This window comes from Streptomyces sp. AN091965 (assembly GCF_022698285.1).
Lineage (GTDB): Bacteria > Actinomycetota > Actinomycetes > Streptomycetales > Streptomycetaceae > Streptomyces.
In genome coordinates this window covers 4904503-5019845 of record NZ_JALDMY010000001.1, presented here as the reverse complement: position 1 = coordinate 5019845, position 115343 = coordinate 4904503, and the positions used below count along the sequence as shown (strand labels likewise).

Below are 115343 nucleotides of genomic sequence, written 5' to 3'. Positions count from 1 at the left end.
AACAGCGCTCACTGGCTGGCGCATCCTGCGGTGCAACCCGTGGTCGCTAGGTGGTGTCGATCACGTTCCGCCGCGCAAGCGTCCGCGGTGGCACGAGATGCTGCGCGCTGCCTGGCGCGAACGCAAGGGCGGGCCCTCCGCCGCTGGCGTGCCGACCGGAGACCTCCCACCGGCTCCCCCGAGCCCGGCCGCCGAGACCCCGTCCCATGCTCAAGGAGCCTGATTAGTGGACACGATTGCCGGTTTCTTCAGCTTCATCACGACACCCGTCTCCTGGGTCATCGTGCAGTTCCACAAACTGTACGGTGCGATCTTCGGCCCTGACACGGGCTGGGCCTGGGGCCTGTCGATCGTGTCCCTGGTGATCCTGATCCGCATCTGCCTGATCCCGCTCTTCGTGAAGCAGATCAAGGCGACCCGGGCCATGCAGACGCTGCAGCCCGAGATGAAGAAGATCCAGGAGCGCTACAAGAGCGACAAGCAGCGCCAGTCCGAAGAGATGATGAAGCTGTACAAGGAGTCGGGTACCAACCCGCTCTCCTCGTGCCTTCCCATCCTGGCGCAGTCGCCCTTCTTCTTCGCGCTGTACCACGTGCTCAACGGCATCGCGTCCAACAAGAAGATCGGCGTCATCGACCAGCAGCTGCTGGACAGCGCCCGTGACGCCCACATCTTCGGTGCCCCGCTCGCGGTGAAGTTCACGGACAGCGCCGACAAGGTCGCCTCGCTGGGCGCCTCGCTGACCGATGTGCGCGTCGTGACCGCGCTCATGATCATCCTGATGTCGGCCTCGCAGTTCTTCACGCAGCGCCAGCTGATGACGAAGAACGTCGACACGACGGTGAAGACGCCGTTCATGCAGCAGCAGAAGATGCTGATGTACGTCTTCCCCATCATGTTCGCCGTCTTCGGCATCAACTTCCCGGTCGGTGTCCTCGTCTACTGGCTGACCACCAACGTGTGGACCATGGGCCAGCAGATGTACGTGATCCGCCAGAACCCGACCCCCGGCTCCAAGGCCCAGGCCTCGTACCTGGAGCGCCTGCAGAAGCACATCACGACCGCCGGCAAGACCCGCAGCCGTGGCCAGGTCAGGGCCGTGAAGGCCATCGTCGCCAAGGGCCGCGACCGCAACGAGTACGAGCGGAAGTTCATCAACGGCCTGAACAAGGCCGGCTTCGCCGCCCAGGCCGACGGCACCGTGATCGTCAGCGACACCGTGGCCACCACGACCGAGGACGGTGCGCCCGCGGCAGCGCCCAAGCGGCAGCAGCCCAAGCGCCAGAGCAAGTCCAAGCGCCAGTCCGCCACCGCCGCCACGGGCGGCAAGACGGACGGCGGTGCTACGACCGACCCGGCCTCCGATGCCTCCGGTCCGTCGCTGACCAAGTCCGAGGACAGCAAGCCCCAGGGTGCCGCGGCCAAGAACAAGCCCGCCGGCGCCGCCTCGGGCAGCCAGCCCGGCCAGGGCACCCGCAGCAAAGCCAAGTCCGGACAGCGCAAGGGTCAGCAGCGGCCCAAGCACCCGTCCAAGAAGTAAAAGGAGTCCATCCCGTGACGGAAGGCACCACCACCTCCGCCGCAGCTGAGGCTGGCGACACCCTCACCCGCCTCGAGCAGGAGGGTGAGATCGCGGCGGACTACCTCGAGGGTCTGCTGGACATCGCCGACCTCGACGGCGACATCGACATGGACGTCGAGGCCGACCGGGCCGCGGTGTCGATCATCAGCGACGCCGGCAGTCGTGACCTGCAGAAGCTGGTCGGCCGGGACGGCGAGGTCCTGGAGGCGCTCCAGGAGCTGACCCGCCTCGCGGTGCACCGGGAGACCGGCGACCGCAGCCGCCTGATGCTGGACATCGCGGGATACCGCGCCAAGAAGCGCGAGGAGCTGTCCGAGCTGGGCGCCAAGGCCGCCGCCGACGCCAAGAGCTCCGGCGAACCGGTCAAGCTCAAGCCGATGACGCCGTTCGAGCGCAAGGTCGTGCACGACGCCGTCAAGGCCGCGGGTCTGCGCAGCGAGTCCGAGGGCGAGGAGCCGCAGCGCTTCGTCGTGGTCCTCCCCGCCTGATCTGTACGTCTCATCCCGGCCCCGTCTGTTCGCAGACGGGGCCGGTCTTTGTCAGCCTGATAGTCACTGACCCAGTGCGGTACGGAAGGACGGTCCCCGTGACGGAGGAAGCGGAGCTCCCCCCGGCGCCGGAGCAGGCGCGCGCGGTTTTCGGCGAGCGATTCCCGGACGCGGTCCGGTATGCGGAACTGCTCGCCGAGGCGGGAGTGCGGCGCGGCCTGATCGGCCCCCGCGAGGTTCCCCGGCTGTGGGAGCGGCACCTGCTGAACTGCGCCGTGCTGTCCGAGGTGGTTCCCGAGGGCGTGACGGTGTGCGATGTCGGCTCCGGGGCCGGACTGCCCGGCATCCCGCTCGCGCTCGTCCGCGAGGACCTCAAGATCACGCTCCTTGAGCCGCTGCTGCGGCGCACGAACTTCCTCAGCGAGGTCGTCGAGCTGCTGGGGCTCGACCACGTCACGGTCGTCCGTGGCCGCGCCGAGGAGGTCCTCGGCAAGCTGCAGCCCGTCCACGTCGTGACCGCGCGTGCCGTCGCTCCACTGGACCGTCTCGCTGGATGGGGCGTCCCGCTGCTGCGTCCGTACGGAGAGATGCTGGCGCTCAAGGGCGACACGGCCGAGGAAGAGGTCAAGGCGGCGGGCGCCGCCCTGAGCAAGCTCGGCGCCGAGTCCGTTTCCGTGGTGCAGGTGGGTGAAGGGGTCGTCGACCCGCTGTCCACCGTGGTGCGGGTCGAGGTGGGCGAGAGCCCCGGCGGTGTGCGCTTCGCTGCCAAGCGCGCCAAGGCCGCACGGGTCGGACGCGCCCGTCGCCGTCGCTGAAGAGGACGCCGTCGCTGAAAGGCGTCGGCGGCGCTGTCGATGAGGTGTCCGCCATGCCGTCGAGGTCTGTCGACCGCTGGTGGACGCGCGTTGACGTTCGTCGCTGATCCGTCCTGACGACGAGCCGTACTCCACAAAAGCTGTCAAACGTACGCGTACCGGGGTGTCGCACGAGCGGCACCCCGGTCGCCATGCATCGTGTTTCACGTGAAACGTCGCTCACTGCTGCATGGCATCATCAGTCGCGGTCGCGCTGCCGAACCTCGCGAGCGTCGGCCACTTGGTTCCCTCGATAAGGGAACGGAGTTGTCCACAGAGACGGATTCGTCCACAGAAGACCGGGCCTCGCTGGTTCACGACCCCGAAAGCATGGGAGGCTCTGTTCATTGCGAGCCTGTAGTCGAGGAGAGTGAATCCTTGCGGTCCGACGCCAACATCGCGGGACCGATGACCGATCCGGTCCCCGGTCCCCGTACCGAGTCGGCGGGGGAGGATGTTTCACGTGAAACACCGAGCCCGATGGACGACACCCCCATCGGTCGTGCTGCCCAACTGGCGGTGGAAGCTCTTGGCCGCGCAGGCGAGGGCCTGCCACGGCCCGAGCAGACCCGAATCATGGTCGTCGCCAACCAGAAGGGTGGAGTAGGCAAGACGACGACAACCGTCAACCTTGCCGCCTCACTGGCCTTGCACGGCGCGCGTGTTCTGGTGATCGACCTGGACCCGCAGGGGAATGCCTCCACGGCGCTCGGTATCGACCACCACGCCGAAGTCCCCTCCATCTACGACGTGTTGGTCGAGAGTAAGCCTCTCGCCGAGGTCGTCCAGCCCGTTCCTGATGTCGAGGGTCTCTTCTGCGCCCCGGCCACCATCGATCTCGCCGGTGCGGAGATCGAACTGGTGTCGCTGGTGGCTCGGGAGAGCCGACTCCAGCGGGCGATCCAGGCGTATGAGCAGCCGTTGGACTACATCCTCATCGACTGCCCGCCGTCGCTGGGGCTGTTGACGGTGAACGCCCTGGTGGCCGGTGCGGAGGTGCTGATCCCCATCCAGTGCGAGTACTACGCCCTGGAAGGCCTCGGTCAGCTCCTGCGCAACGTCGACCTGGTGCGGGGTCACCTCAACCCGAACCTGCATGTGTCGACCATCCTGCTCACCATGTACGACGGCCGGACCCGGCTGGCCTCCCAGGTGGCCGACGAGGTGCGCAACCACTTCGGCGACGAGGTGCTGAGGACGAGCATCCCGCGCTCGGTCCGCATCTCCGAGGCGCCCAGCTACGGCCAGACCGTGCTGACCTACGATCCAGGATCAAGCGGTGCCCTGTCGTACTTCGAGGCGGCGCGCGAGATCGCGCTGCGCGGAGTGGGCGTGCGGTACGACGTGCAGCACGCCCACACGGGCATCCAGAACGACCAGAACATGACGGAGGGGATCCAGTGAGCGAGCGACGAAGAGGGCTGGGCCGTGGCCTGGGCGCTCTGATCCCTGCGGCTCCTACAGAGAAGGCGACTGCGCCGACCACGGGTGGGGCGTCCACCTCGCCGACGGCCGTGCCCGTCCTCACCGCGGAGCGCGGGGTGGCGGCCGCCACCGTGGCTGCGCTTCCACAGAGTTCCCTTGCGCAGCCGCCCGTTCCGCAGGAGATGGAGGCGCCGGGCAGCGAGCCGGTGGAGGAACTGCGCAGCCCGGCCGGTGCGCACTTCGCCGAGCTGCCGCTCGACTCCATCACGCCGAACCCGAGGCAGCCGCGTGAGGTCTTCGACGAGGACGCCCTCGCGGAGCTGGTGACGTCCATCAAGGAAGTCGGACTTCTCCAGCCCGTGGTCGTGCGGCAGTTGGGCCCCTCGCGGTACGAGCTCATCATGGGCGAGCGGCGCTGGCGGGCTTGCCGTGAGGCGGGTCTTGAGCGCATCCCGGCGATCGTGCGGGCGACGGAGGACGACAAGCTCCTCCTGGACGCGCTCCTTGAGAACCTGCACCGCGCTCAGCTGAACCCGCTGGAAGAGGCCGCGGCCTACGACCAGCTGCTCAAGGACTTCAAGTGCACGCATGACCAGCTGGCGGACCGGATCGGCCGGTCCCGCCCGCAGGTCTCCAACACGCTTCGCCTCCTGAAGCTGTCGCCGAAGGTGCAGAACAGGGTCGCCGCCGGAGTGCTGTCCGCGGGCCATGCCCGGGCGCTGCTGTCCGTCGAGGACCAGGAGGAGCAGGACCGTCTCGCGTACCGGATCGTGGCCGAGGGGCTGTCGGTGCGGGCCGTCGAGGAGATCGTGACTCTCATGGGGTCGCGGCCGCAGACCAAGCCGAAGGCCAAGGGGCCTCGTGCCGGGGCCCGGGTGTCGCCTGCGTTGACGAGCCTCGCCACGCGCCTCTCGGACCGGTTCGAGACGCGGGTGCGGGTCGATCTGGGGCAGAAGAAGGGCAAGATCGTCGTCGACTTCGCCTCGCTGGACGACCTGGAGCGGATCCTCGCCACGCTGGCCCCTGAAGAGGGCTCGGTTCTCAAGCGTGGTCTGGCCGATGCCGCTTCCGAGGAAGCCTCGGAGGGCGAGCAGAGCTGAGCAGCGATGGCGTCCTGAGAAGCCGCGCGTTCAGCCTGGGAAGGGGCAGACCGCTGTAGCCGAATGCTGTGACGCCTGTGAAAGCGGGCCGTGTCCGGTGTGTGCCGGAACACGGCCCGCTCTTTGCTTTCTTCCGGTATCGATGCAATCACATCGTGGATACGATGCGCTTGGGTATGGCGCATCCAGCTGACGGCACCTCTTAGGGGAGGCGGGGGCCATGCGATCGGTGAGCCGCACCGGACTGATGACCGCAGGGTTCGGCCTGGGCGCGGTCGGTGGCTTCGTCGGCAGCCTGCTCAGGGAACGGAGCACACTGACAGCTGCTCGTGGCGCCGCGGGCGAAGGAGAAGAGGAACCGCCTTCATGGGGCGACGGCTCGTACCGCTCACGCTGGACAACCTTCCGGACCTTCCCAAGCGTTGCCGTGCGTGTGTCTTCTGGGAGCTGGACCCGGTCAGCGGGCAAGCCGCGCTGAAGGCCGGGACACCCGAGCTGGAGAAGGAAGCGTGGATCTCCGCCGTCCTGCTGGAGTGGGGGTCGTGCGGTCGGGTCGTCTACGTCGATGACGTGCCGGTGGGTTTCGTCCTCTACGCTCCCCCCGCCTATGTGCCGCGGTCCACGGCCTTTCCCACGAGCCCGGTCTCGCCGGACGCCGTTCAGCTGATGACTGCTTGGATCATGCCGGGCTATCAGGGACAGGGACTTGGCCGCGTCATCGTGCAGACGGTCGCCAAGGATCTGCTGCGCCGGGGGTTCAAGGCCATCGAGGCCTTCGGTGACGCGCGCTGGGAGAAACCGGCCTGTGTCCTGCCCGCGGACCATCTCCTCGCCGTGGGCTTCAAGACGGTCCGTCCGCACCCCGCCTACCCGAGACTCCGGCTGGAGCTGCGGACGACGCTCTCGTGGAAGGAAGACGTCGAGCTGGCGCTGGACCGACTGCTGGGAGCAGTGCAGAAGGAGCCGGCCCTAAGGCCGCTCTAGACGGACGGGATATGCCGCGGATCGCGCAGCGGACAGACGAATGGGCCAGCCCCGAGGGGTTGGCCCATTCGTGTTTCACGTGAAACATCGCTCTCCGCCGATGAGGCGGACACCGATGACGTGGTGCCTTACTCGGCGATGAAGTCCGCGAGGTCGCGCTCGATGGCGGCCTTCGGCTTGGCGCCGACGATGGTCTTGGCGACCTCGCCGTTCTGGTAGACGTTCAGCGTCGGGATCGACATGACGCCGTACTTGGCGGCCGTGCCCGGGTTCTCGTCGATGTTGAGCTTGACGATCTCGATCTTGTCGCCGTACTCCTGCGCGATGGCCTCGAGCGACGGCGCGATCTGGCGGCACGGACCGCACCAGGCGGCCCAGAAGTCCACCAGGACGGGCTTGTCGCTCTTGAGGACGTCCTCGTCGAAGGAAGCGTCGGTCACGTTCTTCAGGTTGGCCACGGCGGGCTCCTCACATGGTGGTGCGGGTGGGGGAGGACGGGAGGGTCAGACGGCAGCAGCGGCCGCGGTCTCGCTGTCCGCGAGGGCGGCGAGGAAGCGCTCGGCGTCCAGAGCGGCGGCACAGCCGGTGCCCGCCGCGGTGATCGCCTGGCGGTAGGTGTGGTCGACGACGTCACCGGCGGCGAAGACACCGGGGATGTTCGTCCGGGTCGACGGCGCGTCGACCTTCAGGTAGCCCTCGCCGTCCAGGTTCAGCTGGCCCTTGAAGAGCTCGGTGCGCGGGTCGTGGCCGATCGCGATGAACAGGCCGGTGGCCGGCAGCTCGGACGTCTCGCCCGTCTTGACGTTGCGCAGGGTGAGACCGGAGAGCTTCTGCTCACCCTTGATCTCGGCGACCTCGCTGTCCCAGACGAACTTGATCTTCGGGTCGGCGAAGGCGCGCTCCTGCATCGCCTTGGAGGCCCGCAGGCTGTCGCGGCGGTGGACGACCGTCACGGACTTGGCGAACCGGGAGAGGAAGGTCGCCTCCTCCATCGCGGTGTCGCCACCGCCGATGACGGCGATGTCGTGGTCCTTGAAGAAGAACCCGTCGCAGGTCGCGCACCAGGAGACGCCACGGCCGGACAGCGCGTCCTCGTTCGGCAGGCTCAGCTTGCGGTGCTGGGAGCCCGTCGTCACGATGACGGCCTTCGCGCGGTGCACCGTGCCGGCCGTGTCCGTGACGGTCTTGATCTCACCGGTGAGGTCGACGGAGACCACGTCGTCGGGCACGAGCTCGGCGCCGAAGCGCTCGGCCTGGGCGCGCATGTTGTCCATGAGCTCCGGGCCCATGATGCCGTCCTGGAAGCCCGGGAAGTTCTCTACGTCGGTGGTGTTCATCAGCGCACCGCCCGCGGTGACGGCACCCTCGAACACCAGGGGCTTCAGGGACGCGCGCGCGGTGTAGAGCGCCGCCGTGTAGCCGGCGGGCCCGGAGCCGATGATGATCACGTTACGGACGTCGGTCACGGCTTGATTCCTCGTCTCTGGAGACTGCTGCGTACTGCTGGCGGGTGCCTGTCTCAGGGCTCTCACCCCACCCAACGGATCCTACGGGGCGTGCATTCCCCAACGTGTCCGAGCACACGGAAGCGCGGGCGCGGGACAGCAGGGCGAGATCCACACGTACCCGTCGGGCTGGGGGCCGCTCAGTTCCGGGCGTAGGACTCGGTGAGCAGTACCTTGCCGATGGTCTCGGGGGACGAGGACGCGTTCACACAGGCGGCATCGACGATATACGCGGACACCTTGGCGCTGTCGGACTCATGGGCCACGACGACGAGGTAGGCGCTCTTGCCTTCGTAGGTGCCCTGGTCCACGGCCAGCGGTGCCCGACCGTTGAGGCTCCGCTCGATACAGGCGGGCACCTCGACGACGTCATCGGGTGTCGTCGAGCCCTTCTTCGGGCCGTTCGGGCTGGACTGCGGGCCGACGCGTGTCTTGGGAGAGGCGGTGTTGTCGGCACCCGCGATCGACGGCTCTGCGGGAAGCATGTCGTTGACGCGGTCCTGGAGCTTGTCCTTGGAGAACGCGTCAGAGCTTGCTGTGCGGCCCGCCACGGTCTCCGAGCCCTCCGAGTCGCTTCCCCACGGATGGATCAGCAGTGCGCCCAGGCCCAGGGCGGCGGCGGTGAAGACGGCACCGAGGGCTGCCGTACGGCGACGCCTCCCCCGGAAGCGCCCGCCCCGGCCCGGTCCGGTGGCCGCACGAGCGTGACCGGACGGGCCATGGGTGCCGCTGCTGGCCGCGGCGGAGGCGGCGGGCTTGCTTGATGAGGCAGCCGCTTCGCTCGGCTCGGAGGCCGATGTTTCACGTGAAACATCGGCAGCGGGCTCGGCAACGGGTTCGCGTGCGGAGGCTTCCTCGGCCTCGCGGGCCGACAAGGAGGCGCCCGCGTCCTCGGTGACGGTGGAGTCCAGAAGCGCCTCAGCCGCCAGAGCCGCGTCGATCCGCTCCGCGACATCGGCAGGCATGCGCGAGGGCCCGGGCAGCGTGCCCAGCATGCCGCGAATCTCTTCGAGGGAGTCGTAGACGTCGGTGCAGAGCGCGCAGCCGTCCAGGTGCTGCCGTACGTCGTGGGTGCGGGACGGTGAGAGCAGGCCTTCGGTGAGGTCGGAGATCTCGGAGACGTCCGGGTGCCCAGCCGAGTCCGTCGTCGTGGTCACGCTCGCCCACCTCCGCCCTTCACTGCCGCTGAATCGCCGGGTTCCGTGCCTTGGGACGACCCCGTACGCGGGGGGTCCGCTGCCGGTGGGACGGTTGTCCCCTGCGTCCGGTTCCTTCCTGGGGCGGCCTTTTTTCCTTCGCCCGGGTTGCCGGGGCCGCTTTCGCCCGGTGGCTCCGTCCGTAGATGGGTCAACAGGGGCAGCAGTCTTGCTCTGCCCCGCGCGCAGCGGCTCTTCACCGTGCCGGTGGGGACGTCGAGCACCCGGGCGGCCTCGGCCACGGGGTAGCCCTGCATGTCCACCAGGACGAGGGCGGCCCGTTGGTCGGGCGGCAGCGTGCTGAGCGCGCGCAGGAGCTCCCGGTGCAGATCGCCGCGCTCCACCGGTGCCGCCGCGGACTCGTGCGGCTCGAGGAGCTGGTCCAGGCGCTCGGTGTCGTCGACGGGCGAGGTCTTCCGGGAGGCGGCCTTGCGCGCCCGGTCGAGGCAGGCGTTCACGGTGATGCGGTGCAGCCAGGTCGTCACGGCGGACTGGCCGCGGAAGGTGTGCGCGGCCCGGTACGCGGAGACCAGGGCGTCCTGGACGGCGTCCGCGGCTTCCTCGCGGTCTCCGAGGGTGCGCAGGGCCACGGCCCACAGCCGGTCGCGATGGCGGCGGACGAGCTCGCCGAAGGCGTCCTTGTCGCCGTCGACGTGGCGGGTCAGGAGGTCGTGGTCGCTCAGCTCACCGTGCACGGCGTCGTCCGCCACCCCGAACCCCCTCCCCCTGCCGAGACGCGCGGGCCCTCAGCCCTTGATGCCCTTGAACTGGACGCCCGAGATGCCCTGCCGGTAGCCGGCGCCACGGTACTTCTCGGCCGGGACCGACGGAACCGCCGTCACCCAGAGGAGTACGTACCGGGGCTTGGCCTTGGAATTCACCTTGATCTTCAAGGAGGAGCCGGTTGTCCTGCCCTCACCGATCTTCTTCATCGAGCCGACCGGCCCGGAAGGTGACATCGAGTCGGCGGCGTACAGCGAGATCGACGTGCGGTCTCCGCCGTACAGGAGCTTGATCGTCGCGTCCGTGAGCTTGTTCTCCGAGCCCAGGTCGTAGACGAGGCCCGCGCCGGGCTTGTACGGGGCCAGGGGCGGACCCTCGTTGTACGTCGCGGTGCGCCAGACCGTGGAGCCGCTCTCGGTGGACTGCTTGAACTCTCCGCCGAGGCCGCTCGCCTGGGTGTTCTCGATGGAGATCGGCTTGCCGGGCTTGGGCTTGTTCTTGTCGCCGCCGTCGGACGTCTGCGACGTGCCCGAGTCCCCCGACTTGTTGTCGTGGTCCATGAGGGCGTCCGCCAGCTGCCAGCTGCCCAGGCCGAGCGCGGCGATGAGCAGCGCCGAGACCGCCCACTTGAGAGCCTTGCCCGTGCGGCTCTGCAGCGGGGGCGGCGGGGCCTGGATGACCTGCGTGGAGCCCGGAGGCTGCGGACCGCGGCCGTACGTGCCCTGTTGGTAGGTCGTGCGCTGGTACTCGGGCGGCGCCGTGAAGGCAGGCTCCGGCGGGCGGATGCGGGGCATCTCACCGACGGCCTTCACCAGGTCGTCCGGCGTGGTGCAGGCGGGCTCCTGGCGGGACGCGGTCGCGCCGTCGTTGGCGAGCGCGCGCATGGAGAGCTCGGACAGGCCCCTGTGCACCCCGGCACGGACCTGGTCCGGCGCGATGAGGCCGACGCCCTTGGGCAGCCCGGAGAGGCCGTGTGCGTCGTTCTCGTACGGCCAGCGCTGGGTCAGGGCGGCGTACAGGAGGGCGCCGATGGCCTCCGTGTCGGTGCGCTGCGGGGTCTCGGAGGTGATGCCGCGCAGCGCGGCGTTCACGGCGAGGCCGCGGATGCGGTACTGGCCCGAGGAGGTGCGCAGCACGGCGCCGGGCGTCAGCCGCAGATGGGCGAGGCCCTCGCGGTGCGCGGCGGCCATGGCCTGGGCGACCTGGCTGACGAGCTGGTAGGCGTCGTGGGCCTCCAGCGGGCCGGAGGCCAGCAGGGTGGTGAGCTCCGTGGCGTCCGGAAGCCATTCGTGCACCACGTAGACGAGGTCGTTCTCCTCGACCGCGTCCAGGACCTGCACGAAGCGCGGGTCGCCCAGGAGCGCAGCGGAGCGGGCCGCGGCGAGCACCGAGCGCCCGCGGGGATGGTCGGCGGGCAGCACGTGCACGCCCACCGCACGGCGGAGCTTCTCGTCCACCGCGCGCCAACTGCTGAAACCGTCCAGACGGGTGACGCACTCCTCGAGGCGATAGCGTCTGGCGAGTTTGTGGCCGCTGTGCAGTTCTGGGGGCGTGGTCGCCCCGGGCGGACTCGAGGGCCCCTTCGTCTCCGCCGCGCTGTCGTCCGCCGTGTCCCGCTCCCGGGTCTGGGCCACCCCGTCGGCCGTGGACTGATCCGCCTTCGCGGTCAGCGGCTCGTCGCCGCTGTTGCCTGCCACGTCGACGGCAGCCGTGCTCCGTTCCGCCACCGTCGTTCCTGCCTCCCCATCCGTTGCGCTACGTCAGACGCCAAAGCCAATTGTGCCCACAGACCGCCGCTATGCACGACACGCGGTAGCCGCCGATGGTTGTGCGGACTGCCACGCCTCAGCGTCCCAGGCGCCCCCGTACCGTGCCGACCAGGGAGTTGAGTTCCTGGATGCGCAGGCGCCGCGCGACGAGGAAGAAGACGCCGAACAGTACCGCGCAGCCGACGACCAGCGCGGCCAGTGAACCGAAGACGCCCTGTCCCAGCGCCTTCGTGATCGCGTACCCGGCCGCGGCGCCGAGAATCGCGCCCGGCACCGAGGCGATCACGAGACGGGCGTACGTACGGACCACGTTCGCACCGTCCAGGTCGCCCCCCAGCCGCTTGCTTAGCCGTCGCCAGGCCACGCCCACCCCGATCGCGTAGGCGAGGCCGTACGAAGCGGCCATGCCTGCTACGGCCCAGCGGGCGGGCAGCACCATGTAGCAGAGCGCGGAGGCGGCGGCGTTGAAGGCGGCCACGATGACCGTGTTGTAGAAGGGGGTGCGGGTGTCCTCGTACGCGTAGAAGGCGCGGAGGACGACGTACTGCACCGAGTACGGGATCAGGCCGAGGCCGAAGGCCATCAGCATGTAGCCCATGCGGGTGGCGCCGTTGACGCCGGACGAGCCGAACATGAGCGTGCACATCGGGATGCCGAGCGCGACGAAGCTGAAGGCGATCGGCACGATCGCGACGGCGGAGGTGCGCAGACCCTGGGAGATGTCGTCGCGGACCGCTCCGGCGTCGCCCTCGTGGGCCGCGCGGGACAGCCGGGGCAGCAGCGCCGCCATCAGCGAGACGGTGATGATGGCCTGTGGGAGCCCCCAGATGAGCTGGGCGTTGGAGTAGGCCGAGAAGCCCGTGCCGTCCATGCCGGAGTGCTTGACCGCCGCGGTGCCCAGCTGGGTCACGACGATCGCGCCGGCCTGGTTGGCGAGGACGAAGAGGATCGTCCACTTGGCGAGCATGGCGGCCTTGCCGAGGCCCTGGCCCTTCCAGTCGAAGCGCAGACGCGGCTTGAAGCCCGTCTCCCGGAGGTAGGGGAACATCGCGAGCGACTGGACGACCATGCCGAGCAGCACGCCGACGCCGAGGAGGCGCACACCGTCGTCGGGGATCGACGTGACGCGCATGCCCGACTTCTCCGAGGTGCCGTACACCCACAGGAACATGCCGAGCGTCGCGATGATGACGATGTTGTTGAGGACGGGCGTCCACATCATCGCGCCGAACTTCCCGCGCGCGTTGAGGATCTGCCCCATGACGACGTGGATGCCCATGAAGAAGATCGAGGGCAGGAAGTACCGGACGAAGGTGATCGCGACTTCGTTGGCCGCCGGGTCACTGGCGACCGGTGTCGACAGCAGGTGCACCAGGACGGGCGCGGCGAACCAGCCGACCACGGTGAGGATGCCCAGCGCCACCATGACCAGTGTGAGGAGGCGGTTGGCGTACGCCTGGCCGCCGTCCTCGTCGTCCTTCATGGCACGCACGAGCTGCGGCACGAAGACCGAGTTCAGACCGCCGCCCACGGTGAGGATGTAGATCATCGTCGGCAGCTGGTAGGCGACCTGGAAGGTGTCGCCGAGGAGGCCGATGCCGAGCGCCGAGACGATCATGGCGGAGCGGACGAAGCCGGTGAGCCGGGACACCATCGTGCCCGCGGCCATCACGGCGCTCGACTTCAGCAGGCTGGACGCGCGGCCGCCGGACTTCGCCGCGGGCGCCGCGGGCACGGGCTCCGGTGCCGAGGCCGGGGCCGGAACGGAGGGGGACTCACCGGGCGGACGCGCGATGTCGTACTGCTGCGCGTCCTGGTACGGCTGACCCTGCTGATTCGGGTCCTGGTAGTAGCCGTCCGCCTGCTGGTTCGCGTACGGGGCGTTCTGGTGGTTCACGTACGGGGTGCCGCTCTGGGGGTAGTACTGGGGGTCGTTCTGCGGGTACGCGTGCTGCGCGCCGCCCTGCTGGTCGGCGTACGGGGCCGCGCCCTGCTGCTGGTAGGGGTACGCGCCGCCCTGGCCGGGGTAACCGGCGGCCTGCTGGCCCGGGTAGGCGGTGCCGCCCTGCTGGCCCTGGCCCTGGTACGCGGCACCCTGCTGGTATCCGGCGTCCTGCTGGTAGCCGCCGTGGGGCTGCTGGCCCTGGGCGGGGTAGCCGCCCGCCTGGTACGCGCCCTGGCTCCGGGGGTCCTGCTGGTAGCCGTCGCCCAGGTGCGGGTCCTGCTGGTGTGCTCCGGCGCGCGGGTCGGGGTAGCCGCTGCCCTGCTGGTCGCGGAAGAGGTGGGCGAAGGCGTCCGGCTGGTGCCGCTCCTCGCCGGCCTGGGTGACGAGGTCGTCGACGCCGACGTACTGCGTCGTGCGCGGGTCGTCGCCGTACGGGAGGTGCCGGGTGGCGCCGTCCGGCTCCGGGGGCGGCGTCTGGGCCCATACACGGGGGTCCGGGGCGTGCTGGGGCGACGGCGGCTGGGCGTAGAGCTGCTGGGGGTCCTGGTACGTGCCGGGCGGGGGCGGGGGGTGCGCGGCACGGTCGTAGAGCGCCTCGGCCACCGGGTCCTGGGCCGACAGGTCCTGGGCGCGGTAGGGGTCCTGAGCGTAGGCGTCCTGGAGGTAGGCGTCGGGCGCCTGCTGCTGTGGCACCTGGCCGTCCTCATGGGGCCCTGGCGGCGGGCCCCCGGCAGCGCCGGAGCCGCCCGCGCCCTGGCCGCGCTCACCGTCGTACGGCGCGTTCATGGTTTACCCCACCTCATGGTCCCCGGGCCCACCGGCCACGACATCGCTCAACGGTCCACTCTCTCACCCGTGTGCGACGGCTCGGTGCTTTCCGGAGCGGTGTCCGGGGTCGGGTCACTCGGCTGCTCGGGTTCGCCCGCGTCCGGGCCGGCGTCGGGCGCGGGGTCGTCCGTGGCGTCACCGTCGTCGTCGGGGCCGCCATCCGGGCCCGCCTCCGCCTGCTGCCGCGCCGCGCGCTTGCGCTGGGTGTACATGCGGAATCCGGCGAGGACGAGCAGCAGGACGCCACCGGCGATGACCAGCATCACCGTGGGGGTGACCTCGGTGACGTTGACGTCGAAGTACACGGCGTCGCCGTACGGCTGGTTGTCCTCGGTGTAGAGCTGGGCGTACACCTGGACCGGTCCGTTGGCGTTGGCCGTGGTGGTGAACTTCACCGACTGGGTGTGACCGCCGCCCGTGATCTTGACCGGCTGCTCCTCGTAGAGGCCGTCACCGATCTTCAGACGCGTGGGGTTCGTCGACGTCAGCCGGAGCCTGAGGTGGTCGACGCCCTGGACGAGGTTGTTCTGCACCGTCACCGGAATCGTCGCGCTGCGGCCCGACAGCTTCGCGTCGGACTTCTTGATCAGCGAGACCTGGTGCATGAGGTTGGTCAGATAGCTCTGCACGCTCTTGCGGTAGCCCTGTGCCGCCGCCGCGCGGCCGCGCCACGACGTGGACATCTCGCGGTCCATGGCCCGGCCGAAGGGCGTGATCACCCGGTCCGGCTCGGAGAGGACCATCTGGAAGACGTCGAGCTCGTCCTGGGTGCCCCGGATCTCCTCGAACGCCGACCGGGGCAGCTCCTGCTTGCGGAGCGCGGCCGGGTAGGCGGCGGCCGACGGCACCTGGGTGGTGGCGCCCGGGTCCGGCTTCGCCTTCGCGGCCGCGGTCAGGTCCTGCGGCTGCGACCAGCGCTCGTCGTCGAGGGCCGTCAGGGCCTTGGCCATCGCCTGCGCCTGGCTCGTGGTGGGCGTGCGCTGCGGGGCGACGACGATGTTGCGCTGCTTGGTGTCCTGCAGCGTGATCATGAAGCTCTGGGCGAGGAACTCCTGGACCGCGAGGGTGGAGTTCTCGGACCGCGTCATGTCGCCCTGGAAGGCCGTGGAGAGCCGGGCGTCCGCGACCACGGCGGTGGTGCCGCCGCCGATGGGCCGGGCCGCGCTGGGCGTGTACAGCAGGCCGTGGGTCTCACGCAGGCTGTCGCTGCGGGTGATCACCCGGTGGGCGCCCGCGGACGTGGCCACGTCGACGACAGAGGGGTCGATGGCACCGTCGGCGGGCCAGGCGAAGTCGGACGTCGGCTTCACGAAGAGGATGTCGCGCACGGCCTTGGCGCCGACCTCGGTGGCCTCCTTGAGGTGGCCGAGGGACCCGGAGACCGCCTTTCCGGTGTGCGCGAGCGAGGCGAGGTCAGGGTCGGCGAAGGGCAGCGCGACGACCTTCTTGCCCTTGACCGTCTTCTGGAGCTCGGCGAGCCACTGCTTCGCGACCGTCTGGTAGCGGCCCGGAACCGTCGTCCCGTCCGGCCCTTCGACGTCGTACTTGTCCGTCATCGCCGCGACGGATACCAGCAGGTCCGGGTCGATGACCCAGGTGACGTCGAGCTGCTCGCCGAGCGTCACCAGCTGCTCCAGGCGGCCGCCCGGCTGGATCTCCTTGGCGAGGTCCTCGTTCTTGAAGACGGGCGTCTGCTGTTCGTCGGAGCGCGTCTGCGCGGTGAGGTGCGTGGTGGAGATGAGCGGCCACAGGTACGTGGTCTTCGTCTTCGTCTCCGCGGCTCCGTCCTGCCACGGCAGGAAGGTCCGTTCGATGCCGAGGACCTGCGGGTAGGCCTGGGCCGCCGTCTGGCCCGTCAGCGTCACGCCGAGCTGATAGACGCCGTCCATGCCGAGGTCGAGGGCGCTGACGGGCACGGAGATGCTGAAGTGCTGCGGGACGCCTGGGGCGAGCCTGGCGATCTTCTTGAGGTACTTCCCGCCGACCTCGGTGCCGTCGGTCCCGGGCTGGAACCCCTTGCGCTGCGCGGCGGTGTCGATCGCCGTGCGGCTGCCGAGGGGGGGAGCGACGCGCAGTCCGACCTGCGCCGCGGTGACCGGCTGGCGGCCCTCGTTCGTGACCGTGCCGGAGACGGTGACGGTGTCGCCCTTGCGGGGCGCGCTGGGCGTCAGGGTGTCCAGGGAGACGTCGACGGTCCGGGAGCCCGTGGCGGAGGCTTTCAGCCCCGTGCGCACGCTCTTGGCGGCGCTCTTCGCGCCCGTGGCCGCGCTCTTCACGTCCGGAGTGGCGGCGAGCGCGGCGGAGCCCGCAGGCACCTGGAGCAGACCGGCCAGTAGGGGTGCTCCGGCCAGCAGTACCGCTGTGCGCCGGAGCCACCGGCGGGCAGGTGAGGGGTTGGTCCCCGGGAAGTCTGCCGCCTCGGCCACGCGTTGCCCGTCCCTCGTCGTCGTCAGCTGTGTCGGTGGTTGTCGGATGCTGCGTCCACGCATGGTAACGAGGCGCGCCGGGCCTGAGTGCCGCGGACCACTCCACAAGATCGCGAGACCTTGCCCCGCAGGCCGCAAGGGCCGAGGTGAGCGCTGTGGACGGGCTTCACGAAGGCCGGGGAAATCGAGGCGGCCGCCGGGCGCCGGGGCACGTACCCTTTTCTGTTGTGCCGAACGCCAACGAAGACAACCCCCGTGCCCTGAGTCAGGTCCAGCAGCGCGCCGTGAGCGAGCTGCTGCGCGTGTCCCCTGTCGCAGACGACCTCGCCCGCCGCTTCCAGGAGGCCGGGTTCTCGCTCGCCCTGGTCGGCGGGTCGGTCCGGGACGCCCTCCTCGGCAGGCTCGGCAACGACCTGGACTTCACGACGGACGCCCGCCCCGAGGACGTACTGAAGATCGTCCGTCCGTGGGCGGACGCGGTGTGGGAGGTCGGGATCGCCTTCGGCACGGTGGGCTGCCAGAAGGACGCCCGCGTGGACGGCGTCGAGCAGCGCTTCGAGATCGAGGTGACGACATATCGATCGGAGGCGTACGACAGGACCTCCCGCAAGCCCGAGGTGTCGTACGGCGACTCCATCGAGGACGACCTCGTGCGCCGGGACTTCACCGTGAACGCCATGGCCGTGGCGCTCCCCGAGAAGGAGTTCATCGACCCGCACGGAGGCCTCGACGACCTGGCGGAGCGGGTCCTGCGCACCCCCGGCACCCCCGAGGAGTCGTTCTCGGACGACCCGCTGCGGATGATGCGGGCCGCGCGCTTCGCCGCGCAGCTGGACTTCGAGGTGGCCCCGGACGTCGTCGCCGCGATGAAGGCGATGGCCGAGCGCATCGAGATCGTGTCCGCCGAGCGGGTCCGTGACGAGCTGAACAAGCTGATCGTGGCGGCGCACCCCCGCAAGGGCCTGGCCCTCCTGGTCGACACCGGTCTCGCGGCCCACGTGCTGCCGGAGCTTCCGGCGCTGCGCCTTGAGCGCGACGAGCACCACCGGCACAAGGACGTCTACGACCACACCCTGATCGTCCTCGAGCAGGCGATGGCCCTGGAGACGGACGGCCCGGACCTGACGCTCCGGCTCGCCGCGCTGCTGCACGACATCGGCAAGCCGAAGACGCGCCGCTTCGAGACGGACGGCCGGGTCTCCTTCCACCACCACGAGGTGGTGGGCGCGAAGATGACCAAGAAGCGGATGACGGCTCTCAAGTACTCCAACGAGCTCGTCAAGGACGTCTCGCGACTGGTGGAGCTGCACCTGCGCTTCCACGGCTACGGCACGGGCGAGTGGACGGATTCCGCCGTCCGCCGCTACGTACGCGACGCGGGCCCGCTCCTGGAGCGACTGCACAAGCTGACCCGTTCCGACTGCACGACGCGTAACAAGCGCAAGGCCAACGCGCTGTCGCGGGCGTACGACGGCCTGGAGGAGCGCATCGCCCGCCTCCAGGAGCAGGAGGAGCTGGACGCGATCCGCCCCGATCTCGACGGCAACGAGATCATGGAGGTCCTGAGCGTCGGCCCCGGCCCGGTGATCGGCCAGGCCTACAAGTTCCTGCTGGAGCTGCGGCTGGAGAACGGCCCCATGGAGCGGGACGCGGCGATCGCGGAGCTCAAGGAGTGGTGGGCCGCACAGAACGCGGACAGCTGACGCTCAGCTGACAACGAGAAGGGGCGCGGTGTTTCACGTGAAACACCGCGCCCCTTCCTGTCGCGCTCGGAGCTCGTACGACGAGGCTGCCTAGGCCGAGGGGCCATGTTTCACGTGAAACATGGCCCCTCGGTGGGTGCACGGTCACCGGCAGGGGCGTTTGGTCAGTCTCGCGACATGACCAAGCCTCCTGGCAGACCAGGCCCTACTTGTCCGCGGAGCCGGACGGCACGTACGGCTTCAGGCAGAGGGTGAAGTCATCGCCGCCGCCCGTCTCGCGGTACTCGGCGTACTTCGTGCGGTCGCAGGTACCGCTTTCCTTCTTCTCCATGACCTTGTACTTGGCCTTCTTGTCGCCACAGTCCACGATCTTCAGGTCCGGGTCCGTAGAGCTCTCCGGCTTGCCGATGCTCATGCAGTCGCCGACCTCGGCCGCGGAGGCCTCGTCCTGGCCCGCCAGGATGGCCGCGCCGCCGAGGCCGAGGACGGCGACGACCGCCACCCCGATGAATATGAACTTCTTCTTGCTCTTGCGCGGGGCCACCGGGTCCGGGCCGCCCTGGTAGAAGGGCATGCCCTGCTGCGGAGCACCCGGGTGCTGGGGGTACGGCGGCGGGGGCGTCTGGCCGTACGGGGCCGCGCCGGGGTGCTGCGGAGCGCCCGGGCCCTGCGGCGGCTGACCGTAGGGCTGCTGGCCCTGGGCGAATGGGTTCTGGCCCTGGGGCGGCGGAGTGGACACGGGGATCCCCCTAGAAGAGATGCAGGACGAAGGGATTGCGGCGCGAGGGCGCGAAGGACCTCCGTAAGTTATCCGGCTCGCGCGGGCGCGATGAACCTCAGCCAAGCTCTGTGGCATTGATGTGACACTTACTGGACGTCAAACCTGGTCATAGCGCCAGCAATCGCCGCGTAGACCAGCGCGATCGAGGCAACCAACGCGACCGATTTGCCGTCCGGGGGCAGCATCAGTGCCGCGACGCCCGCCGCGCCGACGAAGGCGACGTTGAAGAGCACGTCGTACAGGGAGAAGATCCGGCCGCGGAAGCCGTCGTCGGCCGCCGACTGCACGACCGTGTCCGTGGCGATCTTCGCGCCCTGGGTGGTGAGCCCGATGACGAAGGCGGCGACGAGTATCGGGCCCGGCGCGAAGGGAAGCAGGAGCGCGGGGCTCAGGATCGCGGCGGCGGCCGCGCAGACGACCATCCAGCGCCGTGCTCCGAGCCTGCCGACAGCCCATGGGGTCACCAGGGCGGCCGCGAAGAACCCGGCGCCGGAGAACACCACGGCGACGCCGAGCAGCGCGAGCCCGTCGTCCTCGGTCGACGACCAGGCGTACCGGCACAGCATCAGCACCATGACCGTCAGGGCGCCGAAGCAGAACCGCATCAGGGTCATCGACACCAGGGCGTGCGCGGCCGTGCGGCGCTCGGCGAGGTGGCGTACGCCCGCCAGGAGCCCGCGTGCGGTACCGGCGAGCGCCACCCCCAGACGTGGTTGCACCAACTCCCTCTCGGGTCCGAGCAGGTCCCGCGGCATGCGCAGGGAGGCGAGCGCCGAGCACAGATAGAGCGCGGCTCCCAGGAGGACGACGGCCGCGTCCGAGTCGGCGGCGACGATGCGGACGAGGAAGGCGAGGCCCCCGCCCGCCGTCGCCGCGAGGGTCCCGGCGGTCGGCGACAGGGAGTTGGCCATGACCAGGCGGTCGTCGTCCACCACGCGCGGCAGCGCCGCCGAGAGCCCCGCCAGGACGAAGCGGTTGACGGCGGTGACGCACAGCGCGGAGGAGTAGAAGAGCCCGTCAGGCGCGTCGCTGAGCATCAGCACGGCCGTCAGGGACGCCAGCGCGGCCCGCAGGACGTTGCCGTACACGAGGACCTGTCGGCGCCTCCAGCGGTCGAGCAGGACGCCCGCGAACGGGCCGACGAGCGAGTACGGCAGCAGCAGCACCGCCATCGCCGAGGCGATCGCCGCGGGAGAGGCCTGCTTCTCCGGCGCGAAGACCACATACGTGGCGAGCGCGACCTGGTAGACGCCGTCCGCGCCCTGGGAGAGGAGGCGCACGGCGAGCAGTCGCCGGAAGTCCCGAAGGCGCAGCAGAACGCGCAGGTCACCGACGACAGCCATGGCGCACAGCCTCACATACGGGAAGGGCCCCCGGGTCGACGACCCGGGGACCCTCGGCAGGTCAGGTGTTCAGCGCGGTCAGCGCTCGACCTCGCCCTTGATGAACTTCTCGACGTTCGCGAAGGCCTCGTCGTCGAAGTACTGCACCGGCGGGGACTTCATGAAGTACGAGGACGCCGACAGGATCGGGCCGCCGATGCCGCGGTCCTTGGCGATCTTCGCGGCGCGCAGGGCGTCGATGATGACACCGGCCGAGTTCGGGGAGTCCCAGACCTCGAGCTTGTACTCCAGGTTCAGCGGGACGTCGCCGAAGGCACGGCCCTCGAGGCGGACGTACGCCCACTTGCGGTCGTCGAGCCACGCCACGTAGTCGGACGGGCCGATGTGGACGTTCTTCTCGCCCAGCTCGCGGTCGGGGATCTGCGAGGTGACGGCCTGCGTCTTCGAGATCTTCTTCGACTCGAGGCGGTCGCGCTCCAGCATGTTCTTGAAGTCCATGTTGCCGCCGACGTTCAGCTGCATGGTGCGCTCGAGACGGACACCGCGGTCCTCGAACAGCTTCGCCATGACGCGGTGCGTGATGGTGGCGCCGACCTGGGACTTGATGTCGTCACCGACGATCGGGACGCCGGCCTCGGTGAACTTGTCCGCCCATTCCTTGGTGCCCGCGATGAACACCGGCAGGGCGTTGACGAAGGCGACCTTGGCGTCGATGGCGCACTGCGCGTAGAACTTCGCGGCGTCCTCGGAACCGACGGGCAGGTAGCAGACGAGGACGTCGACCTGCTTGTCCTTGAGGACCTGGACGACGTCGACGGGGGCCTCGGTGGACTCCTCGATGGTCTGGCGGTAGTACTTGCCCAGACCGTCGTGGGTGTGGCCACGCTGGACCTGCACGCCACTGTTCGGCACGTCGCAGATCTTGATGGTGTTGTTCTCGCTGGCGCCGATGGCGTCCGCGAGGTCGAGGCCGACCTTCTTCGCGTCGACGTCGAAGGCGGCGACGAACTCGACGTCACCGACGTGGTAGTCGCCGAACTGGACGTGCATCAGGCCCGGGACCTTGCTGTCCGGGTCGGCGTCCTTGTAGTACTCGACGCCCTGGACCAGCGAGGCGGCGCAGTTGCCCACGCCGACGATGGCTACGCGAACCGAACCCATTCCGGTTGCTCCCTGTGTGATCTCGGTATTCCGGATGGCACCCCGCGAGTGCGGGGTGTCACTTGGCTGTGTCGCCGGACGCATCCGGCGGCGGGTTGTCCTCCCGCCGCCGGGGCAGGACGCCCGACTCCCCAGATGTGCTGTTCTGCTGAGCGGAGCTCCCGGGGCCGGACCGTTGCTGGTCGCGTCCCGCTCGCTCGCTCTCGATGAGCTCGTTCAGCCAGCGCACTTCGCGCTCCACGGACTCCATTCCGTGGCGCTGCAGCTCAAGCGTGTAGTCGTCGAGGCGCTCCCGGGTGCGGGCCAGAGAGGCCCGCATCTTCTCCAGGCGCTCCTCCAGGCGGCTGCGGCGGCCCTCGAGCACCCGCATCCGCACGTCCCGCGAGGTCTGGCCGAAGAAGGCGAAGCGGGCGGCGAAGTGCTCGTCCTCGTACGCGTCGGGGCCGGTCTGCGAGAGCAGTTCCTCGAAGTGTTCCTTACCTTCCGCGGTCAGCCGGTAGACGATCTTGGCGCGGCGCCCGGCGAGCGGAGCCGCCGCCAGGGCCTCTGCGGTGGCGGTTCCCGACTCCTCGATCAACCAGCCGTTGGCAACCAGTGTCTTCAGGCAGGGGTACAGCGACCCATAGCTGAAGGCGCGGAACACGCCCAGTGAGGTATTGAGCCGTTTGCGCAGCTCGTAGCCGTGCATCGGGGACTCGCGGAGCAGGCCGAGCACAGCGAACTCGAGGATGCCGGAGCGCCTGCTCATGGTGTCCTCCCGTCTGTCCCGGTCTGCCTGACACGGACCTTTATGCCGACCTGATGTATCGACTCGATACATCACGACGATAGAACGAGGTTCCTGCTGCGACAAGAGGGGGAACGGTGAACGGCGTCACATCACCGATTCGTAGGAAGTAACTTGCCTGATTTGGGGTGAACTTCAGCGCTAAGAGGGTTTTGACGGTGCGTAGTCTGTGCGCCATGCATACCGCCGGGAACCAAGTGACGTGAGGTGGCGTTACTGTCCCGGTGCCGTACGGACGAGTGCCGGAATGGACTCGTCCGTACGTCGGGGGGACCGGAAACCAGCTGCCGTTTCCAGGTGCGGACCACCGCGCCTGCCCGAGGAGTAGTCGTTCGATGAGCGAGCACCGTCGCAAGCCGCCACAGGGCGGCGGACGCGCCGCGGCCAGGCGGGGCGCGTCCGGCGCGCCGTCCGGCCGTCGCGCAGCACCGCGAGGCGCCACCGGATCGCCGTCTTCGCCGCACGGACCTTCGTCTTCGTACGAGTCCGGCGCCCCCGAGGACGAGGAGCGCTCCTACGGGGGGCGCGCGGAGGCCAGGCGCGCCGCCCGCAATGGCTCCGTGGGCGGAGGTCGGCGCCGGGCGCCGGAGAGCGGCGGACGCGGCCGCGGGCGGGGCTACGGCCCTCCCAAGAAGCGCTTCATCGACTATCCGCGCGCGGGCCGGAGCGGGCCGCGCCGCTGGATCCCGTCGTGGCGCCTGATCACGGGCCTGGTCATCGGGTTCTTCGGCAGCCTGATGGCGGTCGCGGGCATCGCGTACGCGCTCGTCGAGATCCCTGAGGTCGCCAACGCGGCCAAGGCGCAGAACAACGTCTACTACTGGGCCGACGGCTCGCAGATGGTCGCGACCGGCGGGGAGACCAACCGCCAGATCATCAAGTACGAGGACATCCCCGAGGCGATGCGCAACGCCGTCATCTCGGCGGAGAACAAGACGTTCTACAAGGACAAGGGTGTCGACCCGATGGGTATCGCCCGCGCCGTGGTGAACATGGCCAAGGGCGGTCAGACCCAGGGCGGCTCGACCATCACGCAGCAGTACGTGAAGAACGCCCGGCTCGACGACCAGTCGCAGACCTTCAGCCGGAAGTTCAAGGAGCTGTTCATCTCGATAAAGGTCGGCCGGACCGTCAGCAAGGAAGACATCATGGCGGGGTACCTCAACACCGCCTACTACGGCCGCAACGCCTACGGCATCCAGGCCGCCGCGCGCGCCTACTTCGGCAAGGAGGCGCAGAAGCTGAACCCCAGCGAGTGCGCCCTGCTCGCCACGGTCCTCAAGGGCGCCACCTACTACGACCCGGCGGGCTACCCGGAGATCGACCCCTCGGCCAACGCGCAGGCGAACACCGAGCGGGCCAAGAAGCGCTGGGCGTGGATCCTCGACGAGGAGGTCAAGGACGGCAGCATGGAGGCCTCCGAGCGGGACAAGTACACCAAGTTCCCGACGCCGCAGAACCCGCGCTCCAACGTCAAGCTGAGCGGCCAGATCGGCTACCTCGTCTCGCTCGCCAAGGCGTACGTCGTCAACAACACCGACATCTCCGCACGGGAGCTGGACCAGGGCGGCTACGAGATCCACACGACCTTCAGCAAGAAGAAGGTCACGGAGCTCGAAAAGGCCGTGAAGAAGGTCCGCAAGGAGAACATCAAGCCGAAGCTGCGCCCGGACAAGGACAAGTACGTCCAGTTCGGCGGCGCCTCGGTCAACCCCAGGACCGGCGCGATCGAGGCCATCTACGGCGGTGAGGACGCGACCAAGCACTTCACCAACAACGCGGACACGACGGGTGCGCAGGTCGGCTCCACGTACAAGCCCTTCGTCCTGGCGGCGGCCTTCAAGAACGGCATCCGGGACAAGACCGGGAGCGCGAACCAGGACAATGCCCAGCGCACCGTCATCAACCCGAAGAGCCTGTACAGCGGTAAGAACAAGCTCAAGATCAAGAACTACGACGGCACGGTCTGGACGGACAAGGACGGCAAGGAGTGGCTGCAGACCAACGACGGCCACCAGTCCTACAACCCGCCGAGCTACAAGATCGACCTGCGTGAGGCCATGCGGGAGTCGGTCAACTCCGCCTACGTCCAGCTCGGCATGGACGTCGGGCTCGACAAGGTGAAGGCCGCGGCCATAGACGCGGGGCTGCGGGACGACAACTCCATGGCGGGCGCCACCTACCCGTCCTTCTCCCTCGGTACGTCGTCCCCGAGTGCGATCCGGATGGCCGGTGCCTACGCCACGTTCGCGGCCAGCGGCAAACAGCGTGACCCGTTCTCGGTGAAGGAGATCGAGAAGGAGGGTCAGTCGGTCTACCAGCACCCGTCCAAGACGAAGGCCGCCTTCTCCCCCGAGGTCGCGGACAACGTCACGGACGTCCTGCGGACCGTCGTCGAGAAGGGCACGGGTACCTCGGCGAAGCTGCCCGGCCGCCAGGTGGCCGGCAAGACCGGTACGACCGATGGCAACAAGTCCGCCTGGTTCGTCGGCTACACCCCGCAGCTGTCCACGGCGATCAGCATGTACCGGATGGACGACGACGAGTCCAACAAGAAGCGCCAGTTCCTGGAGATGTTCGGCACGGGTGGCCAGGAGAAGATCCACGGCGCCTCGTTCCCCGCGGAGATCTGGCAGGACTACATGTCGGCCGCGCTCAAGGGCAAGCCCATCCTGAGGTTCCCGACGCCGCAGCCCATCGGTGAGATCGTCGGACAGCCCGTGGTGCCCTCGCCCACGCAGACGGCGGAAGAGGAGGAGCCGAGCGACACCCCGACGCCCACGCCTTCCGACTCCAAGTCCCACTCGCCCACCCCGACGAAGACCCCCGATCCGACTGAGACCTGCAAGCCCTGGGACCCGTCGTGCGAGGACGACGGCGGGGCCTCCGAGGGCGGGGACGACGACGGCGGCGTCATTGGCGACCCGGGCGGTGAGTCACCACCACCCACGGGCGACGCGAACGGTGGCAACGGAAGCGGAAACGGCAATGGAAACGGCCACAACGGCAACGACGGAGGAATCTTCGCCGGGCCGACCGGAGGCTGACCGCCGAGCCGCCGCATGTTTCACGTGAAACAAGGCCGCCGCGCCCCCGTGGTGCGGCGGCCTTGCCGTGCCTGAGGGGGCTGCTGGAGCCTCTGGACGGCCCGTTGCCGTGTGGCGGGGGGCTCCGGGCGCCGGGGTGCCACAGAGGGTGGACGCGTCGCCGCTTCCGGGGCCTGACAGGGTCCGTACGGCAGGATGTGCGCCATGCCCAGCGCAGAGAAGACGCCCCCCACACGCGCACATCCACCCCTGAGCGAGCGGGTGCCGCAGCCCGTGCTTCCCACGAGGCAGGACGAGGTCGCCGCCTCCGGCAGCGAGCTGCTCGGCGGGCCCGTCGGCCGCAGAGCGCTCCTCGCGGCGACCTGGTGGACGCCCGTGCGCGTCATCGCACTCGTCGCCCTCGGAATGTTCGCACTCGGCATGGTGCAGAAGGCGCCGTGCTACAACGGCTCCTGGTTCGTCGGCGCGAGCTCGCAGTACACCCACGCGTGCTACTCCGACATCCCTCACCTCTACCAGGGCCGTGGCTTCGCCGACGGACTCGTGCCGTACTTCGACAAGCTGCCCGGCGACATGGAGTACCTCGAGTACCCGGTGCTCACGGGGCTGTTCATGGAGGTGGCCGCCTGGCTGACGCCGGGCAGCGGCAGCCTGCAGCACCAGGAGAAGTTCTACTGGATGGTCAACGCCGGGATGCTGATGGCCTGCACGGCCGTCATCGCCGTCTGCGTGGCGCGCATCCACCGGCGCCGGCCCTGGGACGCGCTGCTCGTCGCGCTGGCGCCCGCCTTCGCGCTGACGGCCACGATCAACTGGGACCTGTTCGCCGTCGCCCTCACCGCGGCCGCGATGCTGATGTGGTCGCGCGGGCGCGCGGTCGCCTTCGGCATCCTGCTGGGGCTCGCGACGGCGGCCAAGCTCTATCCCGTGCTGCTCCTCGGCCCGCTGCTCGTGCTGTGCTGGCGCGCGGGCAAGTGGCGGGAGTTCGGGAGCGCGCTCATCGCCACGACCGCCGCCTGGCTTGCGGTGAACCTGCCGGTGATGATCCAGGCGCCGGACGGCTGGGCGAAGTTCTACAGCTTCAGCCGGGAGCGGGGCGTCGACTTCGGCTCGTTCTGGCTCATCCTCGCCCAGCGCATGGACGACCCGCCGACCACGGACACCGTGAACAGGCTGGCGGTGGTGCTCATGCTGCTCGCCTGCCTCGGCGTCGCGGCGCTCGGCTTCACCGCTCCCAGGCGCCCGCGCTTTGCGCAGCTCGCCTTCCTGATGGTCGCCGCCTTCATCCTCACCAACAAGGTGTACTCGCCGCAGTACGTGCTGTGGCTGATCCCGCTCGCCGCCCTGGCGCGTCCGCGCTGGCGGGACTTCCTGATCTGGCAGGCGTGCGAGGTCGCGTACTTCCTGGGCATCTGGATGTACCTCGCGTACACGACGAGCGGAGACGCCCACAAGGGACTGCCGACCGAGGGCTACCAAGTGGCCATCGCCATCCACCTGCTGGGGACGCTGTACCTGTGTGCCGTGGTCGTACGCGACATCCTTCTGCCGGAGCGGGACGTGGTGAGGCGGACCGGCGAGGACGACCCTTCGGGCGGGGTCCTGGACGGTGCGCCGGACGTGTTCGTGCTCAGTCTCGGCGGTCGGGCACCGCGGTACGACGGGGCACGTGACGGCGAGGAGACGTACGTGGAATGGGGGACGACGGGGAAGCGTTCGCCCTGAGCGAACATGATGACGCCCGGATGGCGGTGGACCGGAAGGCTGTGGGGTGCAGCAGGGGGCCGGACGCTGGAGGCCGGTTGAAGAGGCGGGGCAGGGACCTGGAGGGCGCTGAGGCCGCGGTCTGAGGCGCTGGAGGACCGGCACGCGAAAGGGCCGGGCGCGACGGTTGTCGCGCCCGGCCCTTTCACCGTTGAGGACCGCGCCCTTCGGCGCGGGTGCCGCGTGAGGTCAGCGGTCGACGATCCGGTCGAACTGCGTGGTGGTGTGCCGCAGATGCGCCACCAATTCCTCGCCCACCGTCGGCTCCGGCGCGTCCGACGGCACGAACAGGATCGACACCTGCATGTGCGGCGGCTCCGCGAACCAGCGCTGCTTGGCGCCCCAGACGAACGGCGAGAGGTTGCGGTTCACGGTCGCGAGACCCGCGCGGGCCACGCCCTTCGCGCGCGGCATCATCCCGTGCAGCGCCTTCGGCGCCTCCAGGCCGACGCCGTGCGAGGTGCCGCCCGCGACGACGACGAGCCAGCCGTCGGACGCGGCCTTCTGCTGCCGGTAGCCGAAACGGTCCCCCTTGGCGACGCGCGTCACGTCCAGGACGGAGCCCCGGTACTCGGTCGCGTGGTGGTCGCCCAGCCACAGGTGCGTGCCGATCCGCGCCCGGAAGCGGGTCTGCGGGAACTGCTGCTGCAGCCGGGCGAGTTCATCGGCCTTGAGGTGGCTGACGAACATCGTGTGCAGCGGAAGCCGCGCCGTGCGCAGCCGGTCCATCCAGCCGATGACCTCGTTGACGGCGTCCGTGCCGTCGGGCCGGTCGAGCGGCAGGTGGATCGCGAAGCCTTCGAGGCGCACGTCCTCGATGGCGGCGTGGAGATGCGGCAGGTCCTGCTCTGTGATGCCGTGCCGCTTCATCGAGGACATCACCTCGATGACGACACGGGCGCCCACGAGCCCGTGCACGCCGTCGAGCGACGACACGGAGCGGATGACGCGGTCAGGCAGCGGCACGGGCTCCTCGCCCCGCCGGAACGGGGTGAGGACCAGCAGGTCGCCGCCGAACCAGTCCTTGATCCGAGCGGCTTCGTAGGTCGTGCCGACGGCAAGGACATCGGCGCCGAATCGCGTGGCTTCCTCGGCGAGGCGCTCGTGGCCGAACCCGTAGCCGTTGCCCTTGCAGACCGGGACGATGCCTGGGAACTGGTCAAGCACGTGCTTCTGGTGTGCCCGCCAGCGCGCGGTGTCGACATAGAGCGTGAGCGCCATGGCTGGTCCCGGAACCTTTCTGGTGGCTGCGGTGTAACAGAGATATGGAAGGAATTGCGGAAGGCGACTGTGCGGGATCAGCGACGCGACATGTAGATGTCGAGCGCCTTGTGCAGCAGCTTGTTCAGCGGGAAGTCCCACTCGCCGACGTACTCGACGGCCTCGCCGCCGGTGCCGACCTTGAACTGGATCAGGCCGAAGAGGTGGTCCGTCTCGTCCAGCGAGTCGGAGATGCCGCGCAGGTCGTAGACCGAGGCGCCGAGCGCATAGGCGTCCCGCAGCATCCGCCACTGCATCGCGTTCGAGGGCCGGACCTCGCGGCCGATGTTGTCGGAGGCGCCGTAGGAGTACCAGACGTGCCCGCCCACGACGAGCATCGTCGCCGCCGACAGGTTCACGCCGTTGTGCCGCGCGAAGTACAGCCGCATGCGGTTGGGGTCCTCGGAGTTGAGGGCCCGCCACTGCTGCTGGAAGTAACTCAGCGGCCGCGGCCGAAACTTGTCGCGGATCGCCGTGATCTCGTACAGGCGCTGCCACTCGGGCAGGTCGTTGTAACCGCCCTGGACGACCTCGACACCGGCCTTCTCGGCCTTCTTGATGTTGCGGCGCCACAGCTGGTTGAAGTTCTTGAGGACCTCGTCCAGCGAGCGGTTGGCCAGCGGCACCTGGAAGACATAGCGGGGCTGCACGTCGCCGAAGCCGGCGCCGCCGTCCTCGCCCTGCTGCCAGCCCATGCGCCGCAGCTTGTCGGAGACTTCGAAGGCGCGCGGCTCGATGTGCGTGGCCTCGATGTCACGCAGGCGCTTCACGTCCGGGTTCTGGATGCCCGCCTTGATCGCGGGGGCGTTCCAGCGGCGGATGACGACCGGCGGGCCCATCTTCACCGAGAAGGCGCCCTGCTTCTTCAGGTGCGCGAGCATCGGCTGGAGCCACTCGTCCAGGTTCGGCGCGTACCAGTTGATGACCGGGCCCTCGGGGAGATACGCGAGATAGCGCTTCACCTTGGGCAGCTGGCGGTAGAGCACCAGGCCCGCGCCCACCATGTGACCGGTCCTGTCGTCGAACCAACCGAGGTTCTCCGAACGCCATTCACTCTTCACGTCTGCCCATGCGGGGACCTGGCAATGGCTCGCCGACGGCAGGCTCTGGATGTACGCCAGATGTTGCTCTCGGCTGATGGTCCTCAGGGTCAGGCTCATTCGCGGCGCTCCTCGGGCTGGTGTGTCCCCATGGGTACAGGGGCTCCGGCTCTAGCGCCGAAGCCTACTGCGCCCTGCGAGCGCCCCGTCTGGGCGTATCGCACCTTCGCCCCTGGCCCGTCTCTGACCAGGGGTGGTGCGGACCGGTCAACAGCCGGTTCGGAGAAGGCGGCGCGGCCGGGGACGGCTCATCCGCGGCCGTCGCAGGTCACCAGAGTCCCCCGAAGAGGCCGCCGTGCGCCATGCCCAGGAAGAAGCCGACCGCACAGGCACCGAGGCCGACGATCAGGAAGAAGCGCTCCCGCGTCGTCACCGAGATGAACTGTCCGTACGCGCCGGTGAAGATGCCCACCAGGCCGGTCCAGGAACTGAGCAGATGGAGGTTGTGGAACATCGCGGACACGAAGGCGATGGCGCCGAGGATCAGCGTGACGCCGAGCAGTGTGTCCTGGAGGGGATGGGGCTTGCCGTCGGTCGCGAAAAGGGAGCCGGCGGTGTCACGTCGCAATGTCTGTGCCATGGAGGCACCTCCTGCGGAAGGCAGCGCATCGTAGCGCCATACACACCCGATGTGTACAGATTCTGCCCGCCCGCCGCCGGATTTCAACCGGAAGCCTAGGTGCGGGTACTCTGTACCGTCTGCACCGGTGTCTGCCCAGGCCAGTCACTGATCCGTCACTGACTGGTACAGCCACACGACGCGACTCCCCCTCGGACCTCCGCTCGGGGCGGTCGATTGTCAGTGGCGGCCGATACCGTTGCGTACGCATCACGACCCTCCTGCCACGGAACGACCGTGGCCGCTGAGTCCAAAGGAGGTGGGTTCCACATGCGTCACTACGAGGTGATGGTCATCCTCGACCCCGATCTCGAGGAGCGCGCTGTCTCCCCGCTGATCGAGAACTTCCTCTCCGTCGTCCGTGAGGGCAACGGAAAGGTCGAGAAGGTCGACACCTGGGGCCGTCGTCGTCTCTCGTACGAGATCAAGAAGAAGCCCGAGGGCATCTACTCGGTCATCGACCTGCAGGCCGAGCCTGCGGTCGTCAAGGAGCTCGACCGCCAGATGAACCTGAACGAGTCGGTCCTCCGGACCAAGGTCCTCCGCCCCGAGACCCACTGAGCCCCCTGGCTCAGACCCGCTGAGCCGCGAGGCTCGGCGGTACTCGGGATTCGAGTAGCAGCACCAGCAGCCAGCAGCAAACCCGCCGAGAGGTTCCCCCAATGGCAGGCGAGACCGTCATCACGGTCGTCGGCAATCTTGTCGACGACCCCGAGCTGCGCTTCACCCCGTCCGGTGCGGCGGTCGCGAAGTTCCGCGTCGCGTCCACTCCCCGCACCTTCGACCGGCAGACCAATGAGTGGAAGGACGGCGAGAGCCTGTTCCTGACCTGCTCGGTCTGGCGTCAGGCGGCGGAGAACGTCGCCGAGTCGCTCCAGCGAGGCATGCGCGTCATCGTGCAGGGCCGGCTGAAGCAGCGGTCCTACGAGGACCGTGAGGGCATCAAGCGCACGGTCTACGAGCTGGACGTCGAGGAAGTCGGCGCCAGCCTGAAGAACGCCACGGCCAAGGTCACCAAGACCACCGGTCGCGGCGGCCAGGGTGGGTACGGCGGCGGTGGCGGCGGTCAGCAGGGCGGCGGCTGGGGCGGTGGCCCCGGTGGCGGTCAGCAGCAGGGTGGCGGCGGTGCTCCCGCCGACGACCCCTGGGCGACCGGTGCGCCGGCCGGTGGCGGCCAGCAGGGCGGCAGCGGCGGCGGTGGCGGCTGGGGCGGAAGCTCCGGCGGCTCCGGCGGCGGCTACTCGGACGAGCCCCCCTTCTAGGACCCAGGGCCCCGGTCCCGGGACGAGAAGGCGGGTCGTACCCACACTTCTTGATCACACAGGAGAAACACCATGGCGAAGCCGCCTGTGCGCAAGCCTAAGAAGAAGGTCTGCGCATTCTGCAAGGACAAGGTCACGTACGTGGACTACAAGGACACGAACATGCTGCGGAAGTTCATTTCCGACCGCGGCAAGATCCGTGCCCGCCGCGTGACCGGCAACTGCACGCAGCACCAGCGTGACGTCGCCACGGCCGTGAAGAACAGCCGTGAGATGGCGCTGCTGCCCTACACGTCCACCGCGCGATAAGGGAAGGGTGACCGAAACATGAAGATCATCCTCACCCACGAGGTCTCTGGCCTCGGTGCCGCTGGCGACGTCGTCGACGTCAAGGACGGTTACGCTCGCAACTACCTGATCCCGCGGAACTTCGCGATCCGCTGGACCAAGGGTGGCGAGAAGGACGTCGCGCAGATCCGTCGTGCGCGCAAGATCCACGAGATCGCGACCATCGAGCAGGCCAACGAGATCAAGGCCCAGCTCGAGGGCGTCAAGGTCCGTCTGGCCGTCCGCTCCGGCGACGCCGGTCGTCTCTTCGGTTCCGTCACCCCGGCTGACGTCGCTTCGGCGATCGCGGCTGCCGGTGGCCCGAAGGTCGACAAGCGCCGCATCGAGCTGGGCGCGCCGATCAAGACGCTGGGCGCCCACGCGACGTCCGTGCGTCTGCACCCCGAGGTGGCCGCCAAGGTCAACGTCGAGGTCGTCGCTGCCTGAACGCCGCGTTAGCGCTGCGTTTCGCAGGACTGAGCAAGAGGGCCGCACCTACTGGTGCGGCCCTCTTGTCATGCGTGGACGGCCTTGTCACGCAAGGGTGGCGTGGGGCGAGCGGATGGCGCTGAGCGGGAGTAGCTTCCATCGGCTGCGGCTGGAGTGCCTTGACGCGGCTGTGGATCAGGAAATGGTGCCCAGACGAAGGGCACGTTTCACGTGAAACATCGCCTCAGCGCGTGGCCCCTGTGACGATCCAGCGGCCCGAGCGGGAACGCAGCCACAGGGTGAGCATGCGTACGGTCATCATGAGCGTCATCGCGACCCACAGGGAGGTCAGTGCGCCGCCGAGGGTGGGGACGAGCAGAGCCGCGGGTGCGAACACCGCGAGGGTGATCAGCATGGCCCAGGCCAGATACGGACCGTCTCCCGCGCCCATGAGTACACCGTCGAGGACGTAGACGATGCCGCAGATCGGCTGTGCGAGGGCTATCACGATCAGCGCGGGCAGAGCGGCGTCCTGGACGGCGGCGTCGCCGGAGAAGAGCGGTACGAACGCAGGGCGGGCCAGGACGACCAGCAAGCCGAGGACGACACCCGAGGCGAAGCCCCACTGCACCATGCGGCGGCAGGCGTCGCGGGCGCCCTGGGCGTCGCCCGCTCCCAGATAGCGGCCGATGATGGCCTGCCCGGCGATCGCGATGGCGTCGAGAGCGAAGGACAGCAGACTCCACAGGGACAGGACGATCTGGTGCGCGGCTATGTCGGCGTCGCCGAGCCGGGCGGCCACGGCGGTGGCGATGATGACGATCGCCTTGAGGGAGAGCGTGCGGGCCAGAAGAGGGACGCCCGCCTGAGCGCAGGCCCTTATGCCTGCGGCGTCCGGGCGCAGCGAGGCGCCGTGGCGCCGGGCGCCACGGACGACGACGGTCAGATAGACGGCGGCCATCCCGCACTGGGCGAGGACGGTGCCCCAGGCGGACCCGGCGATGCCGAGGCCCGCTCCGTAGACGAGGAGCACGTTGAGCACGCCGTTGGCGACGAAGCCTGCGATGGCGACGTACAGCGGTGTCTTGGTGTCCTGGAGGCCGCGCAGGACGCCGGTGGCGGCGAGGACGGCCAGCATCGCGGGTATGCCGAGGGCCGAGATCCTCAGATAGGTGACAGCGTGCGGCGTGGCGGCGTCCGAGGCTCCGAAGAGGCCCACGAGTGCGGGTGCCGTGGGCAGGGCGACGGCGATCACGGCCACACCGAGCAGAAGGGCGAGCCAGATGCCGTCCATGCCCTGCCGGATGGCGGCCGGGAGATCACCTGCGCCCACGCGGCGGGCGACTGCGGCGGTGGTGGCGTACGCGAGGAAGACGAAGACGCTGACGGCGGTTGTCAGGAGGGCCGAGGCGATGCCGAGGCCGGCGAGCTGAGCGGTGCCGAGGTGGCCGACGATGGCGCTGTCGGCCATGACGAAGAGGGGCTCGGCCACGAGTGCGCCGAAGGCGGGAACGGCGAGTGCGACGATCTCTCGGTCGTGTCGTCGCCGGGCGGCCTTGGGCGCCGCGGGAGCCTGTGTCATGAGCACCAATCTAATCTTCCACAGGTAAGAGATGCAATTGACTTAGGACCCTTACCCAAGTCGAGAGTGGGCGCGGGAACGGGCACAGTTCGACGAGATCTTGGGCCGACTGGGGAAGTTTTTCTTCTGCACAGCCGGTGGATGGGAAAGATGCAGGTCAGGGCGGTTGTGGGAAGTCGCCTGAGGGCTTGTTCACAGGGCTGTCCACCGAGCCGTGCACAGGTTTCCCGGGGTTCTCCACAGCATCGGGGCAGTCATCCACAACGCCTGTGGATAACCAGATTGGCTGACGGTGCCGACGGGCCTACGGTTGTGCGGCGCCCGCCTCGTCCTGTCATCGGGGAAACCACGCAAATCCGACGCGTCAGAACCGGAGTTGGGCCCCCTTATTTGTCAGTGTCGTGCCGTAGGAAAGAGGGGCACGGCGAGGTCCGCGCGGCGGACGGGAGGAGGTGGCCCGGTGAGTATTTCCGAGCCCTTGGACGACCCGTGGGCCGACAGCGGACCGGGGGACCGGCTGCCCGCGTCCCGCCCGCGCCGCGACGGCGGCCAGGGCCGTGACGAGCAGCACGAGCGGGGCTGGGACGGAGGGAGCCCCTCCTTCGAGCGCGTACCGCCCCAGGACCTGGACGCGGAACAGTCCGTGCTCGGTGGCATGCTCCTGTCGAAGGACGCCATCGCCGATGTCGTCGAGGTGCTCAAGGGCCACGACTTCTACCGCCCGGCCCACGAGACGGTCTTCACCGCGATCCTCGATCTGTACGCCAAGGGCGAGCCCGCCGACCCCATCACGGTCGCTGCCGAGCTCACCAAGCGTGGTGAGATCACCAAGGTCGGCGGCCCCTCGTATCTGCACTCCCTGGTCCAGACGGTCCCGACCGCGGCGAACGCCGAGTACTACGCGGAGATCGTGCACGAGCGCGCGGTCCTGCGCCGCCTGGTCGAGGCGGGCACCCGCATCACGCAGATGGGATACGCGGCGGACGGCGACGTCGACGAGATCGTCAACAGCGCCCAGGCCGAGATCTACGCCGTCACCGAGCAGCGCACCAGCGAGGACTATCTGCCGCTCGGCGACATCATGGAGGGCGCCCTCGACGAGATCGAGGCGATCGGCTCCCGCAGCGGCGAGATGACGGGTGTGCCGACGGGCTTCACCGACTTCGACTCGCTCACCAACGGCCTGCACCCGGGCCAGATGATCGTCATCGCGGCCCGCCCCGCCATGGGTAAGTCCACGCTGGCCCTCGACTTCGCACGTGCCGCCTCCATCAAGCACAACCTGCCCAGCGTCATCTTCTCCCTGGAAATGGGGCGCAACGAGATCGCGATGCGTCTGCTGTCCGCGGAGGCACGTGTGGCGCTGCACCACATGCGCTCCGGCACGATGACGGACGAGGACTGGACCCGGCTCGCCCGCCGGATGCCCGAGGTCTCGGCGGCGCCGCTCTACATCGACGACTCCCCGAACCTGTCGATGATGGAGATCCGCGCGAAGTGCCGCCGCCTCAAGCAGCGCAGCGACATCAAGCTCGTGATCATCGACTATCTGCAGCTGATGCAGTCCGGTGGCTCGAAGCGCGCCGAGAGCCGCCAGCAGGAGGTCTCGGACATGTCGCGAAACCTGAAGCTGCTGGCCAAGGAGCTCGAAGTTCCGGTCATCGCGCTCTCGCAGCTGAACCGTGGTCCCGAACAGCGCACGGACAAGAAGCCCCAGGTCTCCGACCTGCGTGAGTCCGGCTCCATCGAGCAGGACGCCGACATGGTCATCCTGCTGCACCGCGAGGACGCGTACGAGAAGGAGTCACCGCGCGCGGGCGAGGCGGACATCATCGTGGGCAAGCACCGTAACGGCCCCACGGCGACGATCACCGTCGCCTTCCAGGGCCACTACTCGCGCTTCGTGGACATGGCCCAGACATAGCGCGCGCGGCAGGACGGTGCACGCCTGTCGGGCTACGCCGCCTTGCTCCCGCGCGGGGTCAGCTTCACGAGGCCCGGGTGGCGCTGCGCCGACAGGGCGCCCCGGACGATGAACTCCTTGTACCAGGCGGCGACGCGGCCCGTGAGTACGCGTTCGACCGCGCTGTCGTCGTCCCGGACGAACTGGATGAGGCCGTCGCGGCGGCCCAGGCTGACGCACTGGTTGAGGTACCGGAAGCGCAGCGGGCTCGGGGTGCGGCCTGCCAGACGGTCGCTGATCGACCGCGCCACATGGGCCGCCGACGGCAGCCCGGTGGCGCAGGCCATGCGCAGCTCCTGCCCGTCCTGCCGTCGAGCGGCGGCCGCGTCGCCGATGGCGTAGACGTTCGGGTGGGACACCGAGCGCAGCGTCGGGTCGACGAGCACGCGCCCGTGGTCGTCGACGGCCAGACCGGCCTCCCGCGCGATCTCCGGTACTCGGAAGCCTGTCGTCCACACCACCGTGTCCGAGGGCAGCAGCGCGCCGTCGGCGAGAAGTACGCCGTCCGCGCGGACCTCGGTGACCTTGGCGTGGTCCCGTACCTCGATGCCGAGGCGGGCGAAGACGCGCCGCAGGTGCTGCCGTCCCCGCTCGGAGAGTGCCGCGCCGAGCGCACCGCCGGTGACCAGGCGTACCTTCAACTCCGGTCGCGTCTCGGCCAGTTCGGCCGCGGCCTCGATGCCGGTCAGGCCGCCGCCGACGACCGTGACGGTGCCGCCCGCGGCCAGCCGTGCCCGCAGGCGGTCGGCATCCTCGGCGACGGCCAGCGGATACGCGTGCTCGGCCGCTCCCGGCACGGCGTCGTGGGCGGCGAGGCTGCCGAGCGCGTAGACCAGCGTGTCGTAGCCGAGGGGTGCGGCCTCGGCCAGGACGACCTCGCGACGCTCGGCGTCGATGGCGACGACTCGGTCGACGACGAACTCCACGGGTGCGCCCGTGAGGAGTTCGGCGATCGGCCGCTGGCGCACCTGCTGGCCCACCGCGACCTGGTGCATCCGCACCCGCTCGACGAACCGGTCGCTCGCGTTCACCAAGGTCACCCGGGTTCCGGCCTGCTTGGCGATCGACTTGGCCGCGACCACGCCCGCGTAACCCGCTCCCAGAACCACGATGTGCGCTGCCATCACGCTCTCCCTCCGATGTCCGCCGCCGGTGCGGCGTCGAAAAGTAGACAGAGTGGGGCCGCTGATTCGTGACATGCGCCGACGAGACGTGGGTCACAGGTGCGACCGTATGGGGTGCGCGGCGATTCCGGTCACTAGGCGGGCGCCCTTGTCCGCCCGAGCGGCCGGGCGCCCTGAGTACGTCCTTGGACTCGGCATCCTCGCCGGGCAGGCCGCAGCCAGGCCGAACAAGAACAACCCGTACGCAAGCGTGGACGTTTCACGTGAAACATGGCCTGGCCAGGCAGGACGCGGACTGGTGGCGGCCCGTGGACACGGACGCGTTCGTAATGGGCTCGACGCCCGGGCACACGCCCGTATGAACTGGCCCCATGACAAACGAAGAGCTGCTTCCCTCTACGCGCCGCGCCTTGACCCATCGGATTGCCACTGCTCAGACGGAGGGGCGAGCGCCGTCCCTGGTCGCTGCCGTCGTGCGGGGAGGTGAGCTGGTGTGGACGGGGAGCCGGACCTCGGTCGACGGCCATGGGCCGGACGAGAACGTGCAGTATCGCATCGGATCGATCACCAAGACGTTCACCGCTGTTCTGGTGATGCGGTTGCGCGACGAGGGCATGCTCGATCTCTCCGATCCGCTGGAGAAGCATCTGCCGGGCACCGGCGTTGGCGAGGTCACGATCGCTGAACTCCTGTCGCACCGGGGCGGACTCGCGGCCGAGACGCCGGGGCAGTGGTGGGAGCGCAGCTCCGCGTCACTGCGGCCCGAGCTGAGTGACGTCCTGGGGGAGCAGCCCTTCAAGCACCCGGTGGGGCACCGCTTCCACTACTCCAACCCTGGCTACACGCTGCTGGGTTCGCTGATCGAGGCGTTGCGTGGTGCGCCGTGGGAGGAGGTACTGCGCAGGGAGGTCCTGGAACCGCTCGGCCTGAACCGTACGAGCGGGCAGCCGATGGCTCCGCACGCGGGTGGCTGGGCGGTGCATCCGTGGGCTGATGTGTTGCTGCCGGAGCCCGTGGAGGACCTGGGGCTCATGGCTCCGGCCGGGCAGCTGTGGTCGACGACGGCTGACCTGGCGCGCTTCGCCGTGTTCCTGATGCGGGGCGATGACCGTGTGCTCTGTCTCGACACGGTCCGGGAGATGAAGGCGTCGGCGGCGGTCGCGGAGCTCGGTGACGCGGAGCAGACGTATGGGCTCGGTGTCGGCATCGTTCGGTTCAGCGGCGGCGCGCTCATCGGGCACACGGGCTCGCTGCCGGGCTTCGTCGCCAGCCTGTGGACCTGCGAGGAGGCCGATGTCGCGGCCGTGGTCCTTGCCAATTGCACCTCCGGTCTCCCGGTGGCCACGGTGGCGGCCGAGCTCGTAGGGATCGTGGCGGAGGCGGAGCCGCGCATCCCCGAGCCCTGGCGGCCGCTGCGCGAGGTCGACCCGGCCGTACTGGAGCTGACCGGACCTTGGTACTGGGGGACGAGTGCCCAGGTGCTGCGTCTCGCGGCTGATGGCGCGGTCCAGCTGAGCCCGCTCGCGGGCGGCGGTCGTGGCTCGCGCTTCCGGCCGAACGGTGACGGGACGTGGACCGGGCTCGACGGGTACTACGCGGGCGAGCTCCTGCGGGCGGTCCGGCGACCGGACGGTTCGGTGAGCCATCTCGATCTGGGGTCGTTCGTCTTCACGCGGGAGCCGTACGACGCGAAGGCTCCGGTGCCCGGCGGGGTGGACCCGGAGGGGTGGCGGGGCCTCGCGTAGACCGCGAACAGGGAACTGACCGCGGTCAAGGGCTGATTGCGGTCGAGCACCGACCTCGGGCAAGGACCCATCGCAGACCGGGGCTCGGCGCGGAGTCGAGGCCCAGGTTGTCCTGTTTCACGTTTCACGTGAAACAGCGAAGCAGGACAACCTGGATCTTTCGCTTCGTACGGCATCGGCCGTTCAGCAGCGTGACCGCCCGTTTCAGAGCTGGAGCTTGAAGCCCACGTGTGAGGCGGTGAAGCCCAGGCGCTCATAGAAGCGATGGGCGTCGGTGCGGGTGGCGTCCGAGGTCAGCTGCACCAACTGGCAGCCCTGGCGCCGGGATTCAGCGACGGCCCACTCGATGAACCGGGTGCCGAGGCCGCTGCCCCGCTCCTCGGCGTGCACTCGTACCGCTTCGATGATCGACCGCGTGGCGCCCTTCCGGGAAAGGCCCGGAATGATCGTGAGCTGGAGCGTGCCGACGACGCGGCCTTCGCGGACGGCGACGACCAGGTGCTGGTTCGGGTCCTCGGCGAGCCGCTGGAAGGCGGGGAAGTACGGGGTGAGGTCGTCCAGCGACTCGCGCTGGGCGCCCAGGGGGTCGTCCGCCAGCATGGCCACGATCGCGGGGATGTCATCGGCGACGGCAGGTCGTATCTCAAGATCTCCCATGGCCGCAGCCTATGCGCAGGCCTCAGGCCTCAGGGCGCAGGCCGCTGGGCGAGGGCGAGGGCGTGGGCTCGGCGGCGACCTGGGGGTGCGGCCTCGGAGGTGATGGCCTGTGGGCCTGTGGGCCTGTGGGCCTGTGGGCCTGTGGGCCTGTGGGGCCTGTGGGGCTCTCGGGCTGAGGCGGCGACTGCCGGTTCATGCGCTCGCCGCGCGCCTCCGACGCTCGCCACCCGCCCCCGGCGCTCGCCGCCCCGGCAGGCCCTGTCTCACACAGGCGCGCGCACCGATTCGACGACTCGGACCAGCGGGGCGAGCTCAGGGTTCTGCGCAGCTTCGTCCAGGGCCTCGCGCAGGGCCGCGTCGTTGGTGGGCCGAGCCTCGGCAAGGAGCTGGGTGCCGCTCTCGCTGACGTTCGTGTAGATGCCGCGCCGGTCGGTGGGGCACAGGTAGCGCAGGAGGAGACCGCGCTCCTCGAGCCGGGTGACCAGGCGGGTGGTGGCGCTCTGGCTGAGGACCACGGCATCGGCGACCTGCTTCATCTGCAGATGGCCGCCCTCGCCGTCGTGCTGGCGGCTGAGCACGTCGAGCAGGCTGTACTCCCGCACGCTCAGGCCGTGCTTGGCCTGGAGCGCCCGCTCCACATGGGACTCGATCTTCCCGTGGAGCAGGGAGAGCGCGCACCAGCCCTGGGCCAGCGCGGTGAGTGCGGGGTCGGTCGCTGTCATGGCGTTTCCTCCGTCTTCCTGCGTCCCAGAGCGGCTGCGTCCAGGATAGTCCACTGCTGCAATATCCAGCGCTTGCAATTAACCCGCGTCTGCAACTATTGTGGACGCACGTTAAGCGCTCCCGCAATCGTTTGGAAGGTAGCTCCATGCCTCTCGCGCTTCTGGCCCTAGCGATCGGGGCCTTCGGAATCGGGACCACCGAGTTCGTGATCATGGGACTCCTTCCCGAGGTCGCGGGTGACTTCGACGTCTCCATCCCCACGGCAGGGTTCCTCGTGACCGGCTACGCCCTGGGCGTCGTGCTCGGTGCCCCGCTGATGACCGCCCTCGGCACCCGCATCTCGCGCAAGCGGATGCTCATGCTCCTGATGGGCCTGTTCATTGCGGGCAACCTGCTCTCGGCCGTCGCACCGGCCTTCGGCGTGATGCTCGCCGGACGCGTCGTCGCCTCCCTCGCCCACGGCGCCTTCTTCGGCATCGGCTCGGTCGTCGCGGCCGAGCTGGTCGCCCCCGAGAAGAAGGCCGGGGCCATCGCCACCATGTTCTCGGGTCTGACCGTGGCCAATGTGGTCGGCGTCCCGCTGGGTACGTTCGTCGGCCAGGCCATTGGCTGGCGGATCACCTTCGTCATCGTCGCCGCCCTGGGTGTGGTCGGCCTCGCCGGTGTCGCCAAGCTCGTACCGGACCTGCCCAAGCCGGCGGGCGTGAGCCTGCGCCACGAGATCGGCGCGTTCCGCAACGTGCAGGTGCTGCTCGCCATGGCGATGACCGTGCTCGGCTTCGGTGGCGTGTTCGCGGCCATCACCTACATCACGCCGATGATGACGGAGGTCGCCGGCTACTCGGAATCCTCCGTGACCTGGCTGCTCGTCCTGTTCGGCCTCGGCATGGTCGGTGGCAACCTGATCGGCGGCCGGTTCGCGGACCGCGCGCTGATGCCCATGCTGTACGTCTCGCTCGGCGCGCTGGCCCTGGTCCTCGGCGTCTTCACGCTCACCGCGCACAACAAGATCGCCTCGGCCGTGACCATCATGCTGATCGGCGCCCTGGGCTTCGCCACCGTGCCGCCGCTGCAGAAGCGGGTCCTCGACCAGGCCTCCGGAGCACCCACGCTCGCCTCCGCCGTCAACATCGGCGCCTTCAACCTGGGCAACGCCCTCTCGGCCTGGCTCGGCGGCATCGTGATCTCCGCGGGCTTCGGTTACACCGCCCCGAACTGGGTCGGTGCCGTGCTCGCCGCGTCCGCCCTCGTCCTCGCCTTCCTCTCGGCGGCACTGGAGCGCCGGTCCCCCGCGCCCACCAAGGTCGTCACCGGCGCCACCCCCGTGCCCGAGCACGCGGCGGCCGCCCACCACTGACCCCAAGCCTCCCTCGCCCCGGCTTCCACTGGCCCGGGGCGAGGGGCCTCACCGAAACACCGTTCCACCAAGGAGAGACTCCTCGTGAGCACCACCCCCGCCCCCACCGCCGTCGCCCCGCTGACCATCTCCGACGCCGAGGCCCTCGTGAGCGCCGCGCACCGCGCCGCCGACACCGCCGGAGTCCACGTCAGCGTCACTGTCCTCGACGCAGGTGGCCACCTCCTCGCCTTCCGGCGTGACGACCGGGCGGTGCTGATCGCCGGCGAGACCAGCACGCGCAAGGCGTACACCGCGCTCCAGCTGGACACCCCGACCGCCGACCTCGTGGATGCGGTCCAGCCCGGCGGCCTCTTCCACACGCTGCCGACGGCCCTCGACCGGCCGCTGCTGTTCATCGCGGGCGGTGTGCCCGTCCACCGTGACGGCCGCCTCATCGGCGCCATCGGTGTCGGCGGTGGCGCCCCGGAGCAGGACCACGGATTCGCCACGACGGCCGTGGAGGCTCTCGTCTAGCCCTTGCCCCACCTCCTCAGGCCCGACCGGGCCCCAAGGGAAAGCCCGCCCTCACCGCCGGAAGAGTCACGGCAGGTGAGGGCGGGCTTCGGCGTGGAAGCGGTCCTGAGCGCTCAGCCCGCCGCCACCGTCAGCGGAGCGAACCGGCGTGTCCAGTCACCGGGCAGCTCCGGGATGCCGTACGTCATCACGGAGTTGAAGGCGATGGACTCCAGGCCGTGTGCCTTCACCCACGCGAGCAGTTCCTCGTGGCGGACGTCGATGTCCGTGCGCAGTGGGCGGTCGGTGCGGGCGCCGAGCGAGGCGATGAGCGCCTTGGCCGTGTCCGTGTCCCGGGCCACCAGCGGGCCGACGACGTGGGTCTCCATGTTCGGCCAGGCTCCCGCGTAGCCGATGATCTCGCCGGCCGCCTCCGCGACCCGAAGCTGATCGGTGAAGGCCGGGAGGCGAGTGATGATGGGGGTGCGGTCGAGGCCGAAGACCTCTGTGTCGAGCCGGACCAGGGCGGGCAGGTCCTCCGCGGTCGCCGCTCGGGTGGCGATGTCCGGCACCTGTGCGTCCGAGCCGTCGACGGAGAAGCGGCCGCGGACCATCTCGGCGCGGCCGGTCGTCTTGAAGCCGAGCTCCTCGTAGAGGGGGCGGCCGCTGGGCGTCGCGTGCAGGGTCAGCGGGGTGGTGCCCGCGTCCTCGACGACGGAGCGCATCAGATGGCGGCCGATGCCCTTGCGGGCGTGCCGTTCGGCGACCAGCACCATGCCGATCGCCGCCAGTCCTGGGTTCTCGTACGGCCCGTACTGCGTCACGACGCACGCGGCGATGAGGCCGGGGCCGTCGGGGTCGTCGATGCCGTAGCCCGTCCCGGCCGAGAGCAGCAGCCCCCATTTGTGTTCCTCGCGGGGCCAGCCGCGGTCCTCGGACAGATCGGCACAGGCGGTGAGGTCGCGAGGCGTGAGCCTACGGATGGGCAGTGCGGAGAGGGTAGGTGTCGACACGCGGGTCAGGCTGTCTGACGCATGACCTCGGCGTCCACCTCTTTGTGGGGAGAAGCACGCTGCTTTTCGCCAAGTTTCCTCTGACCACGCTGGTGAGCGGCGCGCAGGCGGCGGCCCCGCCGAGTCAGCCCCCAGGGCTTGAGCACGGAGATGACCGTCATGAAGAGGTAAGCGCTGAGGGAGACGATCGGTCCCATGATGAGGTCGGTCGAACTGGCCAGAGCGTCCCCCGCGGACACGGTCGCGACTGCTTCGTTGATCCCAGGCCGTAGCGCGAAGGTCGACGCGGCCGTCGTCGCCAGCGTCAGCCAGAACTTCGTGTACACCCAGCGATGGTGGGCGAGCCCCCAGGACGTACCGAGTGAGAGCAGCAGGCCGCTGAGCAGGGTGAGGAGTGCCAGGGGGAGGACGAGCCAGTCGGTGAAGACCTTCATCGCGCGGACGGAGGCCTCAATGGTCGGGTGGGAGTCGGTGGTGGTCGCGGCCGTGGCGAGCGCGAGCAGCCCGAGGGTGAGCCCGAGCCAGCCCGCCGAGGCGGCGACATGGACGACGAGGGTGGCCCGGCGTGCGGGGCGACGTAGTTTCACGTGAAACACCGTGCCGGGAGCAGCAGACCACGGCGTCTGACAGCGGGAGTAACCGTGGGTACTAGCCTCGGCGTACATGGCGCGCCTACACCTCTTCGACCTGGACGGAACGCTGCTGTACGGCACGGCGGCACCCGTGGAGATTTCCCGGCAACTGGGGCTGGAACAAGAAATAGCCGCACTTGAACGGGATTTCGTCTCGGGGCAGATCGATTCGGCTCAGTACGGAGTACGGGTCCACGGGCTGTGGGCGGATCTCACGGACGCCCATGTGGGGACGGCTTTCGACGGTGCGCCTTGGTTGTCCGGGATCCAGGACACCTGGGCCGAGATCCGGGCGAACGGTGACTACTGCGCCGTGGTCTCGCTCTCGCCCTCGTTCTTCGTCGAGCGACTGCTCGGCTGGGGCGCCCATGCCGCGCACGGCTCCCGCTTCCCCTCGGTGCCGTTCCGCGAGCCCGTGGACCCCACGGGCATCCTCAACGCGGCGGCCAAGGTGAAGGTCGCGAACCGGCTCTGTGAAGAGTTCGGCGTGGACCGGGCCGATTGCGTCGCCTATGGCGACTCGCTCTCCGACCTGGATCTGTTCGCCGCGGTGCCGGTTTCGGTCGCGGTCAACGCGGATGCGCGGCTGGTCGACCTGGCCACTCATTCCTACGTCGGGCGGGATCTGCGGCAGGCGTACGCATTGGTGCGCGCGTCGGTAAGGGAAGCGGTGGGAGAGGGTGGATCCCGGAATTCCGAATGAAAGAAGGGCACTTGTGTGTTCGACGGGTGCCGGTATGGTCGAGTCCGGTTCAAGCCGGGTGGGATTCGGTGCGCGCCGGGTGCGCGGGAGACGCACCCCTGGAGGCGCGCACGGATCAGCAAAGTTTAACGGGGTAAAGAGATCGAGGACCCGTTCTTCCGGCTAAGGGCCCCGCACGACGGGCGTGGATGCGATGCTGCGGGAGAGGTGACTGCGGCCAATGTCACATCTTTCCCTACTTGTCCGTAAAGCGTGGGGCGTCAGGGTTCAATGTGATCAACATGGGTTGCCGAGGCAAGGCGGGAAAGCAAGCACCTTCCGGTGAGGAAGTGCGCGGACCGACTGAGAGATGTTCGAGGCGAGGCACAGCATGGACGCTCCGACCACCACGTCGGCGGGCAACGGCACTTCCGGGCACGGCGGCAACTGGTTCACGCCACGGAGGCCGCCGGAGCGGCCGGAGGAGGCGGCTGCCTCCGACGAGGGCGGGGGCGGCGCGGAGCATGCCGAGCCGGGCCAGGAGGGGCCGGAGGGCCTCGAGCGCACGCGCCGCCAGGTGCCCGAGGGGCGGCGCGTAGCGACCATACGGCCTCTCGGCAGACCGGCCGCCGGGCCTGCCGAAGCCGAGGCGGGGCGAATACCGCCTGCCCGGCCCGCCGCGCCGGAGCCGACTCCTGAGCCGGTCCCGGAAGCAGCGGAAGCTGCCCGGGAGCCCACGCCCGATGCATCCCTCCGTACGGCCACGGAGACTTCATGGTGGACGGTGGCAGGGCGCACGCCAACCAGCCTCAGGAACACCGGGGTTGCCGCGCCGGGCAGCGGCACGGCGACGCTTCCGGCTCCCGAAGGCGCAGCCAGACCTCCGATGCCCGAGGCCGTGGCTCCGGCTGCCGAGGACGCGGAGGCTACGGAGAACACGGGCCCGGAAGCCAGCGCTCCGGCCGCAGGGGGCATGGCTCCGGGGGCCAGCATGCCGTCCGCGGAGGGCGCGGGTGCGGATTTCGCCGCTCCGGGCCCAGGGGCCGCGGACCCGGAAGCCAGCGTCCCGGCCGCCGAAGGCGCGAGCGCGGATTTCGCCGCTCCGAGCGCAGGGGGCACGAGCCCGGAAAGCAAAGCTTCGGCTGCAAGAAGCGCGGCCCCGGAACCCGGCGCTCAAGCCCTCCCTGACCTACCCAAGGCCTCCCCCGAGCCCGCCCCGTCCCTCGATGCCGTTCTCGTCCAGCGCACCATGGCCGAAATCGCCCCCATCGCCGACAAGGTCACCTCGTACTTCTACGCGCTGCTCTTCACCCGCCACCCCGACCTGCGCGCGCTGTTCCCCGCGGCGATGGACACCCAGCGCGACCGGCTCCTGACGGCCCTGCTGACCGCCGCGGAGCACATAGACCAGGCCGACGTCCTCGTGGACTACCTGCGCAACCTCGGTCGCGGGCACCGCAAGTACGGCACGCAGTCCGAGCACTACCCGGCCGTCGGGGAGTGTCTGATCGGGGCGCTGAGCCGGTACGCGAGCGCGGTCTGGGACGACGAGACCGAGGCCGCATGGGTCCGTACGTACACGACGATCTCCCAGGTGATGATCGACGCGGCGGCCGAGGACGAGCTGCGCGCGCCGGCCTGGTGGTACGCCGAGGTGGTCTCGCACGACCTGCGGACGTCCGACATCGCCGTCATCACCGTCCGCCCGGACCAGCCCTACCCCTTCCTCGCCGGGCAGTACACGAGCCTGGAGACGCCGTGGTGGCCGCGCATCTGGCGGCACTACTCCTTCGCTTCGGCGCCGCGCTCCGACGGGCTGCTCTCCTTCCACGTCAAGGCGGTCCCGGCGGGCTGGGTCTCCAACGCGCTGGTGCACCACGCGCGCCCCGGAGACGTGCTCCGGCTCGGACCGCCGTCCGGCTCCATGACCGTCGACCACAGCACGGACAGCGGGCTGCTCTGTCTCGGCGGCGGAACCGGCATCGCCCCCATCAAGGCCCTCGTGGAGGACGTCGCCGAGCACGGCAGGCGGCGCCCCGTCGAGGTGTTCTACGGTGCCCGCACCAACCACGACCTGTACGACATCGACACCATGCTGCGGCTCCAGCAGACGCACCCCTGGCTGGCCGTTCGCCCTGTCGTCGACACCCGCGCGCAGCTGCCGGACGCGGTGCGCGAGTACGGACCCTGGAACGAGTACGACGCGTATCTGTCAGGCCCGCCCGGAATGATCCGCAGCGGTGTCGACGCGCTGCGGGAGGTGGGCATACCGGCGGGACGGATCAGGCACGACTCGGTGGAGGAACTGGTCGCCGCGGGAGGCTGACCGCTGTGGACCGCCGATGAGCACAGGCGGCTGACGCACACGGGCGGCCGACCACCGCGGCACCAGAGGCAGCGCACAAAAGTGGCGCCAAGCCTCTTCGCCAGGAGCTTCAGCCCAGGTCAGGCGCGTGCATCGCGCGTACGCCCTCGATATTGCCGTCCAGATAGTGCCGTAGCGACAACGGCACGAGATGGACCGAGGCGATGCCGACACGGGTGAACGGCACCCGGACGATCTCGTACTCGCCGCTCGGCTCCTCGACCTCGGGGCCGTGCCGTTGGCCCGGGTCCATGGATTCCAGGCGGCAGACGAAGAAGTGCTGCACCTTCACGCCGGTGGCACCACCGTCCTCGCCGATGTGCTCGACCGTGTCCACGAAGCACGGCACCACATCAGTGATCTTGGCGCCGAGCTCCTCGTGGACCTCGCGGTGGAGCGCGTCGACCACCGTCGCGTCCTCGGCCTCGACCCCACCGCCGGGGGTGACCCAGTACGGATCCACGCCGGGCTTGGTCCGCTTGATGAGGATCAGATGGTTCCCGTCCAGAAGGACGGCACGTGCGGTGCGCTTGACCACTGGTCGGACGGTCATGGGAGAAATGTGGCCCGGACTGTTCCACGTGAAACATCGCGAACCAGTCGGGGCTCGCCTTACGTCCAGTCGACCGCAGCGCGCAGCAGCCACTCGTGCGCCCGCGCGATGTGCGGCATGGCGAGTGTGCCGGTGCGTACGACGAGGAAGTACGTCCGCAGCGGGGGCACCGCGGGGTCGAGCAGCGCCACGACCTCGCACCGCTCCAGGGCGGGCGTGCAGAGATAGCGGGGCAGGACGGCGAGTCCGGCGCCCTGGATCACACAGGCCAGGACGGCCCGCAGATCCGGCACGATGACGGCGCCCGACGCGGCCGGACGGGAGTCGAAGACGGCGGCCCAGTAGCGGGAGACGAGCGGCAGCGACTCGTGGACCTCCACGACCGGCAGGTTCTCGACCGTCAGGGCGCCCTTGCGGCGCAGTTTGCCGGGGCCGATCAGGGCGGCCCAGCGCGGTGCTGCGACCAGGACGTGCTCCTCGTCGCAGAGCGGTGTCGCGGTGAGCAGAGCACCCCGGGGGCGGGCGGTGGTGATGGCCAGGTCGTGGTGCCCGGCGGCGAGCCCCTCCAGGACCTCCTCGGCGTTGCCGAACGACGCGCGCAGGGCGAAACCCTGCCCGTCGGCCCCGGTCAGCGAGGTGAGGGCCGGAAGGGCCCGCTCCGCCGTGAACTCGGGCGGCCCCGCCAGGTGCAGGGTGCGAATCGACGAGTCCTCGTCGAGCCCGGCCTCGGCGATCTCCACCAGTGCGTCGAGGTGCGGGGCGGCCTTGTGGGCGAGCTCGTCGCCGATGGTCGTCGGGGTGACGCCACGGGCCTGACGCAGGAAGAGCGGACGGCCCAGCTGGCGCTCCAGCGTGCGGATCTGCGAGGTCACCGCGGGCTGGGACAGGCCGAGGAGAGCGGCGGCGCGGGTGAACGAGCCGGCTCGGTGCACCGTGACGAACGTGCGCAACAGGGCCAGATCCATGGTGTCACCTCTCCTCCCTGTCGGCCCCCGGCGCAGCACAACTATAAATTTGTCGATAGGTTGCTGTCGCTACTGTGATTGGACACTGACACAGAGTCAACTAGCCTTGTTCGCGCGGTTCTTCGCGCGCAGAACCGAGGGCGGTCCGAGCCACGAGGGGGGAGGCTCGGACCGTCCGATGTACGTAGCCCCGTACGTCCGTCCCGGAGGCCGGGTACGGGGGCAGGCCCCGGCCGGGCGGTGGTGGAGCTCAGTCCGCGGTCTCGTCCAGCGCACGCAGCACATCGGCCACCAGGTCCTCGGAGTCCTCAGCCCCGGCCGAGAAGCGGATGAATCCTTCCGGAACGGCGTCCCCGCCCCAGCGGCCGCGCCGCTCGGCGGTGGAACGCACACCTCCGAAGCTCGTCGCGTCGTCCACGAGCCGCAGCGCGTCGAGGAAACGGTCCGCACGCGCGCGTGAGGGCAGCACGAACGAGACCACACACCCGAAGCGCCGCATCTGCCGGGCCGCGATCTGGTGCGAGGGATCGTCGGGCAGGCCCGGGTAGCGCAGGCCGGTCACGTCGGCGTGGCCGCGCAGCGCCTCGGAGACAGCCAGGGCGTTTGCGTTCTGCCGGTCGACGCGCAGCTGGAGCGTGGCGAGCGAGCGGTGCGCCAGCCAGGCCTCCATGGGCCCCGGGATGGCGCCGACGATCTTGCGCCAACGCCGCACGCCGGCCGTGTGCTCGGCATCCCGGCAGGTCACGTAGCCGAGCAGGAGGTCGCCGTGGCCGGTGAGCTGCTTGGTGCCGCTGGCCACGGAGAAGTCGGCGCCGAGGTCGAGCGGGCGCTGGCCGAGCGGGGTGGCGAGGGTGTTGTCGACGGCGACCAGGGCGCCACGCGCGTGTGCCGCGTCGACGAGTCGACGGACGTCACAGACGTCGAGGCCGGGATTCGAAGGGGTCTCCAGCCACAGCAGCCGGGCGCCGTCGAGCACGTCGAGTTGCGCGTCGTCGGCCGTGGGCGCGGTGCGGACCTCGATGCCGTACGCGGTGAGCTGCTCACGGACCAGCGGCAGCGCCTGGTAGCCGTCGGTCGGCAGCACCACGGCGTCGCCGGTGCGCAGCTGGGAGAAGAGCACCGCGGAGATCGCGGCCATGCCCGAGGAGAAGACCAGCGTCTTCACGTCGCCGTTCGCGTGGTCCGGGGCTTCGAGCTGCCCGATGGCTCGCTCCAGGAGCGTCCAGGTCGGGTTCTCGTCGCGGCCGTAGGTGTACGGACCCGTGGGGTCGCCGGGCAGATGGAAGTGCGCGGCGAAGACGGGGCCCGGCAGCGTGGGCTCATGCTTCACGGGCTCGGGGAGCCCGGCGCGCACGGCGCGCGTGCCGTCGCCCGTACCCAGCGGTCGCGCGCGGCCGGGCGCGGCGGTGGGGCTCGCTGTCGGAGAGGGGCCAGTGTCGCTGGAGTTCGCCGTCGGAGAGGAGCCCGTGTCGCCGGTGCCCGCCGTCGGCGCAGGGGCCGTGCCGTAGCTGGAGCCCGTGGCCGTCGCGGGGCCCGCGCCCGCCGCGCGTATCTGCTCCGGTTCCGTCATGCCGGCCGTCCTTCCACCGCTTTCCGTACGACGTCGAGCAGGCCCTCGCACGCCGCTTCGACCATCTTCAGGCACTCCTCGAAGCCCACGAAGTCCCCGTAGTACGGATCCGGGACGTCGAGGTCGTCGGCGGCTTCGGCCGAGGGGTCGAACGAGCGCAGCAGCCGTACCTTGTCGGCGTCCTGCGGAGTCCGCGCCAGGCGGCGCAGGGCGCGCTCGTGGCCGCGGTCGAGCGCGACCACGAGGTCGAGCCGCGCGAACCAATCCTCCCGGAACTGCCGGGCCACGTGCGTGGTGTCGAAGCCCGCCGACGCCAGGACGGCGACGGTGCGCGGATCGGCCGCGTCCCCTTCGTGCCAGCCGTCGGTGCCCGCACTGTCCACCAGGACGAGGCCTTCGAGACCGGCGTCGCGCAGCAGGGCGCGGAAGACCGACTCGGCCATGGGGGAGCGGCAGATGTTGCCGGTGCACACGAAGCAGACGCTGAACGGCACGGCAGCGGGGCGGGGCGACGGGGTGGCGGAGGGCATCGGTCGGGTCAGTCCTTGTGGTCGGGCAGGGCGACGTTCAGCGCCCAGGAGACGATCGAAATGATCAGGCCACCGAACACCGCGGTCCAGAAGCCCTCGACGTGGAAACTGACATCCAGTTTGTCGGAGAGCCACGACGTCAGGAGCAGCATCAAGGCGTTGACCACCAGGGTGATCAGGCCGAGCGTCAGCACGAACAACGGGAAGGTGAGCACCTGTACGACGGGCTTGACCAGGAAGTTCACCAGGCCGAAGAGCAGCGCGACGACGAGCAGCGTGAGCGCTTTGCCGCCCGTGCTGTCGCCGGTGAGCGTGATCTTGTCGAGCAGCCAGACCGCGACGGCCAGAGCCACCGCGTTGGCGAGCGTCTTGACTACGAAATTCTTCATGTGTCTGATCGTGGCAGACGTACGGAGACAGCGGTCGGTCCACGACCTGGGGCAAGGGGCGCACAAGAGCGATGAAGGCATTCCGACTGGACGAGCTGGAAGCGGAGCGAGCCGCGAACGACGGCGCGTATCTGCAGTTTCTGCGGGAGCGGAACATGTCGGTCGGGCTCTACGCGCTGGACGCCGGGGAGACCGATCCGCAGCAGCCCCACCGCCAGGACGAGGTGTACATGATCGTCAGCGGCCGTGCGTCGATCACCGTGGGCATGGAGACGACGGCGGTCGCGCGCGGCAGCGTGGTGTACGTCCCGGCCGGGGTGCCGCACAAGTTCCACCACATCACCGAGGACCTGCGGGTTCTCGTCGTGTTCTCACCGCCGGAGCGGTGATGCGCGTGCTCTCGCCGCCCGTGAGGTGAGCTACGTCTCTCCGGGCCCGGGCCAACGGTGTGGGAGAGGCCCGGTCGCCTGGCTGTCCGCCTCAAGGCGTAGGGCGTCCCGGCCTCCCGTCGTCGGGCCGTCCGGCCGGGGGGGGGCCTGGGGAGACTTGGGCACGTCAGCCGGGGGCAGGGACTGGATCAGGGTCCGAACCCCGGGGTTCCCTAGGGGACGAGTCAGGGGCGGACAAGGGATCTCGCGGCCCCGAACGGGCTCTTTCCGTCCTAGCATCGAATGCGAGACACAAGGAATCCGCGCAGTGGCGGAGAACTGAACGCAGTGATGGAGAAACGGGAAAGGGCGAGGCAATGCGAGAGATCTTCGCGGGTATGCCGTGGTGGGTGAAGTGGGTCGCGGTGCCGATCGTCGCTCTGGTCGTGTTCGGCGGGCTGATAGCGAGCGTCATCGGCTTCGTGTTCGCTCTGCTCTTCAAGGTGCTGCTCTTCGTGGCCCTGGTCGGCGGACTGATCTATCTGGTGCGGAAGTTCATATCCCGCTCGCCTTCGTCCCGGGGCTCGTCGCACGCCGACTGGTGAGCCCGTCCCGTGCGGACGGGGCCCGCAGCGGGCCGACGGGGGAGCTCGCGAGAGACCGGCGAGGCATTTCAGGGCAGGCCGGTTGGGGGTCTCGCAGCAGGTCGCCCGGGGGACGCGCCGTGCTCGCCGACGACTTTGTCGCACCGACCAGCGAAGCCAAGCACCCCGACCGGGGGGCAAGCCGACCGATCAGTGAGGCCGTCGCGCGCTGATCAGTAAATCCTCGCGCAGTGACCACCGAAGTCAGTGACCACTGAAGTCAGCGAGGACCGAAGTCAGCGAGGACCGAAGCCAGTGGGCACCGTTTGGCGAAAGTCATCGCACACCGACAGGTGAAGTAGCACGCGATTCCCTCCCGAGGGGGAAGTTTCCCCACGCGGGACCCCGGAGCGGTGGCCAAGGGTTAGAGTCCGAAAACCGACGCGGGGCCGTCCCCGCAGGCGGGACCACTGCCCCCTCCCGTGTATCCCCGGCACGGGTGGACCCCCATGTGCACCGGGAGTGACCCATGGCCACGGTTGACGCCTCACCCCCACACGCCTCCCCCCATGCCAACGCCCCTGCACGCGAAGCCACCTCGTGCGGGAACGCCTCGACTCCCGCTTCGGCGCCTGACGCTTCCCCACCCGACGCTTCGGCAACCAGGACTTCGGCGGAGTCGACGTCGCCCGACACCGGCTCAACCGGAGTCGGCCCGACACTGATCGGCTCCGTGCAGCGGGCGATGCGTCTGCTGGAGGCCGCCGCGTCCCACCAGGACGGGGCGCCCGCGAAGCAGTTGGCCCGTGAGTCGGGGCTCGCGCTCCCGACGGCGTACCACTTGCTCAGAACGCTGACGCACGAAGGCTATCTGCGCAGGGAGCACGGCGTGTTCGTGCTCGGCGAGGCGGCGGAGCGGCTGGGGGCCAGCGCGGCGCAGCAGAACCGGCGCTCCATGCTCGGTGACGTCCTGGCGCACTGGCGCGACGCCATCGGCGTGCCGGTGTACTTCGCCATCTATCGCGACGGCGAGATCGAGGTCGTCTCGATCGCTGACACCTCGGGCAATCCGGCCGTCGAGGAGTGGGCGGACTTCCGGGAGACCGGTCACGCGCACGCGATCGGGCAGTGCCTGCTGGCGCAGCTCGACGACGAGGCGCGGCGCGAGCATCTCGACCGCTACCCGGTGCGGTCGCTCACGCCGAACACGGTGCGTGACGAACGGACGTTGCTGCGCAGGCTGGACGCGCTGGGGCGGATGGCGCCGGTGGTGGAGCACCAGGAGTACGCGCTGGGGACGGTCTGCGCCGCGATCCCGATCACGGTGGGGACCACGGCGGCCACGATGGCCATCTCCGTTCCGTCGGGTCAGGTGGACCGGCTCATGCCTGCGGCGCACATCCTGCAGGGCGAGCTCGGAAAGCTACTAAGGACACTCGCCTTCTCTATCAGCATCTGAAAACTCACTCCTTGTGATCTGGTGTGCACGTTGAGCAAGATGACACGAGTGTCAGGGAGTTGGTTCCTGGCCACGGAAGGCAACTGACGGGGTAGGCGGCGATGCGAGAGTCGGTCCAGGCAGAGGTCATGATGAGCTTCCTTGTGTCGGAGGATCTCTCGTTCCGGATCCCGGTGGAGCTGCGGTACGAGACGTGTGATCCCTACGCGGTGCGGCTGACCTTCCACCTGCCTGGTGACGCCCCGGTGACCTGGGCCTTCGGGCGGGAGTTGCTGGTGGACGGCGTGGGCAGGGCCTGCGGCGAGGGGGATGTGCACATCGCGCCCACCGGCCGCGACGAGCTCGACGAGGTGGTCATCAGGCTGCAAGTGGGGGGTGACCAGGCCCTGTTCAGGGTGGGGATCGCGCCGCTGCTCGCCTTCCTCGACCGGACGGACAAGCTGGTGCCGCTGGGCCAGGAGCGGTCGCTGGCCGACTTCGACACGCATCTCGACGAGGCGCTGTACCGCATCCTCGCGGAGGAGCAGAGCGCGGGCTGAGCACCGCCCGGCGCGCGGGGCGTGATGGCGGATTGGTGCTTGTCACGGGGAGTGACCGGACGACGGCGAGCGGCCGCAGGGCGGTCAGGGACCGGGAGGAAGGGGGAGGGACCGGCCCGCGAGGGGGAGTTCAGGGTTTTCGGCGTCGGCCCGTGCCGCCACGGGTGAGGCGTGGCCGGGCCGGAGAGGCGCCGGTGCGGGGCGAGGCGACACTGGCGGGCCCCGTGGGGCCCACAGGCCCCGGCCCGCCCGCTCCCCCAGGCCCACCGGGCCCCCCGGGCTCACCAGGGCCGTCAGACCCGCCAGGGCCTCCAGCCCCACCGGGCCCCACCGGCCCGCCCGGCGCACCGGGCCCCGCCGGATGTGAGGAGCCCACCGGGGAGCCCACCATGGCGCCCGGAGCCGCGGCCGGGCCGGCCGGGCCCGGTCGGTCGGCGGAGACGACCAGGGCGGCGAGCGCCGTGGTGACGGGGACGGAAGCCACGAGGCCGATCGAGCCGATCAGGGTGCGGACGATCTCCTCGGCGACCAACTCGCTGTTGGCCACGGTGCCCACGCTGCTCTGGGCGATGGAGAAGAGCAGCAGAAGGGGGAGAGCGGCGCCCGCGTAGGCGAGGACCAGGGTGTTCACGACCGACGCGATGTGGTCGCGGCCGATGCGGATGCCCGCGCGGTACAGACCGCGCCAGCCCATCGTCGGGTTGGCCTGGTGCAGCTCCCAGACCGCGGAGGTCTGGGTGACGGTGACGTCGTCGAGCACGCCGAGGGACCCGATGATGACGCCCGCGAGCAGCAGGCCGCTCATGTCGATGGACGGGTAGAGGCCGTGGATCAGGCCGGTGTTGTCGTCCGTGTTGCCGGTCAGGGAGGCCCAGCCGATGAAGAGCGAGCCGAGCAGGCCGATGAGGAGGAGGGAGATCAGGGTGCCGAGCACCGCCACCGATGTGCGCGCGGTCAGGCCGTGGCACATATAGAGCGCGATCAGCATGATGGCGCTGGCCCCGACGATGGCGACGACCAGGGGGTTCGAGCCCTGAAGGATCGCCGGCAGGATGAAGAAGGTCAGGATCAGGAAGCTCACCGCGAGGGCGACCAGGGCCATGACGCCGCGCAGCCGTCCCACCACGACGACGGCCAGCGCGAAGATGCCCGCGAGCAGGGCCATCGGGACCTTGCGGTTCACGTCGGCGATCGAATACTGCAGGCCCTTGGGCGCCTTGGGCTCGTAGGCGACCACCACGCCCTGGCCCAGCTTCAGCTGCCGGGGGGAGTCGGGCTGGACGATCTCCGTGAAGGTGTAGCCCTTGTCCGGGCCGCTGGTCACCTTGATCGTGGCCTTCTTGCAGGTGCCCTCGGCGCGCGACTGAGCGGACCGGCCCTCGGGGGTGGAGGTGTCGCCGTTGGGCGGGGTCTGCGAGGCGTTCACGTCCTCGCAGGGGAGCGTGTCCATCTTCGCCACGGTGGCCGACTGGGTCTGCCGGTCGAAGCCGACGCCGGTGCGCTCGTGGTCGGGGGTGCCGCCCGGCCAGAGCACCACGAGGCCGACGAGGACAGCCGTGGCGAAGGGGATCAGTACGGCGGCGATGACCTTGCGCAGATGCCGGGAGACGGGCGCGGCGGGGCCGTGGCTGTGCGCATGGCCGTGCCCGTGGCCATGCCCATGCGGTTCCGGCGGGGGCGGCGGTGTGGGGGGCTCTGTGGTGGTCACGGCCCGATCATCGCAAGAACGGAGGGGGCCCTCTGTTCACCGCGCCCGATATGACGCTAGCGTGGAGGCACCTTTGCACACGCGGGAGCTCGGAGCACCGGGCTGAGAGGGCGCTGACCTCCGTACGAACGGGAATCGAACCGTACGGAAGCCGCTGCGTCGACCGCCGAACCTGTTACCGGGTAATGCCGGCGTAGGGAGTAGGTCTCATGACCACATCGGACACACGCACGCCTGCCTCCATGCAGCCCGACAGCGGACAGACCGCTCCCAGCGGGCAGAACGCTTCGGAGGTCGGGAAGTCCACCGGCTGGCACAAGGCGTACATCGAGGGCTCACGCCCCGATCTGCGCGTGCCGGTCCGCCAGGTGCACCTCACCAACGGCAAGGCCGTGGCCCTGTACGACACCTCGGGTCCGTACACGGACCCGGAGATCGACACCGACGTGCGCCGGGGGCTCACCCCCCTGCGGGAGAACTGGATCATCGGCCGCGGCGACACCGAGGAGTACGCGGGCCGCCCGGTCCGCCCCGAGGACGACGGCATCAAGCACACCTCGCCCCGCGGCGGCCTGCGCAACCTCGACGCGGTCTTCCCCGGCCGCCCGCGCCAGCCGCGCCGCGCCCGCGCCGGGCAGGCGGTGACGCAGCTCGCGTACGCGCGCCGCGGGGAGATCACGCCGGAGATGGAGTACGTGGCCATCCGGGAGAGCATGGCGCCCGAGGTCGTTCGCGACGAGATCGCGGCGGGCCGCGCGGTCCTGCCGGCGAACGTGAACCACCCGGAGATCGAGCCGATGATCATCGGCAAGCGGTTCCTGGTGAAGGTCAACGCCAACATCGGCAACTCCGCGGTCACCTCCTCCATCGAGGAGGAGGTCGACAAGATGACGTGGGCGACCCAGTGGGGCGCCGACACGGTCATGGACCTGTCCACCGGCCGCAACATCCACACGACCCGCGAGTGGGTCCTGCGCAACTCCCCCGTGCCCATCGGCACCGTGCCGCTCTACCAGGCCCTGGAGAAGGTCGACGGCAAGGCCGAGGAGCTGACCTGGGACATCTACAAGGACACGGTCATCGAGCAGGCCGAGCAGGGCGTGGACTACATGACGGTGCACGCGGGCGTCCGCCTGCCGTACGTCCCGCTCACCGCGAACCGCAAGACGGGCATCGTCTCGCGCGGCGGCTCGATCATGGCGGCCTGGTGCCTTGCGCACCACAAGGAGAGCTTCCTCTACGAGCACTTCGAGGAGCTCTGCGAGATCCTCGCGGCGTACGACGTCACGTACTCGCTCGGGGACGGTCTCAGGCCCGGCTCCATCGCGGACGCCAACGACCGCGCCCAGTTCGCCGAGCTGGAGACCCTGGGCGAGCTGAACAAGATCGCCAAGGCGCACGACGTGCAGACGATGATCGAGGGCCCGGGCCACGTCCCGATGCACAAGATCAAGGAGAACATCGACCTCCAGCAGGAGATCTGCGAGGAGGCGCCGTTCTACACGCTCGGCCCGCTGACCACCGACATCGCGCCCGCGTACGACCACATCACCTCCGGCATCGGCGCCGCGATGATCGGCTGGTGGGGCACGGCGATGCTCTGCTACGTCACGCCGAAGGAGCACCTCGGCCTGCCCAACCGCGACGACGTGAAGACCGGCGTCATCACGTACAAGATCGCGGCGCACGCGGCGGACCTCGCCAAGGGGCACCCGGGCGCGCAGGACTGGGACGACGCGCTGTCGGACGCGCGCTTCGAATTCCGCTGGGAGGACCAGTTCAACCTGGCCCTCGATCCGGTGACGGCCCGTGAGTTCCACGACGAGACGCTGCCCGCGGAGCCCGCGAAGACGGCGCACTTCTGCTCGATGTGCGGGCCGAAGTTCTGCTCGATGAAGATCTCCCAGGACATCCGCAGGGAGCACGGGGGCTCGCAGGCCGAGATCGAGCAGGGGATGGCGGAGAAGTCCGCGGAGTTCGCGGCGGCGGGAAACCGGGTCTATCTGCCCATCGCCGACTGAGCCGACCGACCGGGCCGGTGGCCGCACGGCGGTGTCCGTACCGCGTACGGGCAGGGCGGAGCGGCCTCTTGGCGCGCCGGGGCGGGGGCCCGGCGCGTCGGCCCCGCGCGGACCGGTGCCCGTCCGGAGTGGCCCCGTCGCCGGGTGGCGACCGGGCCGCTCCCGTCGCCTGTCGGCGACCGGATGACGTCCGTCGGGTCAATCGGGCCGGTGCTCGGGACCGCCGTAGTCCGGGCTGGAGAAGTCCGGGCTGGAGTAGCTCGGCCGGGTGCCCGTGGTGGAACCGCTCTCGGGGCTGCTGAATCCCGGCCTGTGATAGCCGAGTTGCGGCATGCGCCCGGTCGGTCCCGCCGACGGCGGCCGGGGTGCGGGCGGTGCGCCCGGGTCCGCGAGTGCCTCCCGCAGGAACGGCAGGATGCCGCGCTCCAGGAGTGCCCGGCTCCAGGCTTCCCTGGCCCGTTCCACCTCCGCGTTCCGCTCGTCGTGCGAGCCTGCCTGGAGGGAGGTGGAGCCGTTGCGCAGGGCGGTCAGGAGCAGGCCGACCGCGGCGACCAGAATGGCGCCCGCGGTGAGCGCGCCGAACAGCCACCCGGCGGTGAGCAGGGTGTCCGCGAAGGCGGGCTCGGGGTTGAGCATCTTCAGGATGTAGCCGACGAGAAGGAAGATCGCGGCGGCCGCCCCGGCGAGGACCGGTGCGAGAACCGCGATCACGGCGACCGCTCCGGCACCGGCGGTGTCGGTGACCTCGCCCATCGTGGCGAGGCCCACGCCGCCGGAACTGGATTCGGCCGGGGTGGAGCTGGAGCCGCTCCCTTCACGGATCGATCGGGACGTGGAGCGTCCGGAGTTCCGCAGATCCTCACGGACCTTCACATATTGGCGGTATTCGGTCGCTGCCGCGGCCGTGATCAGTGCGGTGGCGTTGAGAGCCATCGTGCGCAGCTGCTCGGGGTTGAGTCGCTGGCCCACCGCGGCCAGCTCCGGGCGGTTCGGTGCGGTGCGCAGCGCCTCATCGAGGATCCGCGCGTACTCGGGGCGGTCCTCATTGAGCAGGTGTGGAGCGCTGTTCATGTGCATCCCCCGATGCTCCGTAGGGCTTGGGGCTCGCAGGATCACGAGCCGTCGGGCAGAAACGGAGGGGAGCCTGCTACGGATAGAGCGATGGTAGAGCCGTGACGGCACGCGGTGACAGGGGGTTTCCAGAATTGGCCCGCTGGCCAGCGAGATCCTGTAACGACGTGCTTACTCGTGCCCTTGCCCGGTGAACGCTCAGTTAGCCAGCGGCAACTGGCAGACCAGTAGCTTTCCGGCCATGGTCACTCCGCCGTCCATGGCGATGGCCAGGCCGTCGGCGTAGACGTGCGGGCCTTCGATCACCGGGCGGCCGTCGTCGTCCCCGTCGTACTCGGAGCCGACCTCGCCCAGGAGGTACGGGATGGGGCTGTGGCCGTGGACGATGCGGCTGCCGCCGTAGACGTCGAGGAGTTCGCGTACGGCGGCCGGGCCGGAGTCGTCGCGGAAGGCGAAGCGCTTGGTGAACTTGCGGAACAGGTCCCAGTATTCGTCCGCGTCGTTGCGCGTGAGCGCCTCGCGAATGGTGTCGTTGACCTCTTCGATCGAGTCGCCGTAGTCGAGGTACGCGGTGGTGTCGGAGTGCACGAGCAGATGCCCGTCCGCCTCCTCGATGGCGTCGAGGCGGGCCATCCACTGCAGGTGGTGGTCCTCCAGGCGCTCCATGTCGGTCTTCTGCCCGCCGTTCAGGAGCCAGGCGGCCTGGAACGTGGCGGTGCCCGCGCCGGAGTTGACCGGGGTGTCGCCGAAGCGCTTGGCGCCGATGAGCAGCAGCTCGTGGTTGCCCATGAGCGCCTTGCAGTAGCCGCCCGCGGCGGCGGCCTCGGCGGACAGGCGCATCACGAGGTCGATGACGCCGATGCCGTCGGGCCCGCGGTCGGTGAAGTCACCGAGGAACCACAGCCGGGTGTTGCCCGCGCACCAGGTGAGGTCGGCGTCGATGAGCCCCTCCGCCTGGAGCGCCCCGACCAGCTCGTCCAGATAGCCGTGGACGTCGCCCACGACGTAGAGCGGGCCGAGCTCGTCCGAGCTGGGCGCGGGCGGCGGCTCGGGCATCTCGCGCACCTCGACCTGCACGGTGTCCCCGCGGTTGATGACGGGGAGGTCGCGCTCGGTGGGGGTGTAGCCGTCGGGCAGGTCGCCCGCGGCGCCGGGGTGGCCCGGGACGGACATGGCCTCCGGCGGGGCCGCGGGGGCCTGCGCGGCCATGGGGCGTCCCAGGTGGTCGGGGCCGGGCGCGGCGACGGGGTGCCCCTGGGCTTCGGGGGCGTGCGGGGTCACCGGGTGCGCCTGGGGTTCGGGGGCCTGCGCGTGGCGCCCGGGGCCCGGCTGGACGGGGACCCGCGGCGGGACGGCGCCCGGCGCCCCGGAGGGGGCCTCAGGGGCGTGCGGGGCGTGTCCGGGGTGGAACTGCCCCTGGGCGGGGCCGGGGCCCTGGCCGGCGACGGGTGCCGGAGCGGACTGCTCCTGTTCGGCGGCCTGGTCGCCGCGTTCGGCAGCCTGGGTGCCGGTCTCGCGGACGCCCTCGTACACGTACGCGGGAACGCGGAAGTCGCGCAGCGTCGCCGTCCGCACCTCGGGTCCCTGACCGGCCCCCTGAGTCATCGACCCCTCCACCACCATTGCGCCGCATCTGCACCGTGATCGGACTGCCTGGTCGCAGCGGCCCGCGGTGTCGTCCGCCCATCATAGGAATGCGGCTGTCGCTGTGTGGTGCACCAGGGGTGGTGAATCGATGGGGAGAGCCAGTTCACCACGGTTTTCTCCCGAATTGGCCCGAGGTTTCCCCGCAGGCCACGGGCCCGGGGTGATGACCCCGGGCCCCTGGTCGGGCGGTCGGGAGCGCGGGGAGTCAGCCGTGGCCGGGGGCGCGGGGCGGGCTGACGGTTGTGCGCGGGGGGCGTCGCTCGGACGAGGTGCGCACGATCAGCTCGGTCGGTATCACCTGCTCGACGGGACGGCCGGTGTCCAGGCCCTCGATGGCGTCGATGAGCAGCTGGACCACGGCGGTGCCGATGCGGCGCGGCTTCAGCGAGAGCGTGGTGATGGGCGGCTCGGTGGTGGCGTACACGGTCGACTCGCTGCAGCACACGAGCAGCAGGTCGTCCGGGACGCGCAGGCCGTAGCGGCGGGCCGCGGCGAGCAGGTCGGTGCCGTTCGGGTCGAACAGGCCGTAGACGGCGTCGGGCCGGTCGGGCCGGGCGAGCAGCCGGTCGGCGGCGACGGCGCCCGCGCACGGGTCGTGCGCGGGGTAGGACTCGTACACCGGGTCCTGGCCGACGCGCTCGCACCAGCGCAGATAGGCGGTGGTGGACAGATGGGTGTACGTGTCCGTGGTGGTGCCGGTGAGCAGGCCGATGCGGCGGGCACCGGCCGCGGCGAGGTGTTCGAGGATCTCCAGGACCGCGGCCTCGTGGTCGTTGTCGACCCAGGCCGTGACCGGCAGGGAGCCGGCCGGGCGGCCGTCGGAGACCACCGGCAGGCCCTGCCGGACCAGCTCGCTGACCACGGGGTCGTGATCGGAGGGGTCGACGACGACGGTGCCGTCGAGCGCCACGTTCGACCAGACGTCGACGGGGCTGCGGCGCGAGGTCGCGGGCAGGATGACCAGGGCGTAGCCCCGGGCGAGGGCTGCGGATGTGGCGGCTCTCGCCATCTCCGCGAAGTACGCGAACTCGGTGAAGGTGAAAGGTTCATCCCCGTACGTCGTCACGGTCAGGCCGATGAGGCCCGACTTGCCGGTACGGAGTGTTCGGGCGGCCGCCGACGGGCGATAGCCCAGGCGGTCGGCGACCTCGCGGACATGGCGTCGAGTGGCATCGGGCAGTCGCCCTTTGCCGTTGAGCGCGTCGGAGACCGTCGTGATGGAGACACCGGCTGCGGCGGCGACGTCTCTGATGCCGGCTCGGCTCTGCCGGTTGCCCCGGCGGGCGGTCTCCGCGCGGCTCACCTGGTGCTTCCCTGCTGCTGTCATGGCGAGCCGATAGTAGGGCTCATGGGGGTGGGTAGTGCGGGCGCATATTCACCCGTTGACAGGCACGATTCTGCATGGTGATTTTCCCTCAATGACCTTAGATTGCAAGGGAGTTGGGCGTGTCGTCCAGCATCGTCCCCTTGTCGTCGCGCGGGGGCCTGCCAAATGAGCGAGGTCTCGAAGAGGTCTCAACTCACCTTCACGGGTGATGCGCGCCACGGAGTGAGCCACCGGCGCGCGCTTCCGTAGGGAGCGCCCCCTGAGATCGCGCGCGGCGGGCGTGAGCCGGGCCGCGCCCCCGGCCCGGGCCGGAGGGGCCCCGGATGCCCGTGAGGCGGGCCGCCGGGACGGCATACGTGCTGATTGGGGCCGCCAGGGCATTCGCAGCGGCCGCGAATCCTCATAAGGTGAGAATCATTGAAGGCCGGATGATCACGAGGAGGACCGCGGTGAGCGAGACGAGCCCGAGGCTGCGCGCCGAGTTGGAGGGTATTCCCACCTACAAGCCGGGCAAGCCCGCCGCGGCCGAGGGCCGGCAGGCGTACAAGCTGTCCTCGAACGAGAACCCCTACCCGCCGCTGCCGGGCGTCCTTGAGACCGCGATGGAGACCGTGCGGGCCTTCAACCGGTACCCGGACATGGCCTGCACGGGGCTGATGAGCGAGCTGGCCGACCGGTTCGGGGTGCCCGTGGCGCACGTCGCGACGGGCACCGGCTCCGTCGGCGTCGCCCAGCAGCTGATCCAGGCGACGTCGGGCCCGGGCGACGAGGTCATCTACGCCTGGCGGTCCTTCGAGGCGTACCCGATCATCACGCAGATCAGCGGGGCCACGTCGGTGCGGGTGCCGCTGACCTCCGGGGAGGTGCACGACCTCGACGCGATGGCGGCGGCCATCACCGACCGCACGCGCCTGATCTTCGTCTGCAACCCCAACAACCCGACCGGCACCGCGGTCCGCAAGGCCGAGCTCGAGCGCTTCCTCGACCGGGTGCCGAGCGACATCCTGGTGGTGCTCGACGAGGCCTACCGTGAGTTCGTCAGGGATCCGGAGGTCCCGGACGGCATCGAGCTCTACCGCGACCGGCCGAACGTCTGTGTCCTGCGGACCTTCTCCAAGGCGTACGGCCTCGCCGGCCTGCGCGTCGGCTTCGCGATCGCGCACGAGCCGGTGGCGGCCGCGCTGCGCAAGACGGCGGTGCCCTTCGGCGTCAGCCAGCTCGCCCAGGACGCGGCGGTGGCCTCGCTGCGGGCCGAGGACGAACTGCTCGGCCGGGTCGGCGTGCTGGTGGACGAGCGCACGCGGGTCCTGGAGGGGCTGCGGACGCAGGGCTGGACCGTGCCCGACACCCAGGCGAACTTCGTGTGGCTGCGGACCGGTGACCGGACCGTGGACTTCGCCGGGGTGTGCGAGCAGGCGGGCGTCACCGTGCGGCCGTTCCCCGGTGAGGGCGTCCGCGTCACGATCGGTGAGGTGGAGGCCAACGACATCTTCCTGAAGGTGGCGGAGGAGTTCCGCAAGGAGCTCTAGGCATCCGGCCGGATCTGCTCGGTCCGGCCCTGAAGCCCCGCGTGGACCCTCGTGTCCGCGCGGGGCTTTCTTGTTGCGGTCGAGAGCCTCGCAGGTGCTCGCGAAGCGGTATTTCTCCAGGTCACAGCAGGAGTGCCCCTCTGGGTCACGCATCCTCGCGAGGGTCGCGACAGGGCCGAACGGCCGCCATGAGGCCCCTGCTGATCGCTGTGGCAGGGCCGAGCGGCCCCACCCGTGAGCGCGTCGTCTACCCCGTTCCTTGCGGTAACGGGACCCCCCTTTCAAGCCTCGACAGCCAGTACGACATAATGCTTGTGAATGTGAACGCGTTCACAAGCGTGTCCCACTTGCTCCGTAGTTGTCTATGACATAAGGGGCAAACTGCCGCTATGGCGACGGCATGTAAGGAGAAGTCGACGTGGACCTGGCACTGGCGCCGGAAACCCTGGCGCGATGGCAGTTCGGCATCACCACCGTCTACCACTTCCTCTTCGTCCCCCTGACGATCTCCCTGGCCGCCCTCACGGCGATCCTTGAGACGGCCTGGGTGCGGACGGGCAAGGAGCACTACCTCAGAGCGACCAAGTTCTGGGGCAAGCTGTTCCTGATCAACATCGCGATGGGTGTCGTCACCGGCATCGTGCAGGAGTTCCAGTTCGGCATGAACTGGTCCGACTACTCACGGTTCGTCGGGGACGTCTTCGGCGCTCCGCTCGCCTTCGAGGCCCTGATCGCCTTCTTCTTCGAGTCGACCTTCATCGGCCTGTGGATCTTCGGCTGGGACAAGCTCCCGAAGAAGCTGCACTGCGCGACGATCTGGATGGTGTCGATCGGCACGGTCCTCTCGGCGTACTTCATCATCGCCGCGAACGCCTTTATGCAGCACCCGGTGGGCTACAAGATCACCGAGCGCGACGGCAAGAAGCGCGCCGAGCTCACCGACTTCGCCAAGGTGCTGTTCCAGGAGACAACGCTCGTCAACTTCTTCCACGTCATCGCGGCGACCATCCTGGTCGGCGGCGCCTTCATGACCGGCATCGCCATCTTCCACCTGCGCAAGAAGCGGCACGTCCGCACGATGCGGATGTCGCTGCGGCTCGGCCTGGTCACCGCGTTCGTCGGCACCCTGCTCACCGTCATCAGCGCCGACACCCTCGGCAAGGTCATGTACGAGCAGCAGCCGATGAAGATGTCGGCCGCCGAGGCCCTGTGGGAGTCGGAGAAGCCCGCGCCGTTCTCGCTGTTCGCCTACGGAGACGTGGCCAAGGGTCACAACGACGTCGCCATAGAGATCCCCGGGGTCCTCTCCTTCCTCGCCAAGAACAACTTCAGCGCGGAGATCCCCGGCATCAACGACCTCAACAAGGAAGCGCAGGACAAGTTCGGCCCCGGTGACTACCGGCCCAACATCCCCACCGCCTACTGGTCCTACCGCTGGATGATCGGCTTCGGCGGGGTCTCCATGGCCCTGTGCACCGCAGGACTCTGGCTCACCAGGCGGAAGGTCTGGCTCGCCCCGGAGCACCGCACGGGCGACGAGGACGTGCCGAAGCTGATGCTCACCAAGAACAAGGAGCTGGCGCCGAAGCTCGGCATCTGGTGGTGGCGCCTGTCGCAGTGGACGCTGATCTTCCCGCTCATCGGCACCGCCTGGGGCTGGATCTTCACCGAGACGGGCCGGCAGCCCTGGGTCGTCTACGGCGTCCTGAAGACCGAGGACGCGGTCTCCCCCGGCGTCTCGCAGGGTGAGGTGCTCACCTCGCTGATCGTCTTCACGCTGATCTACGCGATCCTCGCCGTGGTCGAGGTCAAGCTGCTGCTCAAGTACGTGCGCAAGGGCCCGCCCGAGCTCACCGACGCCGACCTCAACCCGCCCACCAAGATCGGCGGCCCGCCCGATGGCGGCACCGGCACGGACGCCGACGCCGACGCCGACCGGCCCATGGCCTTCTCGTACTAAGGAGCTGGGCGCACATGGAACTGCACGACGTCTGGTTCGTCCTGATCGCCGTCCTGTGGATCGGCTACTTCTTCCTCGAAGGCTTCGACTTCGGGGTCGGGGTCCTCACCAAGCTGCTCGCCCGTGACCGGACCGAGAAGCGGGTGCTCATCAACACCATCGGCCCGGTCTGGGACGGCAACGAGGTGTGGCTGCTCTCGGCGGGCGGCGCGACCTTCGCCGCCTTCCCCGAGTGGTACGCGACGCTCTTCTCCGGCTTCTATCTGCCGCTGCTGCTGATCCTGCTCTGCCTGATCGTGCGCGGTGTCGCCTTCGAGTACCGGGCGAAGCGCCCCGAGGAGCGCTGGCAGACCAACTGGGAGCACGCGATCTTCTGGACCTCGCTGCTCCCGGCGTTCCTGTGGGGCGTGGCCTTCGGCAACATCGTGCGCGGCGTGAAGATCGACGCGCAGAAGGAGTACGTGGGCAACGTCTGGGACCTGCTGAACCCGTACGCGATCCTCGGCGGCCTGGTCACGCTGACGCTCTTCACCTTCCACGGCACGGTGTTCACCGCGCTCAAGACGGTGGGCGACATCCGGATGCGGGCCCGCAAGCTCGCGGTCGTGCTCGGACTCGTCACGGCGGCGCTCGCGCTCGGCTTCCTCATCTGGACCCAGCTGGACAACGGTGACGGCAAGAGCCTGGCCGCGATGATCGTCGCCGTCGTGGCCCTCGTGGCCGCCATCGGAGCGATCCAACTCGGGCGGGAAGGCTGGTCATTCGCCCTGTCCGGCGTCACGATCGTCGCCGCCGTCGCGATGCTCTTCCTGACCCTCTTCCCGAACGTCATGCCGTCGTCGCTGAACGAGGACTGGAGCCTCACGGTCACCAACGCCTCGTCGACGCCCTACACCCTGAAGATCATGACCTGGTGCGCGGGCATCGCGACGCCCGTCGTGCTGCTCTACCAGTCGTGGACGTACTGGGTGTTCCGCAAGCGCATCGGTACGCAGCACATCGCTCCCGACCTTCCGGTCGGCGGCGCCCACTGAGCCCATGACCGCGTCCGCCGCGGCAACTGGCCCTGCTTCCCCGGTCCTTGGGAGGGTGTGTTTCACGTGAAACCAATCGACCCGCGCCTGCTCCGGTACGCCCGTGCCACTCGCTTCTTCCTGGCCGCGGTGGTGGTGCTCGGCCTCGCCGGGGCGGGGCTCGTGGTGGCCCAGGCGATGCTCATCGCCGAGATCGTGGTGGGCTCCTTCCAGCGCGGGCTCTCGGTCGGTGCGCTGCACACCCCGATCCTGCTGCTCACGGCGGTCGCGGTGGGCCGGGGGATCGTGGCCTGGCTGACCGAACTCGCCGCGCACCGGGCCAGCGCGGCGGTCAAGTCGGAGCTGCGGAGGCGTCTTGTCGAGCGGGCCGGGGCGCTGGGGCCCGGGTGGCTGACGGGGCAGCGGACAGGCTCGCTGATCAACCTGGCCACCCGGGGCGTGGACGCGCTCGACGACTACTTCTCGCGCTATCTGCCGCAGCTGGGCCTCGCGGTGGTGGTCCCGGTGGCGGTGCTCGCACGCGTCGTCACCGAGGACTGGGTGTCGGCGGCGATCATCACCGGCACGCTGCCGCTGATCCCGGTCTTCATGATCCTGATCGGCTGGGCGACCCAGGCCCGGATGGACCGCCAGTGGCGGCTCCTCTCACGCCTTTCAGGCCACTTCCTCGATGTGGTGGCGGGCCTGCCGACCCTCAAGGTGTTCGGCCGTGCCAAGGCGCAGGCCGAGGCCATCCGCAAGATCACCGGGGAGTACCGGCGGGCGACCATGCGGACGCTGCGCATCGCGTTCCTGTCGTCGTTCGCCCTGGAACTGCTCGCCACCATCTCCGTGGCCCTGGTGGCGGTCACCATCGGCATGCGGCTCGTGCACGGTGACATGGCGCTGTACGACGGCCTGGTCATCCTGATCCTCGCGCCCGAGGCGTACTTGCCGCTGCGGCAGGTCGGCGCGCGGTACCACGCGGCGGCGGAGGGGCTCGCCGCGGCGGAGGAGATCTTCGAGGTCCTGGAGACCCCTGTTCCGGCCGGAGGGAGCGCGCCGGTGCCCGCGGGCCCGCTGCGCGTGGAGGGCCTGGCCGTCCGCTACCCGGGCCGGGCGGCGGACGCCGTCAGCGGGGTCTCGTTCACCGTCGGGCGCGGGGAGACCGTCGCCCTGGTCGGGCCCAGCGGCTCCGGCAAGTCGACCCTCCTGAACGCACTGCTCGGTTTCGTCGAGCCCACCGCGGGGCGGGTGCGCGTCGGCGACGCGGACCTGGCGGACGTGTCCCTGGAGCGGTGGCGGGAGCAGGTGGCGTGGGTGCCGCAGCGGCCGCACCTCTTCGCGGGGTCCATCGCCGACAACGTACGGCTCGCGCGGCCGGACGCGGAGGACGCGGCCGTGCGGGACGCCCTGCGCGCGGCCGGGGCGCTGGAGTTCGTGGACGCCCTGCCGCTGGGGGCGGAGACCGCCCTCGGCGAGGACGGGGCCGGACTTTCCGCCGGGCAGCGGCAGCGGGTCGCCCTGGCACGGGCGTTCCTCGCGGACCGGCCCGTGGTGCTGCTCGACGAACCGACCGCCGCCCTGGACGGGGCGACCGAGGCAGGGGTCGTCGAGGCCGTCCGGCGGCTGGCCATGGGGCGGACCGTGGTGCTGGTCGTGCACCGGCCCGCGCTGCTGGCCGTCGCGGACCGGGTGGTCCGGGTGGGGACCTCCGAAACGGCGGGCTCGCGGGGGCCGTTGTGCTCGCCTGGGGCGTCTACCGGCCCGGTGTGCCACAGCGGGGAGCACGCTGTCGCTCTCGGCGAGGGCAGTGCGGTGTCCGGGGAGCGGTCGGGTGCGCGGGAGTCGGGTGAGTCGGAGTCGGGTGCGCGGGAGCCGGACGCGTGGGGTTCGGATGCGTGGGAGCCGGGAGCGCGGGATGCGGAAGCCTGGGCTTCGGACGCGCGGGAGTCGGCAGCTCGGGATGCGGAGGCGTGGGAGGAGTCCCGTCCGAAGGGCGGTGTCCTCGCGCGCGTGCGGGCCGTGGCGCGGCCCCGCAGGGGGCGGCTGAGCCTCGCCCTGCTGCTCGGCAGCCTCGCGCTGGGCAGCGCCGTGGGCCTCATGGCCACCTCCGGGTGGCTGATCTCGCGGGCCTCGGAGCAGCCGCCCGTGATGTACCTGATGATCGCCGTCACGGCGACCCGCGCCTTCGGCATCGGGCGGGCCTGCTTCCGCTACGCCGAGCGCCTGGTGTCGCACGACGCGGTGCTGCGGATGCTGGCCGACATGCGGGTCACCGTGTTCCGGCGCCTCGAACGCCTCGCCCCCGCGGGTCTGCGCGGTACGCGCCGCGGTGATCTGCTGTCCCGGCTCGTCGCCGACGTGGACGCGCTCCAGGACTACTGGCTGCGCTGGCTGCTGCCCGCCGGCGCCGCCGCGGTCGTGAGTGTCGGCGCGGTCGGCTTCACCGCCTGGCTGCTGCCGGAGGCGGGCGCGGTGCTCGCCGTCGGCCTGCTGGTCGCCGGGGTCGGGGTGCCGCTGGTCAGCGGGGCCGTGGCCCGTCGCGCGGAGCGGAAGCTGGCCCCCGCGCGCGGGGTGCTCGCCACCCGCGTGGCGGATCTGCTCACGGGGACGGCCGAGTTGACGGTCGCAGGCGCGCTGCGGCGCCGTACCGCGCACGTCCGGGACGCCGACGCCGAGCTGACCCGGATCGCGTCCCGGACCGCGAGCGCCACCGCGCTCGGCGACGGACTCGGCGCGCTCGCGACGGGCCTCACCGTGGCCGCCGCGGCGGTCGTCGGAGTCCAGGGCGTGCACGACGGACGGCTCGGCGGCATCGCGCTCGCCGTGGTCGTCCTGACGCCGCTCGCCGCGTTCGAGGCCGTGATGGGGCTGCCGCTGGCCGTGCAGTACCGCCAGCGCGTCAAGAAGAGCGCCGAGCGGGTCCACGAGGTCCTGGACGCGCCCGACCCGCTGCCGAGCCCTCGCCCGGCGTCCCCGGCCGCGCCCGGGACCGAGGAGCCCCGGGCGCCGCGCTCGCCCTTCCCGCTGCGCCTCGACGGGCTGCGGGTCCGCTACGAGGGGCAGGAGCGGGACGCGCTCGCGGGCGTGTCCCTGGTCCTCGAACGCGGCCGCCGCGTCGCCGTCGTCGGCCCCTCCGGATCCGGCAAGACCACGCTCGCCCACGTCCTGCTGCGTTTCCTCGGCGCGTACGAGGGGACGTACGCCCTCGGTGACACCGACACCTCCCGGCTCGACGGTGACGACGTGCGGCGCCTGGTCGGCCTGTGCGCGCAGGACGCGCACGTCTTCGACAGCTCCGTGCGCGAGAACCTGCTGCTCGCCCGCAAGGACGCGAGCGACGACGAGCTGTACGGGGCCCTGGCGCGCGCCCGGCTCGACGGCTGGGTGCGGTCCCTGCCCGACGGCCTGGACACGCTCGTCGGCGAACACGGGGCCCGCCTCTCCGGAGGACAGCGACAGCGGCTCGCGCTGGCCCGCGCGCTCCTAGCGGACTTCCCCGTCCTCGTCCTCGACGAGCCCGCCGAACACCTCGACCTGCCGACGGCCGACGCCCTCACCGCCGATCTGCTCGCGGCCACCGAGGGGCGGACGACGCTGCTCATCACCCACCGTCTCGCCGGACTGGACAAAGTTGACGAGGTGATCGTCCTGGAGGCCGGTCACGTCGTGCAGCGTGGCGCGTACGAGGAGCTGGTGGCCGTTGACGGACCGCTGCGGCGGATGCGGGAGCGCGAGGCGGCGGCGGACCTGCTGACGCACGCGGTCGGCTGACGCCATGGGGCCGGGCCAGGGGGTGAGGTCGAGCCTGGGGCGGGGGCCGAGCCCAGGTCCGGGGTCGGGTTCCGGGCCGTGGCCGGGGGCGGCGCGGCGGCCGATGGAGGCCCCGCCTCGGCGTGCCACGGCAAAACGGACTAACTACGCTCAAGGCATGTCCGTCCCCCCGGCCTCCGCCGCGCCGCCGCCTTCCGAAGGCACGTCGGCCCCGGCAGGCGCGGCCGGGGGCGGGACAGGGCCGTCCAGGGGCGCTGCCGACGTATCGGGCGCCCTCGGCCCGCCTGGGGCGTCGGGCCCGCCCGGACTCGCTGATCCGTCCGGCCCCACCAGCCCCACTAGTCCCTCCGGCCCCACCGACCCGCCCGACCCGGCCGAAGCCGCCGCGCGGGCCAGCCGCAGTCTTCAGGGGCTCTCCACGGAGCTCACCGCGCGCGTACCGCAGCTCCTGGAGGCGATGCGGTCCGTCGGCGCGGGCCTGGAGCTGCACACCACCCTGAACCGCATCTGTGAGACCGCGGCCCAGCTGACGAACGCCCGCTACGCCGCGATCGGCGTCGTGGCCGAGGACGGCGAGGGGCTCGCGGACTTCGTCTCCTTCGGCATCGACGAGGCCACCGCCGAGCGCATCGGCCACCTGCCCGACGGCCACCGCGGGCTGCTGGGCGCGCTCATCCACCAGCCCGAGACGCTGTGCCTCGCCGACCTCTCCACCGACCCGCGCTCCTGCGGCTTCCCCGCCCACCACCCGCCGATGCGCACCTTCCTGGGGGTGCCGATCCGCGTCCAGGGCGAGATCTTCGGGAACCTGTACCTCACGGAGAAGCGCACCGGGACGGCCCCCGGGGAGGCCGCCGAGTTCAACGACTACGACATGCACATGGTGCGGGTGCTCGCCACGGAGGCGGGCATCGCGATCGGCAACGCCCGCCTGTACGAGGCCGCCAAGCAGCGCGAGCGGTGGATCGACGGCTCCGTGGCGGTCACCACGGCGCTGCTCTCGGGCTCCGACGCGGAGGACGCCCTCGCGGTCGTCGCCGAGCAGGCCCGGCGCCTCGCGGACTCGGCGGCAGGGATCGTGCTGCTCCCGGACGACGAGGGCGGCATGGAGATCGTCGCCGTCTCCTCGGACGAGCCCAACGGGGCGCTCGGCGTCACCGTCCCTCCGGAGAGCCGCATCATCGCCGACCTCCTCGACGGGCAGGCGGTGTTCATCGACGACGCGGCCACCGACCCGCGCATCATGACGGACCTCGCGCGCGGGTACGGGCCCGTGATGATGCTGCCCCTCCAGAGCGACGGCCGGGTCCTGGGGACCCTCGTCACCCCACGCGCGCGTGGGGGACGGCCGTTCACCGAGGTGGAGCGGACGCTCGCCACCCAGTTCGCCTCGCAGGCCGCGCTCGCCCTGATGATGGCCGAGGCGCAGCGCGACCGGGAGCGGCTCGCGGTGTACGAGGACCGCGACCGCATCGCCCGTGACCTGCACGACCTGGTCATCCAGCGGCTCTTCGCCACCGGGATGATGCTGGAGAGCGCCCAGCGCAGGTCCGTGGTGCCCGAGGTGGTCAGAGGTGTCGGCAAGGCCGTCGACGAGCTGGACGTGACCATCCAGGAGATCCGCACCGCGATCTTCGCGCTCCAGCAGGGGCCCGCCGAGGCGCCCTCGGGGCTGCGGACCCGGGTCCTGCGCGAGATCAACATGGCGGCCGTGCCGCTCGGCTTCAAGCCCTCGCACCGCTTCCTGGGGCCCGTCGACACGGTCGTCGGCGAACTCACCGGCAAGAACCTCATCGCGGCCCTGCGCGAGGCCCTGTCGAACGCGTTCCGGCACGCGGGCGCCGACCGCATCGACGTCGTCGTCGACGCCACCCACGTGCTGCCCGACGGCCGCCAGGGCGTGCGCCTGACGGTGGCCGACGACGGCGTGGGCATCACCGAGGGCGGCCGCCGCAGCGGCCTGAAGAACCTCAAGCGGCGGGCCGAGTCCCTGGGCGGCTCCAGCTGGTACGGGCCGGGCATCGGCGAGGACGGGGGCGGCACGACGGTGGTGTGGCAGGCGCCGCACTGAAGCCGGGCCCGCGGTCGGCCGCTGTGGGGCGGGATCAGACGCGTAAGCCCCCACGGTGTCCGGCGCTCGGCGTGCACGCCCGAAGGCCGTGCGCCCCGACGGCCGTGCGCCCCGACGGCCGTGCGCCCCGACGGCCGTGCGGCGCTCAGGCGCGTATGGGCGGCCGCTGATCGGCGGTACGGGGGTGCGCCGTACGGGTCACCCGGTCCCCCGCGCGTACGAGTCCGCCGGGCCCCACGCGCGCGTGGGGGCAACGATCCGAGTCATGTGTGCCTGCCCGAGCCGCCTGAGCCGTCTCCACACCCGCCGCCCGCGGCGCCTGGTCGCCGTGCCGGTCCTGCTGTGCGCGCTCCTCGCCCTGGGCGCGCCGCCGCCCGCGGCCGCCGACGGGACCGACGGGCCCGGCGCCACCGACGGCCACGGCGGGTCGGGCACCAGCGCCGAGGTGGCCCGCCTCTACGAGGACGCGGCGAAGGCCACCGAGCGCTACGAGGGGGAGCGGCGCGCCGCCGACGTGCAGCGCGGCCGCGTCAAGAAGCTCGACCGGCTGCTCGCCGAGGAGCGCTACCAGGTCGCCGTCCTGCACGAGGACCTCGGCCGGATGGCCAGCGCCCAGTACCGCGCCGGCGGCGATCTGCCGCTCACCGCGCGACTGCTCCTCGCGGACAGCCCCGACGAACTGCTGCGCGGCAGGCGCGCCCTGGGCCAGGCGGACCTCGCCGTCACCAACGCCGTCGCCAAGACCCAGCGGGCCGCCGCCCGGCTCACCACCGCCAGGCGGTCGGCGGAGCGGGCGCGCGGCGTCCTCGACCGGCGCACAGCACGCCTCGCGCGCCTCAAGCGGGACATCGAAACGAAGCTGGAGTCGGCGCGCTGGACCCTCCAGGGAGAGGCCGACGCGTCCGTCGCTGCCGGTCAGTGCCGGGGCGCCGTCCGCCTGGAGCAGCCGGAAACGGCCACCACGCGCGCGTGGATGACGCCCGTGGAGACGTACGAGCTGTCCGCGGGCTTCGACAGCGCGGGCGAGCGGTGGGCGCGGCGGCACACGGGCCAGGACTTCGCCGTCGACATCGGCGCCCCGGTGCGGGCGGTGGGCGCGGGGCGGGTGGTGCGGGTCGCCTGCGGCGGGGGCTTCGGCATCGAGGTCGTGGTGCGCCACCCGGACGGCTACTACACGCAGTACGCGCATCTGGCGGCCGTGACCGTCGACCAGGGGGACGCGGTCCGCGCCGGGCAGTGGGTCGGACAGGCAGGCACGACCGGCAATTCGACCGGCCCGCACCTGCACTTCGAAACCCGCCTCACGCCGGACCTGGGCTCGGGAGTGGACCCGGTGAAGTGGCTGGCCGAGCGCGGGGTGAGCCTGGAATCGACCTCTACGGAGTGACCGCCCCCATGAGTTGACCGTCCCTAGAGGTAGATCGGTCTCTCTGGGGGGAACCGGCCCGGTCAACGGAACCAGCCCGGTCAACGGAACCAGCCCGGTCAACCGGCCTCTACGGAGAGGCGGTCCGCCAGGATGCGTTCGATGACGACGGCCACGCCGTCCTCGTTGTTGGCGACCGTACGGCCCGACGCGGCGGCGATCACGTCGGGGTGGGCGTTGCCCATCGCGTACGACACTCCGGCCCAGGAGAGCATCTCCACGTCGTTCGGCATGTCTCCGAAGGCCACGACTTCGTCGGGGGAGATGCCGCGCTCGGCGCAGCACAGCGCGAGGGTGCCCGCCTTGGTGACGCCGGGGGCGCTGATCTCCAGGAGGGCGGTCGGGCTGGAGCGGGTGATCTCGGCGCGCTCGCCCGCGGCCTCGCGTGCGAGGGCCAGGAAGTCGTCCGGCGCCATCTCGGGGTGGTGGGCGAGCAGCTTGAGGATGGGCTCGTCCGCGCAGGCGGCGTCCGCCACGAGGAGCTTCTCGGCGGGTGCCACGCTGCCCGCGGGGTCCATGCGCAGCGGCGGGTACTGCGGCTCGTGGTGCACCCCGCCGGTCCGGTCGACGGCGAAGGACGTGCCGGGGGCGGCGGCGCGGAGCAGCTCGACGACCTCCAGGGCGTTCTGCGGGGTCAGGCCCCGCACCTTGGTGAAGCGGTGCGCGCCGGGGCCACCGTGCAGATCGACGACCGCCGCGCCGTTGGCGCAGATCGCCAGGCCGTGGCCGTGGACGTGGTCGGCGACCACGTTCATCCAGCGCGCCGGGCGCCCGGTCACGAAGAAGACCTCGATCCCCGCGGTCTCGGCGGCGGCGAGCGCGGCGACCGTGCGCTCGGACACGGACTTGTCGTCGCGCAGCAGCGTGCCGTCCAGGTCCGTGGCGATCAGCCGGGGCGGGACGGAGGGGGCCGGGGTCCGGGGCCGGGCGGTAGCTGAGGTCACGTAGCTGATTGTCCCGCATATGCGCGCACGGGTGTGTGGCGGGGCGCACATGTGAGTACGACACGCCCCCGCACGCCCCGCCCGTACCCCGGGCTACGGCGGACGAGCCCCCGTCCCCCGCCGTCGTCGGCTACAGCTGTGCCAGTGCCTCCGTCGCGATGCGCTCGAAGACCTTCTGGTCCGCGGCGAAGTCCGTGCCCGGCAGCGGCCAGTGCAGCACGATCTCGTCGAAGCCGAGCGCGGCGTGCTTGCCCGCGAACTCCACGAAGGCGTCGAAGGACTCCAGCGGCCGGTCCGGCGTGAAGCCGGTGAGCAGGATCTTGTCCAGCTCGCCGGGGTCGCGGCCGGTCTGCTCGCAGGCGGCGCCGAGGCGGTCGACCTGGCCGCGGATGGCCTCCAGGGACTCCTCGGGGGTGCCGGTGGCGAAGATCTTCGGGTCGCCGGTGGTCACCCACGCCTGGCCGTACCGGGCGGCGAGCTTCAGGCCGCGCGGCCCCGTCGCGGCCACCGCGAACGGCAGCCGGGGGCGCTGCACGCAGCCCGGGATGTTCCGTGCCTCGTGCGCCGCGTAGTGCTCGCCCTCGTAGGTCACGGCGTCCTCGGTGAGCAGCCGGTCGAGCAGCGGCAGGAACTCTCCGAAGTGGTCCGCGCGTTCACGGGGTGTCCAGGGCTCCTCGTCGGCGCGGCGCAGCGCGGTGGCGTCGAAGCCGTTGCCGCCCGCGCCGATGCCGAGGGTGATCCGTCCGTTCGACACGTCGTCCAGCGTGATCAGTTCCTTGGCGAGCGTGACCGGGTGCCGGAAGTTGGGCGAGGTCACGAGCGTGCCGAGGCGGATGCGCTCGGTGGCGGCCGCGGCGGCGGTCAGCGTGGGCACCGCGCCGAACCACGGGCCGTCGCGAAAGGTCCGCCAGGACAGGTGGTCGTAGGTGTACGCGGTGTGGAAGCCCAGCTCCTCGGCGCGCTGCCAGCGCTCCCTGCCGCCCTCGTGCCAGCGGGTCACGGGCAGGATCACGGTGCTCAGACGCAGACTCATGTGATCGAGCCTACGGCGGCCCCCGGCAGGCCCCGCCCCGCCCGCCGGACGCCTGCGCGGGCCCGGCCACGGCCTCTGCCAGGCACTTCGCTCCGTGCCCGGGGCTTCAGCGGACCTTTCCGCTGAGCCAGGGAGTGAGCGAGATCATGGGGATGAGCTCCTTGTACGTCGCGTCCCCGGGCAGCGGCACGACCAGCCAGTAGCCGGGCGGGAAGCGCCGCCCCTTGACGTACGCGAGGCCGCCGAAGACGGACCGCAGGAAGGGCGGCACGTGGTCGCGCGGCACGTCGTGGCACTCGACGCCGTCGACGTCTATCAGGGCGTCGTCGTCCGGAAAGAGCCGCACGGACACCCGCGGGGACCCGCCGAACTCCACGAACGCCTCGTGCGGCAGCGAGCCGTCCGCGTCGGTCGTCACGGCGACACCGGCCGCGGTGCGGCGGGAGGTCCGGTCGGCGCCTATGTCATGGCCGACCTCGATCTCCAGGCCGTACTCGCGGGCTATCTCCCGCAGTGCCCTCACGGCGGCCTCGGTGCTGTGCAGATGCTCCATACCCATCGATCTTGCCGGGTCAGTCCGGCGCGGGAAAGCGCAGATAGCGGGCGGGCACAGCGGCGGTGAGCCAGACGCCGTTGGCGCTGACACAAAAGACGTGGCCGTCGCGGTGCATCGCGCCGGAGTCGACGGTCAGGACGACGGGCCGGCCGCGCCGCGCGCCCACGCGCGTCGCCGTCCCGCGGTCGGGCGAGAGGTGCACCGCGTGCCGGGTCATCGGCCGCAGGCCCTCGGCGCGGATCGCGGGCAGATGGCGGGCCACGGTGCCGTGGAAGAGCCGCGGGGGCGGGGCGGCCGGGGGCAGCTGGAGGTCCACGGCGACGGAGTGGCCCTGGTTGGCGCGGATCCGGTCGCCGTCGACCGTGAACCGCTGCTTGTCGCTGGCGGCCACCACGTGGTCGAGCTCGGCCCGGGTGAAGCGGAACCCATGGGCGGCGGCGGCCGCGATCAACGTGCCGATGTCCACCCAGCCACCGTCGTCGAGCGTGATCCCGATGCGCTCGGGCTGATGGCGCAGGTGCTTCGACAGGTATTTCGACACCTTTACGGTGCGCTGGCTGTCGGGAGGGGCCTTTGCGCTGCGCTGGCTGTCGGGAGGGGCCTTTGCGCTGCGCGGGCCGTCGGGACGGGCCTTTGCGGTGCGCTGGTCATCGGAAGGCGCGTTTGCGGTGCGGGGGCTGTCCAGAGGTGCCTCTGCGGCGTGCTGGTCGTCCAGAGGGGCTTTTGCGGTGACCGGCCCGTGGGGAGCGGCTGTTGCGGCGCGGGGGTTGTCCGGGGGCGCCTCCGCGGTGCGCTGGCCATTCGCAGGCGCTTCTGCGGTGTGCTGGTCGTCAACAGGGGCCTTTGCCGCGCGCGGGCCCGGGCAGTCCGGCGGCTCTTTTACGGTGTGCTCGCCGCCCGGCGGCGCCTCCGCGGCGGCCCGGGCGTCCGGAGGTCGGCCTTCCGGGGCTTGTCGTTCTTTCATCTCTTCAGCGTCGCGGTCCACCGTTCTCCACGCACTCGGTTTTCTGCCATCGACTTTTCATCGTGGAATTCGGCTTTCCATGTTTGATCCACAGACAAGTGCAGTTATCCACAGGTGACTTGGAAATTCTGTGGACAACTCTCAGGCGGAAGGCGTCTTTTGGTCAACTATGCCGGAATCAACCCTACTTGCCGCGAGTGCGTCCAATGTCCGTCCATGGAGCTCGCGTTCGGCGGCCGCCGTGATGAAGGCCGCCACGTTCTCCTGCCCAACCAACGCCTGGACCGCGTCCATTGTGCTGGCGGGCAGTGCCACGTACTGCGGCTCGGCAGGCTGTCGCGGAGGCTCCTCGGCGGCCAGGTGGCGGCGGAGGTTCCGGGTGGCGAACAGGCGCATGGCACGGGCCAGTTCCGCGTCGACCGACTTCTGCGCGAGCGGCCTCAGCCTGCGGATGAGAGAGGCCGCCTCCGCCGCGTCCGCCTCGCTCGGCGGATGGTTTCCCAGATACCGCGCGAAGACGTGCTCATTGGTGAACTCCAGGAAACGCGCCGCTATGTGCTCGACCTGACCCCGCAACTCCCGCAAATGGCCCGAGATCGCCGACAGCGGAACACCCGCCGCGTGCAACTCCGCCGCTACCGCAAGCTCTTGAGGGCTCGGCACCAGGAACTCGTCATCGGTGTCCGGCAGCGGCTCCAGTACGCCGAGCGCCACGGCGTCCGCGACCGCGGCGGCGTCCGGAGTGCCGCCGAAGGCCGCCTCCAGCTCCGCCCGGGTGATCCGGTCGGCCTTCTCGTCCGTCCACGGCCCGTCGACCTCGGCGACCAGGCCGAGCACACCGCCGAGGCCCCGGCCCGCGTCCCAGGCCTCGAGCAGCTCCTTGATGGAGGCCAGGGTGTAGCCCCGGTCGAGCAGGTCGGCGATCTGCCGCAGCCGCGCCAGATGGGCGTCGCCGTACACATTGGACCGCCCGCGCCGCTCGGGCCGGGGGAGCAGACCGCGGTCCTGATAGGCCCGGATGGTGCGCACGGTGGCTCCGCTGTGGTGGGCGAGATCCTCTATGCGGTACTCCACCAGGGGCGTGCCCGGCGGCGCCTCCACCCAGGGCGTGCCCGTCGGCTCCACCCGCGGCGCGCCCGTCGCCGATGCGCGGGCTTCCTCCCTGCGTCCGTCCAACGCTCCCCCGTCCTTTCCCGGTGGCACCCGGTCGTGCTCGGCGCTACGCGATGGCCGCGCGCCCGGCCGCCGCCACCGCGGCTCGCGCGGCGGGCGACCACGCCAGATACTCGACGGCCCTGCGCAGCGACCCCTCCTGCGACGGATGGTACGACCGCCGCAGATAGCGGGGCACGGCCGCGCCTATCCGCCGCCAGGGCGGCAGCAGGCCCTTCTTGACCGCCCTGTGGTGCGCGAGCAGCGAATACCGCAGCCGCCCCGCGAGCCGCGGATCGTGGCGGACGAGATACGCGGCGCCCCAGAGCCACAGGTACAGCATCACGGGGGCCGTGACCGCCATGCCCGCCGCCCGGCGGACGTACCGGGGAGCGCCGGTGCCGCCGCAGTGCTGGTACATGTCGAAGGCGACCGCGCGGTGCTCGACCTCCTCCGCGCCGTGCCAGCGCAGCAGGTCCAGCATCACCTCGTCCGCCCGGGCCCGGTCGAGCCCCTCCGCGTGCAGCACCCAGTCGCCGAGCACGGCCGTGAACTGCTCGATGGCCGCGACGATCGCGAGCCGGAAGCGCAGCCACTCCTGCGTGGCCACGGGCGCGCCCAACGGCGGCCGCTCGCCGAGGAGCTTCTCGAACAGGAAGTCCACGTACTTCGTGAACCCGGTGGTGTCCAGGCGCTGCGCGGCCAGGTGATCGAGCACGTACGCGTGCTGCACGCTGTGCGTGGCCTCCTGCCCCATGAACCCCTTGACGTCCGCGCGCAGCACCGGATCGGTGATCAGCGGCAGGCCCTCCTTGAAGACCTTCACGAACCAGCGCTCGCCCGCCGGGAGCAGCAGATGCAGGACGTTGATGACATGGGTGGCCGTGGGCTCGTCCGGGATCCAGTGCAGCGGGGTGGCGTCCCAGTCGAACGCGACCCGGCGCGGAACGATCGTGTAGTGCTCCTCGGAGGGCGGTGGGGTGCCGTGCTCCCTGCTCACAGCGGTGGCTCCAATCGGGCCAGCGCGCGCAGGGCCCTGGGCGAGAACCGGGACATGAGGTGGGCGCCGCGTGCCTCCGGGGTGACCGGCACCACGGCCTGATTGCGGGCCACGGCACGCAGCACGGCGTCGGCGACCTTCTCCGGCGGGTAGTTGCGCAGGCCGTAGAGCCGGGCGGACCTCTTCTGGCGGCGGGCCTCCTCACTGGCGGAGACCCCGGCGAAGCGGGCCGTCGCTGTGATGTTCGTGTTCACGAAGCCCGGGCAGATGGCGGAGACGCCGATGCCCCGGCCCGCGAGCTCGGCGCGCAGACACTCGCTGAGCATCAGGACGGCCGCCTTCGACGTGCTGTACGCGGGCAGCGCGCGCGAGGGCTGATAGGCCGCCGCCGACGCGGTGTTCACGATGTGGCCGCCCTGGCCGCGCTCGGCCATCTGCTTGCCGAAGAGGCGGCAGCCGTGGATGACGCCCCACAGATTGACGTCCAGGACCTTCTTCCAGTCCTCGGCGCTGGTGTCGAGGAAGGAGCCGGACAGGCCGACGCCCGCGTTGTTCACCAGGACGTCCACCACGCCGTACTCCGTGGCGACCTTCTCGGCGAGCTTCTCCATCGCCTGCTCGTCGCTCACGTCGACCGTCTCGGCCCAGGCCGCGGGGGCACCGACGAGCCGGGACAGCTCGGCGGTGCGGGCCGCGCTCTCCGCGTCCCGGTCGACGGCCACCACGCGCGCGCCCGCCTCGGCGAACGCGAAGGCCGTGGCCCTCCCGATGCCGCTGCCCGCGCCCGTGACGAGCACCAGCTGGCCGGAGAACCTCTCGGCGTACTTGCCCGGGGCCCCGGCCGCGCTCGTCACCGGCGGCACGCCGTCCTCGTGGGTGGTGACGAACTCGGTGATCCAGGAGGCCAGTTGGTCCGGGCGGGTGCGCGGCACCCAGTGCTTGGCGGGCAGCGTGCGCCGGGTCAGCTCCGGGGCCCACTGGTCCAGGTCGTCGTACAGCCGCTGGGACAGGAAGGCGTCGCCGGTCGGCGTGATGAGCTGCACCGGCGCGTGCGCGTACGCGTCCGGGCGGGGGCGGCGCAGTCGGGCGCGGACGTTGTCGCGGTAGAGCCAGGCGCCGTGCGCCGCGTCCGTCGTCAGGGACGGCGTGGGGTAGCCGTCCGCGGGCACCTTCTCCACGCGCTGGAGGATCTTCGGCCAGCGTCGGCCGAGCGGGCCGCGCCAGGCCAGCTCGGGGAGCACCGGGGTGTGCAGCATGTACACGTACCAGGACTTGGCGCCCTGGTTGACGAGCTGGGCTGCCCGGCGCGGGGTGGGCCGGGACAGGCGCTTCTTGATCCAGTGCCCGAAGTGGTCGAGGGACGGGCCGGACATCGACGTGAAGGACGCGATCCGCCCCTGGGTGCGCTGGACCGTCACGAACTCCCAGGCCTGCACCGAGCCCCAGTCGTGGCCCACCAGGTGCACCGGCTCGTCCGGGCTGACCGCGTCGGCGACCGCGAGGAAGTCGTCCGTCAGCTTCTCCAGCGTGAAGCCGCCGCGCAGCGGCTTGGGGGCCGTCGACCTGCCGTGGCCGCGCACGTCGTACAGCACCACGTGGAAGCGCTCGGCCAGGCGCGTGGCGACCTCGGACCACACTTCCTTGGAGTCCGGATAGCCGTGCACGAGCAGCACCGTGGGCCGCCCGGTCTCGCCCAGCTCGGCTACGCACAGCTCCACTCCGCCGGTGCGCACCCAGCGCTCGCGCGCGCCCTTCAGATCCACGGTCGTCATACGGCAGCCCTCTCAGCGTCTTCCACGGACCAGCGCCGCACGTGCGGCAGATCGTCGTCCAGCCAGAACGCGCTCTCCTCGGGGTCCTTGGAGTCGGTGACGACCAGGATCTCCTCGAACTTCGCCCCCGTGCCCCGGAATCCGAGGTGCGGCTCGACCGCCCACAGGCCCGGCTGCGGCGGGTGGTCGGAGAACTTGTACGGCGACCACAGGGGCGACCAGCCGTCCCGGTGGCCGTGCAGCGCGTCGCTCGCGAGGCCCTTCAGGGACTGAGTGCCGAAGCCGAACACGTGCGGCGAGAAGCGGCGCTCCTTGACCCGGTCGACCTTGTGCGCGATGACGCCGAAGGGATAGGCGCGATGGCGGTTGGCATAGCCCTGGCGGACCATGAGCCGGTCCACGTGTTCGTAGATCTCGCGCAGCGGGCGGCGCTCGCGCACCTCGCGCAGGATCAGCTCCCGGTGCGCCCGCAGGTCGGCGAGGAGCCGGTCGTGCACCGGATTGAGCCCGAGGCAGCCGGAATAACCGATGTCGGCCGTATAGCCCTCGAACACCGGGGCCATGTCGAGGATGAACGGCATCCCCGGCTCCAGCCTGCGGTGGGTGGGGAAGAACTGCAGCGGCACCCGGAAGTTCACGAACGCCGTGCGGTCGCCGAACCAGGCGAAGGGCAGGTGGAACCAGTCCCGCACGCCTCGCTCGCGCAGCCACACCCGCTGCATCCGCGCCGCCTCGCGCTCCGTCACCCCCGGCTTGAGCTGGGCGGCGACCGCTTCCGCGCATTCGTACGCGAGGGTCTGCACGCGGCGGAACCCCCGCAGCTCCGCGGAGAGTTCACCCTTCACTGCTGAGGTCATGCCACCGTCCGTCCCGTGTCCGGTCCACGCCCGCCGGGACGGCATCCCGACGCGCCGCGTCACCGTGCCGTTCCCGTACGCGCTCGTAACTTGACACTGATGAATGTGACAATGCTTGGCGGCTGCGTCAATAGGTCTGCGTGAGCCTTCGGGACAGGTCCGGAAGAACCCTGAGGGGGCCTCCGGGGGAACCCCCAAGGGTTCGACTTCCGGACGACCCCTACGGGCCCGTAATACTCGAGAGTGAGGGCGGAGACAGCCTGTGGAGTGACGCCCCGGTGTGGTCCGCGCCACTACCGTCGAACACGTGACTGTGATCGCGACCGAAAGCCTGAGCAAGCGGTTCCCGAAGGTGACCGCGCTCGACCGGCTGACCTTGGACATCGGACCCGGTGTGACCGGACTCGTCGGAGCCAACGGCGCCGGCAAGTCAACGATGATCAAGATCCTGCTGGGTCTGTCCCCCGCCACCGAGGGCACCGCGTCCGTGCTCGGCCTCGACGTCGCCACCAGCGGCGGCGAGATCCGCGAGCGCGTCGGCTACATGCCCGAGCACGACTGCCTGCCGCCCGACGTCTCGGCCACCGAGTTCGTCGTCCACATGGCGCGCATGTCCGGCCTGCCGCCCGCCGCGGCCCGCGAGCGCACCGCCGACACCCTGCGCCACGTAGGGCTCTACGAGGAGCGCTACCGCCCCATCGGCGGCTACTCGACCGGCATGAAGCAGCGCGTGAAGCTCGCCCAGGCGCTCGTGCACGATCCCCAGCTGGTCTTCCTCGACGAGCCGACCAACGGCCTCGACCCCGTCGGCCGCGACGAGATGCTGGACCTGATCCGGCGCGTGCACACCGACTTCGGCATCTCCGTCCTGGTCACGTCACACCTCCTCGGCGAGCTGGAGCGCACCTGCGACCACGTCGTCGTCATCGACGGCGGCAAGCTCCTGCGCTCCAGCTCCACCACGGACTTCACGCAGAGCACCGCGACCCTCGCCATCGAGGTCACCGACAGCGACGAGCACCCCGACGGCACCGGCGCGCTGCGCGCGGCCCTGCACGCCCACGGCGTGACCACCCACGACGACGGGGGCGGGCTGCCCGGCGCGGGCCACATCTTCCTGCTCGACGCCACGGACGAGGCGACGTACGACCTCGTCCGGGACACCGTCGCCGACCTCGGCCTCGGCCTCGTCCGCATGGAACAGCGCAGGCACCACATCGCGGAGGTCTTCCGCTCCCAGGACGAGCCGCAGCCGGAGCAGGTCTCCGAGCGCGCGGCCGCCTGGGCGGCGACCGCGGCCGCCGCCGAGCAGACGGGAGGCGGCAAGCGATGACCGCCGAGTCGACACGGGCGCGCGACGCCGACTCCACCCAGATCCACAACATCGGATACCGCACCTACGACGGCCCCCGCCTCGGCCGGGCCTACGCCACCCGCTCGCTGTACTCGCAGAGCCTGCGCGGCGCCTACGGCCTCGGCCGCTCGGCCAAGTCCAAGGTGCTCCCGATGATCCTTTTCGGGGTCATGTGCGCCCCCGCACTGATCATGGTCGCGGTCGCCGTCGCCACCAAGGCCGACGAACTGCCCGTGGACTACACGCGCTACGCGGTGCTCCTCCAGGCCGTCATCGGCCTCTACTTGGCGGCGCAGGCCCCGCAGACCGTCTCCAGGGACCTGCGGTTCAAGACCGTGCCGCTGTACTTCTCCCGCCCCATCGAACGCGTCGACTACGTACGCGCGAAGTTCGCGGCCATGGCGTCGGCCCTGTTCGTCCTCACCGCGACGCCGCTGATCGTGCTCTACGTAGGCGCCCTGTTGGCGAAGCTGGACTTCGCGGAGCAGACGAAGGGGTTCGCCCAGGGGCTCGTCTCCGTCGCCCTGCTGTCGTTGCTCTTCTCCGGGATCGCGCTCGTCATCTCCGCCGTGACGCCCCGCCGCGGCTTCGGCATCGCCGCCGTCATCGCCGTGCTCACCATCTCCTACGGAGCGGTGTCCACCGTCCAGGCCATCGCGCACGAACAGGGCGGCAACGGCACGGCCATCGAGTGGCTCGGCCTGTTCTCGCCGATCACTCTCATCGACGGAGTGCAGACCGCCTTCCTCGGCGCGACCTCCTCGTTCCCCGGGAACGAAGGCCCCTCGGCGGGAGTGGGCGTCGTCTACCTCCTCCTCGTTCTCGCCCTCGTAGCGGGCAGCTACGCCGCTCTCATGCGCCGCTACCGGAAGGCCGGACTATGACCACGATCAGCATCGACCACGTCTCACGCTGGTTCGGCAACGTGGTGGCCGTCAACGACGTCACGATGACCATCAGCCCCGGAGTCACCGGCCTGCTCGGTCCCAACGGCGCCGGGAAGTCCACCCTCATCAGCATGATGGGCGGCTTCCTCGCCCCCTCCACCGGCTCCGTCACCCTCGACGGAAAGCCCACCTGGCGCAACGAGGAGATCTACAAGCACCTCGGCATCGTGCCCGAGCGCGAGGGCATGTACGACTTCCTCACCGGCCTCGAATTCGTCGTCGCCAACGCCGAGTTGCACGGCCTGGGCAAGAAGGCGGCCCAACGGGCCCTCGCCACAGTCGAGATGGAGTACGCGCAGGACCGCAAGATCTCCACGTACTCCAAGGGCATGCGGCAGCGCGTGAAGATGGCCTCCGCGCTCGTCCACGAACCGTCCGCGCTGCTGCTCGACGAACCCTTCAACGGCATGGACCCGCGCCAGCGCATGCAGCTCATGGACCTGCTGCGGCGGATGGGCGACGAGGGCCGCACCGTCCTGTTCTCCTCCCACATCCTCGAAGAGGTCGAACAGCTCGCCTCGCACATCGAGGTGATCGTCGCGGGGCGGCACGCCGCGAGCGGCGACTTCCGGAAGATCCGCCGTCTGATGACGGACCGGCCGCACCGCTACCTGGTGCGCTCCAGCGACGACCGTGCGCTCGCGGCCGCGCTGATCGCCGACCCGTCCACCGCGGGCATCGAGGTCGACCTCAAGGAGGGCGCGCTGCGCATCCAGGCCGTCGACTTCGGCCGGTTCACCAGCCTGTTGCCGCGTGTCGCGCGCGAACACGACATCCGGCTGCTCACGGTCTCGCCCTCGGACGAGTCCCTAGAGTCGGTCTTCTCCTACCTCGTCGCGGCCTGAAAGGGAGCCATCGTGTACGACCCCACTGTCGCCCGGCTCACCTACCGGGCCCTGCTCGGCCGACGCCGGGCACTGATCCTCTTCGCCCTGCCGCTGCTGCTCATCGTGATCGCGGCCGCGGTGCGCGGCTTCAGCGGCGCCGACGACCAAGTGGCCTCCGACCTGCTCGGCGGCTTCGCGCTCGCCACCATGGTGCCGATCATCGGCGTCATCGCGGGCACCGGCGCCATCGGGCCCGAGATCGACGACGGCTCCGTGATGTACCTGCTGTCCAAGCCGGTCAAACGCCCCACGATCATCGTCACCAAGCTCACCGTGGCCGTCGCCGTCACCATGGCGTTCTCTGCGGTCCCGACGCTCATCGCGGGCCTGATCCTCAACGGCAACAGCCAGCAGGTCGCCGTCGCCTACACCATCGCCGCCCTGGTCTCCTCCATCGCGTACGCGGCGATCTTCCTGCTGCTCGGCACGGTCACCCGGCACGCCGTGGTCTTCGGGCTCGTGTACGCGCTCGTCTGGGAGGCCCTCTTCGGCTCCCTGGTCTCCGGGGCCCGCACGCTGAGCGTCCAGCAGTGGTCGCTCGCCGTGGCCCACAAGGCCGCCGACGGGGGCCAGCTCGTGACCTCCGACGTGGGCCTGCCCGCCGCCGTGATCCTGCTGGTCGTGGTCACGGCCGGGGCCACCTGGTACGCGGGCCAGAAGCTGCGGACCCTGACCGTCGCCGGGGACGAGTAGTCCCGGCGAGCCGCCTTGACGGCGCCTTCACCCTCCTGCCGGGACACTGGTGGGAGGGGGATGCGCAGGAGTGCCTAGGAGGTGCCGCGATGGCATCGGACGAGGGACGGGGCGACGGTCCCGGGAGCGACGCCTGGGACGAGGTGGTCCTCGACGACGACTTCATACGGTCCGCCGAGACCGCCGAGCCCTCCGCGCGGGCCCGGATGCTCACCGCCCGCTGGCGGCAGCAGGCCCCCGAGCCGCAGCCGTGGCGGTCCGACGAGCCGCCCGCCGGGTGGTTCTTCAGCCGGGCCCGCAAGCGCAGGCGCAAGCGGCGCGAGGGCTGAGCCCGGGAGCGTGCCCGGATCGGCCCGCGAGAAATTCGGTGGCGGGCAACCACGCGGCCCGGCACAGTAGTTGTGTCACCACGCGCCGGAAGCCACCAATCCGGCGTTCTCCTACCGGGAGTGAAGCCGACGGTCCGCAAGGGGCGTCGCGCTTCCGGCAGGGCGGTCCGCGGCAGGCTCCGGAGTCCTCACCCACTCCGTGCAGCCCCGTCACGGGGGAGACCGCCCGGGGGCGGCCGCTTCGAGCGCGCGCACTGCGCGGGCCGCCCCTCCCGGAGGGGGTGTGCGGCCGGAGCCCGGCGGATGATGGGCCGGGCCGACCCGGCGCCCTGTCCGAGCCGCACCGGAGCCCGGCGTCACGCCCGGGCCGCGCCCCGCCTGAGCCCGGCGTCGCGCCTGAGCCCGGCGTCGCGCCTGAGCCCGGCGTCGCGCCTGAGCCCGGCGTCGCGCCTGAGCCGTGCCCCGCCTAAGCCAGCAGCCGTTCCAGGACGACCGCGATGCCGTCGGCCTCGTTCGACGTCGTCACCTCGTCCGCCACTGCCTTCAGCTCCTCATGCGCGTTGGCCATGGCCACGCCGTGGGCGGACCAGGCGAACATGGGGATGTCATTGGGCATGTCGCCGAACGCGATCGTGTCCACGGCCTTCGCGCCGAGCCGACGGGCGGCCAGGGACAGGCCCGTCGCCTTGGTCAGACCCAGCGGCAGTATCTCCACGATGCCCTCGCCGGCCATCGTGACGCCCACGAGGTCCCCCGCGACCTCCCGCGCCACGGCCGTGAGCGCGTCGTCGTCGAGGCCCGGGTGCTGGACGTACAGCTTGTTCAGCGGAGCCGACCACAGGTCGGCCGGGTCGGCGAGCGGGACCGCGGGGAGCGGGCCGTCCTGGACCAGGTACCCGGGGCCGACGAGGACCTCGCCGTCGATGCCGTCACGGCTCGCGGCGAGCGCCAGCGGGCCGATCTCCGCCTCTATCTTCGCCAGGGCCAGGCCCGCCAGCTGCCGGTCCAGCGTGACCGAGGTGAGCAGGCGCCGCTCGCCCGCGTGGTAGACCTGCGCGCCCTGGCCGCACACGGCGATGCCCTCGTAGCCGAGGTCCTCAAGGACGTGCCGCGTCCACGGCACCGAGCGGCCGGTGACGATGATGTGGGCCGCGCCCGCCGCGGTGGCCGCGGTGAGCGCGTCACGGGTGCGCGCCGACACCGAGTCGTCGGGACGCAGGAGCGTTCCGTCGAGGTCGGTGGCGACGAGCTTGTACGGAAAGGCGGGGCCGTCGGAGCTCACTTGGCGAGGGGCTCCAGGATCTCGCGGCCGCCCAGGTACGGACGGAGCACCTCGGGGACGCGCACGGAGCCGTCCGCGAGCTGGTGGTTCTCCAGGAGCGCCACGATGGTGCGCGGCACGGCGCACAGTGTGCCGTTCAGGGTGGCGAGCGGCTGGACGGTCTTCTTGCCGTCCTTGTCCTCGCGCATGCGCACGGAGAGTCGGCGGGCCTGGAAGCTGTCGCAGTTCGAGGCGGAGGTCAGCTCGCGGTACTTGCCCTGGGTGGGGATCCAGGCCTCGCAGTCGAACTTGCGGGAGGCGGACGCGCCCAGGTCGCCCGTGGCGACGTCGATCACCTGGAAGGGCAGTTCGAGGCTGTTCAGCCACTGCTTCTCCCAGTCGAGGAGCCGCTGGTGCTCGGCCGCGGCGTCCTCGGGGGCGACGTACGAGAACATCTCGACCTTGTCGAACTGGTGCACCCGGAAGATGCCGCGGGTGTCCTTGCCGTACGTGCCCGCCTCGCGGCGGAAGCAGGGCGAGAAGCCCGCGTACCGCAGGGGGAGCTTGTCGGCCTCGATGATCTCGTCCATGTGGTACGCCGCGAGCGGGACCTCGGAGGTGCCGACCAGGTAGAAGTCGTCCTTCTCCAGGTGGTACACGTTCTCCGCGGCCTGGCCGAGGAAGCCCGTGCCCTCCATGGCGTGCGGGCGGACGAGCGCGGGGGTCAGCATCGGGATGAACCCGGCCTCGGTGGCCTGCGCGATGGCCGCGTTGACCAGCGCGAGCTCCAGGAGCGCGCCGACACCCGTCAGGTAGTAGAAGCGCGAGCCGGAGACCTTGGCGGCGCGCTCGACGTCGATGGCGCCGAGCGCCTGGCCGAGCTCCAGGTGGTCCTTCGGCTCGAAGCCCTCGGCGGCGAAGTCGCGGACCGTGCCGTGCGTCTCCAGGACGACGAAGTCCTCCTCGCCGCCGACCGGGACGTCCGGGTGCACGAGGTTGCCGAGGCGGAGGAGCAGGCGCTTGGTCTCGTCGTCGGCCTCGTCCTGCTCGGCGTTCGCGGCCTTGACCGCGGCGGCCAGCTCGCCCGCCTTCTTCAGGAGCTCGGCCTTCTCGTCGCCGGAGGCCTTGGGGATGAGCTTGCCGAGCGCCTTCTGCTCGGAACGGAGCTCGTCGAAACGGACCCCTGACGACCTGCGCCGCTCGTCGGCGGAGAGGAGGGAGTCGACGAGGCCGACGTCCTCTCCACGGGCGCGCTGCGAAGCGCGAACACGGTCGGGGTCCTCACGGAGCAGGCGAAGGTCAATCACCCCCCCAGGCTACCTTCGTGCGCTTCCGGCCCACGACTCGATTTTCCCCTGCCCTCCGATATGACCGAAATGCCGGAATGTGAATTTCTCGCCCATCGCCTCGCCCGTCTCCCGCGCTTTCACGGGTGGGGACGCGTGCTCGCCGGGCGCTCGTCGCGGCCCCGGCGCATGGTCGGGCCGGGTCAATAAAACGGGCGTCATTCCCCGAATCGGGGCAGATGGGCCTCGCCGTCTTGACTGGATTCCCTTGTGGGAAACGGGACTTGGAGGGCTGGTTGTCCACAGGAATCGGAGGGTCCGGAAAGTTATCCACAGGCTGTGCGAAAGATCTGTGGATGCCTGATCGGGGCCCTTCCCATGGTCCTCCACGGTGAAGGATTCCCTTTCCAAACCTGCTCAGCGCCAACTTTCGGGTGGAATTGGTTAACTCCAAAGTGTCACCACATGGAAAAAGGTGGACGAACGAGTGACGGGAGTGGCTGTGGGCGGACTTGGGCGCTGAGTGCCGTTTTGTCGACGATGTCGCACTGCCTTGTCGACTTGTCCCCAGGTCGAGAAGGGGACCTGTGGATAACTTCTGTGGACAACATAAATCTGCAGGTAGGACTACCGATCCGGAGCTGTGTGCAGGCAGGCGAAAGCACCGGGAAGACCCGGCGGCGGGGCGTTAAACGCTCAGAATCGGCCGTCCTGGCTGCGTGCGAGCCAGTCCGACGCCGACGTGAAGTCCTCGTCGGACGTCCCGGGCCGCAGCGGCCGTACGTTCTCCGGTGCCACTCCCGCACGCGGATACGAGCCGAGGAAGCGCACCTTCGGGCAGATCCTCTTCAGGCCCATCAGGGCCTCGCCGACGCGGCGGTCCGTGATGTGGCCCTCGGCGTCCACGGAGAAGCAGTAGTCGCCGATGCCGCGACCGGTCGGGCGGGACTCGATGCGCATCAGGTTGACGCCGCGCACCGCGAACTCCTGGAGCAGTTCGAGCAGCGCACCGGGGTGGTCGTCGCCGAGCCAGATCACCAGCGAGGTCTTGTCCGCGCCCGTCGGCGCCGCGGGCCGGGCGGGGCGGCCCACGAGGACGAACCGCGTCTCCGCGTTCGCCGCGTCGTGGATCTCGGTGACCAGCGGTTCGAGCCCGTACGTCGCCGCGGCGAACTCGCCCGCGAACGCCGCGTCGAACCGGCCCTCCTGCACGAGACGGGCGCCGTCCGCGTTCGACGCCGCCGACTCCCACACCGCGTCCGGCAGATGGGCGGCCAGCCAGTTGCGCACCTGCGGCTGGGCCACCGGGTGCCCGGTCACCGTCTTGACGTCCTTGAGCGCGGTGCCCGGACGCACCAGAAGGGCGAAGGCGATCGGCAGGACCACCTCGCGGTAGATCATCAACGGCTCGCCCTTGGCGAGCTCGTCCACGGTGGTCGTGACGCCGCCCTCCACCGAGTTCTCGATCGGCACCAGCGCCGCCGCGGCCTCGCCCGCGCGCACGGCGTCGAGGGCCGCGGGCACCGAGACCATCGGCACCAGCTCGCGGGTCGCGGCCTCCGGCAGGGTGCGCAGGGCGGCTTCGGTGAAGGTGCCTTCAGGGCCGAGGTAGGTGTAGCGCGTCGCCGACATGCCGTCACCCTAATGCGGCGGACGGGCCGGGCGTACGCGTCCGCCGCCGATGGCCCCTCCGCCACCGCCCGGAGCGGGTCAGCCCTCCAGCAACGCCTGCCCCACGTACCCACCGGCTTCCGCCCCGCCCGGCACCGCGTACACCCCGCTCGCCTCGTGCCGGATGAACTTCGACAGGGCGTCGCCCCGGTCGAGCTTCCGCTGCACCGGGACGAAGCCGCGCAGCGGGTCGGCCTGCCAGCAGATGAAGAGCAGTCCCGCGTCCGGCTCGCCCTTGCCGGTGAAGCCGTCGTGGTACGAGAACGGGCGGCGCAGCATCGCGGCGCCCCCGTTCTGGTCGGGGCGGCTGATGCGGGCGTGCGCGTTGAGCGGGACGACCAGGTCGCCGCCCGCGGTCGTCTTCTCCAGGTCCATCTCGGTGGTCTCCGTGCCGCCCGTCAGCGGCGCGCCGTCGGCCTTGCGGCGGCCGATGACGTCCTCCTGGGCCTTGGGCGCGAGCCCCTCCCAGTCGTCCAGGAGCATCCGGATGCGGCGTACGACGGCGTACGAGCCGCCCGCCATCCAGGCGGGGTCGGCGTCGGCGGCCTTGTCGGGCACGAAGATGCGCTTGTCGAAGTCGTCGTCGGACGGCTTCGGGTTGTTCGTGCCGTCGATCTGGCCCATGAGGTTGCGCGTCGTCATGGGACGGGCGGTGGCGCCGGGCGAGCGGTTGAAGCCGTTCATCTGCCAGCGGAGCCGCGCCGCCGAGCCCGTCTCGTTCTGCAGGGCGCGCAGCGCGTGGAAGGCGACCAGGGAGTCGTTGGCGCCGATCTGCACCCACAGGTCGCCGTTGCCGCGGGCCTTGTCGAGGCGGTCGGAGGAGAACTCCGGCAGCGGGTCGAGGGCGGCCGGGCGCTGCTTCTCCAGACCGGTGCGGCCGAAGAAGCTGTGGCCGAAGCCGAAGGTGACGGTCAGCGAGGAAGGGCCCGCGTCGCGCGCGATGTCGGTGTCCTGGCCGCGGCCCTCCACCGGCTTGCCCGCCATCAGCCGCTGCGCCACCGCCGACCAGCGGCGCAGCAGGGCCGTCGCCTCCTTGCGCCCGGAGTCCGGGGCGAGGTCGAAGGCGACCAGATGGCCGCAAGACTGCACGGGGGTGGTGATCCCGGGCTGATGTTTCCCGTGAAACATCACCTCGTCGGCCCCGAGTGACGTCAGCGGCGTGCCCGTCGTGTCCGAGCCGCCGGACGAGCCCGAGGACGCCGCCGCGTATCCGGCCGCGCCGCCTGCCGCGCCGAGTGCGAGGCCGGTGGCGCCCGCCGTACCGAGCAGGCGCCGTCGCGAAATGGTGTGGTCCGCCATGGGGTTCAGCCGATCTGCACGTTCTTGTCGAGGGTGACCTGGTCGATGTCGGAGGTGCGGACGGTCACCGCGACCTTCCAGTCGCCGGCCATGGGAATCTGCACTCCGCTCGCGCTCCAGTGTCCGGTGGCGATGCGGTCGGGGGCGACCGGCAGGGGACCGACGTCCTTGGCCTTGAGCGTGAAGGCGATCTTCACCTCGGGGATGTCGAAGGCGCTGCCGTTGGGCCGGGTCGCGTACACGTGCAGGTCGTTGCTGCCGGTGCGGCCGGGGTCGAGTTCGAGGCGCACGGTGCCCTTGCCGTCCTGGCCGCCGGTGTCGAACGGGATCTTGATCTTGACGGGCCCGGCGTTCCGGGGCGCGGACGAGGTGGCGTTCTTGGCCTCTTCCTCGGTGCGCCCCGGCTCGGTGGTGGTCAGGGCCGTGGTGACGGCGAGCAGGACGACGGCGACACCGACCTCGGCGAGCACCGAGCGGCGCAGGCCGGAGCGGTGCGGGTCGGCGTCGCGGACCCGCTTCTCCCGGGCGGCGTCCACGGCGGCCCGCTGCCGGGCGAGCTGGGCGGCGCGCTTGTCGTCACCGGCGGGCTTGTCGGCTGCCTTGTCGCCGGGCTTGTCCTTGGCCTTGTCGAGGGACGTGCCGGTCCCGGCGTCCGTGTCCACCGTCGCCGACACTCCGGTCTTGGAGCTGTGCGCGACGGCGACGGGCTTCTTCTTCTTGGTGCTCGCGCTCTTGGTGCTCGCGCTCTTGGCCGTGGAGTTCTTGGTGGCCGTGGAGTTCGTGGCCGTCGTGGCCGACGTGCGCTGTTCGACGACCGCCGTCGCCGCCGCCTCGGGTGCCAGGCCGCCCGCCTCGGCGAGGATGCGCCCGGTCCAGCGGCGCGACACGGAGGCGATGCCGACGAGGACGACGACGAGCCCGACCTTGATCAGGAGCAGCTGCCCGTAGTCGGTCTCCACGAGCGCGGTCCAGGAACCGACCTGCCGCCACGACTGGTAGAGCCCGGTCCCGGCGAGGGCGACGACGCTGCCGAAGGCCACCCCGGAGAAGCGGCGTACGGCATTCGCGTCGATCAGCGGCGCCCGGTACAGACACAGCAGCAGCGCCACGACCCCGCCGAGCCAGACGGCGACGGCGAGCAGGTGCAGCACGTCGACGGGCATGGCGAGCCCCGCCTGGATGCCGGTCGAGGCGTGCTCGGCGAGCGCCCAGGTCGCCGCGATGCCGATGGCGACGACCCCGCCGCCGACGGCCAGGCCGAAGGCCAGGTCCCGCTTTTCCTTGGGGTCCTCGCGCTTGTCGTACGCGCCGAACAGGACGGCGATGAACAGGGCGGCGGCCGCGAGGAGCAGCAGCCGCGAGACGAGCGCGGCGCCCGTCTTGGTCTGCAGGACGTCGCCCAGCTTCGCGAGGTCGAAGGCGTCGGCGAGCTTCCCGGAGCCGGTGTAGGGCGCGCGCAGCAGGAGCGTGGCCAGGGTGGCGCCGGTCAGGGTGAGCCAGCCGGAGACGACGAGGCGCTGGAGCGGCCGGACGCCCGCGCCGCGCGGCCAGCAGCCGAGGACGAAGGCGGCACCGCCGACGACGACGATGAACCCGGCGTACGAGAGGTAGCGCGCCGTGTCGTAGAGCGTGCCGACGAGGCCGCCGCCGACCTCCTGGTCGGGCAGCGCGACCTTGGTGTCGGACGGCGCGCCGATGGAGAAGGTGAAGGCTCCGGCGATGGGGTGGCTGTCGGCGGAGACGACCTGGTAGGCGACGGTGAAGGTGCCGTCGGGCAGGCCGGGCTTCAGCTTCACGCCGTACGTGGTGGAGCCGAGGTCGGTGGTCTTGCCGGTGTCGGCGCGCTTGCCCGCGGGGTCGAGGACCCGTACCGAGCCGTCGGACATGGCGACCTTCTCGGAGAAGGTCAGGGACACCTGGTCGGGTGCCTTGGCGACCACCGCCCCCCGCTTGGGATCGCTGTCGGTCAGCGCGGCGTGCGCGTCGGCGGGCGCCGCGGTGGCGAGGACGGCGCCGAGCACGGCGGAGACCAGGGCCGCGGCGACGAGCAACAGGCGCCCGAGTCCGGCGAGGTCCGGCCCCGGGCGGGGAGCGGTGGTCCGCATCAACTCTTCAGTCCCCTCAGTGCGACGAGTGCGAGGCGTGCGACGAGTGCGAGGCGTGCTGATCGGCCTTGGAGCCGTCGGCCGTGGCGTGCTGGTCGTGCTCGGAGTGCGTCTTCGGGTCGCCGGAGTGCGTCTTCTTACCGGAGTCCGTCTCGCCGGAGTCGGTCTTGCCGGAGTCGGCCTCGTGGGTCTTGTCGGCCTTGTCGGGGTCTGTCGTTCCGGAGCCCGGCTTCGGGTTGTACGTCGCTTCCTTCACCGGCATCTCGACGGTGATCGGGCCCGACTTCTCGAAGCGGAGCGTGACCTTCACCTTGTCGCCCAGCTTCGGCTTGTGCTTCAGCTTCTCGAGCATGATGTGGTTGCCGCCGCGGGCGAAGACGAGTTCGCCGTTCGCGGGCACGGCGAAGGACTTCTGCTCCTTCATCGTGCTGCCCTTGGTGGCGTGCAGGGTCACGCTGCCCGCGAGCGGGCTGGACGCCGAGGTGAGCGTGTCGGCGGCGCCCTTGTTGGTGAGCGTGAAGAAGCCGCCCGCCATGTCGTCCATGGCGGGGACGGGGATGTAGGCGCCGCTGACCTTCAGCTCGGGCTTGTCGGATGCGTCCTTCGAACCCTTGGCGTCCTTGTCGTCGTTGCAGCCGGTCAGGGCGAGGCCCGCGGCCAGTGCTATGGCACAGCCGGTGAGGAGGCGGCGCCGGGTGGTGCGGTGGTTCACGGGTTCTGTCCCTTGATGATCTTGGGGAGGTCCTGCGCGTACTCCTCGGCGCGGGTGTCCTGGCCGTTGTAGACGACGTATCCGGCGTCGGTCTTCGGGGAGAAGGCGATGACCTGCGTGCCGTGCATCGACTCGATCTTGTTGTTCTTGAGCTTCTTGGACGGCTCGATGCTGATGCCGACCGTCCGGGCGCTGCCCTGGATGGTCGGGAAGTCACCGGTGAGGCCGATGAACTCGGGGTCCTGGGCCTTCAGCCACTTGCCGAGTTCCTTGGGCGTGTCCCGCTCGGGGTCGGTGGTCACGAAGACGACCTGGAGCTGGTCGAGCTCCGCCTTGGTGACCACCTTCTTGCGCAGCATGTCCTTCTTGGCGACGGCGATGTTGCTCATCGTCAGCGGGCAGACGTCGGGGCAGTTGGTGTAGCCGTAGTACAGCAGCACCGGCTTGCCCTTGGTCCGCTCGCGCAGGTCGTACTTCTTGCCGTGGGTGTCGGTGAGGACCAGGTCCGGCTTCTTGAACGGCTTGTCGAGGACGGTCGCGGCCTGCTTCGACTCCGCCTCCATGGAGACGTCGGCGATCGGCTTGTCCTTCTTGTCGCCGTTGTCCCCGCCGCAGGCGGTCAGCGTGAGCCCCGCGGCGGCGAGCAGGGCCGCGCCGGCGAACGCGCGCCTCTTCGTGGTCTTCGGGCCCGACGTGGTGGTCTGGTTGCTCAACTTGCGCATACGAAAATGTCCCAGATGTGAGGGGGCCGGGACGCGCCGGGGCCGGTGTCCGGCGGCGGCGCGTCCCGAGGGCGGCCTGGGCGGCGACGCCTCAGCTGGTGGCGCGGCGGCGCTGGGCGACGACGCCGAAGGCGACGCCCGCCACGCCGACGACGATGCCGACGATGCCGAGGGTGCGGGCGGTGGTGTCGCTGCTGTCGCCGTCCGACGCGGTCTCCTGCTTGGCGTCGCCGGACTTGGCGTCGGCCTTGTCGTCCTTGGCGGCGGAGGCGCCGTGGTGGTCGTCGGACGCGGCGGTCAGCGCGAGCGTCGGCGCCGGGTACTCCGGCTCCTCGTCGCCCTTCTGCGGCTCGATCCAGCGGACGACTTCCTTGTTGTCGTACGTCTGCAGGGCCTTGAAGACCAGTTCGTCGGCGTCCTCGGGCAGCTGGCCGATGGACAGCGGGAACTTCTGGAAGTAGCCGGGCTCCACGCCCTTGTCGTCGGCGGTCCAGGTGACCTTGGAGACGGCCTCGTTGATCTTCTCGCCGTGGATCTCGATCGGCTTGTCGAGCTTGGTCTTGGTGACCTTCGCCTTCCAGCCGGGCACGGGCTGCGGCATCACGGACGCGAGCGGGTGGTCGGCGGGGAAGGTGACTTCCAGCTTGGTCGTCGAGGCGTCGTCGCGCTCGTTCGGGACCTTGAAGTTAACGGTCGCGTACCCGCCCTTGGCCGCCTGGCCCTCGGGGGTGACGCTGACGTGCGCGAAGGCGGGCACGGACAGCAGGAGGACGGCGGAGGCGGCGACGCCGCCCACGACGGAGGCGCGGGTGAGGGCGGCGGACTTCGGGGACTTCTGGGTCGTCATCGCGGAATGCTCCAGTTTCGGCAGGAGTGCGCGGCGGCCGGGCCGTCGTGGCGGGGCCCGTGGGCCCCCGACGAGCGGAGGCGCGGCCGTGCGTACGTGAGGTGTGCGGAAGGGGACGCGGTGCGCGGGCCGACTGGCCTCGCACCCGTGCGGGCACGCCGGGCGGCACCCCTCCGACAGCAGTACGTCCGTACGCCGGTGCGTCACTCAGTACGTCGTACGCCACTGCGTGCGCGTACGCGTAGGTGTCGCGTGGAGCGGGCCGCGTCAGGCGGCGAGCGAGAACGCGGTGGTCGCGGGCGGGCCGCGCCGGATCACCGTGTGCTGGAGCGCGGCCGCCCGGAGCTTCGGCGGCACGAGGGCACGGGCCGCGCGCGCCGGACCGGAGGCCGGCTCCGCCGCACCGGGGAGCCCGGCGCGCAGCGCGCGCACCAGAGTGAGGGCGGCGCGCAGGGAACGCATGAGCGCTCCTTGGGCGACCCCCTGCGCCCCTTGGGCGGAGAGCCGGACGAGCCGCATGAGCGCCACGTCGCCGCGGCGCAGCAGCCAACCCGCGGCCACGGCCGCGAGCACGTGCGCGAGCAGCATCGGCAGCGTCGGCAGGAGGGACATCGCTGAGCCCGGCATCATCGCGGACTGCGCGGCCGCCGCCTCGCCGGTGGCGTGGGCGTGCGCGCCGTGGCCGCCGGACGGGTCGAGCCCCGCGGTCTCCAGGATCTGCCGGGCCTGGACGGGAGTGATGGTCGCCCCGCCCGCCCCGCACACGATGCGGGCCGCGCGCTCGACGAGCGAGCCGCCGCCCGTGCCGCCCGCGACCATGGTCGTGCCGTGCTGGCCGAGCCCGAACAGCGCGTGCAGCCCGAGCTGCCCGACCGCGAGCGCCCCGGCGATGCCCGGGAGCGACCGCTCCCGTCCGGCAAGGGGCACCGCGAGCACGAGCACGGCGAGGAACCCGGCGCCGAGCGTCCACAGCGGGACGGTGGCGCAGGAAGCGAGCACATGGCCCCCGGCGGACAGCACGAGGCACACCGCGGCGAACATCGCGGCCCGCAGCAGTCGGAGATCGGCTCCGGCGCGCGCCTGGCGCTGGTGGGGGGCAGTCATGGCCGGGCCATCATCGCACTGGGCCGCCCCGCCCCGTACGGCAGGTCCGCAAGCTCCCGTCCATGCCGCAAGGCGACGGAATCACCCGAAATGATCCATAAGTGCCGGGAAGGCCCTGATGGGAGGGGCTCCGCGCATTCACGGCCCCGGCGCCGGGTAGGCGCAGCGGTATGTCCCGCTACACCGGACACAGCCCTCGCCGCGTCCGCCGTATGGGCGGCGTCACGTCAACTGGGCGCTTATCCCGGGGCGCTGGCGGCAATACGTATCGGTATGTCGAGCCGCGGCCAGAGGGCTGGAGCATGCCAGGAGGCTGAAGCATGAGCATCTGGTGGTCCCTCCATTTGCGGCGCGAAGCCGCGAGCGTCCCGCTCGCGAGGCGCCTGCTCATCGGCACGATGGAGACGGCCGGGGTGGACCCGGACGTCTCGTACGACCTGTCGCTCGCGCTCACCGAGGCCTGTGCGAACGCGGTGGAGCACGGTGGCGCGACGGGCGCCGCCACGGGTGCGTACCGCGTCACCGCCTATCTCGACGGCGAGAAGTGCCGCATCGAGGTCTCCGACTCCGGCCCCGGCCTGCCGCCGGGCCGGGTCTTCATGAGTGCCGCGAACACCCCCGCCACGAGGACGAAGGGCAGAAGGGGCACCGGGCGTGGCCGCCGCACGCGCCGCCGCGCGGGCACGCAGGCCGCCCCGGCCCCGCGCCCGTCCCGGACCCAGGCCCCGCCCTCCGCACCCGTGCCGCCTTCCGAGGTCGCCGAGAGCGGCCGTGGCCTGTGCCTCATCCGGGAGCTCGCCGACGACGTGCACTTCGGCAACAGGCCGGGTCGCGACGGCGGCGCGGTGATCAGCTTCGACAAGATCCTCAAGTGGCGGGAGGGCGCCCCGCTGGCGGCCGTGTGAGCCGTCCGCGGCCCGGTCTCAGGACTCGGCCCCGGACCGCCCCGGTCGGCCCCGGGGCTCAGCTCCGGACCGCCGCCGCGTAGGTGTCGAGGGCGGAGCGCGGGGCGCGGCCCAGAAGGGCCCGCAGGGCGTTGTCCGCTATGGAGGTGCCGTCGAGGAAGCCGCCCGCTATGGACGCGTACGTGCTGAGCAGCATCGGCACCTGGAAGGGCAGGGCCTGGCCGGACGCGGTGATCGCGGCGCGGGTCGCCTCCAGCCCGCCGGGCTCGTACGAACCGCCGGTCGCCGCGGCCAAGTCGGCGCCGCCGAGGGGCTCTTCGCCGACGAGCTCGTAGGTGCGCCCGGCGTGGGCGGCGGGGGCGGTGGCCACGCGGACGGCGACCTCGGCCAGGTCCTCGCGGGCGACCGCGGCGAGCCGTCCGTCACCGAGCGGCGCGGCTATCGTCCCGTCCGGACCCGGCGCGGCCACGGCGGCGAGGAACTCCGCGTACAGGCCGTTGCGCAGCACCGTCCAGTTCAGGGAGGAGCGGCGCAGTCTGCGCTCGGTCCAGCGGTGGGCGAGCGCGTACGTCAGATGGTCGCCGTCGCCGCTCAGGCTGGTGTAGACGAGGTGGCCGACGCCGGACTTCTCGGCGGCGGTGACGACGGCCTCGTGCCGGGCGATGACGACGTCGTCCTCGGCGGCGCCCGCGGAGATCACGAGGAGCGTGTCCACTCCGGTGAAGTCCAGGGAATCCGGGTCGTCGAAGTCGACGCGGCGCTGTCCGGGCGCGGGGGCGCGGGTGCCGACGGCGAAGGGCGTGTCCGCGCGGCCCGCGAGCTTCGCGGTGACGAGCCGGCCGAGTGCGCCGGTGGCGCCGGTGACGAGCAGCATGGGAACGATCCCCCGAGAAGAGCAGTTGGACTGGGTGACGACCGGTGCGAGAGGTGCTGTGCACTCGGTACGTGACCATCGTGAGCGATGGCGGGGGAGCACGTAAGGAGGCACTTTGATGTCAGTGGGGCACACGGTGGTAACCACTCCCGGGGCCGCGGCGGCCCGGGTTTCGGGGGAGGCGCCCGCGGCGGCGCAGGGTTCGGAGGAAGCGCCCGCGGCGGCGCTCAAGGCGCTGGTCGGCGAGCCCGTGATCGCGTGCGAGACACCGCAGGACGAGTGCGGGGTCAGGGACGTCCTGGACCGCCTCGGCGACAAGTGGTCGGTGTACGTCGTGGTCGAACTGGCGGGCGGCGTGCTGCGGTTCAAGGAGCTCCAGCGCCGCATCCACGGCGGCATCTCGCAGCGCATGCTCACGCTGACGGTGCGCCGGCTGGAGCGGGACGGCCTGGTGAAGCGGACGGTGCACCCGACGATCCCGCCGCAGGTCGAGTACGAGCTGACGGAGATGGGCCACAGCATGACCCACCTCATCAAGTCCCTCGCCGACTGGTCGATAGCCCACCGTCCGGCGATAGCGGCGGCACGGGAGGCGTACGACGGGGCGCAGAAGGCCCCCGACGCCCGGTAGGCCCCCGACGCCCGGTAGGCCCCCGGGGGCCCGCGACCTCCGGTAGGCCCTCGGTAGGCCCCGACCCCCGGTAGGCCCCCGGCGCCCGCCAGGGGACGACCTCGGTCAACTTGCCATTACGGCAACAACAGTTGCCGCTCCCGATGAGACGATCGCAGTCTGGTGCCAGTCCAGAAGGCGCTCGAAACGTCAGGAGGCCACCCGGTGTCCACGCAGGCCACGCCCCAGAACACGCCCGAGACCACGCCCCGGACCGGGGCTCAGACCACGCCGCGGCACACGCCCCAGGCCACGTCCGGGACGACGCCGCCGAACAACCGCGTCCACCACGTCCGTGCCGGGGAGCTCGACGGCTACACCGCCCTCAGCGGCGGCACCGTCGGCTCCCGGAAGCTGTGGATGGGCCTCGTGGAGCACGAGCCGATGAGCTCGACGGACAATCACCACCACGGCGAGTCCGAGGCGGGTGTCTACGTGGTCAGCGGCCACCCGGTGTTCGTCTTCCACGACGGCGAGCAGGAAGTCAGGATCGAGGCGGGCCCCGGCGACTTCCTGCTCGTGCCCCCGTTCGTCCCGCACCGGGAGGAGCACCCGGACCCGTACGAGCCGGTCGTCGTGGTGATCGCGCGCACCACCCAGGAGCCCATCAAGGTCTCCGTGCCCGAGCTGTACCAGCTCACGGCGGCGGACACGCGCTAGCGCACACTCAGCGCTCGCCGGAGGCCTCGTCGGAGACCTTGGCGGATTCCTCGGCGGAGGCCTCGGCCACCCCGGAGAGCCGGGCGAACTGCTCGTCGGACAGCTCCACTTCGAGTGCCCGTACGTTCTCCTCCAGGTGTCCCACCGACGTCGTACCGGGGATCGGCACGATCACGGGAGAGCGCCGCAGCAGCCAGGCGAGGGCCGTCTGGGCGGTGGTCGCGCCGAGCTCCGCCGCCACCTCCGCGACCACGCCGCCCGCCCGGGCGTGGGCGCCCATCGCCACGGGGAAGAACGGCAGGAACGCGATGCCCTGCTCGGTGGCGTAGTCGACGACGGCCTCGTGCTGCCGGTCGGCCAGGTTGTACAGGTTCTGCACGCTGGCGATCGGTGTGATCGCGGCCGCCTCGCGCAGCTGCTCCACGCCGACCTCGGACAGGCCGATGTGCCGCACCTTGCCCTCGTCGCGCAGCTGCTTGAGGGCGCCGATCTGGTCGGCGAGCGGATAGGCGTCGTCGAGCCGGTGCAGCTGGAGCAGGTCGAGCCGCTCCACGCGCAGGCGGCGCAGGCTCAGTTCGGCCTGCTGGCGCAGGTAGGCCGGGTGCCCGAGCGGCACCCACTCCGTCGCCGACGGGCGGACGACGCCGACCTTCGTGGCGATCGTCAGGTCGTCGGCGTAGGGGTGCAGCGCGTCGGCGATCAGCTCCTCACCGCCGCCGATCATGTACGAGTCGGCCGTGTCGATCAGGTTCACGCCGAGCCCGACGGCCTTGCGCAGCACGGCGGCAGCGGCGGCGCGGTCCGTCGGCGGCTTCCACACGTGGCCCGCGCCCGGCTCGCCGTCGGCGGGGTCGGGCGCCGCCGTGAGCCGCATCGCGCCGTAGCCGATGCGGCGCACCGGCAGATCGCCGCCGATCGCGAACGTGATCTGTTCCGTGCGTTCCCCAGTGCCCTTGTTCGTCATCGCTGCTCCCCCGTACGTGGTTGATGAGGTCTGTTGCGTACGCCCCTTGGTGAGGGACGTGTCAGATCCCAACCAGCGCCAACGGGTTCTTATTTCAGCAGCTCAGAACGGGGAGCGAGGCTTCATGCGCCGTTCACGTCCGGCCGCTCGTCCGCGTCCGTTTCGTGGTCCGTTTCGTGGTCGGGGGCGGGTGGCAGCGCCCGGCACAGGGCCTCGATCGCCGCCGTGTACGCGTGCTCGGAGGGTGTCGCGTAGCCGACGACGAGCCCGTCGGGGGCCGCCCCCGTCGCCTGCGGATGCCGGTAGTCGGCCAGCCCCTCCAGGCCCACTCCGTGCCATGCGGCGGCCTTCACGGCGGACGCCTCGGTGCCGGGGGGCAGCTGGAGCACGGCGTGCAGCCCCGCCGCGATGCCGGTGACGGTGATGTGCGGGGCGCGTTCGGCGAGCGCGGCGACGAGCTGGTCGCGGCGGCGCCGGTAGTGCTGCCGCATGCGGCGGACGTGGCGGTCGTACTGCCCGGACTCGATGAGCTCGGCGAGCGTGAGCTGGTCGAGGACGCTGGCCCACGCCTCCCGCTGGCCCTTGGCGGCGACGACGGCGTCCACGAGGTGCTCGGGCAGGACCATCCAGCCGAGCCGCACGGCCGGGGACAGGCTCTTGCTCACCGAGCCGATGTACACGACCCGTTCGGGATCGAGCCCCTGGAGGGCGCCCACGGGCTCGCGGTCGTAGCGGAACTCCCCGTCGTAGTCGTCCTCCAGGATCAGCCCCGCGCGCGTGCGGGCCCAGTCGACGACGGCGGTGCGGCGCGCGGGGTGCAGCGGCCCGCCCGTCGGGAACTGGTGCGCGGGCGTGAGCAGCACCCCACGGACCGGGCCGGGTGCGTCCGACAACTCCTCGACGCGGGCGCCGTGTTCGTCGAGGGACAGCGGCACCGGCCGCACCTTGGCCGTGTCGAGCAGGGAGCGGTGGAAGCCGAGGCCGTACGCCTCCACGGCGAGGGGGCCGCGCAGCACTCCGCCGGTGCCCGTGCCGAAGAGGAGCCGCAGGGCGTGCGCGAAGCCGGAGCACACCACGATCCGCTCCGGGTCGGTCCGCACCCCGCGCGAGCGCGCCAGATAGCCGGCGAGGGCGCGCCGCAGCTCGATCCGGCCGCGCGGGTCGCCGGGCCCGAACGCCTCGGTGGGCGCGGCGGTCAGGGCCCGCCGGGCGGCGGCGAGCCAGGCCGTGCGCGGGAAGGAACCGGCGTCCGGCTGGCCCTGGACCAGGTTGTGCGCGGGGGGCGCGTCCCCGGTGGGGGCGCGCTTGGGGACACGTATGCGCGGGGGTGGTGCGGCCCGCTCGGCGACCCGCGTCCCCGAGCCCTGGCGTGCGGTGAGCCAGCCTTCGGCGACCAGTTCCGCGTACGCGTCGGCGACGGTGTTGCGGGCGATCCCGAGGTCGGCGGCCAGGGAGCGGTACGGCGGCAGGCGGGTGCCCGGGGTGAGCCGCCCGGAGCGCACCGCCTCGCGCAGGGCACCGATCAGGGCGGCGCGGCGACTGCCGCTTCCGGAGAGGTCCAGGTGCAGGTCAGCGCCGATGCGCCCCGACGAATTGACCCGTGATTCCGCCATGGAAGTGCACCCTACCCAAGGTCTTTGGAGCTCGTAGATTCATGGTCATGACGAACAACACCGCAGTCACCGCGCCCGCCGCCACGCCGTCCGCCGCCACCGCGTCCGCAGTCGCCGGGTCCCCCGCCACCGCCGCCCAGGCCCCCCGCCTCAACTTCGCCAAGGTCGCGCCGAAGGTCTTCAAGGCAGTCATCGGCCTGGACGCCGCCGCCCGCGACGGCCTCGACCCGGCCCTGGTCGAGCTGGTCCAGATCCGCGCCTCGCACCTCAACGGCTGCGCGTACTGCCTGCACATGCACACCAACGACGCGCGCAAGGCGGGCGAGAGCGAGGACCGCCTGCACATGGTGGCCGTCTGGCGCGAGGCCAGGAACTTCTTCACGGCCAAGGAGCAGGCGGCGCTCGCGCTGACCGACGCGGTCACCCGTCTCGCCGACGCGGGCGTCCCCGACGCCGTCTACGCGGAGGCCGCCGCCCACTTCGAGGAGGCCGAGCTGGCCCAGGTCCTGTCCCTGATCTTCACGATCAACACGTGGAACCGGATCGCCCTGGCCACGGCCAAGGTCGCCGGCACGGACGAGCGCCAGGGCTGAGCACCGGCGCCCGTCCGTACCGGCCTGCGGGTGGGTCGTGGTGGGTCGCGCAGTTCCCCGCGCGCCTTCGGGGCGCACCCCCTGAGGCGGTCCACACGTGGCAGGGAACGGAAAACGCCGGACGGGGCTGGGGAATCCAGCCCCGTCCGGCGTTCGAGGACGAGTGCGCGGTGCGATCGGCCGTGCGAGGACGGACCTCAGCCCTTGAGCTGGGCCATCCACGCCTCGACCTCGTCCGCGCGGCGCGGCAGCGCGGCGGACAGGTTCCGGTTGCCGTCCTCGGTGACGAGGATGTCGTCCTCGATGCGCACGCCGATGCCGCGGTACTCCTCCGGCACGGTCAGGTCGTCCGCCTGGAAGTACAGGCCGGGCTCGACCGTCAGGCACATGCCGGGCTCAAGGGTGCCGTCCACGTAGGTCTCGGTGCGCGCGGCGGCGCAGTCGTGGACGTCCATGCCGAGCATGTGGCCGGTGCCGTGCAGCGTCCAGCGGCGCTGCAGACCGAGCTCCAGGACGCGCTCGACCGGGCCCTCGACGAGGCCCCACTCGACCAGCTTCTCGGCGAGCACGCGCTGCGCGGCGTCGTGGAAGTCGCGGTACTTCGCGCCCGGCTTCACCGCCGCGATGCCGGCCTCCTGGGCCTCGTACACGGCGTCGTAGATCTTCTTCTGCAGCTCGCTGAACCGGCCGTTGATCGGCAGCGTGCGGGTGATGTCCGCCGTGTAGTACGTGTGCGTCTCCACGCCCGCGTCGAGCAGGAGCAGGTCGCCGGAGCGGACCGCGCCGTCGTTGCGCACCCAGTGCAGGGTGGTGGCGTGCGGGCCCGCGGCGCAGATGGAGCCGTAGCCGATGTCGTTGCCCTCGACGCGGGCGCGCAGGAAGAACGTGCCTTCGATGTAGCGCTCGCTCGTCGCCTCGGCCTTGTCGAGGACCTTCACGACGTCCTCGAAGCCGCGCACCGTGGAGTCCACGGCCTTCTGCAGCTCGCCGACCTCGAACTCGTCCTTGACCAGGCGCTGCTCGGAGAGGAAGACCCGCAGCTCCTCGTCGCGCTCGGCGGTGACCTTGTCGGTCAGGGCCGCCTCGATCCCGGCGTCGTAGCCGCGCACGACGCGGACGGGACCGGTGGCCTCGCTCAGCAGGCCCGTGAGCTCGCGCACGTCCGACGCGGGGACGCCGTACAGCTTCTCGGCCTCGGTCAGCGAGTTCCGGCGGCCGACCCACAGCTCGCCCTGGCCGTCGAGCCAGAACTCGCCGTTCTCCCGGTCGGAGCGCGGCAGCAGGTAGATCGTCGCCTCGTGGCCCTCGCGCGTGGGCTCCAGGACGAGGACGCCGTCCTCCGTCTGGTTGCCGGTGAGGTACGCGTACTCGACCGAGGAGCGGAAGGCGTACTCCGTGTCGTTCGACCGGGTCTTCAGGTTGCCCGCGGGGATCACCAGGCGCTCGCCGGGGAAGCGCGCGGACAGCGCGGCACGGCGGGCGGCGGTGTGCCCGGCCTGGGCGACCGGCTCCAGGTCACGCAGCTCGGTGTCGGCCCAGCCGGACTTCATGTTCTCGGCGAGCTCGTCGGAGACACCCGGGTACAGGCCGTTCTTCCGCTGCTTGATCGGCTCTTCGTCCTCAGCTTCCGGGGTCTCCGGGTTGAGAGCGTCCGACACGGTCTGCCTCCTATGTACGACAACGGGCCTTCTCATCGTACGGCGGTCAGGAAGGGGTTCCAGAGGCAGAAGGACCCTTACAGTGCGCAGTCAGAAGGTCACGCGGAGCCCGGGTGCGCGTCGGAACGTCAGCCGGGACAGCGACCGGAGGGTGGCCTATTCGAAGCGGGCCGCGAGCAGCACCACGTCCTCGTCGCGCCCGGCGGCGCTGTCGATCCCCTCGGGCAGCACGGTCCGCAGGACGTGGTCGGCGACCGCTCCCGGGTCCTCCCGGGCGGCCTTCGGCACGCTCGCCGCCGCCGCGTGCAGGCGCGCGAACGCCCGGTCCATGGCGTCGCCGGTGCGGTGCAGCAGACCGTCGGTGTAGAGCAGCAGGGTCTCGCCGGGCTCCGGGCGGATCTCCACGCTCGGCGCCTCCCAGCAGGCGAGCATGCCGAGCGGCGCGGACAGGGAGGTCTCCACGAACTCCGTGCGCCGCTCCCCGACGAGCAGCGGGGGGCTGTGCCCGGCCCCGGCGAGGACGACCTTGCGCAGCGCGGGTTCGCAGTACGCGAACAGGGCCGTCGCCGAGCGCGCGGGCTCCGTCAGGCGCAGCAGCAGCTCCAGGTCGGACAGGACGGCGACGGGGTCCTCGCCCTCCATCACCGCGTACGCCCGCAGGCTCGCGCGCAGGCGGCCCATCGCGGCGACCGCGCTCGGCCCCGACCCCGTGACCGAGCCCACCGAGAGGCCGAGCGCCGCGTCGGGCAGCGGCAGCGCGTCGTACCAGTCGCCGCCGCCGCGCGCCCCGGCGCGGTGCCGCGCGGCCAGCTGCACGCCCGCGACCCGGGACAGACGCGAGGGCAGCAGCTCCTCGCGCAGGGTCGCCACGGTGGTGCGGGCGCGGCTGAGCTCGACGAGGCGGGCCAGGTGCTCGGCGGCGTAGCGGACGTACAGGCCGGTCAGATGGCGTCGGCGGGGCGCCGGTTCGGCGGGCTCGTCGTACAGCCAGACGGCCGCGCCGACGCCGCCGGTCGCCTCGGTGGCCAGGGGCAGCGCGTAGCTCGCCGCGTAGCCGAGGCGGCGGGCGACCTCGCGGTGGCGCGGGTCGAAGGTCTCGTCGGCGAAGAGGTCCGGCTGCGCGATCTCCGTGATCTCCGCGAGCGGGGTGCCCGCGGCGCTCGCCTCCAGGAGCCGGCCGTACGCGGTGGCGGCACGCGGCACCGTCTCCAGATACCCGAGGTCGGCGCGGGCGAAGCCGAGGCCGACGGTGGTGTCGGGGCCCAGGCCGTCGGCGGGCTCCACGACGACGAGGCCGCGGCGGGCGCCGACCAGGGCGGCACCGGCGTGGAGCACTTCGTTCAGGGCCTCGTCCAGGGTGGCCGTGCGGGACAGGCGCTCGGTGAGTTCGTGCAGCGTGGTGAGGTCGGAGACCCAGCCGGCCAGGCGGTCCTGGATGAGCGCGCCGGGGGCGCCGGGGGCTTCCGGGACGGGCGCGGCGGGCGGGGCAGTGTGCGCCGGTGGGGGAACAGTGGAATCGATTCCGGCCACTTTCGGCAGGTGCGGGGCGTTCATGGCTGACCGCTTTCCGGCCAGTGCGTATTGCTCAATAGCATCGCAAACCCCCTGTCATTCTGCGCCGCCAGCAATGTCTCCACATCTACACGCACTGGAGAGGGGATGTCCAGCATTGTCCTGCTGGGATTCCTGGTGTCCAGTGCGCGGCGTGAGAATTCTGCGAACTGGAAGTGATCTTGAGAACTTGGCTCAAAAGTGTTGCAGGGAACGCCATATTGCGGTCGACTGACATTGTTCGAAGGAGCGTCACAGCGGCCGTGATGGGTACGGATTCAAGTGGTGGCTCGGGGCTGGACCAGGGCAGTTGTGCGACGCCCGGAACCTGTCGCCGGACCCGGACGTCTTAACCCACGGCGACCGCGCCCCATCGTCCCGTGGCACCGGGGGCAAGAAGAACGCGGGACGGCAAACGCCAGGCGCCGCCACCCCACGCCACGTTAACGCTCGGCCCATAGGGGTTCCCCATGCCGCAGGCTGGGGTGTGACGCGCCAGCTTGTACGCACCTTGCATGCACCTTGTACGCGCACCTCGTACACAGCGATAGAGATCCACACATGGTGTGATGTGGCCCGAAGTGTCCCTCTGCGTGTAACGGAAAGGAACGAGCGCTCATGCGCGAGATCCTCGGAAGGCGACGCAGGCTCCTGTCCTGGCGAATCGGTAGGAAGTCTGACCAGAGTCCCTCTCTGATCGGTGCGGCCCTGACCTTCGCGACAGCATGGCGCTGGCCCGTGCTGCCCGGTGTCGGTATCGAAGGGCAGAGCAGGCAGCTCCTCGACGGCATCGCCGGACTCGACGGGCGCGCCGGTCTCGCCGGGCCCGGCGACACGCGTGGCGGCAAGAGTGCCAGAAGGACCGGCAAGCGGGGTGCGAAGCGGGGGCCGCGCGCCGCGAAGCGGGGAGCGGCCGACGAGCGGCCGGAGCTGTCGGTCGCCCAGCGTGACGCCGCCCGCGGCGGCCGGACCCGGTGCGCCTGCCCCGACCCGGAGTGCGTCGTTCCAGGCGCCCACCCGCTCGACCCGGGGCTCCTCGCCGCCACCACCGACGAGCGCATGGTCCGCTGGTGGTGGACCAACCGGCCCGGCGCACCCATCCTCCTCGCCACCGGCGGGCGCGCCCCCTGCGCCGTGAGCCTGCCCGCGGGCGCCGGCGCGCGCGCCCTCGCCGCGCTCGAACTCGAGGGCATCCGCCTCGGCCCCGTCGTGGCCACGTCGGCCCGTTGCTTCATCCTCGTAGCGCCGTACTCCATGGAGCAGTTGGGCGAGCTCCTGTACGCCAAGGACCGGGTGCCCGGCTCCCTGCGCTTCCACGGAGAGGGCGGGTACATCCCGCTGCCCCCGTCCGAGACGGGCCAGGGCCAGGCGCGCTGGGAGCGGGCCCCTTCCCCGAGCTCTCCACTTCGTTCGAGCCGGGGATGCCCCGTCCCCGGCTCCGCCGCCCCCTGGGTGCCCGACGTGGAGGCCGTCGTGGACGCGGTGGTCGACGCGCTCACTCATACGGGTGTGAGCGCGCCCGAGTTCTAAGGGAATTGGGCGCGCGGCGCGGGGCCGGGCGCCCCGGGTCGTTATCTTCGGCGCATGCACCCGCGCCCGGCCATGAACCCCCGCCTGCTCGCGCTCCTGGGCATCGTGGCCGTCGCCGCGCTGCTGCCCCTCGCCGGGGCGGCCGCGGGGCCGGTGTTCGACGACACCAAGGCGCCCGCCGATCCGGGGCGCGCGGGAGCACGTCCCCCGGAGCCGGGCACCTCGGTGCCGGAGGCCGGGGCCCGCGGGGCTTCCCGGGCCGAGCCGCCGCTCCGGCCGCACGGGGCCGGGGGCGGTCCCGGTGCCGCCGGTAGGCCAGGTGCCACAGACGACCCGGGTGCCGCGCGTGCCGCCGACGCCGCACTCCAGCCCGACACGCTCTCCCGCTGCGGCCCCGAACTCTCCTCCCCCGACGGCGTCGAGGCCCAGACCTGCGTACTGACCCAGGGGGCGGACACCTGGGCGCGTACCTACTACCGCAATGTCACCGGTGAGGCCCTGGAGGCCGTGCTGAGCGTGATGGGCCCCAGGGGGCGCACGGTGCAGATGTACTGCGCGGTGGGCGCGGGGGACGAGCCGGGGGCGTGCGACACCCCTAAGGAGCGCACATCGGGGGCCGCGGCGCGCTACACGGCGGTCGCGGAGTTCGCGAGTGAGAGCGGCGGCGCCCTGCTGCTGCGCTCGGGTAGCAACTCCGCCGGTCCACAAGGCAGTTGAGCGCGTAACTTCTGCCCGGGCATGGAAACGCCCGGTTGCTGGCGACGGGGGATGCACCAGCAACCGGGCTACCTGAACGGTAACAAGAGATCCGCGCTTGGCAAATTCGATCTCAGTTATCCGGACAGGGATTCACCTGCGCCCATGGGGAGTTGTGACAGGAGTCACGCGTTCGCTTCGGCTGACCCGTGGGTCAGGGAGACGGAGGTGAGGCGCCTGCGCGGGCTCCGCCCGGTCACCCGGCGCACTCACCCGGTTAAGAGCGCGTGACGGGGCGAGGTCCACAGGCCGCTCCCCGGTGCCCGGCGCCACCCACCTGTTCGAAATCCGACGCGCGACCTCAGCCGAATGTCATCCGTGGGCGAGCCCCGGGGCTTGGCGAAGCGCCGGTGGGAGGGCCATCGTGAGGTCCGGGAAGCGTGCGCGAGGGGCGCTGCTCCCGCGCACGGGGGGCAGGCCTCGTCCTCGGCCGCGCGGAGGGTGTCCACGGCCGCGCTGCTCCCGCGCACGGGGACGGGCCCCCGCGCGCGGTGCCTTGGGCGGACCGGCGACGGAAGTGGATCAGCTGAGCGTGACCTGGCGGTTGGTGAGGCCGCCGCGGGCGCGCCGCTCCTCCGCGGACAGCGGCTCCGTGGCCGCGAGCGCCGTCGCGAGCCGCTCGGCGAACTCGGCCGCGGGCTTCTCGACGTCCTGCGCCTCCATGCCGCTCGGCAGGTCCCACACCGGCACGGTCAGGCCGTGCGCGCGGAAGGAGCCGACCAGGCGGGTGCCCTCGCCGAGGCTCGACGCACCGGCGGCGTGCAGGCGCGCGAGCGCGTCGAGCAGCTCCTCCTCGGCGTGCGGCATGACCCACCGCAGGTGGTTCTTCTCCGGCGTCTCGCACCAGTACGCCGAGTCGACGCCGGCCAGCTTGACGGTCGGGATGGCGGCGGCGTTCGCCCGCTCCAGGGAGGCCGAGACCTCCGCCGTGGCGTTCTCCGCGTCCGGCACCCAGAACTCGAAGCCGGAGTGCACGACGGGCGCGAAGGGCGCCTTGTCGTCGAGGACGTCCTGCAGGCGCGGCCCGTCGGCGGGCGCCCTGCGGCCCGCCACCGGCTGGCCCGGCTCCGTGGTGAGCGCGCGGCTCAGCGTGTCGGCGAGGTCGCGGCTGATGTCGCCGGACGAGGTGTCGTTCTGCAGGCCCAGGAGGACCGAGCCGTCCTCGCGGCGCAGCGCGGGCCAGGCCATCGGCAGGACCGTCGCGAGGGTCACGGAGGGCACGCCGTCGGGCAGGCCGTCCTTCAGGGTCAGCTCGACCGTGGCGGCGGGCACCAGCTCGCGCAGCGCCACCCAGTCGCACTCGCCGGACAGCCCCTCGAAGGGGCGCTGCACCAGCTCGGTGACCGCGTGCGCGGCGGCCCGGCCGTGGCAGGCCTTGTAGCGGCGGCCCGAACCGCAGGGGCAGGGCTCCCTGGCGCCGACCACCGGGACCTCGTGGTCCTTGAGCTGCGGCTGCTTGCCCTTCGTCTGCGGGCGCTTCTTGGCCATCGTGGGTGTCTCCCGGTTACGGCTCGCTTGCGTACGGGCGCGAGCCTAGCCGTTCGAGGGTGGAGCGACCCGGCGCGTGCGCGCGCGGGGCCCGCGGGCCCCGGTGGCCTGCGGTTACGGCCCAGGTCCTGCGGCGGCTTCCGGTCCGCGTCCGCGGCGGCTGCGCGCGGCGCGGTCCCCTTCCGCGTACTCCGGCCCACGTCGACGAACCGTGGCCGGGTCGTCGTCGAGCCGTCGTCGTCGGGCTGCCACCGTCGGGCTGTCGCCGAACCGTCGTCGTCGGGCTGTCGCCGAACCGTCGTCGGGCTTCAGTCCACGTCGTCGAACGGGTCCGAGAAGCCCAGCTCGGCTATCGCGGAGGCCGACGGGGCGGCGACGCGCGTAGCGAAGTCCTCAGCGCGGTGCCCGGCGTGCACGAGGGCCCAGACCGTGACCTCGCCGCGGGCGTCGTCGCGTACTCCCCAGGCCTCGGCCAGGGCCGTGATGATGTTCAGCCCGCGGCCGCCGTGGGCGGTGACCGACGGAGTGGCCGGAACCGGGCGGGTCGGGCCGCCGCCGTCCGTCACCTCGACCGTCAGGCGTCCCGCCTTGTCGACCTGCCAGGCGGCGCGCACGTCTCCGTCGCCGCTGCCGTCACTGCCCTTCGGGCTGTCGTGCAGCCCACTGCCCAGTGGTCTGCCGTGTCGGCAGGCGTTGCTGAGCAGTTCGGAAAGGATCAGTACGGCGTCGTCGATGACCGACTCCGACACCCCGCTGACGCGAAGCTGATCGCGCATCCGGTGTCTGGCTTCCCCCACGCCCGCAGGACCATGGGGTACGGCCATGCTCGACGACGTGGGCACTTCCCGTGCCACCACAAACGCCACCCCCGAGACCTCCTTTGCCCCACGCCACGGAGTGGATGCCCCAATGGACTGGACCGGAAACCGGCCAACACCGGGATGGTGACGCACTCGTCACGATCGAATACGGACCGAACGCGCCGGTGCACACCCCGTAACGAAAGTTAGTCGCGGCCCAGTTGGGACAGAACCTGCTTCGGGCGGTTGGTGATGATGGCGTCGACGCCCAGACGGGCACAGAGTTCGACGTCCTGGGGCTCGTTCACGGTCCACACGTGGACCTGGTGGCCCGCCCGCTTGAGTTTGGCGACGTACCCGGGGTGGCTGCGGATGATCCGCATGCTCGGTCCCGCGACGCGCACCCCCTGGGGCAGCCGTCCGTCGCGGTGGCGCGGCGAGACGAACTGCATCAGGTAAACGGTCGGCAGGGTCGGCGACGCGGTGCGGACGCGTTGCAGCGAACGCGCCGAGAAGCTCATCACCCGCACCGGGGAGGGCTCCTCCGGAGAGGGCGCGTCCAGACCGAAGCGCTTCAGGAGGTGCAGCAGCCGCTCCTCGACCTGGCCCGCCCAGCGCGTGGGGTGCTTGGTCTCGATGGCGAGCTGAAGGCGACGCCCGGAGGCGTTGTTTTCGGCCACGAGCTCCAGGAGTCGCTCCAGGGTGAGGACCGAGGTGTCCTCCGGGGCCGGGCCCTCCTCCCAGTCGGGGTCCTCGGCGTACGGGCCCTGTTCGCGGTTCTTCCAAGAGCCGAAGTCGAGCGCGGCCAACTCGGCGAGCTCCAGGGCGGAGACGGCGCCGCGGCCGTTCGAGGTGCGGTTGACGCGGCGGTCGTGGACGCAGACCAGATGTCCGTCCGCGGTGAGCCGGACATCGCATTCGAGGGCGTCCGCGCCGTCCTCGACGGCCTTCTTGTAGGCGGCCAGTGTGTGCTCCGGGGCGTCCTCGGAGGCCCCTCGGTGGGCGACGACCTGGATGAGGTGCTGTCGTGCGTGGGTCACCGCGTCATGGTGCCACCGTCCGGGGGCGGGGGCCCGCGGGGCCGGGGTGTGAGGGCTGCGGCGGGTCGGGCGCGAGGGGTGCCGTGGGCCCTGGGGGTGCGGACCGGCGGCCTCGGGTATGCGGACCGGCGGCCTCTGGGGGTGCGGACCGGCGGCCTCTGGGGGGCGGACGACGATCCCGGGTATGTGGACCGGTGGCCCCGGGGGTGAGGGTCGGCGGCCCCAGGGGTGAGGTCGGCGCCGCGGTGCGCGGCCTTTCTCAGACTCCTCTCACGCTGCCTTCAGGTGGCTCTGTGACTCGGCTGTGAACCTTCGGATGAGCTTTCCGGAGACTCGGCAGGCTCCGGGGCTTCTGTGAGGCGCACGCGGTCTTCCACGGTTTTCCGGAACCTCCCGGAGCCTTCCGGAGCTTTCCGAATGCGGCGGTTTCGCCCGTCGTGAACGCACAGCGTCGGCTTATGGTGGCCTGACAGCCCATGGGAAAAGCTGACTGGGACAACTGAACGGTTGACCGGGTACCCGACCTGTGCCGCCCCGGGCCGATCTTTGGCCGTGACCGAGTACGACAGCGTGGACCGAGGAGAAGAAAGCTGTGAGCACCGAGAACGAGGGCACTGCGGTCCCCCCGGCCCCGTCCGCACCTCCTGTGCCGGTGGACACTCCCGCTGCTCCCGCCGCCCCTCCCGCACCGGAGGCGTCCGCGAGGCCGGAGCCCGCGTCCGCGCCCGCCCATGAGCCCGCCGCGGCGCCCGCGCCCGAGCAGGCGCCGCAGGACGCCGCGCAGACGCAGCCCCAGGCGCCCGCCGCACCGCCGGCGCCCGCGCCCCAGATCCCGGACCCGTACGCCCACACGGCGGCCGCGCACGCCCAGGCCCCCGCGCCTGCGGCCGCGTCGGGCGGCTCCTGGCCGCCGCCCCCGCCGCCCGCCGTGCCGTCGTACACGCAGGGCGGGGGCTCCGGATGGGGTTCCTCCTGGACGGCCGAGCAGCCGTCCGCGCCCCAGCCGGGCGGCCGCCGTCGCGGCGGTCTGGTCGCGGCCGTGCTCGCGGCGGCCCTCGTCGCGGGCGGCGTGGGCGGCGGCATCGGCTACTGGGCGGCGGACCGCAACGACGACAGCAGCACGGACTCCACGACGGTCTCCGCCTCGGACGCCCCCGCCGACCTCAAGCGCGAGCCGGGCTCGGTCGCCGGCATCGCGAGCAGGGCGCTGCCGAGCGTGGTCACCCTGGAGGCCCAGAGCGGCAGCGGCGAGGGCGGTACGGGCACCGGCTTCGTGTACGACAAGGAAGGCCACATCCTCACGAACAACCACGTGGTGGCCTCGGCCGCCGAGGGCGGCAAGCTGTCGGCCACGTTCTCGAACGGCAAGAAGTACGACGCCGAGGTGGTCGGCCGCGCGCAGGGGTACGACGTGGCGGTCATCAAGCTCAAGAACAAGCCGGCGAACCTGCGCCCGCTCGCGCTCGCCGACTCCGACAAGGTCGCCGTCGGTGACTCCACCATCGCGATCGGCGCCCCCTTCGGCCTGTCCAACACGGTCACGACGGGCATCGTCAGCGCGAAGAACCGCCCCGTCACCTCCAGCGACGGCGCCAGCAGCAAGAGCTCGTACATGAGCGCCCTGCAGACCGATGCGTCCATCAACCCGGGCAACTCCGGAGGCCCCCTCCTGGACGCGCGCGGCGCCGTCATCGGCATCAACTCCGCCATCAAGCCCGCCGACAGCGGGGGCGGCGTCGGCGGCGGGCAGTCCGGCTCCATCGGCCTCGGCTTCGCGATCCCGGTGAACCAGGCGAAGAACGTCGCGCAGCAGCTGATCAAGACCGGCCAGCCCACGTACCCGATGATCGGCGCCTCGGTCTCCCTGGCCGACGCCTCGGGCGGCGCGGTGATCTCCGACCGCGGCGCCGCCGGTTCGGGCCCCGCGGTCGAGCCGAACGGCCCCGCGGCCAAGGCGGGCCTGAAGTCCGGCGACGTCATCACGCAGCTCGACGACACGGTCATCGACAGCGGCCCGACCCTGATCGGCCAGATCTGGACCCACAAGCCGGGCGACAAGGTCAAGATCACCTACGAGCGCGACGGCAAGGAGCACACGGTGGACGTGACCTTGGGCGAGCGCAAGGGCGACAGCTGACCCGCTACTCTTGACCCCGCGCAAGCCCGCTCGATCACACGGCGGCAGCGCGGGGTGGGTTGCCCGAGCGGCCTAAGGGAACGGTCTTGAAAACCGTCGTGGCGCGAGTCACCGTGGGTTCAAATCCCACACCCACCGCGGGTGCTGGCCCAGAGCCAGCCGTCGAAGGGGCGTCCGGAGAGATCCGGGCGCCCCTTCGCGCGTGAAGGGTCCGCCCCTGGGGGCGTCCGGTGTGTGTGGCTGGTTCGCGGCCCGGGGCCGAGGCCGCATCGTGCGGCACGCGTGCGTGGGGTCAGGCGTGGCCGGTCAGGCGGGCCGCTGAGGCGATCGTGGAGCGGGCCTCGCGGAGGGTGAGGCCGACGCGCAGGGCCGCTTCGGTGAGGGGGGCGGTGAGGGCCTCGCCCAGGCCGTTCTCGTAGGCGCGGCAAGCGGCCCAGAACAGCCGGGTGTTGCGCTGGCCCTCGTGCGCGGCGAGGACGAACTGGACCAGGCCCTGGCCCTGTTGGGCGGCCTCGGGGCCGCCCGCGCGCGGCGGTGCCGTCGGGTGTCGGCGGAGCGGGGGCACGAGCAGCCGCAGAAGGGCCTCGGGGCATGCGGCCGGGGGCAGGTGGGCGGTGCCCGGCACGGTGCTGTACACGCCCTGTTCGGTGCGCGAGCCGGGGCCGACCAGATAGCCGCCCGCGCCCCGGATGTCGATGCCGGGGGCCAGACGGCCCGCCGAGTTGGGCACGACGACGTCCGGCGGCCCGGACAGCCAGACGTGACGCCCGCCGCTGGGGGTGGTGACGACGACGGTCTCCGGGATGGTGAACAGGTGCCGCAGCGCCAGCTCGCGCAGCGCGGCGGGGGCGTCGGCGCCGGACTTGGTGTCCAGGTCGATGCCGATCAGGTGGTACGGCGGCAGGCCGCACGCGATGCCGTAGCCCGAGGCCCAGGGCGCCGCGGCGAACAGCTCGCGGATGCGCACCGGGTCGGTGGAGGCGTCGTACACGCCGTGGCCCGTGCGTCCGCACTCGCCGTGGCAGGGCGGGGTGTGCGGGTCGTCGTGGTGCGGCGAGCGCAGCGCGGGGAGCTTGCCGCGGGTCAGGGGGATGACGGCGAGGCCCCGCTCGGCGGCGGACAGGGCGTGGGCCAGCGCGAGGGTGGCGGTGTGACGCTCGGCGGCGTGGCGTGCCCGCGCGCGGGGCGCCGGTCCGGAGGGCCGTGGCTCGTGGGCGGGCGGGTGCTCGGCGGCCGGCTCGTGCGGGCCGTCGTGGGCGGGGTGGTCTTCGGCATGGCGGTCGCTGGGGGCCATGACTTCATTTTCGTACTAGCGTTCGATGAAGGGAAGAGGGGGAGGCGTGCAGGGTGGCCGGA

General features: G+C 71.0%; 95 protein-coding genes, 1 tRNA gene and 3 pseudogenes (1 of these 99 running past the window's edge). 44 read left to right on the top strand and 55 right to left on the bottom strand.

The genetic code is table 11. From position 1 onward, the window contains the following. The 7 genes from yidD to MQV74_RS21160 all read left to right on the top strand — a co-directional run. Positions 1-223, top strand: the 3' portion of a protein-coding gene (gene yidD / locus MQV74_RS21190; protein WP_242719909.1) for a membrane protein insertion efficiency factor YidD. The gene continues 137 nt to the left of window position 1, outside the view; the window shows 223 of its 360 coding nt (coding positions 138-360); its start codon lies beyond the left edge, outside the window; the stop codon is at positions 221-223. A 3-nt stretch (positions 224-226) separates the two neighbouring features. Further along, positions 227-1540 (top strand): membrane protein insertase YidC, encoded by a 1314-nt coding sequence (gene yidC / locus MQV74_RS21185; protein WP_242719908.1) that lies wholly within the window; start codon positions 227-229, stop codon positions 1538-1540. A 14-nt stretch (positions 1541-1554) separates the two neighbouring features. Further along, positions 1555-2070 (top strand): Jag family protein, encoded by a 516-nt coding sequence (locus MQV74_RS21180; RefSeq protein ID WP_144319902.1) that lies wholly within the window; start codon positions 1555-1557, stop codon positions 2068-2070. Between the two features lie 98 nt (positions 2071-2168). Continuing rightward, the gene (gene rsmG / locus MQV74_RS21175; protein WP_172382858.1) at positions 2169-2885 is read left to right on the top strand and encodes a 16S rRNA (guanine(527)-N(7))-methyltransferase RsmG; all 717 of its coding nucleotides are present in this window, start codon (positions 2169-2171) and stop codon (positions 2883-2885) included. A 369-nt stretch (positions 2886-3254) separates the two neighbouring features. Then, entirely contained in the window at positions 3255-4328 is a 1074-nt protein-coding gene (locus MQV74_RS21170; protein ID WP_138966787.1) for a ParA family protein, read from the top strand. Next, on the top strand, positions 4325-5449 hold the full coding sequence (locus tag MQV74_RS21165; protein ID WP_242719907.1) for a ParB/RepB/Spo0J family partition protein: 1125 nt from the start codon (positions 4325-4327) through the stop codon (positions 5447-5449). The genes MQV74_RS21170 and MQV74_RS21165 overlap by 4 nt, the downstream gene beginning before the upstream one ends. A 366-nt stretch (positions 5450-5815) precedes the next feature. Then, positions 5816-6433 (top strand): GNAT family N-acetyltransferase, encoded by a 618-nt coding sequence (locus MQV74_RS21160; protein WP_138960694.1) that lies wholly within the window; start codon positions 5816-5818, stop codon positions 6431-6433. 128 nt (positions 6434-6561) lie between these two features. On the opposite strand, the gene trxA is transcribed toward MQV74_RS21160, so the two are convergent. The 7 genes from trxA to MQV74_RS21125 form a co-directional block, all read right to left on the bottom strand. After that, positions 6562-6891 (bottom strand): thioredoxin, encoded by a 330-nt coding sequence (gene trxA, locus MQV74_RS21155; RefSeq protein ID WP_138960693.1) that lies wholly within the window; start codon positions 6889-6891, stop codon positions 6562-6564. A gap of 45 nt (positions 6892-6936) precedes the next feature. Further along, the gene (gene trxB, locus MQV74_RS21150) at positions 6937-7899 is read right to left on the bottom strand and encodes a thioredoxin-disulfide reductase (RefSeq protein ID WP_242719906.1); all 963 of its coding nucleotides are present in this window, start codon (positions 7897-7899) and stop codon (positions 6937-6939) included. Positions 7900-8078: 179 nt separating this feature from the next. Then, a complete protein-coding gene (locus MQV74_RS21145) occupies positions 8079-9095 on the bottom strand; it encodes a hypothetical protein (RefSeq protein ID WP_242719905.1) in 1017 nt (338 codons plus the stop codon). Further along, positions 9092-9844 carry an RNA polymerase sigma factor SigM gene (gene sigM, locus MQV74_RS21140; protein WP_242719904.1) on the bottom strand — a complete coding sequence of 251 codons (753 nt, stop codon included), beginning with the start codon at positions 9842-9844 and terminating at the stop codon, positions 9092-9094. The genes MQV74_RS21145 and sigM overlap by 4 nt, the downstream gene beginning before the upstream one ends. A 36-nt stretch (positions 9845-9880) precedes the next feature. Continuing rightward, on the bottom strand, positions 9881-11584 hold the full coding sequence (locus MQV74_RS21135; RefSeq protein WP_242719903.1) for a protein kinase family protein: 1704 nt from the start codon (positions 11582-11584) through the stop codon (positions 9881-9883). A gap of 118 nt (positions 11585-11702) precedes the next feature. Beyond that, positions 11703-14357, bottom strand: coding sequence for a murein biosynthesis integral membrane protein MurJ (gene murJ / locus MQV74_RS21130; RefSeq protein WP_242719902.1), 2655 nt, complete (start codon positions 14355-14357; stop codon positions 11703-11705). Positions 14358-14404: 47 nt separating this feature from the next. After that, positions 14405-16825, bottom strand: a complete 2421-nt coding sequence (locus tag MQV74_RS21125; RefSeq protein WP_242719901.1) for a DUF6049 family protein — start codon at positions 16823-16825, stop codon at positions 14405-14407. Between the two features lie 227 nt (positions 16826-17052). Here MQV74_RS21125 and MQV74_RS21120 point away from each other — a divergent pair, with 227 nt between their 5' ends. Beyond that, positions 17053-18528 (top strand): CCA tRNA nucleotidyltransferase, encoded by a 1476-nt coding sequence (locus MQV74_RS21120; RefSeq protein WP_242719900.1) that lies wholly within the window; start codon positions 17053-17055, stop codon positions 18526-18528. Between the two features lie 205 nt (positions 18529-18733). On the opposite strand, the gene MQV74_RS21115 is transcribed toward MQV74_RS21120, so the two are convergent. The 4 genes from MQV74_RS21115 to MQV74_RS21100 all read right to left on the bottom strand — a co-directional run bounded on the left by MQV74_RS21115 (position 18734) and on the right by MQV74_RS21100 (position 22561). Next, positions 18734-19267 carry an LppU/SCO3897 family protein gene (locus MQV74_RS21115; protein WP_242719899.1) on the bottom strand — a complete coding sequence of 178 codons (534 nt, stop codon included), beginning with the start codon at positions 19265-19267 and terminating at the stop codon, positions 18734-18736. A 128-nt stretch (positions 19268-19395) separates the two neighbouring features. After that, positions 19396-20652, bottom strand: a complete 1257-nt coding sequence (locus tag MQV74_RS21110; RefSeq protein ID WP_242719898.1) for an MFS transporter — start codon at positions 20650-20652, stop codon at positions 19396-19398. 78 nt (positions 20653-20730) lie between these two features. After that, the gene (locus MQV74_RS21105; protein WP_242719897.1) at positions 20731-21813 is read right to left on the bottom strand and encodes an inositol-3-phosphate synthase; all 1083 of its coding nucleotides are present in this window, start codon (positions 21811-21813) and stop codon (positions 20731-20733) included. A 58-nt stretch (positions 21814-21871) separates the two neighbouring features. After that, positions 21872-22561 (bottom strand): PadR family transcriptional regulator, encoded by a 690-nt coding sequence (locus tag MQV74_RS21100; protein ID WP_242719896.1) that lies wholly within the window; start codon positions 22559-22561, stop codon positions 21872-21874. A gap of 374 nt (positions 22562-22935) precedes the next feature. Here MQV74_RS21100 and MQV74_RS21095 point away from each other — a divergent pair, with 374 nt between their 5' ends. Further along, entirely contained in the window at positions 22936-25647 is a 2712-nt protein-coding gene (locus tag MQV74_RS21095; protein ID WP_242719895.1) for a transglycosylase domain-containing protein, read from the top strand. A gap of 204 nt (positions 25648-25851) precedes the next feature. Further along, on the top strand, positions 25852-27372 hold the full coding sequence (locus MQV74_RS21090) for a glycosyltransferase family 87 protein (RefSeq protein WP_374120662.1): 1521 nt from the start codon (positions 25852-25854) through the stop codon (positions 27370-27372). A gap of 228 nt (positions 27373-27600) precedes the next feature. Here MQV74_RS21090 and MQV74_RS21085 read toward each other — a convergent pair whose 3' ends face one another. The 3 genes from MQV74_RS21085 to MQV74_RS21075 all read right to left on the bottom strand — a co-directional run bounded on the left by MQV74_RS21085 (position 27601) and on the right by MQV74_RS21075 (position 30351). Continuing rightward, positions 27601-28632, bottom strand: a complete 1032-nt coding sequence (locus tag MQV74_RS21085) for an alanine racemase (protein ID WP_172382871.1) — start codon at positions 28630-28632, stop codon at positions 27601-27603. 77 nt (positions 28633-28709) lie between these two features. Continuing rightward, the gene (locus MQV74_RS21080; RefSeq protein WP_030676906.1) at positions 28710-29831 is read right to left on the bottom strand and encodes a lipid II:glycine glycyltransferase FemX; all 1122 of its coding nucleotides are present in this window, start codon (positions 29829-29831) and stop codon (positions 28710-28712) included. A 208-nt stretch (positions 29832-30039) separates the two neighbouring features. Continuing rightward, positions 30040-30351 (bottom strand): hypothetical protein, encoded by a 312-nt coding sequence (locus MQV74_RS21075; protein ID WP_030676909.1) that lies wholly within the window; start codon positions 30349-30351, stop codon positions 30040-30042. A 309-nt stretch (positions 30352-30660) separates the two neighbouring features. Here MQV74_RS21075 and rpsF point away from each other — a divergent pair, with 309 nt between their 5' ends. The 4 genes from rpsF to rplI all read left to right on the top strand — a co-directional run bounded on the left by rpsF (position 30661) and on the right by rplI (position 32426). Next, complete coding sequence (gene rpsF, locus MQV74_RS21070) at positions 30661-30951, top strand: 30S ribosomal protein S6 (protein WP_006604399.1); 291 nt, start codon at positions 30661-30663, stop codon at positions 30949-30951. A 101-nt stretch (positions 30952-31052) separates the two neighbouring features. Then, positions 31053-31652, top strand: a complete 600-nt coding sequence (locus MQV74_RS21065; RefSeq protein WP_138960679.1) for a single-stranded DNA-binding protein — start codon at positions 31053-31055, stop codon at positions 31650-31652. 72 nt (positions 31653-31724) lie between these two features. Further along, positions 31725-31961, top strand: coding sequence for a 30S ribosomal protein S18 (gene rpsR / locus MQV74_RS21060; RefSeq protein WP_003949403.1), 237 nt, complete (start codon positions 31725-31727; stop codon positions 31959-31961). Between the two features lie 18 nt (positions 31962-31979). Next, the gene (gene rplI / locus MQV74_RS21055; RefSeq protein WP_138960678.1) at positions 31980-32426 is read left to right on the top strand and encodes a 50S ribosomal protein L9; all 447 of its coding nucleotides are present in this window, start codon (positions 31980-31982) and stop codon (positions 32424-32426) included. Positions 32427-32652: 226 nt separating this feature from the next. Here the strand turns inward: rplI and MQV74_RS21050 are convergent, their stop codons facing one another. Further along, on the bottom strand, positions 32653-33990 hold the full coding sequence (locus tag MQV74_RS21050; protein WP_242719893.1) for an MATE family efflux transporter: 1338 nt from the start codon (positions 33988-33990) through the stop codon (positions 32653-32655). A 460-nt stretch (positions 33991-34450) separates the two neighbouring features. Here MQV74_RS21050 and dnaB point away from each other — a divergent pair, with 460 nt between their 5' ends. After that, positions 34451-35914, top strand: a complete 1464-nt coding sequence (gene dnaB / locus MQV74_RS21045; protein ID WP_172382873.1) for a replicative DNA helicase — start codon at positions 34451-34453, stop codon at positions 35912-35914. 32 nt (positions 35915-35946) lie between these two features. Here the strand turns inward: dnaB and MQV74_RS21040 are convergent, their stop codons facing one another. Next, a complete protein-coding gene (locus tag MQV74_RS21040; RefSeq protein ID WP_242719892.1) occupies positions 35947-37077 on the bottom strand; it encodes an NAD(P)/FAD-dependent oxidoreductase in 1131 nt (376 codons plus the stop codon). Between the two features lie 371 nt (positions 37078-37448). On the opposite strand from MQV74_RS21040, the gene MQV74_RS21035 reads away from it, so the two are divergent. Continuing rightward, positions 37449-38822, top strand: a complete 1374-nt coding sequence (locus tag MQV74_RS21035) for a serine hydrolase domain-containing protein (RefSeq protein ID WP_242719891.1) — start codon at positions 37449-37451, stop codon at positions 38820-38822. A gap of 204 nt (positions 38823-39026) precedes the next feature. Here MQV74_RS21035 and MQV74_RS21030 read toward each other — a convergent pair whose 3' ends face one another. Both MQV74_RS21030 and MQV74_RS21025 read right to left on the bottom strand, forming a co-directional pair. Further along, entirely contained in the window at positions 39027-39479 is a 453-nt protein-coding gene (locus MQV74_RS21030) for a GNAT family N-acetyltransferase (RefSeq protein ID WP_242719890.1), read from the bottom strand. Positions 39480-39742: 263 nt separating this feature from the next. Beyond that, positions 39743-40201, bottom strand: a complete 459-nt coding sequence (locus MQV74_RS21025) for a MarR family winged helix-turn-helix transcriptional regulator (protein ID WP_242719888.1) — start codon at positions 40199-40201, stop codon at positions 39743-39745. Between the two features lie 146 nt (positions 40202-40347). Between MQV74_RS21025 and MQV74_RS21020 the strand changes: the two genes are divergently transcribed. Both MQV74_RS21020 and MQV74_RS21015 read left to right on the top strand, forming a co-directional pair. Beyond that, positions 40348-41559, top strand: a complete 1212-nt coding sequence (locus tag MQV74_RS21020) for an MFS transporter (RefSeq protein WP_242719886.1) — start codon at positions 40348-40350, stop codon at positions 41557-41559. Positions 41560-41643: 84 nt separating this feature from the next. Further along, positions 41644-42075, top strand: coding sequence for a GlcG/HbpS family heme-binding protein (locus tag MQV74_RS21015; protein WP_242719884.1), 432 nt, complete (start codon positions 41644-41646; stop codon positions 42073-42075). A 113-nt stretch (positions 42076-42188) separates the two neighbouring features. Here MQV74_RS21015 and MQV74_RS21010 read toward each other — a convergent pair whose 3' ends face one another. Next, entirely contained in the window at positions 42189-43067 is an 879-nt protein-coding gene (locus tag MQV74_RS21010; protein WP_242719882.1) for a GNAT family N-acetyltransferase, read from the bottom strand. A 5-nt stretch (positions 43068-43072) separates the two neighbouring features. Continuing rightward, the gene (locus tag MQV74_RS21005; protein ID WP_242719880.1) at positions 43073-43654 is read right to left on the bottom strand and encodes a DUF2269 domain-containing protein; all 582 of its coding nucleotides are present in this window, start codon (positions 43652-43654) and stop codon (positions 43073-43075) included. A 76-nt stretch (positions 43655-43730) separates the two neighbouring features. On the opposite strand from MQV74_RS21005, the gene MQV74_RS21000 reads away from it, so the two are divergent. Both MQV74_RS21000 and MQV74_RS20995 read left to right on the top strand, forming a co-directional pair. Then, complete coding sequence (locus tag MQV74_RS21000) at positions 43731-44402, top strand: HAD family hydrolase (RefSeq protein WP_242719878.1); 672 nt, start codon at positions 43731-43733, stop codon at positions 44400-44402. A 952-nt stretch (positions 44403-45354) separates the two neighbouring features. Then, a complete protein-coding gene (locus tag MQV74_RS20995) occupies positions 45355-46707 on the top strand; it encodes a globin domain-containing protein (RefSeq protein ID WP_441349344.1) in 1353 nt (450 codons plus the stop codon). A gap of 109 nt (positions 46708-46816) precedes the next feature. Here MQV74_RS20995 and MQV74_RS20990 read toward each other — a convergent pair whose 3' ends face one another. The 5 genes from MQV74_RS20990 to MQV74_RS20970 form a co-directional block, all read right to left on the bottom strand. After that, entirely contained in the window at positions 46817-47299 is a 483-nt protein-coding gene (locus MQV74_RS20990) for an NUDIX domain-containing protein (RefSeq protein ID WP_138960666.1), read from the bottom strand. Positions 47300-47358: 59 nt separating this feature from the next. Beyond that, positions 47359-48264: a LysR family transcriptional regulator gene (locus MQV74_RS20985; protein WP_242719874.1), complete on the bottom strand. Its 906-nt coding sequence runs from the start codon at positions 48262-48264 to the stop codon at positions 47359-47361. A gap of 250 nt (positions 48265-48514) precedes the next feature. Next, positions 48515-49834, bottom strand: a complete 1320-nt coding sequence (locus MQV74_RS20980) for a cystathionine gamma-lyase (RefSeq protein WP_242719872.1) — start codon at positions 49832-49834, stop codon at positions 48515-48517. Continuing rightward, on the bottom strand, positions 49831-50328 hold the full coding sequence (locus tag MQV74_RS20975; protein ID WP_308402383.1) for a low molecular weight protein-tyrosine-phosphatase: 498 nt from the start codon (positions 50326-50328) through the stop codon (positions 49831-49833). Before MQV74_RS20975 ends, MQV74_RS20980 begins: the two co-directional genes overlap by 4 nt. Positions 50329-50372: 44 nt before the next feature. Beyond that, entirely contained in the window at positions 50373-50753 is a 381-nt protein-coding gene (locus tag MQV74_RS20970) for a phage holin family protein (RefSeq protein ID WP_242719869.1), read from the bottom strand. 71 nt (positions 50754-50824) lie between these two features. Here MQV74_RS20970 and MQV74_RS20965 point away from each other — a divergent pair, with 71 nt between their 5' ends. The 4 genes from MQV74_RS20965 to MQV74_RS20950 all read left to right on the top strand — a co-directional run bounded on the left by MQV74_RS20965 (position 50825) and on the right by MQV74_RS20950 (position 53703). Next, the gene (locus MQV74_RS20965) at positions 50825-51142 is read left to right on the top strand and encodes a cupin domain-containing protein (protein ID WP_144319868.1); all 318 of its coding nucleotides are present in this window, start codon (positions 50825-50827) and stop codon (positions 51140-51142) included. 356 nt (positions 51143-51498) lie between these two features. Next, positions 51499-51726 carry a DUF5326 family protein gene (locus MQV74_RS20960; protein ID WP_138960661.1) on the top strand — a complete coding sequence of 76 codons (228 nt, stop codon included), beginning with the start codon at positions 51499-51501 and terminating at the stop codon, positions 51724-51726. A 724-nt stretch (positions 51727-52450) separates the two neighbouring features. Then, entirely contained in the window at positions 52451-53164 is a 714-nt protein-coding gene (locus MQV74_RS20955) for an IclR family transcriptional regulator (RefSeq protein WP_374120660.1), read from the top strand. Positions 53165-53265: 101 nt separating this feature from the next. Continuing rightward, positions 53266-53703, top strand: a complete 438-nt coding sequence (locus tag MQV74_RS20950) for an SsgA family sporulation/cell division regulator (RefSeq protein WP_242719864.1) — start codon at positions 53266-53268, stop codon at positions 53701-53703. Positions 53704-53833: 130 nt separating this feature from the next. Here the strand turns inward: MQV74_RS20950 and MQV74_RS20945 are convergent, their stop codons facing one another. Next, the gene (locus tag MQV74_RS20945; RefSeq protein WP_242719862.1) at positions 53834-55411 is read right to left on the bottom strand and encodes a YibE/F family protein; all 1578 of its coding nucleotides are present in this window, start codon (positions 55409-55411) and stop codon (positions 53834-53836) included. Between the two features lie 209 nt (positions 55412-55620). On the opposite strand from MQV74_RS20945, the gene thiC reads away from it, so the two are divergent. Further along, the gene (gene thiC, locus MQV74_RS20940; RefSeq protein ID WP_278194190.1) at positions 55621-57432 is read left to right on the top strand and encodes a phosphomethylpyrimidine synthase ThiC; all 1812 of its coding nucleotides are present in this window, start codon (positions 55621-55623) and stop codon (positions 57430-57432) included. Between the two features lie 198 nt (positions 57433-57630). On the opposite strand, the gene MQV74_RS20935 is transcribed toward thiC, so the two are convergent. From MQV74_RS20935 to MQV74_RS20925, 3 genes are all read right to left on the bottom strand, one after another. Further along, the gene (locus MQV74_RS20935) at positions 57631-58509 is read right to left on the bottom strand and encodes a hypothetical protein (RefSeq protein WP_242719860.1); all 879 of its coding nucleotides are present in this window, start codon (positions 58507-58509) and stop codon (positions 57631-57633) included. Between the two features lie 192 nt (positions 58510-58701). Beyond that, positions 58702-60123 (bottom strand): metallophosphoesterase, encoded by a 1422-nt coding sequence (locus tag MQV74_RS20930; RefSeq protein WP_242728944.1) that lies wholly within the window; start codon positions 60121-60123, stop codon positions 58702-58704. Between the two features lie 232 nt (positions 60124-60355). Next, entirely contained in the window at positions 60356-61477 is a 1122-nt protein-coding gene (locus MQV74_RS20925) for a LacI family DNA-binding transcriptional regulator (protein WP_030677002.1), read from the bottom strand. 449 nt (positions 61478-61926) lie between these two features. Between MQV74_RS20925 and hisC the strand changes: the two genes are divergently transcribed. The 6 genes and pseudogenes from hisC to MQV74_RS20895 all read left to right on the top strand — a co-directional run bounded on the left by hisC (position 61927) and on the right by MQV74_RS20895 (position 73214). Then, a complete protein-coding gene (gene hisC / locus MQV74_RS20920) occupies positions 61927-63006 on the top strand; it encodes a histidinol-phosphate transaminase (RefSeq protein WP_242719858.1) in 1080 nt (359 codons plus the stop codon). 418 nt (positions 63007-63424) lie between these two features. After that, positions 63425-64966, top strand: coding sequence for a cytochrome ubiquinol oxidase subunit I (locus tag MQV74_RS20915; protein ID WP_242719856.1), 1542 nt, complete (start codon positions 63425-63427; stop codon positions 64964-64966). Positions 64967-64980: 14 nt separating this feature from the next. After that, a complete protein-coding gene (gene cydB / locus MQV74_RS20910) occupies positions 64981-66000 on the top strand; it encodes a cytochrome d ubiquinol oxidase subunit II (RefSeq protein ID WP_242719854.1) in 1020 nt (339 codons plus the stop codon). 66 nt (positions 66001-66066) lie between these two features. Next, the gene (gene cydD, locus MQV74_RS20905) at positions 66067-69756 is read left to right on the top strand and encodes a thiol reductant ABC exporter subunit CydD (RefSeq protein WP_242719852.1); all 3690 of its coding nucleotides are present in this window, start codon (positions 66067-66069) and stop codon (positions 69754-69756) included. A 358-nt stretch (positions 69757-70114) separates the two neighbouring features. Next, positions 70115-71827, top strand: a pseudogene (locus MQV74_RS20900) (GAF domain-containing sensor histidine kinase); the annotation flags it as partial. Between the two features lie 265 nt (positions 71828-72092). Beyond that, positions 72093-73214 (top strand): M23 family metallopeptidase, encoded by a 1122-nt coding sequence (locus tag MQV74_RS20895; protein WP_242719848.1) that lies wholly within the window; start codon positions 72093-72095, stop codon positions 73212-73214. 98 nt (positions 73215-73312) lie between these two features. On the opposite strand, the gene MQV74_RS20890 is transcribed toward MQV74_RS20895, so the two are convergent. The 8 genes and pseudogenes from MQV74_RS20890 to MQV74_RS20855 all read right to left on the bottom strand — a co-directional run bounded on the left by MQV74_RS20890 (position 73313) and on the right by MQV74_RS20855 (position 81531). Then, entirely contained in the window at positions 73313-74197 is an 885-nt protein-coding gene (locus tag MQV74_RS20890; RefSeq protein ID WP_242719846.1) for a Cof-type HAD-IIB family hydrolase, read from the bottom strand. 130 nt (positions 74198-74327) lie between these two features. Further along, on the bottom strand, positions 74328-75230 hold the full coding sequence (locus tag MQV74_RS20885) for an LLM class flavin-dependent oxidoreductase (protein WP_242719844.1): 903 nt from the start codon (positions 75228-75230) through the stop codon (positions 74328-74330). A 106-nt stretch (positions 75231-75336) separates the two neighbouring features. Continuing rightward, positions 75337-75783, bottom strand: a complete 447-nt coding sequence (locus tag MQV74_RS20880; protein ID WP_242719842.1) for a hypothetical protein — start codon at positions 75781-75783, stop codon at positions 75337-75339. A 19-nt stretch (positions 75784-75802) separates the two neighbouring features. Next, positions 75803-76342 (bottom strand): annotated as a pseudogene (locus MQV74_RS20875) (RNA 2'-phosphotransferase); the annotation flags it as partial. A gap of 549 nt (positions 76343-76891) precedes the next feature. Continuing rightward, positions 76892-77851, bottom strand: a complete 960-nt coding sequence (locus MQV74_RS20870) for a MerR family transcriptional regulator (protein ID WP_374120788.1) — start codon at positions 77849-77851, stop codon at positions 76892-76894. A gap of 118 nt (positions 77852-77969) precedes the next feature. Then, positions 77970-78902: a metal-dependent hydrolase gene (locus MQV74_RS20865; RefSeq protein WP_242719832.1), complete on the bottom strand. Its 933-nt coding sequence runs from the start codon at positions 78900-78902 to the stop codon at positions 77970-77972. Beyond that, positions 78899-80674 (bottom strand): SDR family oxidoreductase, encoded by a 1776-nt coding sequence (locus MQV74_RS20860; protein ID WP_242719830.1) that lies wholly within the window; start codon positions 80672-80674, stop codon positions 78899-78901. Before MQV74_RS20860 ends, MQV74_RS20865 begins: the two co-directional genes overlap by 4 nt. Beyond that, complete coding sequence (locus MQV74_RS20855; protein ID WP_242719828.1) at positions 80671-81531, bottom strand: M24 family metallopeptidase; 861 nt, start codon at positions 81529-81531, stop codon at positions 80671-80673. Before MQV74_RS20855 ends, MQV74_RS20860 begins: the two co-directional genes overlap by 4 nt. 313 nt (positions 81532-81844) lie before the next feature. Here MQV74_RS20855 and MQV74_RS20850 point away from each other — a divergent pair, with 313 nt between their 5' ends. The 5 genes from MQV74_RS20850 to MQV74_RS20830 all read left to right on the top strand — a co-directional run bounded on the left by MQV74_RS20850 (position 81845) and on the right by MQV74_RS20830 (position 85741). Next, positions 81845-82864, top strand: a complete 1020-nt coding sequence (locus tag MQV74_RS20850; protein WP_242728940.1) for an ABC transporter ATP-binding protein — start codon at positions 81845-81847, stop codon at positions 82862-82864. Next, positions 82861-83769, top strand: a complete 909-nt coding sequence (locus MQV74_RS20845) for an ABC transporter permease (protein ID WP_242719826.1) — start codon at positions 82861-82863, stop codon at positions 83767-83769. The genes MQV74_RS20850 and MQV74_RS20845 overlap by 4 nt, the downstream gene beginning before the upstream one ends. Next, the gene (locus tag MQV74_RS20840) at positions 83766-84677 is read left to right on the top strand and encodes an ABC transporter ATP-binding protein (RefSeq protein WP_242719824.1); all 912 of its coding nucleotides are present in this window, start codon (positions 83766-83768) and stop codon (positions 84675-84677) included. Before MQV74_RS20845 ends, MQV74_RS20840 begins: the two co-directional genes overlap by 4 nt. A 12-nt stretch (positions 84678-84689) precedes the next feature. Continuing rightward, entirely contained in the window at positions 84690-85412 is a 723-nt protein-coding gene (locus MQV74_RS20835) for an ABC transporter permease (RefSeq protein WP_242719822.1), read from the top strand. Positions 85413-85501: 89 nt separating this feature from the next. Then, complete coding sequence (locus MQV74_RS20830; RefSeq protein ID WP_138960642.1) at positions 85502-85741, top strand: SGM_3592 family protein; 240 nt, start codon at positions 85502-85504, stop codon at positions 85739-85741. A gap of 466 nt (positions 85742-86207) precedes the next feature. On the opposite strand, the gene MQV74_RS20825 is transcribed toward MQV74_RS20830, so the two are convergent. The 9 genes and pseudogenes from MQV74_RS20825 to MQV74_RS20785 all read right to left on the bottom strand — a co-directional run bounded on the left by MQV74_RS20825 (position 86208) and on the right by MQV74_RS20785 (position 96748). Continuing rightward, positions 86208-87023, bottom strand: a complete 816-nt coding sequence (locus tag MQV74_RS20825; protein ID WP_242719820.1) for an HAD family hydrolase — start codon at positions 87021-87023, stop codon at positions 86208-86210. Continuing rightward, positions 87020-88309: a serine--tRNA ligase gene (serS, locus tag MQV74_RS20820; protein WP_242719818.1), complete on the bottom strand. Its 1290-nt coding sequence runs from the start codon at positions 88307-88309 to the stop codon at positions 87020-87022. The genes MQV74_RS20825 and serS overlap by 4 nt, the downstream gene beginning before the upstream one ends. Positions 88310-88984: 675 nt before the next feature. Next, complete coding sequence (gene pheA / locus MQV74_RS20815; RefSeq protein WP_138960639.1) at positions 88985-89920, bottom strand: prephenate dehydratase; 936 nt, start codon at positions 89918-89920, stop codon at positions 88985-88987. A 78-nt stretch (positions 89921-89998) separates the two neighbouring features. Next, on the bottom strand, positions 89999-91258 hold the full coding sequence (efeB, locus tag MQV74_RS20810; RefSeq protein WP_242719816.1) for an iron uptake transporter deferrochelatase/peroxidase subunit: 1260 nt from the start codon (positions 91256-91258) through the stop codon (positions 89999-90001). A gap of 5 nt (positions 91259-91263) precedes the next feature. After that, positions 91264-93363, bottom strand: a complete 2100-nt coding sequence (locus tag MQV74_RS20805) for a copper resistance CopC/CopD family protein (RefSeq protein WP_242719814.1) — start codon at positions 93361-93363, stop codon at positions 91264-91266. A gap of 208 nt (positions 93364-93571) precedes the next feature. Beyond that, positions 93572-94075: pseudogene (locus MQV74_RS20800) on the bottom strand (copper chaperone PCu(A)C); the annotation flags it as partial. Next, on the bottom strand, positions 94072-94797 hold the full coding sequence (locus tag MQV74_RS20795) for an SCO family protein (protein ID WP_242719812.1): 726 nt from the start codon (positions 94795-94797) through the stop codon (positions 94072-94074). The pseudogene MQV74_RS20800 and the gene MQV74_RS20795, both read right to left, overlap by 4 nt. 91 nt (positions 94798-94888) lie before the next feature. Continuing rightward, a complete protein-coding gene (locus MQV74_RS20790; protein WP_242719810.1) occupies positions 94889-95644 on the bottom strand; it encodes a YcnI family copper-binding membrane protein in 756 nt (251 codons plus the stop codon). Positions 95645-95911: 267 nt separating this feature from the next. Beyond that, entirely contained in the window at positions 95912-96748 is an 837-nt protein-coding gene (locus tag MQV74_RS20785) for a hypothetical protein (RefSeq protein ID WP_242719808.1), read from the bottom strand. 320 nt (positions 96749-97068) lie between these two features. Between MQV74_RS20785 and MQV74_RS20780 the strand changes: the two genes are divergently transcribed. After that, complete coding sequence (locus MQV74_RS20780) at positions 97069-97653, top strand: ATP-binding protein (protein WP_242719806.1); 585 nt, start codon at positions 97069-97071, stop codon at positions 97651-97653. Between the two features lie 58 nt (positions 97654-97711). Here MQV74_RS20780 and MQV74_RS20775 read toward each other — a convergent pair whose 3' ends face one another. After that, positions 97712-98527 (bottom strand): NAD(P)H-binding protein, encoded by an 816-nt coding sequence (locus MQV74_RS20775; RefSeq protein ID WP_242719804.1) that lies wholly within the window; start codon positions 98525-98527, stop codon positions 97712-97714. Positions 98528-98645: 118 nt separating this feature from the next. On the opposite strand from MQV74_RS20775, the gene MQV74_RS20770 reads away from it, so the two are divergent. Continuing rightward, a complete protein-coding gene (locus MQV74_RS20770; RefSeq protein ID WP_242719802.1) occupies positions 98646-99158 on the top strand; it encodes a winged helix-turn-helix transcriptional regulator in 513 nt (170 codons plus the stop codon). A gap of 204 nt (positions 99159-99362) precedes the next feature. Continuing rightward, positions 99363-99857: a cupin domain-containing protein gene (locus tag MQV74_RS20765; RefSeq protein ID WP_242719800.1), complete on the top strand. Its 495-nt coding sequence runs from the start codon at positions 99363-99365 to the stop codon at positions 99855-99857. A 7-nt stretch (positions 99858-99864) separates the two neighbouring features. On the opposite strand, the gene MQV74_RS20760 is transcribed toward MQV74_RS20765, so the two are convergent. Both MQV74_RS20760 and pdxR read right to left on the bottom strand, forming a co-directional pair. Beyond that, positions 99865-100821 carry an aldo/keto reductase gene (locus tag MQV74_RS20760; RefSeq protein ID WP_242719798.1) on the bottom strand — a complete coding sequence of 319 codons (957 nt, stop codon included), beginning with the start codon at positions 100819-100821 and terminating at the stop codon, positions 99865-99867. Positions 100822-100943: 122 nt separating this feature from the next. Further along, on the bottom strand, positions 100944-102434 hold the full coding sequence (gene pdxR / locus MQV74_RS20755) for a MocR-like pyridoxine biosynthesis transcription factor PdxR (protein WP_242719797.1): 1491 nt from the start codon (positions 102432-102434) through the stop codon (positions 100944-100946). Between the two features lie 47 nt (positions 102435-102481). On the opposite strand from pdxR, the gene MQV74_RS20750 reads away from it, so the two are divergent. Further along, positions 102482-103027 carry a carboxymuconolactone decarboxylase family protein gene (locus tag MQV74_RS20750; RefSeq protein ID WP_242719795.1) on the top strand — a complete coding sequence of 182 codons (546 nt, stop codon included), beginning with the start codon at positions 102482-102484 and terminating at the stop codon, positions 103025-103027. A gap of 197 nt (positions 103028-103224) precedes the next feature. On the opposite strand, the gene MQV74_RS20745 is transcribed toward MQV74_RS20750, so the two are convergent. Beyond that, positions 103225-104721, bottom strand: coding sequence for an aminopeptidase P family protein (locus MQV74_RS20745; protein ID WP_242719793.1), 1497 nt, complete (start codon positions 104719-104721; stop codon positions 103225-103227). A 120-nt stretch (positions 104722-104841) separates the two neighbouring features. Next, a complete protein-coding gene (locus MQV74_RS20740) occupies positions 104842-106239 on the bottom strand; it encodes a PP2C family protein-serine/threonine phosphatase (RefSeq protein WP_242719791.1) in 1398 nt (465 codons plus the stop codon). A gap of 615 nt (positions 106240-106854) precedes the next feature. Here MQV74_RS20740 and MQV74_RS20735 point away from each other — a divergent pair. Continuing rightward, positions 106855-107766 (top strand): bifunctional DNA primase/polymerase, encoded by a 912-nt coding sequence (locus MQV74_RS20735; RefSeq protein WP_374120659.1) that lies wholly within the window; start codon positions 106855-106857, stop codon positions 107764-107766. A 54-nt stretch (positions 107767-107820) separates the two neighbouring features. After that, positions 107821-108483, top strand: coding sequence for a hypothetical protein (locus MQV74_RS20730; RefSeq protein WP_242719789.1), 663 nt, complete (start codon positions 107821-107823; stop codon positions 108481-108483). A 561-nt stretch (positions 108484-109044) separates the two neighbouring features. Here MQV74_RS20730 and MQV74_RS20725 read toward each other — a convergent pair. The 3 genes from MQV74_RS20725 to MQV74_RS20715 form a co-directional block, all read right to left on the bottom strand. Beyond that, positions 109045-110010 (bottom strand): DUF5926 family protein, encoded by a 966-nt coding sequence (locus MQV74_RS20725; RefSeq protein WP_242719787.1) that lies wholly within the window; start codon positions 110008-110010, stop codon positions 109045-109047. A gap of 308 nt (positions 110011-110318) precedes the next feature. Continuing rightward, positions 110319-110963 carry an ATP-binding protein gene (locus MQV74_RS20720; protein WP_242719785.1) on the bottom strand — a complete coding sequence of 215 codons (645 nt, stop codon included), beginning with the start codon at positions 110961-110963 and terminating at the stop codon, positions 110319-110321. Between the two features lie 53 nt (positions 110964-111016). Next, a complete protein-coding gene (locus tag MQV74_RS20715; protein WP_242719783.1) occupies positions 111017-111850 on the bottom strand; it encodes a glycerophosphodiester phosphodiesterase in 834 nt (277 codons plus the stop codon). Between the two features lie 592 nt (positions 111851-112442). Here MQV74_RS20715 and MQV74_RS20710 point away from each other — a divergent pair. Both MQV74_RS20710 and MQV74_RS20705 read left to right on the top strand, forming a co-directional pair. Further along, the gene (locus MQV74_RS20710; RefSeq protein WP_242719781.1) at positions 112443-113987 is read left to right on the top strand and encodes a S1C family serine protease; all 1545 of its coding nucleotides are present in this window, start codon (positions 112443-112445) and stop codon (positions 113985-113987) included. Between the two features lie 53 nt (positions 113988-114040). After that, positions 114041-114125: transfer RNA gene (locus tag MQV74_RS20705), tRNA-Ser, on the top strand. A 154-nt stretch (positions 114126-114279) separates the two neighbouring features. Here the strand turns inward: MQV74_RS20705 and MQV74_RS20700 are convergent. Further along, entirely contained in the window at positions 114280-115281 is a 1002-nt protein-coding gene (locus MQV74_RS20700) for a bifunctional DNA primase/polymerase (protein WP_242719779.1), read from the bottom strand. Positions 115282-115343 lie beyond the last annotated feature (62 nt).

Bases quoted from the DNA above. Each gene is read 5' to 3' on its own strand.
- MQV74_RS21170 (WP_138966787.1), top strand. From the start codon at position 3,255: ATGGGAGGCTCTGTTCATTGCGAGCCTGTAGTCGAGGAGAGTGAATCC.
- MQV74_RS21160 (WP_138960694.1), top strand. From the start codon at position 5,816: ATGGGGCGACGGCTCGTACCGCTCACGCTGGACAACCTTCCGGACCTT.
- murJ (WP_242719902.1), bottom strand. From the start codon at position 14,357: ATGAACGCGCCGTACGACGGTGAGCGCGGCCAGGGCGCGGGCGGCTCC.
- MQV74_RS21110 (WP_242719898.1), bottom strand. From the start codon at position 20,652: ATGGCTGTCGTCGGTGACCTGCGCGTTCTGCTGCGCCTTCGGGACTTC.
- MQV74_RS21105 (WP_242719897.1), bottom strand. From the start codon at position 21,813: ATGGGTTCGGTTCGCGTAGCCATCGTCGGCGTGGGCAACTGCGCCGCC.
- MQV74_RS21100 (WP_242719896.1), bottom strand. From the start codon at position 22,561: ATGAGCAGGCGCTCCGGCATCCTCGAGTTCGCTGTGCTCGGCCTGCTC.
- MQV74_RS21095 (WP_242719895.1), top strand. From the start codon at position 22,936: ATGAGCGAGCACCGTCGCAAGCCGCCACAGGGCGGCGGACGCGCCGCG.
- MQV74_RS21090 (WP_374120662.1), top strand. From the start codon at position 25,852: ATGCCCAGCGCAGAGAAGACGCCCCCCACACGCGCACATCCACCCCTG.
- MQV74_RS21085 (WP_172382871.1), bottom strand. From the start codon at position 28,632: ATGGCGCTCACGCTCTATGTCGACACCGCGCGCTGGCGGGCACACCAG.
- MQV74_RS21080 (WP_030676906.1), bottom strand. From the start codon at position 29,831: ATGAGCCTGACCCTGAGGACCATCAGCCGAGAGCAACATCTGGCGTAC.
- MQV74_RS21075 (WP_030676909.1), bottom strand. From the start codon at position 30,351: ATGGCACAGACATTGCGACGTGACACCGCCGGCTCCCTTTTCGCGACC.
- rpsF (WP_006604399.1), top strand. From the start codon at position 30,661: ATGCGTCACTACGAGGTGATGGTCATCCTCGACCCCGATCTCGAGGAG.
- MQV74_RS21065 (WP_138960679.1), top strand. From the start codon at position 31,053: ATGGCAGGCGAGACCGTCATCACGGTCGTCGGCAATCTTGTCGACGAC.
- rpsR (WP_003949403.1), top strand. From the start codon at position 31,725: ATGGCGAAGCCGCCTGTGCGCAAGCCTAAGAAGAAGGTCTGCGCATTC.
- rplI (WP_138960678.1), top strand. From the start codon at position 31,980: ATGAAGATCATCCTCACCCACGAGGTCTCTGGCCTCGGTGCCGCTGGC.
- MQV74_RS21050 (WP_242719893.1), bottom strand. From the start codon at position 33,990: ATGACACAGGCTCCCGCGGCGCCCAAGGCCGCCCGGCGACGACACGAC.
- MQV74_RS21040 (WP_242719892.1), bottom strand. From the start codon at position 37,077: ATGGCAGCGCACATCGTGGTTCTGGGAGCGGGTTACGCGGGCGTGGTC.
- MQV74_RS21035 (WP_242719891.1), top strand. From the start codon at position 37,449: ATGACAAACGAAGAGCTGCTTCCCTCTACGCGCCGCGCCTTGACCCAT.
- MQV74_RS21030 (WP_242719890.1), bottom strand. From the start codon at position 39,479: ATGGGAGATCTTGAGATACGACCTGCCGTCGCCGATGACATCCCCGCG.
- MQV74_RS21025 (WP_242719888.1), bottom strand. From the start codon at position 40,201: ATGACAGCGACCGACCCCGCACTCACCGCGCTGGCCCAGGGCTGGTGC.
- MQV74_RS21020 (WP_242719886.1), top strand. From the start codon at position 40,348: ATGCCTCTCGCGCTTCTGGCCCTAGCGATCGGGGCCTTCGGAATCGGG.
- MQV74_RS21000 (WP_242719878.1), top strand. From the start codon at position 43,731: ATGGCGCGCCTACACCTCTTCGACCTGGACGGAACGCTGCTGTACGGC.
- MQV74_RS20995 (WP_441349344.1), top strand. From the start codon at position 45,355: ATGGCTCCGGGGGCCAGCATGCCGTCCGCGGAGGGCGCGGGTGCGGAT.
- MQV74_RS20990 (WP_138960666.1), bottom strand. From the start codon at position 47,299: ATGACCGTCCGACCAGTGGTCAAGCGCACCGCACGTGCCGTCCTTCTG.
- MQV74_RS20985 (WP_242719874.1), bottom strand. From the start codon at position 48,264: ATGGATCTGGCCCTGTTGCGCACGTTCGTCACGGTGCACCGAGCCGGC.
- MQV74_RS20980 (WP_242719872.1), bottom strand. From the start codon at position 49,834: ATGACGGAACCGGAGCAGATACGCGCGGCGGGCGCGGGCCCCGCGACG.
- MQV74_RS20970 (WP_242719869.1), bottom strand. From the start codon at position 50,753: ATGAAGAATTTCGTAGTCAAGACGCTCGCCAACGCGGTGGCTCTGGCC.
- MQV74_RS20965 (WP_144319868.1), top strand. From the start codon at position 50,825: ATGAAGGCATTCCGACTGGACGAGCTGGAAGCGGAGCGAGCCGCGAAC.
- MQV74_RS20960 (WP_138960661.1), top strand. From the start codon at position 51,499: ATGCGAGAGATCTTCGCGGGTATGCCGTGGTGGGTGAAGTGGGTCGCG.
- MQV74_RS20955 (WP_374120660.1), top strand. From the start codon at position 52,451: ATGCGTCTGCTGGAGGCCGCCGCGTCCCACCAGGACGGGGCGCCCGCG.
- MQV74_RS20950 (WP_242719864.1), top strand. From the start codon at position 53,266: ATGCGAGAGTCGGTCCAGGCAGAGGTCATGATGAGCTTCCTTGTGTCG.
- thiC (WP_278194190.1), top strand. From the start codon at position 55,621: ATGACCACATCGGACACACGCACGCCTGCCTCCATGCAGCCCGACAGC.
- MQV74_RS20935 (WP_242719860.1), bottom strand. From the start codon at position 58,509: ATGCACATGAACAGCGCTCCACACCTGCTCAATGAGGACCGCCCCGAG.
- MQV74_RS20925 (WP_030677002.1), bottom strand. From the start codon at position 61,477: ATGACAGCAGCAGGGAAGCACCAGGTGAGCCGCGCGGAGACCGCCCGC.
- cydB (WP_242719854.1), top strand. From the start codon at position 64,981: ATGGAACTGCACGACGTCTGGTTCGTCCTGATCGCCGTCCTGTGGATC.
- MQV74_RS20895 (WP_242719848.1), top strand. From the start codon at position 72,093: ATGTGTGCCTGCCCGAGCCGCCTGAGCCGTCTCCACACCCGCCGCCCG.
- MQV74_RS20885 (WP_242719844.1), bottom strand. From the start codon at position 75,230: ATGAGTCTGCGTCTGAGCACCGTGATCCTGCCCGTGACCCGCTGGCAC.
- MQV74_RS20880 (WP_242719842.1), bottom strand. From the start codon at position 75,783: ATGGAGCATCTGCACAGCACCGAGGCCGCCGTGAGGGCACTGCGGGAG.
- MQV74_RS20860 (WP_242719830.1), bottom strand. From the start codon at position 80,674: ATGACGACCGTGGATCTGAAGGGCGCGCGCGAGCGCTGGGTGCGCACC.
- MQV74_RS20855 (WP_242719828.1), bottom strand. From the start codon at position 81,531: ATGACCTCAGCAGTGAAGGGTGAACTCTCCGCGGAGCTGCGGGGGTTC.
- MQV74_RS20845 (WP_242719826.1), top strand. From the start codon at position 82,861: ATGACCGCCGAGTCGACACGGGCGCGCGACGCCGACTCCACCCAGATC.
- MQV74_RS20840 (WP_242719824.1), top strand. From the start codon at position 83,766: ATGACCACGATCAGCATCGACCACGTCTCACGCTGGTTCGGCAACGTG.
- MQV74_RS20830 (WP_138960642.1), top strand. From the start codon at position 85,502: ATGGCATCGGACGAGGGACGGGGCGACGGTCCCGGGAGCGACGCCTGG.
- pheA (WP_138960639.1), bottom strand. From the start codon at position 89,920: ATGTCGGCGACGCGCTACACCTACCTCGGCCCTGAAGGCACCTTCACC.
- efeB (WP_242719816.1), bottom strand. From the start codon at position 91,258: ATGGCGGACCACACCATTTCGCGACGGCGCCTGCTCGGTACGGCGGGC.
- MQV74_RS20805 (WP_242719814.1), bottom strand. From the start codon at position 93,363: ATGCGGACCACCGCTCCCCGCCCGGGGCCGGACCTCGCCGGACTCGGG.
- MQV74_RS20795 (WP_242719812.1), bottom strand. From the start codon at position 94,797: ATGCGCAAGTTGAGCAACCAGACCACCACGTCGGGCCCGAAGACCACG.
- MQV74_RS20790 (WP_242719810.1), bottom strand. From the start codon at position 95,644: ATGACGACCCAGAAGTCCCCGAAGTCCGCCGCCCTCACCCGCGCCTCC.
- MQV74_RS20785 (WP_242719808.1), bottom strand. From the start codon at position 96,748: ATGACTGCCCCCCACCAGCGCCAGGCGCGCGCCGGAGCCGATCTCCGA.
- MQV74_RS20780 (WP_242719806.1), top strand. From the start codon at position 97,069: ATGAGCATCTGGTGGTCCCTCCATTTGCGGCGCGAAGCCGCGAGCGTC.
- MQV74_RS20775 (WP_242719804.1), bottom strand. From the start codon at position 98,527: ATGCTGCTCGTCACCGGCGCCACCGGCGCACTCGGCCGGCTCGTCACC.
- MQV74_RS20770 (WP_242719802.1), top strand. From the start codon at position 98,646: ATGTCAGTGGGGCACACGGTGGTAACCACTCCCGGGGCCGCGGCGGCC.
- MQV74_RS20760 (WP_242719798.1), bottom strand. From the start codon at position 100,821: ATGACGAACAAGGGCACTGGGGAACGCACGGAACAGATCACGTTCGCG.
- pdxR (WP_242719797.1), bottom strand. From the start codon at position 102,434: ATGGCGGAATCACGGGTCAATTCGTCGGGGCGCATCGGCGCTGACCTG.
- MQV74_RS20750 (WP_242719795.1), top strand. From the start codon at position 102,482: ATGACGAACAACACCGCAGTCACCGCGCCCGCCGCCACGCCGTCCGCC.
- MQV74_RS20745 (WP_242719793.1), bottom strand. From the start codon at position 104,721: ATGAGAAGGCCCGTTGTCGTACATAGGAGGCAGACCGTGTCGGACGCT.
- MQV74_RS20740 (WP_242719791.1), bottom strand. From the start codon at position 106,239: ATGAACGCCCCGCACCTGCCGAAAGTGGCCGGAATCGATTCCACTGTT.
- MQV74_RS20735 (WP_374120659.1), top strand. From the start codon at position 106,855: ATGCGCGAGATCCTCGGAAGGCGACGCAGGCTCCTGTCCTGGCGAATC.
- MQV74_RS20730 (WP_242719789.1), top strand. From the start codon at position 107,821: ATGCACCCGCGCCCGGCCATGAACCCCCGCCTGCTCGCGCTCCTGGGC.
- MQV74_RS20725 (WP_242719787.1), bottom strand. From the start codon at position 110,010: ATGGCCAAGAAGCGCCCGCAGACGAAGGGCAAGCAGCCGCAGCTCAAG.
- MQV74_RS20700 (WP_242719779.1), bottom strand. From the start codon at position 115,281: ATGGCCCCCAGCGACCGCCATGCCGAAGACCACCCCGCCCACGACGGC.